Source organism: Ramlibacter henchirensis (assembly GCF_004682015.1).
Classification (GTDB): Bacteria; Pseudomonadota; Gammaproteobacteria; order Burkholderiales; family Burkholderiaceae_C; genus Ramlibacter; species Ramlibacter henchirensis.
This window is the reverse complement of record NZ_SMLM01000001.1, coordinates 888,262-1,000,867: the sequence shown is the minus strand read 5'-3', so window position 1 is coordinate 1,000,867 and position 112,606 is coordinate 888,262. Positions and strand designations below refer to the sequence as shown.

General features: G+C 69.9%; 103 protein-coding genes, 3 tRNA genes and 1 pseudogene (2 of these 107 running past the window's edge). 39 read left to right on the top strand and 68 right to left on the bottom strand.

Going from position 1 to position 112,606, the window contains the following annotated elements; all coding sequences use genetic code 11:
* From EZ313_RS04910 to EZ313_RS04895, 4 genes are all read right to left on the bottom strand, one after another.
* On the bottom strand, positions 1-194 hold the 5' portion of the coding sequence (locus EZ313_RS04910) for a hypothetical protein (RefSeq protein WP_167772508.1). The gene continues 139 nt to the left of window position 1, outside the view; the window shows 194 of its 333 coding nt (coding positions 1-194); it begins with the start codon at positions 192-194; its stop codon lies beyond the left edge, outside the window.
* A 245-nt stretch (positions 195-439) separates the two neighbouring features.
* Entirely contained in the window at positions 440-1,738 is a 1,299-nt protein-coding gene (locus EZ313_RS04905) for a 3-deoxy-D-manno-octulosonic acid transferase (protein ID WP_135262079.1), read from the bottom strand.
* Positions 1,735-2,703, bottom strand: a complete 969-nt coding sequence (gene waaC / locus EZ313_RS04900; protein WP_135262078.1) for a lipopolysaccharide heptosyltransferase I — start codon at positions 2,701-2,703, stop codon at positions 1,735-1,737. Before waaC ends, EZ313_RS04905 begins: the two co-directional genes overlap by 4 nt.
* Before the next feature lie 22 nt (positions 2,704-2,725).
* Positions 2,726-4,111 (bottom strand): phosphomannomutase/phosphoglucomutase, encoded by a 1,386-nt coding sequence (locus EZ313_RS04895; protein WP_135262077.1) that lies wholly within the window; start codon positions 4,109-4,111, stop codon positions 2,726-2,728.
* 108 nt (positions 4,112-4,219) lie between these two features.
* On the opposite strand from EZ313_RS04895, the gene EZ313_RS04890 reads away from it, so the two are divergent.
* Positions 4,220-5,749, top strand: coding sequence for a DNA-3-methyladenine glycosylase 2 family protein (locus tag EZ313_RS04890; RefSeq protein WP_135262076.1), 1,530 nt, complete (start codon positions 4,220-4,222; stop codon positions 5,747-5,749).
* Positions 5,733-6,230 carry a methylated-DNA--[protein]-cysteine S-methyltransferase gene (locus tag EZ313_RS04885; protein WP_135262075.1) on the top strand — a complete coding sequence of 166 codons (498 nt, stop codon included), beginning with the start codon at positions 5,733-5,735 and terminating at the stop codon, positions 6,228-6,230. Before EZ313_RS04890 ends, EZ313_RS04885 begins: the two co-directional genes overlap by 17 nt.
* A gap of 32 nt (positions 6,231-6,262) precedes the next feature.
* On the opposite strand, the gene EZ313_RS23545 is transcribed toward EZ313_RS04885, so the two are convergent.
* Positions 6,263-6,436, bottom strand: coding sequence for a hypothetical protein (locus EZ313_RS23545; RefSeq protein WP_240788638.1), 174 nt, complete (start codon positions 6,434-6,436; stop codon positions 6,263-6,265).
* On the opposite strand from EZ313_RS23545, the pseudogene EZ313_RS04880 reads away from it, so the two are divergent.
* The 11 genes and pseudogenes from EZ313_RS04880 to EZ313_RS04830 all read left to right on the top strand — a co-directional run bounded on the left by EZ313_RS04880 (position 6,354) and on the right by EZ313_RS04830 (position 19,865).
* A pseudogene (locus EZ313_RS04880) lies at positions 6,354-7,216 on the top strand (DMT family transporter). The gene EZ313_RS23545 and the pseudogene EZ313_RS04880 sit on opposite strands and share 83 nt — an antisense overlap.
* 155 nt (positions 7,217-7,371) lie before the next feature.
* Positions 7,372-7,689: a hypothetical protein gene (locus tag EZ313_RS04875; RefSeq protein ID WP_135262074.1), complete on the top strand. Its 318-nt coding sequence runs from the start codon at positions 7,372-7,374 to the stop codon at positions 7,687-7,689.
* The gene (locus tag EZ313_RS04870) at positions 7,686-9,176 is read left to right on the top strand and encodes a lipopolysaccharide biosynthesis protein (protein ID WP_135262073.1); all 1,491 of its coding nucleotides are present in this window, start codon (positions 7,686-7,688) and stop codon (positions 9,174-9,176) included. The genes EZ313_RS04875 and EZ313_RS04870 overlap by 4 nt, the downstream gene beginning before the upstream one ends.
* 22 nt (positions 9,177-9,198) lie before the next feature.
* Positions 9,199-10,620 carry an O-antigen ligase family protein gene (locus tag EZ313_RS04865; protein WP_135262072.1) on the top strand — a complete coding sequence of 474 codons (1,422 nt, stop codon included), beginning with the start codon at positions 9,199-9,201 and terminating at the stop codon, positions 10,618-10,620.
* Entirely contained in the window at positions 10,617-11,582 is a 966-nt protein-coding gene (locus EZ313_RS04860; protein WP_135262071.1) for a glycosyltransferase family 2 protein, read from the top strand. The genes EZ313_RS04865 and EZ313_RS04860 overlap by 4 nt, the downstream gene beginning before the upstream one ends.
* The gene (locus EZ313_RS04855; protein ID WP_135262070.1) at positions 11,579-12,634 is read left to right on the top strand and encodes a glycosyltransferase family 2 protein; all 1,056 of its coding nucleotides are present in this window, start codon (positions 11,579-11,581) and stop codon (positions 12,632-12,634) included. The genes EZ313_RS04860 and EZ313_RS04855 overlap by 4 nt, the downstream gene beginning before the upstream one ends.
* 8 nt (positions 12,635-12,642) lie before the next feature.
* Complete coding sequence (locus tag EZ313_RS04850; protein WP_240788531.1) at positions 12,643-13,821, top strand: glycosyltransferase family 4 protein; 1,179 nt, start codon at positions 12,643-12,645, stop codon at positions 13,819-13,821.
* A complete protein-coding gene (locus tag EZ313_RS04845) occupies positions 13,818-15,503 on the top strand; it encodes an FAD-dependent oxidoreductase (RefSeq protein ID WP_135262069.1) in 1,686 nt (561 codons plus the stop codon). Before EZ313_RS04850 ends, EZ313_RS04845 begins: the two co-directional genes overlap by 4 nt.
* On the top strand, positions 15,500-16,504 hold the full coding sequence (locus EZ313_RS04840; RefSeq protein WP_135262068.1) for an NAD-dependent epimerase/dehydratase family protein: 1,005 nt from the start codon (positions 15,500-15,502) through the stop codon (positions 16,502-16,504). The genes EZ313_RS04845 and EZ313_RS04840 overlap by 4 nt, the downstream gene beginning before the upstream one ends.
* Before the next feature lie 46 nt (positions 16,505-16,550).
* A complete protein-coding gene (locus EZ313_RS04835; RefSeq protein WP_205960331.1) occupies positions 16,551-17,585 on the top strand; it encodes a GNAT family N-acetyltransferase in 1,035 nt (344 codons plus the stop codon).
* Between the two features lie 930 nt (positions 17,586-18,515).
* Entirely contained in the window at positions 18,516-19,865 is a 1,350-nt protein-coding gene (locus tag EZ313_RS04830; protein WP_135262066.1) for a glycosyl hydrolase family 8, read from the top strand.
* A 77-nt stretch (positions 19,866-19,942) separates the two neighbouring features.
* Here the strand turns inward: EZ313_RS04830 and EZ313_RS04825 are convergent, their stop codons facing one another.
* The 11 genes from EZ313_RS04825 to EZ313_RS04775 all read right to left on the bottom strand — a co-directional run bounded on the left by EZ313_RS04825 (position 19,943) and on the right by EZ313_RS04775 (position 30,461).
* Entirely contained in the window at positions 19,943-21,364 is a 1,422-nt protein-coding gene (locus EZ313_RS04825; RefSeq protein ID WP_135262065.1) for a hydroxysqualene dehydroxylase, read from the bottom strand.
* A 145-nt stretch (positions 21,365-21,509) separates the two neighbouring features.
* Complete coding sequence (locus tag EZ313_RS04820) at positions 21,510-21,836, bottom strand: hypothetical protein (RefSeq protein ID WP_135262064.1); 327 nt, start codon at positions 21,834-21,836, stop codon at positions 21,510-21,512.
* Positions 21,837-21,872: 36 nt separating this feature from the next.
* Positions 21,873-22,619, bottom strand: coding sequence for a WecB/TagA/CpsF family glycosyltransferase (locus EZ313_RS04815; protein ID WP_240788530.1), 747 nt, complete (start codon positions 22,617-22,619; stop codon positions 21,873-21,875).
* Positions 22,620-22,657: 38 nt separating this feature from the next.
* Positions 22,658-23,563, bottom strand: coding sequence for a chain length determinant protein tyrosine kinase EpsG (gene epsG / locus EZ313_RS04810; protein ID WP_135262062.1), 906 nt, complete (start codon positions 23,561-23,563; stop codon positions 22,658-22,660).
* Complete coding sequence (gene epsF, locus EZ313_RS04805; protein ID WP_135262061.1) at positions 23,560-24,963, bottom strand: chain length determinant protein EpsF; 1,404 nt, start codon at positions 24,961-24,963, stop codon at positions 23,560-23,562. The genes epsG and epsF overlap by 4 nt, the downstream gene beginning before the upstream one ends.
* Positions 24,964-24,991: 28 nt before the next feature.
* Positions 24,992-25,861, bottom strand: coding sequence for a polysaccharide export protein EpsE (gene epsE, locus EZ313_RS04800; RefSeq protein WP_240788529.1), 870 nt, complete (start codon positions 25,859-25,861; stop codon positions 24,992-24,994).
* Positions 25,862-25,907: 46 nt separating this feature from the next.
* Positions 25,908-27,227 (bottom strand): outer membrane beta-barrel protein, encoded by a 1,320-nt coding sequence (locus EZ313_RS04795; protein ID WP_167772507.1) that lies wholly within the window; start codon positions 27,225-27,227, stop codon positions 25,908-25,910.
* A gap of 105 nt (positions 27,228-27,332) precedes the next feature.
* Positions 27,333-28,805: an undecaprenyl-phosphate glucose phosphotransferase gene (locus EZ313_RS04790; RefSeq protein ID WP_135262059.1), complete on the bottom strand. Its 1,473-nt coding sequence runs from the start codon at positions 28,803-28,805 to the stop codon at positions 27,333-27,335.
* The gene (gene epsA / locus EZ313_RS04785) at positions 28,798-29,586 is read right to left on the bottom strand and encodes an XrtB/PEP-CTERM-associated transcriptional regulator EpsA (protein WP_135262058.1); all 789 of its coding nucleotides are present in this window, start codon (positions 29,584-29,586) and stop codon (positions 28,798-28,800) included. The genes EZ313_RS04790 and epsA overlap by 8 nt, the downstream gene beginning before the upstream one ends.
* Positions 29,587-29,604: 18 nt before the next feature.
* Positions 29,605-29,823: a hypothetical protein gene (locus EZ313_RS04780; protein WP_135262057.1), complete on the bottom strand. Its 219-nt coding sequence runs from the start codon at positions 29,821-29,823 to the stop codon at positions 29,605-29,607.
* Positions 29,824-30,152: 329 nt separating this feature from the next.
* Positions 30,153-30,461, bottom strand: a complete 309-nt coding sequence (locus EZ313_RS04775; RefSeq protein ID WP_135262056.1) for a hypothetical protein — start codon at positions 30,459-30,461, stop codon at positions 30,153-30,155.
* A 140-nt stretch (positions 30,462-30,601) separates the two neighbouring features.
* Here EZ313_RS04775 and EZ313_RS04770 point away from each other — a divergent pair, with 140 nt between their 5' ends.
* On the top strand, positions 30,602-31,351 hold the full coding sequence (locus EZ313_RS04770) for a hypothetical protein (RefSeq protein ID WP_135262055.1): 750 nt from the start codon (positions 30,602-30,604) through the stop codon (positions 31,349-31,351).
* A gap of 29 nt (positions 31,352-31,380) precedes the next feature.
* On the opposite strand, the gene EZ313_RS23200 is transcribed toward EZ313_RS04770, so the two are convergent.
* The 7 genes from EZ313_RS23200 to EZ313_RS04755 all read right to left on the bottom strand — a co-directional run bounded on the left by EZ313_RS23200 (position 31,381) and on the right by EZ313_RS04755 (position 36,106).
* Positions 31,381-31,545, bottom strand: coding sequence for a hypothetical protein (locus tag EZ313_RS23200; RefSeq protein ID WP_167772506.1), 165 nt, complete (start codon positions 31,543-31,545; stop codon positions 31,381-31,383).
* Positions 31,542-31,685 carry a hypothetical protein gene (locus EZ313_RS23195; RefSeq protein WP_205960330.1) on the bottom strand — a complete coding sequence of 48 codons (144 nt, stop codon included), beginning with the start codon at positions 31,683-31,685 and terminating at the stop codon, positions 31,542-31,544. The genes EZ313_RS23200 and EZ313_RS23195 overlap by 4 nt, the downstream gene beginning before the upstream one ends.
* Positions 31,686-31,701: 16 nt before the next feature.
* Positions 31,702-31,857: a hypothetical protein gene (locus EZ313_RS23190; protein WP_167772504.1), complete on the bottom strand. Its 156-nt coding sequence runs from the start codon at positions 31,855-31,857 to the stop codon at positions 31,702-31,704.
* A gap of 9 nt (positions 31,858-31,866) precedes the next feature.
* A complete protein-coding gene (locus EZ313_RS23185) occupies positions 31,867-32,037 on the bottom strand; it encodes a hypothetical protein (protein WP_167772503.1) in 171 nt (56 codons plus the stop codon).
* A gap of 114 nt (positions 32,038-32,151) precedes the next feature.
* On the bottom strand, positions 32,152-32,433 hold the full coding sequence (locus tag EZ313_RS04765; RefSeq protein WP_135262054.1) for a hypothetical protein: 282 nt from the start codon (positions 32,431-32,433) through the stop codon (positions 32,152-32,154).
* Positions 32,434-32,520: 87 nt separating this feature from the next.
* Positions 32,521-33,024: a septal ring lytic transglycosylase RlpA family protein gene (locus EZ313_RS04760; protein ID WP_135262053.1), complete on the bottom strand. Its 504-nt coding sequence runs from the start codon at positions 33,022-33,024 to the stop codon at positions 32,521-32,523.
* Between the two features lie 160 nt (positions 33,025-33,184).
* A complete protein-coding gene (locus EZ313_RS04755; protein ID WP_135262052.1) occupies positions 33,185-36,106 on the bottom strand; it encodes an ATP-binding protein in 2,922 nt (973 codons plus the stop codon).
* Positions 36,107-36,219: 113 nt separating this feature from the next.
* On the opposite strand from EZ313_RS04755, the gene EZ313_RS04750 reads away from it, so the two are divergent.
* The 7 genes from EZ313_RS04750 (at position 36,220) to EZ313_RS04720 (ending at position 44,665) form a co-directional block, all read left to right on the top strand.
* Positions 36,220-36,435, top strand: coding sequence for a hypothetical protein (locus EZ313_RS04750; RefSeq protein WP_135262051.1), 216 nt, complete (start codon positions 36,220-36,222; stop codon positions 36,433-36,435).
* Positions 36,432-37,856, top strand: a complete 1,425-nt coding sequence (locus EZ313_RS04745; RefSeq protein WP_135262050.1) for an efflux transporter outer membrane subunit — start codon at positions 36,432-36,434, stop codon at positions 37,854-37,856. The genes EZ313_RS04750 and EZ313_RS04745 overlap by 4 nt, the downstream gene beginning before the upstream one ends.
* A complete protein-coding gene (locus EZ313_RS04740) occupies positions 37,853-38,950 on the top strand; it encodes an efflux RND transporter periplasmic adaptor subunit (protein WP_135262049.1) in 1,098 nt (365 codons plus the stop codon). The genes EZ313_RS04745 and EZ313_RS04740 overlap by 4 nt, the downstream gene beginning before the upstream one ends.
* Entirely contained in the window at positions 38,947-42,069 is a 3,123-nt protein-coding gene (locus EZ313_RS04735) for an efflux RND transporter permease subunit (protein WP_135262048.1), read from the top strand. The genes EZ313_RS04740 and EZ313_RS04735 overlap by 4 nt, the downstream gene beginning before the upstream one ends.
* Entirely contained in the window at positions 42,066-42,506 is a 441-nt protein-coding gene (locus tag EZ313_RS04730; RefSeq protein ID WP_135262047.1) for an acyl-CoA thioesterase, read from the top strand. The genes EZ313_RS04735 and EZ313_RS04730 overlap by 4 nt, the downstream gene beginning before the upstream one ends.
* Positions 42,507-42,558: 52 nt before the next feature.
* On the top strand, positions 42,559-43,935 hold the full coding sequence (locus EZ313_RS04725) for an amidohydrolase family protein (protein ID WP_135262046.1): 1,377 nt from the start codon (positions 42,559-42,561) through the stop codon (positions 43,933-43,935).
* 112 nt (positions 43,936-44,047) lie between these two features.
* The gene (locus EZ313_RS04720; RefSeq protein WP_135262045.1) at positions 44,048-44,665 is read left to right on the top strand and encodes a LysE family translocator; all 618 of its coding nucleotides are present in this window, start codon (positions 44,048-44,050) and stop codon (positions 44,663-44,665) included.
* Between the two features lie 66 nt (positions 44,666-44,731).
* Here EZ313_RS04720 and EZ313_RS04715 read toward each other — a convergent pair whose 3' ends face one another.
* Positions 44,732-45,400 carry a YceH family protein gene (locus EZ313_RS04715; protein ID WP_135262044.1) on the bottom strand — a complete coding sequence of 223 codons (669 nt, stop codon included), beginning with the start codon at positions 45,398-45,400 and terminating at the stop codon, positions 44,732-44,734.
* A gap of 195 nt (positions 45,401-45,595) precedes the next feature.
* Positions 45,596-46,030, bottom strand: coding sequence for a helix-turn-helix domain-containing protein (locus EZ313_RS04710; protein ID WP_135262043.1), 435 nt, complete (start codon positions 46,028-46,030; stop codon positions 45,596-45,598).
* Between the two features lie 65 nt (positions 46,031-46,095).
* On the opposite strand from EZ313_RS04710, the gene EZ313_RS04705 reads away from it, so the two are divergent.
* The 4 genes from EZ313_RS04705 (at position 46,096) to EZ313_RS04695 (ending at position 49,047) form a co-directional block, all read left to right on the top strand.
* Positions 46,096-46,602 (top strand): hypothetical protein, encoded by a 507-nt coding sequence (locus EZ313_RS04705; protein ID WP_135262042.1) that lies wholly within the window; start codon positions 46,096-46,098, stop codon positions 46,600-46,602.
* Between the two features lie 155 nt (positions 46,603-46,757).
* The gene (locus EZ313_RS23755) at positions 46,758-47,705 is read left to right on the top strand and encodes a PAS domain-containing protein (RefSeq protein ID WP_338106288.1); all 948 of its coding nucleotides are present in this window, start codon (positions 46,758-46,760) and stop codon (positions 47,703-47,705) included.
* Positions 47,706-47,856: 151 nt separating this feature from the next.
* Positions 47,857-48,648, top strand: coding sequence for an ATP-binding protein (locus tag EZ313_RS23750; RefSeq protein WP_338106287.1), 792 nt, complete (start codon positions 47,857-47,859; stop codon positions 48,646-48,648).
* Positions 48,649-48,663: 15 nt separating this feature from the next.
* Positions 48,664-49,047, top strand: a complete 384-nt coding sequence (locus tag EZ313_RS04695; protein ID WP_135262041.1) for a response regulator — start codon at positions 48,664-48,666, stop codon at positions 49,045-49,047.
* A gap of 169 nt (positions 49,048-49,216) precedes the next feature.
* On the opposite strand, the gene EZ313_RS04690 is transcribed toward EZ313_RS04695, so the two are convergent.
* From EZ313_RS04690 to EZ313_RS04680, 3 genes are all read right to left on the bottom strand, one after another.
* Positions 49,217-49,477: a hypothetical protein gene (locus EZ313_RS04690; protein WP_135262040.1), complete on the bottom strand. Its 261-nt coding sequence runs from the start codon at positions 49,475-49,477 to the stop codon at positions 49,217-49,219.
* An 86-nt stretch (positions 49,478-49,563) separates the two neighbouring features.
* Positions 49,564-50,010, bottom strand: a complete 447-nt coding sequence (locus EZ313_RS04685; protein WP_240788528.1) for a c-type cytochrome — start codon at positions 50,008-50,010, stop codon at positions 49,564-49,566.
* A gap of 29 nt (positions 50,011-50,039) precedes the next feature.
* The gene (locus tag EZ313_RS04680; RefSeq protein ID WP_135262038.1) at positions 50,040-50,468 is read right to left on the bottom strand and encodes a nuclear transport factor 2 family protein; all 429 of its coding nucleotides are present in this window, start codon (positions 50,466-50,468) and stop codon (positions 50,040-50,042) included.
* A gap of 80 nt (positions 50,469-50,548) precedes the next feature.
* Between EZ313_RS04680 and EZ313_RS04675 the strand changes: the two genes are divergently transcribed.
* Positions 50,549-51,193, top strand: a complete 645-nt coding sequence (locus EZ313_RS04675) for a TetR/AcrR family transcriptional regulator (RefSeq protein WP_167772502.1) — start codon at positions 50,549-50,551, stop codon at positions 51,191-51,193.
* Between the two features lie 67 nt (positions 51,194-51,260).
* Here EZ313_RS04675 and EZ313_RS04670 read toward each other — a convergent pair whose 3' ends face one another.
* Positions 51,261-52,685 carry an FAD-binding oxidoreductase gene (locus EZ313_RS04670; RefSeq protein ID WP_135262036.1) on the bottom strand — a complete coding sequence of 475 codons (1,425 nt, stop codon included), beginning with the start codon at positions 52,683-52,685 and terminating at the stop codon, positions 51,261-51,263.
* A 90-nt stretch (positions 52,686-52,775) separates the two neighbouring features.
* Here EZ313_RS04670 and EZ313_RS04665 point away from each other — a divergent pair, with 90 nt between their 5' ends.
* On the top strand, positions 52,776-53,894 hold the full coding sequence (locus EZ313_RS04665; RefSeq protein WP_167772501.1) for a helix-turn-helix transcriptional regulator: 1,119 nt from the start codon (positions 52,776-52,778) through the stop codon (positions 53,892-53,894).
* 273 nt (positions 53,895-54,167) lie between these two features.
* On the opposite strand, the gene argC is transcribed toward EZ313_RS04665, so the two are convergent.
* From argC to EZ313_RS04650, 3 genes are all read right to left on the bottom strand, one after another.
* On the bottom strand, positions 54,168-55,148 hold the full coding sequence (argC, locus tag EZ313_RS04660) for an N-acetyl-gamma-glutamyl-phosphate reductase (RefSeq protein ID WP_135262034.1): 981 nt from the start codon (positions 55,146-55,148) through the stop codon (positions 54,168-54,170).
* 67 nt (positions 55,149-55,215) lie between these two features.
* On the bottom strand, positions 55,216-55,674 hold the full coding sequence (locus tag EZ313_RS04655) for an Lrp/AsnC family transcriptional regulator (protein WP_135262033.1): 459 nt from the start codon (positions 55,672-55,674) through the stop codon (positions 55,216-55,218).
* Entirely contained in the window at positions 55,671-56,966 is a 1,296-nt protein-coding gene (locus tag EZ313_RS04650) for an NAD(P)/FAD-dependent oxidoreductase (RefSeq protein ID WP_135262032.1), read from the bottom strand. Before EZ313_RS04650 ends, EZ313_RS04655 begins: the two co-directional genes overlap by 4 nt.
* Before the next feature lie 166 nt (positions 56,967-57,132).
* Between EZ313_RS04650 and EZ313_RS04645 the strand changes: the two genes are divergently transcribed.
* Positions 57,133-58,209: an MBL fold metallo-hydrolase gene (locus tag EZ313_RS04645; protein ID WP_167772500.1), complete on the top strand. Its 1,077-nt coding sequence runs from the start codon at positions 57,133-57,135 to the stop codon at positions 58,207-58,209.
* A complete protein-coding gene (locus tag EZ313_RS04640; protein ID WP_135262031.1) occupies positions 58,206-58,589 on the top strand; it encodes a hypothetical protein in 384 nt (127 codons plus the stop codon). The genes EZ313_RS04645 and EZ313_RS04640 overlap by 4 nt, the downstream gene beginning before the upstream one ends.
* Here the strand turns inward: EZ313_RS04640 and EZ313_RS04635 are convergent.
* The gene (locus tag EZ313_RS04635) at positions 58,570-60,693 is read right to left on the bottom strand and encodes an ATP-binding protein (protein WP_167772499.1); all 2,124 of its coding nucleotides are present in this window, start codon (positions 60,691-60,693) and stop codon (positions 58,570-58,572) included. The genes EZ313_RS04640 and EZ313_RS04635 overlap by 20 nt on opposite strands.
* Positions 60,694-60,882: 189 nt before the next feature.
* Between EZ313_RS04635 and EZ313_RS04630 the strand changes: the two genes are divergently transcribed.
* Complete coding sequence (locus tag EZ313_RS04630; protein WP_135262029.1) at positions 60,883-61,650, top strand: response regulator; 768 nt, start codon at positions 60,883-60,885, stop codon at positions 61,648-61,650.
* 109 nt (positions 61,651-61,759) lie between these two features.
* A complete protein-coding gene (locus EZ313_RS04625) occupies positions 61,760-61,978 on the top strand; it encodes a hypothetical protein (protein WP_135262028.1) in 219 nt (72 codons plus the stop codon).
* Between the two features lie 24 nt (positions 61,979-62,002).
* On the opposite strand, the gene EZ313_RS04620 is transcribed toward EZ313_RS04625, so the two are convergent.
* The 20 genes from EZ313_RS04620 to EZ313_RS04525 all read right to left on the bottom strand — a co-directional run bounded on the left by EZ313_RS04620 (position 62,003) and on the right by EZ313_RS04525 (position 88,382).
* Complete coding sequence (locus tag EZ313_RS04620; RefSeq protein WP_135262027.1) at positions 62,003-62,635, bottom strand: TetR/AcrR family transcriptional regulator; 633 nt, start codon at positions 62,633-62,635, stop codon at positions 62,003-62,005.
* 4 nt (positions 62,636-62,639) lie between these two features.
* On the bottom strand, positions 62,640-63,512 hold the full coding sequence (locus EZ313_RS04615; protein WP_135262026.1) for a type 1 glutamine amidotransferase domain-containing protein: 873 nt from the start codon (positions 63,510-63,512) through the stop codon (positions 62,640-62,642).
* 90 nt (positions 63,513-63,602) lie between these two features.
* Entirely contained in the window at positions 63,603-63,953 is a 351-nt protein-coding gene (locus tag EZ313_RS04610; protein WP_135262025.1) for a hypothetical protein, read from the bottom strand.
* A gap of 90 nt (positions 63,954-64,043) precedes the next feature.
* Entirely contained in the window at positions 64,044-67,244 is a 3,201-nt protein-coding gene (locus EZ313_RS04605) for an AfsR/SARP family transcriptional regulator (RefSeq protein WP_135262024.1), read from the bottom strand.
* Between the two features lie 75 nt (positions 67,245-67,319).
* A complete protein-coding gene (locus EZ313_RS04600; protein WP_135262023.1) occupies positions 67,320-68,279 on the bottom strand; it encodes a hypothetical protein in 960 nt (319 codons plus the stop codon).
* A 45-nt stretch (positions 68,280-68,324) separates the two neighbouring features.
* The gene (locus tag EZ313_RS23695) at positions 68,325-71,912 is read right to left on the bottom strand and encodes a right-handed parallel beta-helix repeat-containing protein (protein ID WP_135262022.1); all 3,588 of its coding nucleotides are present in this window, start codon (positions 71,910-71,912) and stop codon (positions 68,325-68,327) included.
* Positions 71,913-71,989: 77 nt separating this feature from the next.
* Positions 71,990-73,048 (bottom strand): hypothetical protein, encoded by a 1,059-nt coding sequence (locus tag EZ313_RS04590; RefSeq protein WP_135262021.1) that lies wholly within the window; start codon positions 73,046-73,048, stop codon positions 71,990-71,992.
* Entirely contained in the window at positions 73,049-74,398 is a 1,350-nt protein-coding gene (locus tag EZ313_RS04585) for a TolC family outer membrane protein (RefSeq protein WP_135262020.1), read from the bottom strand.
* 11 nt (positions 74,399-74,409) lie between these two features.
* Positions 74,410-77,466 (bottom strand): efflux RND transporter permease subunit, encoded by a 3,057-nt coding sequence (locus tag EZ313_RS04580; RefSeq protein ID WP_135262019.1) that lies wholly within the window; start codon positions 77,464-77,466, stop codon positions 74,410-74,412.
* Entirely contained in the window at positions 77,463-78,560 is a 1,098-nt protein-coding gene (locus EZ313_RS04575) for an efflux RND transporter periplasmic adaptor subunit (RefSeq protein ID WP_135262018.1), read from the bottom strand. Before EZ313_RS04575 ends, EZ313_RS04580 begins: the two co-directional genes overlap by 4 nt.
* A gap of 35 nt (positions 78,561-78,595) precedes the next feature.
* Entirely contained in the window at positions 78,596-79,099 is a 504-nt protein-coding gene (locus EZ313_RS04570; RefSeq protein ID WP_135262017.1) for a hypothetical protein, read from the bottom strand.
* 11 nt (positions 79,100-79,110) lie between these two features.
* Positions 79,111-79,563 carry a hypothetical protein gene (locus tag EZ313_RS04565; protein ID WP_135262016.1) on the bottom strand — a complete coding sequence of 151 codons (453 nt, stop codon included), beginning with the start codon at positions 79,561-79,563 and terminating at the stop codon, positions 79,111-79,113.
* A 43-nt stretch (positions 79,564-79,606) separates the two neighbouring features.
* Positions 79,607-79,804 carry a hypothetical protein gene (locus tag EZ313_RS04560; RefSeq protein WP_135262015.1) on the bottom strand — a complete coding sequence of 66 codons (198 nt, stop codon included), beginning with the start codon at positions 79,802-79,804 and terminating at the stop codon, positions 79,607-79,609.
* A 168-nt stretch (positions 79,805-79,972) separates the two neighbouring features.
* Positions 79,973-80,326: a DUF4148 domain-containing protein gene (locus EZ313_RS04555; protein WP_135262014.1), complete on the bottom strand. Its 354-nt coding sequence runs from the start codon at positions 80,324-80,326 to the stop codon at positions 79,973-79,975.
* Between the two features lie 149 nt (positions 80,327-80,475).
* Entirely contained in the window at positions 80,476-81,129 is a 654-nt protein-coding gene (locus tag EZ313_RS04550) for a TetR/AcrR family transcriptional regulator (protein WP_135262013.1), read from the bottom strand.
* A gap of 29 nt (positions 81,130-81,158) precedes the next feature.
* Positions 81,159-82,733: a glutathione S-transferase family protein gene (locus EZ313_RS04545; RefSeq protein WP_135262012.1), complete on the bottom strand. Its 1,575-nt coding sequence runs from the start codon at positions 82,731-82,733 to the stop codon at positions 81,159-81,161.
* A 19-nt stretch (positions 82,734-82,752) separates the two neighbouring features.
* A complete protein-coding gene (locus tag EZ313_RS04540) occupies positions 82,753-84,318 on the bottom strand; it encodes a bifunctional 3-(3-hydroxy-phenyl)propionate/3-hydroxycinnamic acid hydroxylase (protein ID WP_167772498.1) in 1,566 nt (521 codons plus the stop codon).
* Complete coding sequence (locus EZ313_RS04535; RefSeq protein WP_135262010.1) at positions 84,315-86,225, bottom strand: acyl-CoA synthetase; 1,911 nt, start codon at positions 86,223-86,225, stop codon at positions 84,315-84,317. The genes EZ313_RS04540 and EZ313_RS04535 overlap by 4 nt, the downstream gene beginning before the upstream one ends.
* Before the next feature lie 16 nt (positions 86,226-86,241).
* A complete protein-coding gene (locus EZ313_RS04530) occupies positions 86,242-87,201 on the bottom strand; it encodes a fumarylacetoacetate hydrolase family protein (RefSeq protein WP_135262009.1) in 960 nt (319 codons plus the stop codon).
* Between the two features lie 17 nt (positions 87,202-87,218).
* A complete protein-coding gene (locus EZ313_RS04525; protein ID WP_135262008.1) occupies positions 87,219-88,382 on the bottom strand; it encodes a VOC family protein in 1,164 nt (387 codons plus the stop codon).
* Between the two features lie 70 nt (positions 88,383-88,452).
* On the opposite strand from EZ313_RS04525, the gene EZ313_RS04520 reads away from it, so the two are divergent.
* Complete coding sequence (locus EZ313_RS04520) at positions 88,453-89,535, top strand: MBL fold metallo-hydrolase (RefSeq protein ID WP_135262007.1); 1,083 nt, start codon at positions 88,453-88,455, stop codon at positions 89,533-89,535.
* 31 nt (positions 89,536-89,566) lie between these two features.
* Here EZ313_RS04520 and EZ313_RS04515 read toward each other — a convergent pair whose 3' ends face one another.
* Genes EZ313_RS04515 through EZ313_RS04505 form a run of 3 tightly spaced genes read right to left on the bottom strand, consistent with a single transcriptional unit; the run spans position 89,567 to position 92,707 of the window.
* Positions 89,567-90,556 (bottom strand): phytanoyl-CoA dioxygenase family protein, encoded by a 990-nt coding sequence (locus EZ313_RS04515; RefSeq protein ID WP_135262006.1) that lies wholly within the window; start codon positions 90,554-90,556, stop codon positions 89,567-89,569.
* Positions 90,557-90,584: 28 nt separating this feature from the next.
* Positions 90,585-91,217 carry a chalcone isomerase family protein gene (locus tag EZ313_RS04510; protein WP_167772497.1) on the bottom strand — a complete coding sequence of 211 codons (633 nt, stop codon included), beginning with the start codon at positions 91,215-91,217 and terminating at the stop codon, positions 90,585-90,587.
* Complete coding sequence (locus tag EZ313_RS04505) at positions 91,214-92,707, bottom strand: amidase family protein (RefSeq protein ID WP_135262004.1); 1,494 nt, start codon at positions 92,705-92,707, stop codon at positions 91,214-91,216. Before EZ313_RS04505 ends, EZ313_RS04510 begins: the two co-directional genes overlap by 4 nt.
* 121 nt (positions 92,708-92,828) lie before the next feature.
* On the opposite strand from EZ313_RS04505, the gene EZ313_RS04500 reads away from it, so the two are divergent.
* Positions 92,829-93,956: a transporter gene (locus tag EZ313_RS04500; protein WP_167772496.1), complete on the top strand. Its 1,128-nt coding sequence runs from the start codon at positions 92,829-92,831 to the stop codon at positions 93,954-93,956.
* Between the two features lie 162 nt (positions 93,957-94,118).
* Here the strand turns inward: EZ313_RS04500 and EZ313_RS04495 are convergent.
* From EZ313_RS04495 to folC, 9 genes are all read right to left on the bottom strand, one after another.
* Positions 94,119-94,195: transfer RNA gene (locus EZ313_RS04495), tRNA-Asp, on the bottom strand.
* Between the two features lie 102 nt (positions 94,196-94,297).
* A tRNA-Glu gene (locus EZ313_RS04490) sits at positions 94,298-94,373 on the bottom strand.
* Positions 94,374-94,403: 30 nt separating this feature from the next.
* Positions 94,404-94,479: transfer RNA gene (locus tag EZ313_RS04485), tRNA-Ala, on the bottom strand.
* Positions 94,480-94,514: 35 nt separating this feature from the next.
* The gene (gene gltX / locus EZ313_RS04480) at positions 94,515-95,897 is read right to left on the bottom strand and encodes a glutamate--tRNA ligase (protein ID WP_135262002.1); all 1,383 of its coding nucleotides are present in this window, start codon (positions 95,895-95,897) and stop codon (positions 94,515-94,517) included.
* The gene (locus EZ313_RS04475; RefSeq protein ID WP_135262001.1) at positions 95,894-97,105 is read right to left on the bottom strand and encodes an O-succinylhomoserine sulfhydrylase; all 1,212 of its coding nucleotides are present in this window, start codon (positions 97,103-97,105) and stop codon (positions 95,894-95,896) included. The genes gltX and EZ313_RS04475 overlap by 4 nt, the downstream gene beginning before the upstream one ends.
* A gap of 1 nt (position 97,106) precedes the next feature.
* On the bottom strand, positions 97,107-98,627 hold the full coding sequence (purF, locus tag EZ313_RS04470) for an amidophosphoribosyltransferase (protein WP_135262000.1): 1,521 nt from the start codon (positions 98,625-98,627) through the stop codon (positions 97,107-97,109).
* 5 nt (positions 98,628-98,632) lie between these two features.
* A complete protein-coding gene (locus EZ313_RS04465; RefSeq protein ID WP_135261999.1) occupies positions 98,633-99,121 on the bottom strand; it encodes a CvpA family protein in 489 nt (162 codons plus the stop codon).
* A gap of 13 nt (positions 99,122-99,134) precedes the next feature.
* Entirely contained in the window at positions 99,135-99,851 is a 717-nt protein-coding gene (locus EZ313_RS04460; RefSeq protein WP_135261998.1) for an SPOR domain-containing protein, read from the bottom strand.
* Positions 99,852-99,883: 32 nt separating this feature from the next.
* Positions 99,884-101,173, bottom strand: a complete 1,290-nt coding sequence (gene folC / locus EZ313_RS04455) for a bifunctional tetrahydrofolate synthase/dihydrofolate synthase (RefSeq protein ID WP_135261997.1) — start codon at positions 101,171-101,173, stop codon at positions 99,884-99,886.
* Between the two features lie 32 nt (positions 101,174-101,205).
* Between folC and EZ313_RS04450 the strand changes: the two genes are divergently transcribed.
* The 4 genes from EZ313_RS04450 (at position 101,206) to argG (ending at position 104,124) form a co-directional block, all read left to right on the top strand.
* Positions 101,206-101,565, top strand: a complete 360-nt coding sequence (locus EZ313_RS04450) for an ArsC family reductase (protein WP_135261996.1) — start codon at positions 101,206-101,208, stop codon at positions 101,563-101,565.
* Between the two features lie 100 nt (positions 101,566-101,665).
* On the top strand, positions 101,666-102,370 hold the full coding sequence (locus EZ313_RS04445) for a glycine zipper 2TM domain-containing protein (protein WP_135261995.1): 705 nt from the start codon (positions 101,666-101,668) through the stop codon (positions 102,368-102,370).
* Between the two features lie 87 nt (positions 102,371-102,457).
* The gene (ppnP, locus tag EZ313_RS04440) at positions 102,458-102,775 is read left to right on the top strand and encodes a pyrimidine/purine nucleoside phosphorylase (protein ID WP_135261994.1); all 318 of its coding nucleotides are present in this window, start codon (positions 102,458-102,460) and stop codon (positions 102,773-102,775) included.
* 17 nt (positions 102,776-102,792) lie between these two features.
* Entirely contained in the window at positions 102,793-104,124 is a 1,332-nt protein-coding gene (argG, locus tag EZ313_RS04435) for an argininosuccinate synthase (protein WP_135261993.1), read from the top strand.
* Positions 104,125-104,931: 807 nt separating this feature from the next.
* On the opposite strand, the gene EZ313_RS04430 is transcribed toward argG, so the two are convergent.
* From EZ313_RS04430 to murB, 3 genes are all read right to left on the bottom strand, one after another.
* Positions 104,932-108,657 carry a translocation/assembly module TamB domain-containing protein gene (locus EZ313_RS04430; RefSeq protein WP_135261992.1) on the bottom strand — a complete coding sequence of 1,242 codons (3,726 nt, stop codon included), beginning with the start codon at positions 108,655-108,657 and terminating at the stop codon, positions 104,932-104,934.
* Positions 108,658-108,666: 9 nt separating this feature from the next.
* Positions 108,667-110,484 (bottom strand): autotransporter assembly complex protein TamA, encoded by a 1,818-nt coding sequence (locus EZ313_RS04425; protein ID WP_135261991.1) that lies wholly within the window; start codon positions 110,482-110,484, stop codon positions 108,667-108,669.
* 159 nt (positions 110,485-110,643) lie between these two features.
* Complete coding sequence (gene murB, locus EZ313_RS04420) at positions 110,644-111,693, bottom strand: UDP-N-acetylmuramate dehydrogenase (protein WP_135261990.1); 1,050 nt, start codon at positions 111,691-111,693, stop codon at positions 110,644-110,646.
* A 43-nt stretch (positions 111,694-111,736) separates the two neighbouring features.
* Between murB and EZ313_RS04415 the strand changes: the two genes are divergently transcribed.
* Together EZ313_RS04415 and EZ313_RS04410 are read left to right on the top strand one after the other, a co-directional pair.
* A complete protein-coding gene (locus tag EZ313_RS04415) occupies positions 111,737-112,222 on the top strand; it encodes a YajQ family cyclic di-GMP-binding protein (RefSeq protein ID WP_135261989.1) in 486 nt (161 codons plus the stop codon).
* A gap of 20 nt (positions 112,223-112,242) precedes the next feature.
* A protein-coding gene (locus EZ313_RS04410; RefSeq protein ID WP_135261988.1) for a retropepsin-like aspartic protease family protein crosses the window boundary here: on the top strand, positions 112,243-112,606 show its 5' portion. The gene runs 275 nt beyond the window's last position; only the first 364 of its 639 coding nucleotides appear in the window; it begins with the start codon at positions 112,243-112,245; the stop codon falls past the right edge of the window.

The following is a 112,606-nucleotide window of genomic DNA, read 5'->3' as shown; positions in this document are numbered from 1 at the left end:
GCGTCATAGTCGTCGAAGGCGCTGATCCCCTGCGAGCTCGCAACGAAAAGTCTCCCATCGGACGTCACGCCGGTATTCCCGATCGGGAACCGCAACCGGTCGATCGGGACAGGCGTTGCAGGCGCATCGCCTCGGTCGAAATCCGGCTGCCCGATCACGACCGAAGCAGACGGGAAGTCGCCCCAGGTGAGCACGGCGGGGATTGGCGGCGGGTCCGGAGGTCCTGGAGGTACCGGGGCGCCGGGCCCTGCTCCGCCCCCTCCCCCACCGCCGCAGCCGACGGCCGCCGACACCGCCATTGCCGCTGCGGCCAGTCGCATTCGCACGCTCGCGTGAAACTTCATGTCGCTCCTCCTAAGTCGATGAAGGAGCGCATGCTGCAGACGTGGTCACAGTGGACCAAGGCTCCAAGTCACGCTTCGTCGGCCGACTTAGCGCTTCAAGCGATCAGGGAGAGGAGTGCAGTGGCCGTGCGTTCGGCCGCCCCGCGGTGCGCCTGCGCAAATGTCTGCGCAGCCCCGACGTGCCGCTCGCGCTGCGCCGCGTCCGCCGCGATGCCCGCCGCCCGCCGCACGCCCTCCTCGAGCGTCTCGACCCGCACCGCAGCCCCGGCGGCGAGCGCATCTTCCGCCGCCTCCGCGAAGTTGAACGTATGCGGCCCCATCACCACCGGGCACCCGCACGCCGCCGCCTCGATCAGGTTCTGGCCGCCTAGCGGCAGGAAGCTGCCGCCGAGCAATGCCACGTCCGCCAAGCCGTAGTACAGCGCCATCTCGCCGAGCGAGTCGCCGATCCACACGTCGGTGTCGTGCGGTCCTTGCTCCACATCCCACTCGCTGCGTCGCGACACCGACAGGCCCGCCTGCTGCGCGAGCGCTGCCACCTCGTCGAAGCGCTGCGGGTGCCGTGGCACGACGAGCCAGCGGATGCCCGAGACGGCGCGGTCGCTGTCGCGGCGCGCGAACCCCGCGTGCGCGAGTTTGCGCTGCGCGGCCAGCACGCGGAACAGCTCCGCCTCCTCGCCCTCGCGCGAGCTGGCGAACATCAGCACGGGTTGGGCGATGCGCGAACGCCAGCCGCGACCCCGTTCGAGCAGAGCCGCGTCGGGCTGCGCATCGAACTTGAGGTTGCCGAACACACCGCCGACACGGGCGCCCAGCCGGGCCAGCCGCTGCGCGTCGGCGTCGGTCTGCGCCCAGACGGCTCGCAAGGACGCGTAGGCGGGCTGCGAGAGGCGCCTGAGCCGCAGCGCCTTTCGCAGCGACTTCTCGGACAGGCGCGCGTTCGCCAGCGCAAGCGGCACCCCCGCGCGCTTGCAGGCTTCCGCGAGATTGGGCCAGACCTCGGTTTCCATCAGCACGCCGGCGCAGGGCTGGAAGTGCGCGAGGAAGCGCCGCACCGCCTCAGGCGTGTCCCAGGGCAGCCATGCCTGCACGTCGCCTTCTCGCAGCAGCTTGGCGCCTTCCGCCCGCCCCGTGGCGGTGCCGTGCGTGAGCAGCAGTCGCAGCTGCGGGTCGCGCTCGCGCAGCGCCTGCACCAGCAGCGCCGCGGCGCGCGTCTCGCCGAGCGACACCGCGTGGATCCACAGGGCGCCCGGCGCTGCGGAGGTTCCGTAGTAGCCGAATCGCTCGTCGATCGCTTCCAGGTAGCCGGGCTCGGCCGCACCGCGCCGGCGCAGCTTGCGCCGAAGCAGCGGCTGCGCGCCGTGCATCAGGAGCGAGTAGAGCTTGCGGATCATCGGGGGCGCACTGCCCGCCAGGCTTCCCACACGGCCTCGGGCGAGGGGCACGGCGAGCCATACACGCTGCGATGCGGACCCGGCCCGATCGGGCCGGTGCGCCAGGCCGTGTCGAAGTTGTAGACCTGCACGTGCGGCAGCTCGAGGGCCACGGCGATGTGCGACAGCCCGCTGTCCACGCCGATCACGCCGGCGCAGCCGGCCAGGCGATCGGTGAGCGCGGCCAGGTCCATTCGAGGCCACACGACCGCATGCGCCCCGATGCCGGCGGCGATCGCCGCACTGCGCTGCTGCTCCAGGTCGCTTCCGTGCGGCAGGCCGATCGCGAAGCCCTCTTCCACCAGCTGCCGGCCGAGGCGAAGCCAGTGCTCCTGCGGCCAGCACTTGTCTTCGCGCGAGGTGCCGTGGACGAACGCGATGCAGGGCCGCTCGGCCGCGCGCACCGGTCGCGCAAGCAGCCCCCAACGCAACGTGGTGGGCATCGCATAGCCGAGCGACATCGCGCACAGCTCGCGCGAGCGCTGGACCGCATGGCTGCGCGAAGGCACCGGCACGGCCACGTCGGCCAGCCAGCGCGTCGGCGCCTCGTAGCTCGAGCCCTCGGTCTGGTTGGCCAGCGCGTAACGCTTGCCGGCAGCCGACAGCCGCGCGGCGCGTGCCACCAGCGCCGACTTGGTGAGGCCTTGCAGGTCCAGCACCGCGTCGTAGGCCACCTCGCGCAGCGAATGGCGGAACGCGCGCCAGCCGTGGCGGGTGGCGGGCGACAGCGGCGACCTGCTCCAGCGCCGCAGCTCCAGCGGGACGGCGCGCCGCACGCCTTCGCAGCGCTGCACCAGCGGCGCGAAGGCGCGCTCCACCACCCAGTCGATCCTCGCGTGCGGCATCGACACGTGGATGTCCTGCACGGCGGGCATGGCGTGGACCACGTCCCCGAGGGACGAGAGCTTGACGATGAGGATGTTCAAGGTCCGGCGGTGCCGACCGGATTCAGTGCGCGGCCTCGGCGATCAGCGCGTCCGGCTTCACGCTGCGCAGCAGCGCCAGCATCTCGCCCTCGATGCGGTGCAGCGCCTCCTGCGACTGGCCTTCGAAACGCAGCACCAGCACCGGCGTGGTGTTGGACGCGCGAATGAGCCCGAAGCCGTCGGGCCAGTCGACCCGCACGCCGTCGATGGTGGACACCTCGGCGGGCGGCGCGAACTTCGCCTTGGCCATCAGGTCGGCGACGATGCGGTGCGGCTCGCCCTCGGCGCACTTCACGTTCAGCTCGGGCGTCGAGAAGCTGGTGGGCAGCGCGTCCAGCACGGCGCTCGCGTCCTTCTCGCGCGAGAGGATCTCCAGCAGCCGCGCGCCGGCGTAGGTGCCGTCGTCGAAGCCGTACCAGCGCTCCTTGAAGAAGATGTGGCCGCTCATCTCGCCGCCCAGCGGCGAGCCCACTTCCTTCATCTTCGCCTTGATGAGCGAGTGGCCGGTCTTGTACATCAGCGGCTTGCCGCCGGCCTCGCGGATCGCGGGCGCGAGCCGCTGCGAGCATTTCACGTCGAACAGGATGGTGCCGCCGGGGACGCGCTGCAGCACGTCGCGCGCGAACAGCATCATCTGGCGGTCCGGGTAGATGTTGTTGCCGCCTCGCGTGACGATGCCCAGGCGGTCGCCGTCGCCGTCGAAGGCCATGCCAAGGTCGGCGCCGGTCTCCTTCAGCGCCTTGATCAGGTCGCGCAGGTTCTCCGGCTTGCTCGGGTCCGGATGGTGGTTGGGGAAGTTGCCGTCGACCTCGCTGTACAGCTCGATCACTTCGCAGCCGAGCGCGCGGTAGATCGCCGGGGCCGACGCGCCGGCCACGCCGTTGCCGGAATCGACCACGATCTTCATCGGGCGCGCCAGCTTGATGTCGCCGGCGATGCGGTCGCGGTAGGGAGCGAAGAGGTTGACGTTGCGCACCTTGCCCGGGCCGCCGCCGGTGTTCCAGTGCTCGTTCTCCATCATGCGGCGCAGCGACTGGATCTCCTCGCCGTGGATCGCGCGGCCCGCCAGCACCATCTTGAAGCCGTTGTAGTCCTTGGGGTTGTGGCTGCCGGTGACCTGGATGCCGCTGCTGCAGAGCGTGCTGGCGGCGAAGTAGAGCATCGGCGTGGTGACCACGCCCACGTCGATCACGTCGACGCCGCTGGACACCAGCCCGCGCACCAGCGCGGCCGAGAGCAGCGGCCCCGAAAGGCGCCCGTCGCGGCCGACCGCGACCGTGTTCTCGCCTTCGGCCCTGGCCGTCGTGCCGAACGCACGGCCGAGCGCCTCGGCCACCTCTTCCGTGAGCGTGGTGGGCACGATGCCGCGGATGTCGTAGGCCTTGAAGATGGATGCGTTGACTTGCATTGGGAAGAGCTGGAGGTGTTCGGGAAACGGCGGATTGTAGGGAAGGGGCCGCGAGGGACATGTCCGGAAACGGCCAGTCCTCTGCGGGCCCGCTCCTATGATGAGCCCATGCCCCTGGATGCCGACACCCTGCAGCCCGACGCCTGCTACCTCGCGCTGAAGGCGCGCGATGCGCGCTTCGACGGCTGCTTCTTCACCGGCGTGACCTCGACCGGCATCTACTGCCGGCCGGTCTGCCGCGTGCGCACGCCCAAGCGCGAGAACTGCCGGTTCTTCCCGCACGCCGCCCAGGCCGAGCGCGCGGGTTTCCGCCCCTGCCTGCGCTGCCGGCCGGAGCTGGCGCCCGATGCGCAGTCCTGGTCGATGCAGGACGCCGCGAGCATCCTGGCCCGCCAGGCCGCCCGGCTGCTCGACGAGCCCGAGGCGTGGACCCAGGACGCACCTTCGGTCGAGTCGCTCGCCGCCCGGCTCGGCGTGAGCGAGCGCCACCTGCGCCGCATCTTCGAGGCGCAGTTCGGCGTGTCGCCGCTCCAATACTTGCAGACGCGGCGGCTGCTCACGGCCAAGCAACTGCTGGCCGACACCGCGCTGCCAATCACGCAGGTGGCGCTGGCCAGCGGCTTCGGCAGCCTGCGACGGTTCAACGCCGCCTTTGTGCAGCACTACGGCCTCTCGCCCACCCGGTTGCGGCGCGAAGGCACGGCACGCGACGGCGAAGCGATGCAGGTGCGGCTCGGTTACCGGCCGCCATACGACACGGCGGCGATGCTGGCGTTCTTCCGGCAGCGCGCGATCGCGGGGCTCGAATGCGTGGACGCCGGCACGTTCGCCCGCACGCTGGAACTGCACGCAGGCGGCCAACGCCACGCCGGCTGGGTCGAAGCCGCCTTCGATACCGAAAGGCACCAGCTCGTGCTGCGCGTGAGCGACTCGCTGCATGAAGCGCTGCCCGTGGTGATCCGCCGGGTGCGCGCAGCGTTCGACCTCGATTGCGATCCGCTCGCGGTGAACGGCGTGCTGCACGAAGCCTTCCCCGGTTGCGAGGGGCTGCGCGTGCCGGGCGCTTTCGGCGGCTGGGAACTGGCCGTGCGCGCCGTGCTCGGTCAGCAGATCACGGTGGCGGCTGCCCGCACGCTCGCCCAGCGGCTCGTGGAGCGTTTCGGTGCGCCCATCCAGACGCGCCACCCTGCCCTGCACCGGCTTTTCCCCGCGCCAGAAGCCTTGGCGCAGGCCGAGGGCGATGCGCTCGGTTCACTGGGCATCGTGCGGCAGCGGCAGGCCGCGATCGTGGCGCTGGCGCGCGCGGTGCAGGCGGGTGGATTGCAGCTGCACGCCGGCGCCAACGTGCAGGCCACGGTCGATGCACTCAAGCAACTGCCCGGGATCGGCGACTGGACGGCGCAGTACATCGCGATGCGAGCGCTGCGCTGGCCCGACGCCTTCCCGGCCGGCGACGTCGCGCTGCAGAAGGCGCTCGGCGTGCAGAAGGCGCGCCAGCCGGCGCGCGAAGCCGAAGCCGCCTCGCAGGCGTGGAAGCCTTGGCGCAGTTATGCGGTGATCCGCGCGTGGGCCGGCCTGGGCGCGACGAACGAAGCCCTCCCTCCCGTTGAAAGGACAGCCAATGAAGTTCCCGCCTGATCTCGTGGCCGCGCGCCACGCCAGCCCCCTCGGCGGCATGCTGCTCGCCGCAACCGATCGCGGCCTGGCCGGCCTGTGGTTCGAAGGCCAGCGCCATCACCCCGATGCGTCGGCGTGGCCGGTCGCGGACCAGCATCCGGTGATCACGCTCGCGCGGCGCCAGCTGGACGAGTACTTCGCCGGCCGCCGCACGACGTTCGACCTGCCGCTGGACCTGCAGGGCGGCACGCCTTTCCAGCAATCGGTGTGGAAGGCCCTGCTGGGCATCCCCGCCGGGCATCGCACCACCTACGGCGCCCTGTGCCAGCGCATCGGAAAGCCCGCGGCCGCACGCGCCGTCGGCGCCGCGGTCGGCCGCAATCCCGTGAGCATCGTGGTGCCCTGCCATCGTGTCGTCGGCACCGACGGTTCGCTCACCGGCTATGCGGGCGGCCTCGACCGCAAGACCGCGCTGTTGCGGCTGGAAGGCGCGCTGCGCTGAAGGTCACTCATCAATCGGGCCGGCAACTTTCATCAATGCGGGCCGCGCCCGCCGCCGCGTTCGCGGCCACACTCGCCCGCCATGTCCTTCGCCTCCATCCTCGACTTCGTGCTGCTCGCCGCCATCTGGGGCAGCTCCTTCCTCTTCATGCGGCTGGCCGTGGTGGACTTGGGCGCGGTGCCCACGGCCGCGTTGCGCGTGGCCATCGCGTCGGCGTTCTGCTGCCGCTGGTGCTCTGGCGCGGGCTGGGACCTCAGCTGCGCGAGCACCGGCGCAAGATCTTCCTCATCGGCGTGTTCAACTCGGGCATCCCGTTCGCGCTGTTCGCATTCGCGGTGTCCACCATCACCACCGGCCTTTCGTCCATCCTGAACGCGACGGTGCCGCTGTTCGGTGCGCTCGTGGTGTGGCTCTGGCTGAACGACCGGCCCGGCGCCGCGCGCACGCTGGGACTGGTGATCGGTTTCGCGGGCGTGGCGCTGCTGGCCTGGGACGGCGCGAGCTTCAAGGCCGGCACGAACGGCCCGGCGCCCGGCTGGGCGGTGCTCGCCTGCCTGGGCGCGACGCTCTGCTACGCCATCGCAGCGAGCGCCACGAAGAAGTACCTGGCTGGGCTGCCGCCGCTGGTGACCGCGACCGGAAGCCAGCTGGGCGCCACGCTCGTGCTCGCGCTGCCCGCCGCCTGGGCCTGGCCGGCGGCCATGCCCGGCAGCACCGCCTGGCTCGCGCTCATCGCCGTCGGCGTGATGTGCACCGGCATCGCATACGTCCTCTACTTTCGGCTCATCGAACAGGCGGGCCCGGCACGTGCCCTCGCGGTCACGTTCGTGGTGCCGGTGTTCGCGGTGCTCTACGGCGTGCTGTTCCTCGATGAGCAGGTGACCGCGTGGATGCTGTTCTGCGCGGCCGTCATCATCCTCGGCACGGCCCTGTCCACCGGACTGCTGCGGCTGCCGGCGAAGAAGAGCTTGAGCATGCAGCGCTGAGCCTCGCGCGCTCCCGCGCCGGCGTGGCGAACTCAGCCGTAGGGGCCGATCTGGGCAATAGCCTGAAAGAGCCATGACCCCTGCGGTTCGTCTGACCCCGGGGAAGTGGGGGCTGTTTGAGAATCGTCTGCATACATGGACCGCAAGGCCCCCAGATGCACAAGATTCTCCCCGCGATAGCTGTCACCCTCACCCTCGTACTGCAACCCGCCCTGGCCGACCACCTGCCGGCCGCAACGGCTGCCGAGAGCCTGCCTGCCGGCGGCATCATGCAGGCGACGCTGGTCGTGCCCGCGGCGGCCGCAGCGCAGCGCCAGACCGACCAGGCGCCCCGCGCCACCAGCACGCAAACCGAGGACGAAAACGCGACCGGCAAGCACGCGGGACGTGAACGCACGACCGGCATGCTCCTGGCCGCACTGGCGCTGATGGCCGCCATCGTCCTGCGACGCTGGAGCACCGACCAGCGATGAGGGCCGCCAAACTCAGGACCCTGGCGGAGCGCGCCTTCAAGTGGAGCGCGATGACCACGGTCGGCCGGTTCGCGCTGCAGCTGGTGGCCCAGGTCGTCCTGGCGCGCCTTCTCGGGCCGGGCAACTACGGCGTCTACGGCATCGGCATGGTGGCGCTGACGTTCGCCGGCTTCCTCTCGGGCAATGCCTTCAGCTACAACCTGGTGCTCAAGAAGGAAGTCGACGACGGCGACGTGCGCTTCGCCTTCACGTGGCAATTGATGGCCGGCCTGTTCTGTTCGGCCGCGATGTTCGCCATGGCGGGCTGGCTCGCCGGCTACTTCGGCGACCCGCGCGTCGAGCCGATGGTGCAGTGGATGTCCGTCACCTGCCTCCTGCAGTGCCTGGGCGCGACGGCCAGCTGCCTGCTGACGCGCGACATGAACTTCCGCGCGCTGGGCCTCATCCAGCTGGGCAGTTACGCCGCCGGTTACCTGATCGTCGGCGTGCCCATGGCGCTGTATGGCTTCGAAGCGCAGGCGCTGGCCGCCGCCAGCGTGGTGCAGGCCGGCGTGGCGACGGCGGCGATGTTCGCCGTGCGGCCGCACCCGATCAAGCCGCTGCTGCGCCATCACCTGAGCGCCGAGACGTTCGACACGGGCCGCACCGTGTTCTTCACGAACATGGTCAACTGGCTGCTCACCAACGTCGACCGCATCGTCATCGGCCGCCTGCTCAGCACGCATTCGGTCGGCCTCTACAACGTGGCCTACAACTTCGCCTCGATCCCCTACGTGCTGCTCGTCAGCTCTCTGCAGCCCACCTTCCTGGCGGCCGGCGCCAAGCTGCAGGACGACCTGCGCCAGCTGGGCGAAGCCTGGCTCACGATGCTGGCCTGCGTGCTGGTCTTCCTGATCCCGGCGGGCGTGCTGCTGTCCATGCTGGCGGGCGACCTGGTGATGGTGCTCTACGGATCGGCCTGGAGCGAAGCCGGCTGGGTGATGGCGGTGATGTTCCTGTGCCTGCCCGCCTGGAGCTGCCTGGGCCTGTCCACGCCGGTGCTGTGGAACACGCGCCGCAAGCACCTCGAGGCGATGCTGCAGCTGCCGGTGCTGGCGATCGCGCTCCCCGTGTGGTGGCTGCTGGCGCCGCTGGGGATCCGCGCCGTGGTGATCGCCGCCGCGGCGGCCATCGTGGTCCGCTCCATCATCATCGTCGGCGCCTGTGTCCGCGCGCTGGACCTCTCCTGGCGCATGCTGGTGCCTTTCGCGCTGCGTGGCCTGGCGCTCGGTGCGGTCTGCGCGCTGGCCGTGCTGGTCGGCCGCCAGCTGCTGACGCTCTTGCACCCGCTGGCCACCCTGATCGTCGAAACCTGCACCGGCGTGGGCGTGCTGCTGGTGCTGACCATTGCCCGGCCCCAGGTGCTGGGACCCGAAGCCCGCAGCGTGCTGTCCCGCCTGATCCCGAGGTTCAGCCCGGGCTGGGCGGCCCCGGAGGCTCGCCCGTGAGCGCGGACGCGAAGGCATGACCATGAATCGAGTCCACGAGGCCACCACCGTCCGGGCGCGCAAGGCGCGCGAACGCTCGGCCGAGCGTTACCAGCTTCGGCGCGACGGACTGCTGTTCCTGCTCTTCCCGGCCATGCTGGTGCTGTCCGGGCTGGAAGTGCTGCTGTCCGGCCGGGACCTCACCCAGCATTTCGCCGCGCTCGAAGCCGAGACGCAGGCCCTGGGAGCGGCCGTGCGGCACCCGGTGATGGCATGGGCGCAGCGCGGCGTGTCGCTGCTGCTGATCGCCGTGACGCTCGAGCGGATCGTCAGCCACTTCGCGCAGCGCAAGCCGGTGCCTTCGCCGATCCTCACCTGGTCCTTCCTGCTGTTCTGGACGACCACGGTGGCGATCACCGCGGTGCTGGCCACCAACCCGCGGATCTCGCACGAGTACCTCTACCCGCTGCTGCTCGGACTGGCCTGCACGCTCTCGGGGCCGTCCGACCGCGACCGCATCGTCGCGGCCATGCGCAACGGCGTGTTCATCTTCATGCTGGCCAGCGTGATGCTGATCGCGGTCAATCCGGCGATGGTGCTGGACTCGAGCTACACGCAGGGCCTGATCGCCGGCCTGCCGCGCTTCGGCGGCCTCACCGCGCACCCGGTCATGATGGGCATGCTGGCGCAGACGGCCCTGGTGATCCTCTGGGTGCGCCCGTTCCGCCGCAAGTGGCTCACCTTCTTCGCGTGGCTCCTGGGCCTGGGCGTGCTGTTCGTGGCGCAGTCCAAGACAGCCTGGCTGGGTTTCCTGCTCAACGCGTTCTTCCTGCTGCTGGTGCGGCGCGGCATCGACGCGATGCAGAACGTCGGCGACCCGCGAAGCAGCTCCTTCGGTGTCGGGATGCTGCTGGCGGTGATCGGGGCCGTGGTGGCCGTGATGTTCGCCGTCCTGGTGTTCGACCTGCCGACGGTGATCGCGGACTTCTTCAACACCAGCACCGGCGCGCAGCTCGCTTCGCTGACCGGCCGCGACCGCATCTGGGTGGTGGCCATGCAGGAATGGTCCCACAACCCGGTGTTCGGTTATGGCCTGACGATCTGGGACCCGGACTACCGCCAGGCCATCGCGATGCCGAACGCGACGCACGCGCACAACCAGTTCATCGACACGCTGTCGCGCTCGGGCGTCGTGGGCCTGATCGGGCTGGTGGTCTACGCCCTCGTGCTCGGCGTGATGGCGCTGCGCTACGCCCGGGCCACCGGCGGCCTGAGCCTCGCGCTCTGGGTCTCCGTCGCCATGGTCTCGATGACCGAGGTGCCCCTGCTGATGGTCGACTACGGCACCTCCGTCGTGAACCACTTCCTGCTCATCGTCGCAGTCGCCTCCGGAGCGGCCGCCCGCGTCCGGGCGCCGCGGGCCGCGCCCAGCCCGATCGAGCCGACCCTCAGGACCGCCGCATGAAGTTCTCCGTCGTCATCCCGCTTTACAACAAGGCCCGCTACGTGCACGGCGCCGTGCGCTCGGTGCTGGCCCAGAGCCTGCCGCCGCACGAGGTCATCGTCGTGGACGATGGCTCCAGCGATTACTCGGCCGAGGTGGTGCAGACCATCACCGATCCCCGCGTCCGCCTGATCCGCCAGCCCAATTCGGGCGTGTCGGCGGCGCGCAACCGCGGCATCGCCGCGGCCACCGGCGACTGGATCGCCTTCCTCGACGCGGACGACTGGTACCACCCGGACATGCTCGCGGCGCTGAAGCAGGCGCACGAAGCCTGCCCGGAAGCGGGGATGCTGGGCACGCAGACGCGCACCATGACCAACACGCTGGGCGATCCCGATCCCTGGCCGGTCACCGACGGTTTCGTCGAGGTGGAAGTGGTGGAGGACCTGCGCCAGCGCTGGATGCGCACCGCGCCCTTCAACAGCAGCAGCGTGGCCATCCGCACCTCGCTGCTGCGCGAGATGGGCACCTGCTTCATCGAGGGCGAATCGCACGGCGAGGACCTCGACCTGTGGTTCCGCGCCGCCGACCGCACGCTGGTGGCCGTGGTCAACGCCCCGTTCGCGGCCATCCGCGTGCTGCCCGACAGCCTGTCGCGCCGCACGCCGCCGGCCACGCCGCCGGAATACCTCAAGCGCATGCGCGACGCCGCGCGCTCGGGCGAGATCCCGCCCGAGCGCCGCCGCTCGGCGCTGTGGTTCGTCGGCCAGCAGGAGGTGACGATGGCGCGCGAGACGCTCGGCGGCGGCAACCGGCTGGCGGCGCTGCGCTTCCTGTGGGATGCGCGCTACGTGGCGTTCACGCGCCGCTGGCAGCTCACGCTGCTGATGGCGCTGTTCATGCCCTCGCATGCGGCCGAGACGTTCCAGCGGTGGCGGCTGCGCAGCGCGGAGGCGTTCTCCCCGGAGGGCCCCGTGCAATGAACACCGCTCCCTGCCGCGTCTCGATCATCATCAAGGCGCTCAACGAAGAGGCGAACATCGCCGAGGCGATCGAGAGCTGCCTGGCGGCGCTGGCCGACGTCGGCGGCGAAGTGATCCTGGCCGACTCCGTCTCCAGCGACGGCACCGTCCAGGTCGCCAGCAAGTACCCGGTGCGCATCGTGCAGCTCGCTCGCGCCAGCGACCGCAGCTGCGGCGCGGGGCCCCAGCTCGGCTACCAGCACTCGATCGGCGAGTACGTCTACATCATGGACGGCGACATGAAGCTGGTGCCCGGCTTCCTGGAGCATGCGCTGGCGTTCCTCGCCCAGCATCCGGAGATCGCGGGCGTCGCCGGCCGCGTGGTGGAACTGAACACCGAAAGCCTGGAGTACCGCGAACGAGGCGAACGCAGCCTGCGGGCCGAGCCCCATCGCAACCCGGGACAGGTCGACCGCCTCGACGGCGGGGGCCTGTACCGCCGGCGCGCGATCGAGGAAGCCGGCTACTTCTCCGACCCGAACCTGCACAGCTACGAGGAGTTCGACCTCGCCGTGCGCCTGCGCTCGCTCGGCTGGAAGCTGTGGCGCCTGCCGTTCGATGCGGTCACGCACTACGGCCACGACGCGCCTCCCTACCGGCTGCTGCTGCGGCGCTGGAAGAGCCGTTACGCCTGCGGCGTCGGCGAGCTGGTGCGCGGCGCGCTCGGCGAGCCGCGCATGAAGCTGGTGCTGCGCGGGCTGCGGGAGCTGCGCCTGTACCTCGCGGTGCTGGTGTGGTGGGCGGTGATGCTGACGGTGCCGCTGTGGCCGCTGACGGCTGCCGGCCGCGCCGGTGCTTTCGCGGCCCTGTTCGCGGCGCCCTTCGCCGCGATGTCGTGGCGCAAGCGCTCGGTCGCGCGCGGCGTGTACTCCGTCGTCTCCTGGTGCGTGCACGGCGCCGGCGTGGTGCGCGGATTCCTCGCCGCGCGCAAGTCGCCGCGCGCGCTCATTCCCAGCCTCGTCCTCCAGGAACCCCAGGCCGCGGCCCGCCAGGGCCGCGCAATGTATTCATGACCCGACCGATGGACAGCTCCTCCACCTTCGGCCTGGCCGTGCCCCCGATGGCCGGCGCCGCCGGCGACAGCCGATTCATCTACATCGCCGTCCCTTGGGCGCCGCTCGGCGGCGGCATGTACAAGGTGGCCGATTACCTGATCCAGTCCCAGCCGGCGGAGCCCACCGGCCCCGTGCTGCGTCCGCTGGACACGCGCGGCAGCGGCAACGCGGCCGCGTCGCTGCTGCAGGTGGCGCGGGCGGTGGGGCGGCTGGTGAAGGATCGCTTCGGCGGCCGCCTGGCCGGCGTGCACGTGAACATGGCCGAGCGGATGGACATCGTGCGCGAATCCATCGTGCTCGCGGCCTGCAAGGCGCTGGGCATCCCGACGGTGCTGCACCTGCATGCCGCGCAGCTGCACCACAGCTACCAGCGCTTCCCCGCGCCGCTCAAGGCGCTGGTGCGCTGGGTGTTCTCGCTCCCGCAGTACTGCGTGGTGCTCGGCAAGGAATCGGCCCAGTTCGTGACGCGCGACCTGCGCGTGCCGGCCGACAAGGTGGAGATCGTCATCAACGGCGTGCCCGAGCCCGCCGTGCCGCGGCGTCCCTACACGCTGCAGGACGTGTCGCGCGTGCTGTTCGTCGGCAACCTGCTGGAACGCAAGGGCGTGTCCGACCTGCTGCAGGCGCTGGCGCAGCCGGTGCTGTCGAACGTGCCGCTGCACCTCACGCTGGTGGGCGGCGGCGACATCGCGGGCTACGCGGCGCAGGCCGAACGCCTGCGGGTCGCGCACAAGGTGCACTTCCACGGCTGGGCGGACCAGGACGAGCTTGCGCGCCTGCTGGCCGAGTCGGACGCGCTGGTCCTGCCCTCCTACGACGAAGGCCTGCCGCTGGCCATCCTGGAAGCGCTGGCGCACGGCGTGGCCGTGGTCTGCACGCCCGTCGGCGAGATCCCGCATGTGCTCGCGCACCGCCGCGACGCCTGCTTCGTCGAACCGGGCGATCCGGCCAGCATCGCCCGCGGCCTGTCCATGGTGCTCACCGACCACGAGCTGCGCGAGCACCTGGAGCGCAACGGCAAGGCGCTGTACGAGGCGCAGTTCTCGCTGGAGCGTTTCGCCGCCAGCATCGCGCGGATCCACCAGCGGCAGTTCGGCGTGAGCGCGCAGCCGGTCACCGCCCCGGTGCTGGAGGCGCAGCCGTGATCGAAAGCGCGCACGAGGTTCCGCGCGGCACGACGCTGCAGGCGGACGTCTGCGTCGTGGGCGCCGGCGCCGCGGGCATTCCACTGGCCCTGTCGCTCTCGGGGCGCGGCCTGTCGGTCCTGCTGCTGGAAGCCGGCGAGCGTACGAAGGACACGAAGGCCCAGGCCCACTACCAGGGCGAGGTGGCCGACGAGCGCATGCACAGCCCCTTGCACCGGTACCGCCTGCGCGGCCTGGGCGGGTCCACCAGCCTCTGGGGCGGGCGCTGCATGCCCTACGACCCGATCGATTTCGAGGAGCGGGCCTGGGTGCCGCACAGCGGCTGGCCGATCTCCTACGAAGGCCTGCTGCCCTGGTACGCGCAGGCCAACACCTGGGTCGAGGCGGGCCGCTTCGAGTACGACGCGCGCACTGCCCTGCCTTCGGCGCCGCCGATGTTCGCCGGCTTCGAGAGTGCGATCGTCCGCACGCACGGGCTGGAGCGCTTCTCCTGCCCCACGGATTTCGGCAAGCGCTATCGCAAGCGGCTGGAAGTGGCGCCCGACGTGCGCGTGCTCACCGGCGCGCATTGCACCGCGATCCGCCTCGACGAGTCCGGCGCCAACGTGCGCACGCTCGAAGTCGCCACGCTGGTCGGCAATCGCTTCCAGGTCTCGGCACGCGCGGTCGTGCTGGCCAGCGGCGGCCTGGAGACGGCGCGGCTGATGCTGCATTCCAGCGACGTGGCGCCGCAGGGCGTGGGCAACCAGCACGACGTGGTCGGCCGCTACTACCAGTGCCACATCGCGGGCAATGTCGGCACGTTGACGGTCCACGGCCACGTCAACAACGTGCGGCACGGCTACGAGACGGCGCCCGACGGCGTGTACTGCCGGCGCCGCCTGCAGATCGACCCGGTGCAGCAGCGCCGCCATGGATTGATGAACGCGGTGGCGCGCCTGCACTTCCCCAAGATCACCGACCCGGCCCACCGCAGCGGCGTGCTCTCCGGCCTGGTGCTGGCGAAGCACCTGATCAGCTACGAGTACGGCAAGCGCCTGCGCGATGCGCATCCGATGGGAAGCGAGGTGTGGGCCAGGCATGTCCTGAACGTGCTGCGCGACCCGCTGGACACGGCCGCCTTCCTCACGCACTGGGTCCGCCGCCGCACGCTGTCGCAGCGCAAGTTCCCTTCGGTCATCCTGCGCAACCGGACCAACCGCTTCAGCCTGGAGATCCAGGCCGAGCAGCAGCCGCTGGCCTCCAGCCGCGTGCAGCTCACCGAGCAGCCCGACGCCCTCGGCATGCGCAAGCTGCGGGTCGACTGGCGCTACTGCCTGGCCGACATCGAGTCCGTCGCCCGCACGCTGGACCTGATCGCAGCCGAACTGGGCCGCACCGGCGTCGGCCGCTACGAGTACGAGGTGGACCGGCTGGAAGAAGACCTGATGCGCTACGGCGCGTATGGCGGCCACCACATCGGCACCGTGCGCATGGGAAGCCACCCGAAGAACAGCGTCGTCGACGCGGACTGCAAGGTGCACTCCGTCTCCAACCTGTACGTGGCCGGCAGCGCGGTGTTCCCCACCTCCAGCCAGGCCAACCCGACGCTCACCATCGTGGCGCTGTCCCTGCGCCTGGCCGACCGGCTGGCGCAACGCCTGCAGCCGCGCCGCGCGGCCGCGGAGGAGTTGTTCGCATGAAAGCCTTGGTGCTCGGCGGCAGCGGCTACATCGGCTCGCGGCTCGTCGCGTTGCTGCGCGAGGCGGACCACGTGGCGATCAGCGCTTCTTCCCGCGCGCAGCCGGGCGAGGACCGCATCCGGGTCGACACGCGCGACGGGGCTGCGCTGGCGCAGGCGCTCAAAGGCATGGACGCGGTGATCAACTGCGTCGCGGGCGATGCCGCCTGCATCGCCGACGGCGCCCGTACGCTGGCCACGGCGGCGGCATCGGCCGGCTGCCCGCGCATCGTGCACCTGAGCACCATGTCCATCTACGGCGCGCTCGAAGGCCGTGTCGATGAACAGGCCACGCCCGGTCCCTCGCTGGGCTGGTACGGCCAGGCCAAGCGCGAGGCCGAGACGCACATCTCAGGCTTCACCACGGGTGGCGGCTGCGCCGTCGTGCTGCGCCCCGGCTGCGTGTGGGGGCCGGGCAGCGAGCAGTGGGTGGCACGCATCGGCCGCTGGCTGCGCGCGAAGCGCCTGGGCGACCTGGGACCGGCCGGCGACGGCTGGTCCAACCTGGTCCATGTCGACGACGTCTGCGTCGCGGCGATCCGCTCGATGGAACTGCCGCTGCCGCCCGGCACGCAGCGCAGCTTCAACCTGGCCGCCCCGGACAGCCCGCGCTGGAACGAGTACTTCACCGACCTGTCGCTGGCCATCGAGGCCACGCCGGTCAGGCGGTTGTCGCGGCGCCGCTTGCAGCTCGAGGCCAAGGTCGGCGGGCCCGCGCTGCACGTGCTTCGCAAGATCGGCCAGCGCGCCGGCCGCGATGTGCAGCACTGGCCGGAGCCCATCACGCCCGGCCTGGCGGCGCTGTGGGAGCGGCACCTGCGGCTCGACGCTCGCGCCGCCACCCGCGAACTTCGCCTGGACTGGACGCCCTACCCCGCCGCGCTGCAGGAAGCGGCGGCCTGGTTCGTCGAACAGGAAAGCCTCGCGCGCGTGAGCGCCCGCGCCGTGGCCGCGCCCGGGTGATCCAGGCGCGGTTCACCAGCACGGCAGGTGATCCATGAAATGCTTCGTGATCGGCCCCGTTGAGCTGGGGTCCAGCGAGCGCGCGCGCTGGCGGCAGCTGCAGCTCTCGAATCCGACCCTCGCCAGTCCCTGCTTTTCCTGGCAGTTCACGCTCGCCGCCGCGGCGGTGCGTCGCGACGTGCGCATCGCGGTGCTGGAGGACGAAGGCGCCGTGATCGGGTTCTTTCCGCACCAGCAACGCATGGGCGCGGGAGAACCGATCGCCGGGCGCATGTCCGACCACCACGGCGTGATCGCCGCACCGGGGACGCGATGGGACTGGCGTGAGCTCCTCAAGCGCGCGCGGCTGTCGTACTGGCAGTTCAGCCACCTGCCCGCGTGGCAGCAGCCGCCCGTCCCCCTCGTGCATGCCGTCTCCCCCGGCCTGGACCTCTCGCAAGGCTTCGAGGTGTGGATGAAGCGCAAGCGCGAAAACGGCAACACCATGGCCAAGATGCCGGGCCGCATGCGCAAGCTCGAACGGGAGATCGGTCCCCTGCGCCTGGAAGTGCACAGCCGCGAACGCAAGGACTTCGAGACCGTGGTGCGGCTCAAGCGCCAACAGTGCCGGCGGACCGGGCAGCTCGATTTCTTCGGCATGGGCTGGACGCTGGCGCTGGTGGAGAACATCCGCGACATCGACGACGAGGACTTCGGCGGCCGTCTGTCCACCCTGCACGCGGGCGACAGGCTCGTGGCGGCTCATTTCGGCATGCGCACGCCGCAGGCGTGGCAGTGGTGGTTCCCGGTCTACGACGCGGAGTACGCGAAGTACTCGCCGGGTTCGCTGCTGCTGCTCGAAGTGGCGCGGGTCGCGGCCGACCAGGGGCACGGCCTGCTGGACCTCGGCCGCGGGGAGGAGGCCTACAAGGACAGGTTCTCGGATTGCAGCATGCCGGTCGTGGAAGGCTTCGTCAGCAGGCCCACCGCCGTCACCATCGCGCGGCAGTGCAGGAAGCAACTGGGGGTCTGGCTGCGGACGTCGCCGCTGGCCGCGCCGGCGTTGCCGTTGTTGCGGCAGTTGAAGCGGCTGGGGGCTTGATTTTTCGGTGCGCCGCGGAACGGTCGTTGCGATTCGAGCAGCAGTACTTGATCGAGCGGCTGGCGTGCCCCCACCCCAACCCTCCCCCGGAGGGGGAGGGAGCAAGAAGCGCCGCGTCCCTGTCTTTTTCCTCCCCCTCGGGGGAAGGCAGGGTGGGAGCGCCCCGGTGCACGGGAATCTGCGCTTGCTTGCTCGCACCCGCACGCTGCTTCCACGCGGCAGGCGGTGCCTGGCCCGGGCGATTTCTGGGACGAGCGGGGCCGCAGCGGCCTGGCCGACGCGAGCGCCCCGCGAATGCGGGGTGCGGAGTCCGTTTCAACTTCTGACTCGCGGGAGCTGTCCGAACAGAGAGAGCGGCCTTTGGCCGATCTCTCTGTGAGTTCTACCGCGGGAGGACGGGCCGCGTTGAAGGCCCCGCGCGTCCGTGTGCGAGCAAGGCGAGCACCGGACCGGCACAGCATGAGCCCGGGCCAGGCGCCGCCTGACGCGAGGGCGCGAGGTTCAAAGCCCGTCCAGCACGACAGTTCCCGCATGCAAACGTAACTTCCACGGCTGGGCTTGTCGTAACGGCGTTCATCGCCCGCCCCTCGTCGCACCCATTCAAACCGTCAGCTCAGCGAAGCGGATTGCCTCTGCCCGGCAATACAGCCAGCCCCTTCGCGACCCTTTCTGAACAGCCTGTTACTGCCGAGCTCGGGAGAGCCAGTCGGCAAACGTTTTCGTTACTCTTGTAGGCGGCCAACTCGGCGGTTTGTGGGACCCGTCCTACTACATTCGCGGCTCCCGCTGAGGTTGGCATCCAGCCCTGCCGCACGCGGCGGCCGCGAATCAGCGGCGCCGGTCCGGCTAGCGCCAGCCCAGCTCATCTTCAACCAGGCCCAAGGGCGCAAGGCAGACCTGCCGGCCCAGGCCGCTCTCGACGAGTTGAACATGCGCAGACGCCTCTTCCTTCGTTCCGGTTCCGCCTCGGCCGTTGTGGCCGCCCTTGCCGCTTGCGGCGGTGGAGGTGGAGGTGGAGGCGGCGGTACCACCGCGGCCGAATCCGACCTGGTCTCCGGCGTCATCAGCGGCCCTCGTCCGGGCGGCCCTGCCGCAACCCCGACGCGCCCAGCGGTCGAAGGTCCCAACGCCTATCCGTTCGGCTCCCGCCTGGACGCGTACGTCGCCGGCCTGCAGCCGACCTCCGCGAGCCCGGAGCAGATGGATGCGGTGGTTCGCAACGCGTACGACGCCTGGAAGGCCCGCAACATCGGCGACATGCCGGGCGTGCCCGGCGGCAAGGTGGTCCTGTGCTACGGCCGCAACCCGAGCACCTACCTCGTCGTCTCCGAGGGCATGGGCTACGCCATGCTGATCACGGTGATCATGGCCGGCCACGACCCGCAGGCGCGCGACATCTTCGACGGCCTGCTGAAGACCGTCCGCGCGCGCCACGCCTACGGCATCCCGGGCGAGACCGGCCGCAACCTGATGGAGTGGCGCCTGTCGGCCAGCGGCGGTTCGGCCGGCGAAGGCTGGAACGCCATGGACGCCGACCTCGACATCGCGATGGCGCTGCTGATGGCCGACCGCCAGTGGGGATCCACCGGCGAGTGGAACTACAGGCAGGAAGCGCTCGACACGATCGCCGCCATGACGTCGTGGAACATGAAGCAGGACGGCACCACCAAGGGCCTGGGCACCCCGCACGTGAGCCGCACGTCCGACTACATGATCACGCACTTCCGCGCGTTCAAGCGCGCGACCGGCGACGCGCTGTGGGACCGCGCGATCGACCGCGCCTACTCGCTGGTCGACCGCATGCAGACGGTGTTCTCGCCCGGTTGCGGCCTGATGCCCGACTTCATCATCCGCACCGACACCGCGGCGCCGATCCCCTCCCCGGGCGGCTACGGCGATGGCGTCGACACGGAGGGCTACTACTTCGCCAATGCGCAGCGCAACCCGTGGCGCTGGGGCACCGATTTCGTGACGTCGGGCGACGCGCGCTGGCAGTCGGTCTGCACCAAGCTCGTGAGCTTCATCGAGCGCACCACCGGCGGCAACCCCGCCGCGATGGCGATCGGCTACCACCTGGACGGTTCTTCGATGGGCACTCCATGGATCCCCAAGAGCCTGATCGGCCCGATGACCTGCGGCGCGATGGTCGATGCGCGCTTCCAGGGTTTCCTCGACGCCCTGTGGAACTGGAACTCGGCCAACTTCACGACCGACTACTACGACTCCGAGCTGCAGCTGATCCCGCTGATCGTCGCCTCGGGCAACTGGTGGAATCCGTGATGCAGGAGGTCGCTGCGGACAGGCCGCTGCCGCCCGGCGGCATCGGCAGCGGCGGCACAGGCTGAACGGCCGCGCGCTCAGCGCGCGCGGAACAGACGCACGAAGCCGCGCGTGTCGGGCGCGGCGATCGACAGCGTCTGGGGATGGCCGGTCGTCTCCAGCACCGCTTCGGCGGCCAGCGCGCCGGAGCGCGCCGCGCTCTCCATCGAAAACGGCAGCGACGTATCGGTCCAGTCGCCGGCCAGCCAGAGGCCTTCGACCGGCGTGGCGTTCCGGGGCCGCAGCGCTTCGGTCCCGGGCCGCGGCTGCGGGATCGCCATCGCGGTGCGGTGCACGCGCGCATGGACCACGCGGGCCTGCCGCGCGAGCGGCGCGAACTCCTTCACCTCGCCGATCGTGTGCTCGACGATGCGGTCGTCCGGCCAGTCGCCACGCGCCATCGGCCCGATGGCGTTGGCCGCGATCACCGAAGGCTCGCCGGACAGCGACGTGCGGATCCGCGCGAGGTCGTAGAAGTCGGTGTTCAGCCCCTGCGGTGTCCAGGTGCGCGCCCAGAAGCGCTCCCGCGTCACGGCGCGGTCGAACCAGAGATACGTGCTGATGTAGGGGCTGGGCCTGAAGTAGCGTGCCGCGGTGGCCAGCGGCTTCAGCGCCGTCTCGCCGCTCTCGGCCGCGAGCACCGCGACGTCGTTCGGCGGCAGCGCGAGGACGCAGCGGCCCGCATCGACCAGGTGGCCGCCTTCCAGCTCCACGCCCTGCAGCCGGCCTTCGTGGATGCGCAAACGCTGCACGCGCGCGCCGAACAGCACCTGCCCGCCCGAACGCACCACCGCGCGGCAGCAGCCGGGCACGTAGAGCTGCGAGAGCGCCATGCGCGGGAAACCGAAGTGGTAGCCGCTGCGCCCGAGCATCAGGCGGAACACGCGCATCATCGACGCGGCCGAGCACTGCTCGAGCGGCACGTTCAGCAGCGCCAGCATGGCCGACCGCCAGAACCACTCCACGGCGGCGGGCCGCACGCCCATGTCGCGCAGGTAGGCGTGGGCCTCCTCCACGTCCAGGTCGCGCAGCGTGCGCTCGTTCAGGCGCGCCGCGCGCCAGGCGATGCGCAGGTGCGACCATGCGTCGTGCAGCGACAGGCGCGTGAGCGCGCGCGGCAGCAGCGGCAGGCCGTGCAGCGGCGGCGGCAGGCGGGGGCTGGGCATGCGCAGCACGCCCTTGGCGTCGTGCAGCGTGATCAGCGGACGCCGCTGCCACAGCACCTGCTCCGCGGTGCCCACGCGCTTGAGCATGGCCATGAAGTTGCGGTGCTCGGAGCTGACCACGTGCGGGCCGGTGTCGACCTGCAGCCCGGTGGTCTCGTCGGTCCAGCTGCTCGCGCGGCCGCCGGCATGCGGCGCGGCCTCCAGCACCAGCACCTTCATCCCCGCGTCCGCCAGCGCCATCGCGCAGCGCAGGCCGGCGACGCCGGCGCCCACCACCACGGCGTCGGGCGTCACGCGCGGGTTCCGGTCGTCGCCCGGCCTGGATCTGTGCAAATGGGGTGAAAGGGCATCCGCTCGAGCGTAACAAGCCGTTGTGCAGGCGTACAGCCGAGCCACCGACGGCGTGCGTCAGCCGCGATTGATGAGCCCTCCGTATTCCTCACCCCTGCCAGACGCCGTAGCCCGCGCGGCGCAGCTGGATGCCGAGCTCCACTTCCATCTCGCGGGCCGCCTGGTAGGGCATCGGGTTGAAACGTTCGTACAAATGCGGAAGCAGCCGCAGCCCCCACTCCTGCACGTAGCGATTGGCCTGGATGCCGGCCTTGTGCTTGTCGAACCGCACGTCGGGATCGAGGCCGGTCATGCCGACGTAGACCAGTGGCTTTCCCGGTTCGTAATCCGGATTGGCCTTGCGAAAGCGCGCCGCGTTCCACACCTGGTCGGCGAGTTCGACGACGTAGACGTGGTAGTGCGGTCGGCGGGGCATGCCGGATTCTGGCCCGCCCGCGCCCCGGTGCGAAAGCTACGCGATCTGCGGACCGTGGCGCAAGGAGCGCGCCGCGATCGACAGCGCCCGCTTCACGAAGAGCGGATTGCCGTGCACGTAGCGGTCCCAGAACCGGCGCGGCTCACGCGCGAGGCGGAACAGCCACTCGAGGCCGCTGCGGCGCATCCAGCGCGGCGCCCACGGCACCTTGCCGCCCAGGAAGTCGATGATCGCGCCGCCGCACACGATCAGGCAGGGCGATCCGAGCGCCGCGCCCAGCGCCACGGCCACCTGCTCCTGCCGCGGCATGTCCATGCCCAGCACGATCACTCGCGGCCGGTGCTGCGCCGCGATGCGGATGTAGTCCTGCAGCTGCAGGTGCCCATGCGCGACCACGCACTCGCTGTCTGGCGCGAACTTCTCGCGCACCGCATTGCGGGCCCGCGAGAGCCAGGGCTCGCGCGTGCCGAACAGGGCCAGCGGCAGGCCATTGGACCGCGTCAGCACCTTGGGGATCAGCTCCCGCGCGTTCAGGTTCTGCCCGGGCGCCTGGTTGCACAGCTGCATCAGGAGCGAGACGCCGATGCCGTCGCGCACCACCACGTCGGCCGACATGAGCGCCTGGTAGAACGGCTCGGACTCGGCCACCAGGTTCATGGCGGGCGCGTTGACGAAGGCCAGCACGCGCGCCTCGCCGGGACGCAGCAGCCAGTCGACCAGCTGCTCCTCGCCGCGCGCGGTGCTGACCCGCGCCATCGATCGCACCAGCTGGTACCAGCGCACCTGCCAGTCCCGGGAGGGAGATGGCAGCGCAGAGGATGTCACACGGCTCCCGCCCCGTTGAGGACGGCCCCCACGACGGTGACTCCGAATTCCTTGAGGTCTTCGGACAGCTTGATCACGCGCGGCATCGAGCTGCGGTCGCGGCAGGTCACCATCAGCGCCGCGCCGGAGCGCGCCGCCACGGTGCTGGCATCGGCCCACGCGCCGGCGGGCGGCGTGTCGACCAGGATCACCTCGTACATGCCGCGCAGCGACTGGATCAGCCGCTGGAACTGCGGCCGCGACAGCAGCTCCTGCGGGTTGGGCGGCAGCACGCCGGCCGGCAGCACGGTGAGGCCGGGCAGCTGCTTGATCTCGCACATCACCTCGGCGCCGGCGCGTCCCGCCAGCAGCGCGGACAGCCCGATCTTGCCGGGCAGGCCGAAGATGCGGTGCTGCCTGGGCTTGCGCAGGTCGGCGTCGATCACCAGCGTGCGCTTGCCCATCTGCGAGAACAGCACGGCAAGGTTGGCGGTGATGTAGCTGCGGCCTTCCCCCGGACCGGGGCTGACGATCGCCAGCGCCGACTGGTGGCCGGCGTCGTTCTCGAACCAGCGCAGCATCAGCTGGGCGCGCAGGCTGCGCAGGTGCTCCACCGCGGGGCTGTCCGGCTCATACGCGGCCACCAGGTCCTTGCCCAGGCCGGCATCGGGCGAGATGCTGGCATGGCCGAACTGCAGGGCGAGCGCGTGGCGCACGTCCTCGTCGGTGAGCAGGCCCATCGAGATGCCGGCTTCGCCGAACGGCAGGCCGACCTTCTTCTGGTAGTCGTGGATGCGCTCGGCCTCGTCCTGGGTGAGGCGGCCGGCGTCGACCAGGATCGCGCCGATCGGCAGTGCGGTTTCGCGCGAGACCGGACCGACCAGTTCGAGGTCGCGGTGCAGGGGCAGGATCTGGCTGTTCATGCGAGGCTCCCGCGGTAGGACAGCGCCGGGCGGGTGGGCGCATGGGTCAACAGATGCAGCGATTCACGGCCGTTGTGGGCCGGCACCGTGGCCAGCACAGGCAGGTTGGTGGCGAGCGACAGGTCGTCGACGGAACGGACGCGGCGATTGAGCAGTTCCATCAGCAGCGCACCGGCCAGGGCCAGCAGCAGCCCCCCGAAGGCCGCGAGGGCAAGCGCGAGCTCGGTGGTCGGTCCCTTCGGTTGCAGCGGCTCCACCGCGGTCGCCAGACGCTGGATGTTGGTCTGGTTGGTCAGGGCCTGCAGCTTGGACTGCGACGCGCGCTCGCTGACGGCCTCGTACGCCTTCTGCGCGGCCTCGAGGTCGCGCCGCAGCACGTTGAGTTCGTCGCGGAAGCGGTTGAACTGCATGACGCGGGCACGCTGGGCGTTCACCGCGGACTGCAGCTCGCGCTCGCGGGCGCGGCCGACCTGGTAGGCGGTATCGATGGCGCTGCCGATGCTGGCCGTCTCAGAGGACAGGCGCGACTTCATCGCGTTCAGCTCGTCCTGCATCCGGATCATCTGCGGGTGGCGCGAGCCCAGGTTGGCGCTGGCCTCCTGGATGCGCGCTTCCTGCGCGGCGATGTTGGACTTGAGCGTGTTGATCAGCGGGCTGTTCATCGCCTCGGAGATGCTGCCGGCCGAGGCGGCGCGCTTGTTCGCGACGTCGGTCAGCTGCCCCTGCACCAGCGTGAGCTGGGAAGACAGCTCGTTGAGCCGCTGCGTCTCCATGTCCACGCCGTCGGCGCTGATGACGCCGGTTCGCTGCTGGTAGGCGGTGAGCGCGGTCTGCGCCTTCTCCAGCCGGTCGCGCGCGAACTTCAGCTGGTCGTCGAACCAGGTGGAGTACTTCTTGGCCGGGTCGGTCTTGATGTCCAGTGCGACGTCGAGGTAGGCCTCGGAGAACGCGTTGGCCACTTTGGCCGCCTGGGTCGCGCTGCGCGACGTGTAGGAGATGTTGATGATGTTGCTCTCGCGCGCCGGCTTGACTTCCAGGCCGGTCAGCAGGTCGCTGGCCAGGAAGGCCTTGAGCGTGCCCTTGCCGCCCTCCTTCTGCCAGGCCTCCTTCGACTCCGGATCCTTCTCGAGGCCGAGCATGTCGACCACGCGTTCGGCCACCCGGTTGCTGCGCACGATGTCCATCTGCGTGGCCATGTACGCCTGCGGCACGATGCTCTGGTAGTTGGGCTGCGCCAGCGGGTCGTTGGCGCGCAGGTCCACCAGGATGGGCGCGTGCGCGGTGTAGTACTTCGGCCGCAGCATCACCCAGGCCAGGGCCAGCGCGATGGTGGACAGGAAGATCACGAAAACCATCGTGCGGCGGGCACGAAGGACGGAGAGGAATTGGTACAGGTTCATGGCTCGAGTTGCTCCGTTGTTGTTGTTCTTAGAAGAGGCTCTCGCGCACGAAGATGACGTCGTTCGGCAGGACCGGGTCGCCCAGCCTCGCGTCGGTTTCCACCTGGCGGCCGTCGGGGCCGACCCGCGTCAGGCGCAGGCGGTTCAGGCTGCCGCGGGGGGTGGGGCCGCCGCCCTGGGCCACGGCCTGCTGCACGGTCATGCCGCGCTCGATGCGGTACGGACCGGGGCGCTGGGCCTCGCCGTAGATGTAGTAGACGGGCGCCTTGTTGACGAAGAGCGTGTCGCCGCCCTGCACCGTGATGTCGTCCTGGCTGCGCTGGTTCAGGAACAGCGCCGGGATGTCGATCACCTTGCGGAACGGCTGGCCGTTGCGGGTGCCGGTGACGATCAGCGTGTCGTCGCCCATGGGCGTGACGCCGCCGGCCGCCGCGAGCAGGTCGCTCACGCGGGTGTTGGTGGTCTCCAGCGGGAAGCGGCCGGGCTTCTGCACCTGGCCGAGCACGGCGACCTGGTTGCCGCGCACCTGCAGCAGGACGATGTTGACCTGCGGCTGCTTGAGGAAGTTGCCGTTCTTGAGGGCCGAGGCGATCTTGTTCTCGGCCTGGCCGATGGTGTTGCCGCCCAGGTTGATCGCACCCACCAGCGGGTAGTTGATCGTGCCCTGTTCGGAAACGCGTGCTTCGATCGACAGGTCCGGGTTCTGGTAGACCTGAACCCGGATCTGGTCGCCGGGGCCGAGGCGGTAGTCGGCGCTGGGCGTGTTCGCGCCCTGCTCCGCCGCCGGCGCCGAGGTGGGCCGGGGCGCCACCGTCGCCCGCTGGGCGGGCCCGGCCGCCTGGGCGGCCATGGCCAGCCCCAGGAGCAGGGCTCCCATCGATCGAATCACGCGTTTCATCTTTTATCTCCCTTCAAAAATGCCTGCGGTTGCCCGCGCGGCAACGTCAGATCGTCAACTTCGCAGTCAGGCCGATCACGTTGGCGCGGTAGTCGAAGGCGGGCAGGTTCGACGAGCGGCGCTCGATGCGGTACTGCGCGCCCAGACTGATGGTGCGGCGGATGGCCCACTCGACGCCGAGCGTGCCCACGTTGAACTTGTCCTCGCGGCCGACGTCGGCGCTGCCGGTGACGTCCTCGAAGCGGCGGTTCTCATGGTCGTAGCGCAGGCTGACGGTGATCAGCTCGGTGGCGCGCCACACGGGACCGATGAAGAAGCGGTCGCTTTCCTGGTGGCCGCCGGTGCCGCCCAGGTAGCTGCCCAGCTCGCGCGCGTAGCCGGCCGTCAGGCTGGTCTTGGCGGTGATCGCCCAGCTCACGGCGGCGGAGCCGACCAGGCCGTCGAAGTCGCGCGTCGGGGCGGCGTCGTGCTCGCGCTCCAGCCAGCCCAGGCGGCCCTCGACCGTGGTGCGGGGCGACAGCACCCAGCGCGCGGTGACGTCGATCTCGTTGTCGTCGAAGTCGGTGACGACCGGCGCGTTGTCGTACTCGCCGTTGCCGCGGCGGTAACGCACGGCCGCGGTGGAACCGGTGGCCGGCTCGAAGGCCAGGCCCACGCGGCCGCTGGTCTGCGTCAGGTTGGACTCGAACGCCGTCGGGTCGGTGCTGCGCGTCTTGTTGTGCTGCAGGCCGGCCAGCACGCGCCAGGAGGCGCCCAGGCGGTAGCCGCCCTCGACCAGCTCGTTGCGCTCGGTGCGGCGGTTGATGGCCGCGGCCAGGCCGTTGGACGTGACGTCGCGGAACTGGCGGCGGTCGGCGCTCGCCGTGCCGTCGATGCGATCGCCGAAGCGGAAGCGCCAGGCGGCCGCGTAGTTGAAGGTGTTGTAGTCGGTGCCGAGCTCGTCGAAGTCGTAGCGGTCGTACTCGGCGTCCAGCACGATCTCCTGCTGGCTCAGGCGCTTCTGGTAGCGCAGGCCGACGCCCAGGCCGGTGATCGTGTCCGAGATCTCGCCGCCGTTGGTGCGCAGCACGTTGTCGTCACGCTCCACGCCGGCGCGCGCGCGGAACTGCAGTCCCTCGCGCTGGTCGGCCGCGGAAGACACGGGCGAGTACGGTTGCGAGATCGCCTGCGCGGGCGACATGTCGACCGTCATCGGCGTGCCCATGGACTGGGTCATGGGCGTGCCGGCGGCCTGGCCCGCCGGCTGCGCGGCGGACTGGCCCAGGCCGCCCGGGGGCGACTGGAGGGTGGTTTGTGCATGCACGGCGGGCAGCAGGCACGCCGCCGCCACGACGCTCAACACGGGCCGGATGGAAGGTTTCTTCATTTGGTGTTCTCTCACGAGGAACGCCAGGCGCGACCAGACTCCACTCATCCTCGGGATGGTCACGCACAGGCCGACGGGCGGACAATGGCTCATTGGTGCTAGTGCTCAATAAGCCGCGCCATCCTTGAACACCAGGCGGATGGTCCTCCAGATGATGTAGAGGTCCAGCCGCAGTGACCAGTTTCGCAGATAGTCAAGGTCACAGCGAATTCGCGCTTCCATCTTTTCCAGGCAATCGGTCTCGCCGCGATAACCGTTCACCTGCGCCCAACCCGTGATTCCGGGTTTGACCTTATGGCGGATCATGTAGCTCTTGATCAGCGGCCTATACATCTCGTTGTGCGCTACGGCGTGCGGCCGCGGCCCGACGATGCTCATGCGGCCCTGCAAAACGTTGATGAACTGCGGCAGCTCATCCATGGAAGTGCGACGCAGGAAGCGCCCGAGCGGCGTGACCCGGGGATCGTCCTTGCGCGCCTGCGTGATCGCCTCGCCGTCCTCCGTCACCGTCATCGAGCGGAACTTGTAGACGAAGATCTGCTGGCCCCACAGGCCGTAGCGCCGCTGCCGGAAGATCACCGGTCCCGGCGACGTCAGCTTGATGGCCGCGGCGATGCCCAGCATCAGCGGCGAAAGCAGTAGCAGGATCGCAACAGACAGCGCTATGTCGCTGGCCCGCTTGACCACCGCATTGGGTCCGCGGAACGGTGTTTCGCACACGGAGATCACCGGCATGCCGCAGATCGAATCGGTGCGGCCCTGGATCAGGTCCGTCACGAACATGTCGGGCACGAAGTACACCGACGCGGTCGTGTCCTTGAGCGCGTCGAGCAGCTGCTTGATGCGCGGCTGCGACGCCATCGGCAGCGACAGGTAGACCAGCTGAACGTTGTTTTTCTTCACATAGCCGGCGATCTCCTCGATGCGCCCGAGCATGCGGTGGCGGCCGCGGCCATGGATGCGGTCCGGCGTGCGGTCGTCGAAGAAGCCGAGCAGCTCGACCCCGGTGTAGTGCGCCATCGTCAGGCGGTCGGCCAGCGAGCCGCCCTGCTCGTTCATGCCCACGACCACGGCGCGCAGCGGGGGACCGGCCAGCCGGATCAGTTGCGGCGCGGACTGGCGCAGCGCCCAGTGCGCCGCCAGCTGCGACACGGGCGCGAGCCACAGCCAGTTCATCACCACGTCGCGCGAGAAGTCGTCCAGCGCGTCGATCGCATAGCCGGTGGCGAGCAGCAGCCCGCAGGTCCAGGCCCAGGCCAGCACCGTGTCCGCGATCACGCGGGCCGCGGAAGCGCGCAGCTGCGGCCGCCCGGGGTAAGCCAGGGCGAAGGCCACGATCGACAGGCCGACCCAGCGCGGGCTCAGCTCGCCCTCGATCAGCCCCACGAGGATCCACAGCGACAGCACGGTCGCGAGCGGCTCGACGAAGGCCTCGAACGCGCGCAGCAGCCGGCTGTGGCTGAACACGGCCGGCCCGGGCAGCGCGGGCGCGGGCGGTGGAGCAGCCACGGCCGCAGCCGTGGCCGACGCCGCCGTGGCGCCCGGCGCCGCGCCGAGCACGCGATCCGCTTCAGGCATACGCGGCCATCCGGGTGAGTTTGGCCACGGCCTGAGCGCGGTTGGTCACGTCCAGCTTGCTGAAGATGCTCTTCATGTGGTTCTTCACCGTGAACTCGCTGATGTGCAGGATGCAGCCGATCTCCGGGTTGGTCTTGCCCATGGCGACCCACACCATGATCTGGCGCTCGCGCTCGGACAGCGCGCCCAGGCGCACCACCATCTGCTCGACCTGGCTGCGCTCGGCGCCGGGCTGGCGCATCGGCGCCGGCGGCATGCGGCGCAGGGCCGAATCGATGAAGGGCACCAGCAGCTTCAGCGCACCGGCGCCGCCGGCCGGGGCGAGGTCGCAGCTGAGCGCCGCGAAGACGCGCTCGCCGCCCATGCGGGTGTCGCCCACGCCGTGCACCAGCGCGGTCTGCATGCCGGGCGTGCCCGGGGCGGGCGCCCAGCCCTGCCCGGCTTCGCCGAGCAGCTGGCCGCAACCGCTGATGTCCAGCTGGCACGGCTGGGACTGCGCGGCAACCCAGCAGTCGCGGAAGTAGTTGACCAGCGGCGCGATGCGCGAGGCGGGGCACAGGTGCGTGCGCAGGCCCGGCAGGCTGGAGACGATGTCGTACTGGATGTCGCCCGAGCGGAAGTCGCCCCAGCCCACCAGCAGGATGTCGTGCGGCAGCCAGCGCTGGACGTCCCCCTGGAGCCAGCGCCAGAGGTCCGCGTGCGTACGAAGCTGCGCGCCCTGGCCGGCGATCTGGAGGAACTGCACCGGATCGACTTCCGGCATGGCTGACAAGGTGTTCATGCTCTTCTCCCTACTAATTCAGTGGCCGCTGGCGGCCGTCATGAACCGAAACAGTTTTTTCGTGTGCCGCAGATGAAAGCGCGTCACCGCGCGTTGATCCACGAAACTGCGTGTGACCGGCGTTGCCGACCCGCCACGGATCGCTTGACAGTTGAAATCCGACAGGTTTCTCGTGGCGTACATCTCTCCTGCTCCCTCCGAGGTCATGCGATACGTGATGGTGTGAAAAATGGACATGAGCGGGAGGTAGGTTGCACGCTGTCTTCGCTGTCGGTTCCGACGCAATGCCTTGTCCGAGGATTCCGACACGGCAGTCGCGTAACACGGCTTGGCAGTGCGCTACGAGGTGCTTAACGGATCAAGCAAGTGTTCCCTGCCTGATCCGCAGTCGGACACGGACGACAAGCTGTGCAGGACCGCACGACGTGCAGAGCTGCACCGGTCCGCGAACGTGCATCCGCGCGGCACGCCGGTTCGCGTCGGGCGCGCGAACGACCGCGCATCAGCCGACGCTGAGCGCGCATGCATGGGATGGGGTCGGAGAAGCGGGGCCGCCGGCCCGCTGCCTAGAAGCGCGGCAGGTCGCCCAGGCTGCGGCCGGGCTGCTCCTCGTCGAGGGCCAGCGTTTCGGTGCCCTCTGGCAGCACGTCCACCTTGATCTCGGGACCGGGCTTGAGGCCGCCCTCGTCGTCGGGGAACATGCTGATGACCGTGTCGCCCTCGACCAGGCGGTCCACCACCTCGGTGACCCGCGTGGGCGAAGGCCGCAGGTCCCATCGTGCGCTGCGAGCGTCGATCAGGCCCATCATGGCCTCGACGATCTGCGAGCCCACGTAGCGGACCGCGGTGATGCCGTAAGTGGCTTTCTCGACCATGGCGCTCATTCTGGAAAGCCGGGCCACGTCTCCGATCAGCCAATCGCGACAACGGGCGTGGGATGGTGCCTACGGACGTGGCCTGTGCAGGCGCTGCGCGCGCGTGGGAGCAGGACCACCTGACCTAAACTGCGCCTCCCATGTCCACCCTCCAAGCCACTCCCGCGCCCGTGCTCGGCCGCGCCCACGCGCGCCGCCTGCGGGAGGTCTACCGCTCGGCCGGCTGGCCCTGCCAGGACGTGCTGGAGATCGAGTTGCTCGCCGCCGGCCTGCTCGACCGGGTGCTCTCGCCTTCGGGGCACGAGACGCTGCGCGTCACCGGGGCCGGGCTGCACCTGCTGGCGCAGACGCTGGCCGGCAATCGTGCGCGGCTGTCGGCGCACGAAGGACTCGTCGAACACGTAGCGCGCGAGATGGGCCGCGCGGGCCGCATCGCATGGCGCGGGCTCACGCTGCGCGCGCTGGTGCCCGGTGTCGACGGCTCGTTGCCGGCGCAGTGGTGCATGGCGCGCCCGGACGTCTTCTCGATCCGCAACACCTCGGTCGCCGAATACGTCGAACCCGTGGTGCACGAAGTGAAGGTGCGCCGCTCCGACCTGCTGGCGGACCTGCGGCAGGAGGCCAAGCGCGCGGCTTACCTCGATCTGGGCGAATGCTGGTACGTGCTGGGATGCGACGCGCGCGGGCGCTGCATCGGTTCGCCCGATGAAATCCCGGCGACGTGCGGCGTGATGGTGGTGGAGCAAGGACGCCTGGTGGTCGCACGCGCTGCTCCTCGCGCGCGGCGCAGCGCGCTGCCGTTCGGTGTGTGGATGGCGCTCGCGAAGGCCACCCCGGTGGCGGGCCTCGATGAAGACTGCCAGGGGCTGCTGGCGGCCAACGACGGCTAGGCGCAAGGCGCCTGCGGGCGCACAAGCGACTACTGCTTCGGATGCTCCGAATGCCCGTCCTGCCCCGGCTCGGGCTGGTGGCCCTTCTCCGGGTCCTTGGGCTTCTGCTGGTGCGACGGTTCGGGGTTCACCGGCTTTGGAGGATCGACCGGGAGCTCGCCCGGGTTCGTCGCGCCCGGTGCGGGCGCGTTCATGACTCGCGCGGCGAGACCTCGGTGTTGCGCTCGATCTCTTCCGGGTCCTCGTTGGACGGCGTCGGGATGTCTTCCTCCGTCGCCAGTTCCGGCTCTTCGCGCTCCAGGCGCGGGATGCCCGTCGGGTTCTCGGTGGTCATGTGCGTTGTCCTCATGTCAATGCGAAGGCCGGTGTCCGGCCGGATCCTCCGGCTCGGCGGGCGGCTCCATCGGGCCGAACTCCGGCTCCACCGGCAGCCGCGTGGGATTGGGCGTGCCGGGGTTGGTGCCGGGTTCCATCGGCTCTTCGGGTTCGACCGGATGGGTCGCCATGGGGCTCCTTCAGAAATCGCTCTTGGCCCACAGCGCCGGGTCCACCGGCTCGGCCACGGGTGCGCCGGGCACAGGCGGTTTCGCCTCCGCGTCGGCGGGCGGCGGCGAGAAGCCGTCGTCGAGCTGCGGCGGGGTGGGCTGGGCCGGATGCAGGCTGGGGTCGACTTCGTAAGGGATCATGGACTCGTCCTCGCTTGCAGCCATGGTCCTGCCGGCACGAAGACGCGTCGCTCAGCGCAGACGCCTAATCGGTGTCGGCGTGTGCCGACGGTCTGAAAGCCCGGGGCAGCGCGCTCAGGCGCTTTCCTTCTCTTCCTGCTCGCTTTCCGCGTCGCGGCGCACGGACCGGCTCGGGTCGTGCGTGAAGGGCATGCGCGGCAGGCCGATGAGCGCCTGCAGGTGCGCGTGGGCGCGGTCCATGTCGGCGCCGATCATGGCCAGCGCGACTTCATGGCCGGGCTCGTTCTTCGCCACCTCGACGTACGCGGCGCGCAGGCGCTCGTAGTCCTCTTCGGCGCGCGCCACTTCCTGCTGGGCGGCCAGCATCTTGGCGTAATCGGCACGGCTGTATCGCATGCGTGGAATGCTAGGTGGCGGCCAGCACGGCCGTTGTAGGACAAGGCAGCATGCGGCCGCAGGCCAAGGCTGGGGTGCCGCCCGCTACTAGTACGAGTTCGCCGCCACGCCGGGCTTGATGCTTCCGTCGGGCTGCGGCACCGTGATGGGCGCGACTTCCACCGGCGCGAGCCCTTCCTCGCGGCTGAGGCCGATCTTCTCGGCGGTGGCCGGAGAGAGATCGACGATGCGGCCATCGACATAGGGGCCGCGGTCCTGAATGGTGACCACCGCGCTGCGGCCGGTCTCCAGGTTGGTGACCTTGGCCTTGGTGCCCAGCGGCAAGGTCTTGCTTGCAGCGTTGTCGTCCTTCGGGTCCATCGGCGTGCCGTCGGCCATCTTCCGGCCGGCGAACCTGTTCGCGTAGAACGAGGCCTTGCCGACCTGGCGCTGCCCCGAGTGGTCCAGCTTGTGGCCCTTGGCCGCGGGGTGGTTAGGCCTGGGCGGCGGGTCCCTGGACGGAGCGGTTTGGGCGCCGGCGAAACACATGCTGCCGGCCGCGATCGCCGCGATGACGGTGCGGCGCAATCGGGGGTGGGAATTGGAGCTCATGGCAATCGGCCTCCTGGAAGGTCCGGCTTGCACACGGCGCCGGTACCGTTGGGCACAGTCTTTGCGCATGGCCGCGCTGCCCGGCGTCGGGCGGGCGCGGCAATCGGCGTAGGAAGAGGTGGCTCGGCTGCTGCCTGCTTGCGGGTGGTTCGGGCTGGCTTCAGTCGAGCGAACCGAGTGCACGCCGCAACTCCGCCGCCGCCGGCGTCGGCTCCGGTCCGCAACGCGCCAGCGCCGATTCGTACGCCTGGCGCAGTTGCCGCGGCGTGAGCGAAGGCTGGCGTCCCCAGGCGATCAACGCATCCATTTCGTGGTTGAGTGCGCCGCGTTCCCGCGCCGCGTCGACCGCCTGATCCAGCCAGCGCGCCGCCTGCGGATCCGCCCGCTCGAGCAGCAGTTGCCCCTTCATGCGCGACAGCGGCGACAGCACGCAGCGTTCGCCGCGGTCCTCCATGAGCGCTAGGCCCCGGTCGACCGCGGCCAGCGCCTCCTCCGGGCGGCCCAGCGAGATGCAGGCATCCGCGTACGTCTGGTGGAAGCCGACCAAACCCACCCGCAGGCCGCTCTCCTCGCAACGGCGCGCCGCCTGGCGCATGTGCTCCAGGCCTTCCTCGGCCCGGCCGAGGCCGACCAGCGCCCGGCCGAAGATCCAGCCCTGCGCGCTCGGCCCTCCGGCCAGCCAGTGCGTGTCCACCAGTCGGGAGATGCTCTCGCTGTCCTCGAGCACCAGTGGGTACTCGCGGGCCATCGAGTGCAGCACCGAGCCGATGTGCAGCGAGATCGCAATGGTGGCCGGATGGCGCGAGGCCTGCGCCGCCTCGAGCGCGCGCGCGATGTGGCGGCGCGCCTGGCCCTGCTCGCCCATCCACCAGCACAGGACTGCCAGATAGCACATCCCCTCGACACCGGGATCGTGGACGAACAGGTCGGGCGCGAGCCGCGTCGCGGCGTCCTCATAGAGGCGAAGCGCCTCCTCCAGCAGCTTGCGCGCCTGCACGACCTCGCCCGCATGCGCCAGCGTCATGCCCAGCCCGGTCCGACCCGCCACGCGCAAGCTGGTGTCGCCACTGGACTCGGCGATGTCCATCAGTCGCGTCGCCAGCGTGCGCGCGCCACCGAGATCGCCTCGCGCGAACGTCACCCACCAGAGTCCGCGCAGCGCCCGGGCATGCGAGGGGCCGAGCGGAAGCCGATCGCTCAGTTCGCGCGCGCGCTCGAAGGCCGCCGCGGTTTCCGGCCCGGCGATCACGGTCAGCTGCGCGAGCGACACACCCTCCAAAACGCGCAGGTCCAGCTCAAGGCTCAGCGTCTGCTCACCGGGCGGCAGCTGCGGCAGCAGGCTGAGCGCATGGCGTGCCGACTGCAGCGCCTCCGACGGCGCAAAGCGGCCGAGCGAGCGGCCGGCCGCCACCAGCAGCCACCGGATCGCCGCGGCCGGCGCCCGCCCCTGCTCGCAGTGCATCGCCAGTTCGCCGGCGACGGCGGGAGCGCCGGCGCCCAGCAGCTGCTCCAGCACGTCCGCATGGCGGCGGTGCAACTCGGCGCGGCGCGCTTCGCCCAGCGACTGGTAGAACACGTGCCGGTACAGCGCGTGCCGGAACGCGAAGTGGGCCGCAGTGCGGCCGTCCGCCAGCGGCACCACGCCGGTGGCGCGCAGCCAGTGGCGTTGGCGCGTAAGCTCCTCCAGGCCTTCCCGGACCCGCGCCGGATCGGTGCCGAGCACGCCGGCCAGCGCCACGTCCTGGAACTCGACGCCGCCGACGCTCGCTGCCGCAAGCCAGTGCCGCAGATCGGCGGGCAGGCGGTCCATCTGCTTTTCGATGACGCCCGCGATGTTCTGCGGCACCTGCAGCTGCGGGAGCGCGGTGACCTCCCAGCGGCCATCACAATCGCGGCGCAGCACGCCGTCGGCCATCAGCGCGGTCACCAGGTTGGCCACGAACAGCGGCAGGCCGTCCGTGTGGTGCTGCACCTGGCGCACGAACGCCTCGTCGAAGGCATGGCCCCCGGTGCAGCCGGCCAGGTAGTGCGCCACGTCGGCTTCGGAGAACGCCTCCAGGTCGAGCTCGGTGCAGTGGTCGTGCAACCGCAGCTCCTGGCGCAGGCCCTTGAGCGGATGGTCGCTGGCCACCAGTTCCGCCGGTCGGAAGCTGCCCAGCAGGAACAGCCGCGCAGGTGCACGGCGGCGCGCGACGTACGCGATCAGCTGCACCGTGGCATCGTCCGCCCAGTGCAGGTCCTCCAGCACGAGGACAAGCGGAGTCCGGGCGGCGTAGCGGTCGAGCAGTTCCCCGAGTTCGCGCAGCATGCGCTGCTGGGTCGCGCCCGCGACCTCGCGCTGCAGCTGCTGCCGGTCGGCGTCCGTGAGGTACCAGGGCAGCTGCACCAGCCAGGTGGGCGCCACCTGCCGCAGCAGCGCCTGCAGTTCGCCGCCGCGGGCGCCACGGCACAGCGCGTTCAGCGCCTCCAGCACGGGCAGGTAGGGTTCGCCGGGCCCGTAGTGCTCGATGCACTGCCCCACCGCGTGATCGACCGGCTGGGCGGCCAGGAACGCGGCCAGGAGCGAGCTCTTGCCGATGCCGGGCTCGCCGGCGACGAAGGCCACGCGGCAGCGTCCCTGGGCCGCGGACGCCAGCAGACGCGCCAGTTCGGCGAGTTCCTGGTCGCGGGCGATCAGCAGCATTTCGGGGTCGGGCGGTGCCTGTGCCGCGAGCGGCGCCGGGGCCGGCTCGGCCGGAGCGCGAACTTCCACGGCGGTGGGCGACAGCGGAGCAATGAACCGATAGCCGCGCCGCGGCGCCGTCTCGATGTAGCGAGGCGACTTCGGGTCGTCCGCAAGCGCGGCGCGCAGCTGGCTGATGGTGGTCTTGAGCACCGACTCGCTGACGTGCTGGTGCCCCCACACCTCGTCGAGCAGCGCGTCCTTCGGGACCAGCCGCCCCTCGCGGCGAGCCAGGGCGCAGAGCACGTCGAAGGCGCGCGGCGTCAGCTCGAGCGGAACGCCCGCACGCGACAGCCGCGCATTGGCCTCGTCCAGCACGAAGGCTTCGAACTTCGCCAGCAGTGGCCGGGCGGCTTCCATGGTGTGCGCGCAGGGTGGTGCAGCCACTCTACGGCAATCGCTGCACCGAAACCAGACCGATGCCAGACCGACGCCTTACGACGCAGCCGCGGCCCGTTCCTACGCTTGCGGCCATGGTTCTCCAATCCCACACCCCCTACCCGCAAGCGCGCTCCTACGTCCTGCGCCTGCACCGCGACTGCGACCCGGCCGAGGGGCGGCTGCATGGCCGCATCGAGCACCTCGTCAGCGGCAGCGGCGTCGAGTTCAGCTCGGCGCAAGACCTGGTCGACTGGCTGCGGTCGCACGCCGCCGCCGGCACGTCCTCTTGCCCCAGGAGCAGCTCATGAAGACGTTGATCGCCCTCGGCGCCGCCGCCTGCGCCCTGTGCGCCGTGCAAGGCGCGCAGGCCGAACTGCCGCGCGCTGCCACCGCAACGGCGGCGCCATCCGGCTGGTTCGAAGCGCTGCCGCATGGCGGCGACCTCGGCGAGCTGGCCGGCTGGTGGTCGCGTTTCGACGACCCGCTGCTGGTGCAGCTGGTCGAACGCGCGCAAGCCGCGAGTCCCGATCTCGCGTCGGCGCTGTCTCGCATCGCGCAGGCGCGCGCCACCGCGGTCGGGGCCGGCGCGGCGCTGCTGCCCAACGTGGAGGCCGGCGTCTCCGGCGCGCGGGGCCGCTCCGAACCGGGATTCCCGGTGGGCAACACCCTGTCGGCCAGCATGCAGATGGCGTGGGAGCTGGACCTGTTCGGCGGCAACCGCGCCGGGGCGCGCGCGGCGGCCGCGAGGCTGTCGTCGGCGACGGCCGGCTGGCACGAAGCTCGCGTCGCGGTCGCGGCGGAGGTCGCCACCCAGTACGTTTCGCTGCGCGCCTGCGAGGCGCGGCGCATTCAGGCCGAGGTGGACGCCGGCTCGCGCGCGGAGACCGACCGCCTCACGCAGCTGAGCCTGCAGCACGGCATGCAGTCGCCCGGCACGGCCGCCCTGGCCCGCGCGAGCGCCGCGCAGGGCCGCGCCCAGCTGGCGCAGGCCGCGGCCGAGTGCGACACGCTGGTCAAGCGGCTGGTGGCGTTGACGGCCGCAGAGGAGCCCGCCTTGCGCGCCGAACTCGCGGCGTCGGGCGCGTCGGTGCCGCAGGCGCCGCGCTTCGGAATCGACGCCGTGCCGGCCCGCGCGCTCGCGCAGCGCCCCGACCTGCACGCCGCCGCGCTGAACGTGCAGGCCGCCGCCGGCGACGCCGACCAGGCCCGCGCGAGCCGGTGGCCGCGCGTGATGCTCAAGGGCAGCGTCGGCCGGGGCCGTGCAGAGACGCCCTTCGGCACGCAGGACGGGTCGGTGTGGAGCTTCGGGCCGCTGTCGGTCGTGCTGCCGGTGTTCGACGCCGGCGTCCGCCGCGCGAACCTGGACGCCGCGCGTTCGCGCTACGACGAGGCCGTCGCGCAGTACGGCGGACGGTTGCGCACCGCCGTCCGCGAGGTGGAGGAAGCCCTGGTGACGCTGCAGGCCGCGACGCGCCGCTCCGACGACCTGCGCGTCGCGGCCGAAGGTTTCCGCACCTCGTTCGCCAGCGCGCAGGCGCGCTACCGGGGCGGCCTGGCCAGCCTGTTCGAACTCGAGGAAGCCCGCCGCTCCGATGTCCAGGCGCAGGTCGCGATGGTCGATCTCGAGCAGCAACGCACCCAGGCGTGGATCCAGCTTTACCGGGCCCTCGGCGGCGGCTGGGGATCGCCGGCCCCCACCACCACGATTTCCAAGGAGAGCACACCATGAGACATCCCCTGACCAAGACCGCGATCTGGGCCGGCACCTGCGTGGCCGGGCTGGGCGCCGCGGCGCTGATCGCGTTCGGCGCGCAGGCCCGCACCGACGAAGCGCCAGCCCCTGCCCCGGCACTGACCGTGCGCCTGACGGTCCCGCAGGAGCAGGAGGTCGCGAAGCGCTTCGCGGCGAATGGCACCGTCGCCGCCTGGCAGGAAGCCAGCGTGGGCTCGGAGGGCAACGGCCTGCGGCTCACCAACGTGCTGGTGAACGTCGGTGACTCGGTGCGACGCGGGCAGGTACTGGCGACCTTCGAGCGCGAGACGGTGCAGGCCGAACTCGCCCAGCTCCAGGCCGGCGTCGCCGAGGCGCGTGCGCAGCTGGCCGAAGCGTCGGCCAACGCCGAACGGGCGCGTGCGCTGGCCTCGTCGGGCGCACTCAGCTCGCAGCAGGTGCAGCAGTACCTCACCGCCGAGGAGACGGCGCAGGCGCGGCTGGAAGCCAAGCGCGCGTCCGCCCACGCGCAGCAGCTGCGCCTGTCCAGGACCCAGGTGCTGGCGCCCGACGACGGCCTGATCTCGGCGCGCGGCGCCACCGCCGGCGCGGTGGTGCCCGCCGGCCAGGAGCTGTTCCGGCTGATCCGCGGCGGGCGCCTGGAGTGGCGTGCCGAGGTCACGCCCGAAGAAGCGGCGCGGCTCGCGCCCGGTTCGGAGGTGACGATCCACGCGGCCGACGGCCAGCCGGTGCGTGCACGCGTGCGCCAGCTCGCCCCCACGGTGGACCCGCGCACCCGCACCGCGCTCGTCTACGTTGACCTGCCGAAGGTGGCCGGGCTGCGGGCGGGCATGTTCGCGCGCGGCGAGTTCGACCAGGGCCGCGGCAGCGCGATCACGGTGCCGCAGCAGGCCGTCGTCGTGCGCGACGGCTTCAGCTACGTGTTCCGCCTGCAGGACGACGGCCGCGTGTCGCAGGTCCGCGTGCGGACCGGCCTGCAGCTCGAAGACCGCGTGGAAGTGATCGAAGGCTTGACCGCCCAGGCGCAGATCGTCGCCGCGGGTGCCGGTTTCCTCAGCGACGGTGACTTCGTGAAGGTGGTGGGAAGATGAACCTCTCTGCTTACTCCATCCGCAACCCGGTGGTGGTGGTCCTCCTTTTCGGCCTGCTCACGCTGGCCGGCCTGTGGGCCTTCCGCGCCAACCAGGTGCAGGAGTTCCCCGACGTGGAACTCCCCATCGTGACCGTCAGTGCCAGCCTCGACGGCGCCGCCCCTGCCCAGCTCGAGACCGAGGTGGCCCGCAAGATCGAGGACTCGGTTGCCGGCGTGCAGGGCGTCAAGCACATCCAGACCCGGGTGCTCGACGGGGAGGTCTCCCTCACCGTCGAATTCATCCTGGAGAAAAACGCCTCTGACGCCGCCACCGAGGTGCGCGACGCGGTGAGCCGCATCCGCTCCGACCTGCCGGGCGACCTCAAGGAACCGGTGGTCAGCAAGGCCAGCACCGCCGGCCGCGTGGTGCAGGTGCTGGCCGCGTCGTCGGAGTCGATGGACGAGCAGCAGGTGTCCTGGTTCGTGGACAACCAGCTGTCCAAGGCGCTGCTGTCCGTGCCCGGCGTCGGCGCCGTCAAGCGCGTCGGTGGGGTCACGCGCGAGGTGCGGGTGGAACTGGACCCACTGAAGATGGCTGCGCTGCAGGTGTCCGCCCTTGATGTCTCGCGGCGGCTCAAGCTGGTGCAGCAAGAGGCCCCCGGCGGGCGCGGCGACGTCGGCGGCGCCGAGCAGAGCGTGCGCACCATCGCGACGGTGCAGACCGCAGACCAGCTCGCGGCCCTGGACATCGGGCTGGCCGACGGCCGCAGCATCCGGCTGGACCAAATCGCCCGCCTGACGGACACCGTGGCCGAGCAGCGCAGCGTTGCGCTGCGCGAGGGGCGCCGCGTCGTCGGCGTGGAGGTGTTCCGCTCCAAGGGCGCAAGCGAGATCGCGGTGGCGCAGGGCGTACGCGCCACGCTCGCCCGGTTGCAGGCCGCCCATCCGCAGGTGGAGCTGCAGGAGGTGGTGGACAACTCGCAGTCCGTGCAGGAGAACTTCGACGGCTCCATGCACCTGCTGTACGAAGGCGCCGTGCTTGCGGTACTGGTGGTGTGGTGGTTCCTGCGCGACTGGCGCGCGACGCTGGTGGCCGCGGCGGCGCTGCCGCTGTCCGCCATCCCCGCGTTCCTCGGCATGGCCGCCTTCGGCTTCACGCTCAACACCATCACGCTGCTGGCGCTTGCGCTGGTGGTGGGCATCCTGGTGGACGACGCGATCGTCGAAGTGGAGAACATCTCCCGTCACCTGAAGATGGGCAAGACGCCGATGCAGGCCGCGCTGGAAGCCGCCGACGAGATCGGGCTGGCGGTGATCGCCACTACTTTCGCGCTGGTCGCGGTGTTCCTGCCGACGGCCTTCATGGGCGGCATCCCGGGCAAGTTCTTCAAGCAGTTCGGCTGGACCGCCGTCGTCGCCATCCTGGCCTCGTTGCTGGTGGCCCGGTTCGTGACGCCCATGATGGCGGCCTACCTGCTCAAGGGCGCGCATGCCGAGCAGCAGGACGGCCGCCTCATGGCCTGGTACTTGCGCGCGGTGCGCTGGTGCATGCACCACCGCGCAGTCACGGCCGGGGGCGCCGCGCTGTTCTTCGTCGCCTCGGTAAGCCTGGTCGGCCTGCTGCCCACGGGCTTCGTGCCGGCCGGCGACCGCGCCCAGACCATGGTGAACATCGAGCTGCCCCCGGGCAGCACGTTGCAGCAGACCCTGGCGGTGGCCGAGCAGGCGCGCCGCGTCACGGCCGGCTTGCACGAGGTCACCGGCGTGTTCAGCTCGGTCGGCGGCGGATCCACGGGCGACCCGTTCGCGCCGGGCACCGCGGCCGAGGCGCGCCGCGCCGTGCTGACCGTGCAGATGCTCCATCGCACCGAACGCGAAGCCTCGGTGCGGGAGGTGGAGACCGAGATCCGCCGGCGCCTGTCGGAGCTGCCGGGCGCCCGGTTCGGCGTAGGAGCTCAGGACAACGGGGTGAAGATGCAGATCGTGCTGCAGGGCGACGACGCCGGCCTGCTGGCCGCCGCGGCGCAGCGCGCCGAACGCGAACTTCGCGGGCTGCGCGGCATCGGCACGGTGTCGTCCAGCGCCAGCCTGGCACGGCCCGAGATCATCGTGCGGCCCGACTTCGCGCGCGCTGCGAACCTGGGGGTAACGACATCGAGCATCGCGGAAACGGTGCGCGTGGCGACCGCCGGCGACTACGACACCGCGCTGGCGAAACTGAACCTGACGGAACGCCAGGTCCCGGTGCGGGTGAAGCTGCCGGACGCCACGCGCGCCGACCTGGCCGCGCTCGGGAGGCTGACGGTTCCCGGCAAGGACGGCCCGGTGCTGCTGGCCAGCGTCGCGAGCCTGAGCATGGAAAGCGGACCGGCGGAGATCCGCCGCCTGGACCGCCGCCGCAACGTGACGCTGGACGTCGAGCTCGGCCGGCGCGACCTGGGCGACCTCTACAAGGAAGCGATGGCGCTGCCGGCGTTCCAGAACCTCCCGCCGCAGGTGAAGGTGGTGGAGCTCGGGGATGCGCAGGAGATGAAGGCGCTGTTCGCCAGCTTCGGCATCGCGATGTGCATCGGCGTGCTGTGCATATGGGGCGTGCTGGTGCTGCTGTTCAAGGACTTCATGCAGCCGGTGACCATCCTGGCGGCCCTGCCGCTGTCGGTCGGCGGCGCCTTCGTCGGCCTGCTGGCGACACACAGCGCGCTGTCGATGCCGGCGATGATCGGACTCATCATGCTCATGGGCGTGGTGACCAAGAACTCGATCCTGCTCGTGGAGTACGCGATCGTCGCGCGGCGCGACGGGATGAGCCGTTTCGATGCGCTGGTGGACGCCTGCCACAAGCGCAGCCGCCCGATCGTGATGACGACCATCGCCATGGGCGCGGGCATGTTCCCGCTGGCCATGGGATGGGGCGCCGACCCAAGCTTCCGCGCTCCGATGGCGGTGGCCGTGATCGGCGGGCTGATCACCTCCACGCTCCTGAGCCTGCTGGTGGTGCCGGTGGTGTTCACCTACGTGGACGACTTCCAGCGCTGGACCGCGGCGCAGGTGGCACGGCTTCGCAGCGTGCAACCCTCGGAAGCGCGCGCAGCGCAGCGGATGCTGCCCGGATTCGACATCGAAGGAGAACGAGCATGAACGAAGACATCACCTACCGTGGCGTCGTCTACCCTTGGCAGTGCGATCACATGGGCCACATGAACGTGATGTGGTACGTGGGCAAGTTCGACGAGGCGACGTGGAATCTCTTCCAGCAGGTGGGCATCACGCCCGCCTACCTCCGGGCCAACGGTCGCGGAATGGCGGCGGTCGACCAGCACATCGAATACAGGCGCGAACTGAAGGCCGGCGATGTCGTCGCCGTGCATTCAAGGCTGCTCGACTTCGCGGGAAAGAAGATCCGGCTGCGCCACGCGATGCACAACGTGGACACGGACGAGCTTGCGGCGGTGACCACGTTGCTCGGCGTTCACATGGACACTGTGGCCCGCAAGGCCTGTCCCTTCCCGCCCGACCTGCTTGCGAGAGGACTGGGAATGGTGCAGCCCGACTCTGCTCGAGCGACGGGAGGCTGACCACGATGCATGGTGCGGCTTACGATACCGATCCCTGGCACGAGGAGGTCCCATGCGACACGATTCCAATGGCCGCCGCCTTCCCATCAAGCTGGATTCGACCTCCAACGGGGAGGTCGCGCCGATGCCGCTGGAGCGCGTGCACCTGCGCGCCAACGCGCTCGCGCACCAGGCGGCCGACGCCAACGCGAAGCGCCTCGGCCTCTCGCGCCGGCGCCTGCTGGTTTCCGCCGCGGGCGCGGCCGGCACGCTGCTCGCCTTCAACGAGGCCTACGCCGCGGCCGGGCGCACCGGCGGCTTCTACGAGATCGAGCAGACGGCGGCGCTCGACGTCGAGCAGGCGGCGCAGCGGCTCGGTTCGCGCGAATTCATCTTCGACGTGCAGGGCCATTTCGTCGGCAGGAACTGGCAGGGGCGCCACGGCCTCGGCGGCGTCGACCAGTTCGTGAAAGACGTGTTCCTCGACTCGGACACGGACATGATGGTGCTTTCCTTCATCCCGTCGCGGCGCGAGAACGAGTACCTGCCGATCGCGGAAGCCGCCGCGGTGCAGGAGATCGTGTCGCGCCTGCCGCGCGGCCAGCGCCTGCTGATCCACGGCCGCGTCAATCCGAACCAGCCAGGCGACATGGAGGACATCGACGCGCTGGCCAGCCGATGGAAAGTGTCGGCCCTGAAGTGCTACACGCAATGGGGACCCGACGGCCGCGGCTTCTACCTCACCGACGACATCGGCGTTCGGATGATCGAGAAGGCGCGCAGCGTCGGCATCCGGAACATCTGCGTGCACAAGGGGCTGCCCTTCGGCCGCCAGTCGTACGAGCATTCGACCTGCGCCGACATCGGGCGCGTCGCGAAGATGTTCCCCGACGTGAACTTCCTGGTCTACCACGCGGGCTACGTGCAGACCGCGAAGGAAGGGCCGTACGACCCGACGCGCAGCGATGGCGTCGATCGCTTGATCCGCTCGGTCGAGGAAGCCGGCCTCGGCAAGGGCAGCAATGTCTACGGCGAGCTCGGCAGCACCTGGCGCATGCTGATGCGCGACCCCGACCAGGCGGCGCACGTCGTCGGCAAGCTGGTGAAGCACCTCGGCGAAGGCAACGTGCTGTGGGGGTCGGACTCCATCTGGTACGGCTCCCCGCAGGACCAGATCCAGGCGTTCCGCACCTTCCAGATCTCGAGCCAATACCAGGAGAAGTTCGGCTACGCAGCGATGACCCCGCGGCTGCGGGCGCGCATCTTCGGGCTCAACGGCGCGCAGGTGTACGGCCTCGATGTCCAGGAAGTCACCCGTCGCGCGGCCGCCGACGAGATCGGCCGGGCCCGCGCCGCGTACGAGCCCGATCCGCACTTCCTCACGTTCGGGCCGAAAACCCGGGCGCAGTTCCTGCGGTTGCGCGCCGCGCACGGCAACCAGCCGGGGTAAAGGCGAACGCGGCCCCAGCCGATGTACTCCGCGACCTTCATCTTCGCCAAAGAAGCTTGAGGGCTTTGCTTCCCCTCACCACCGCCAATAGAGCCCTCCCCTGGAGCACGCCATGTCCCTTGTCGCTTTCGCGCTCGCTGCGGTCGTCCTCGCCATCACCCCGGGTCCAGGCCTGGCATATGTAGTGGCCCGCACGGTCGCCGGCGGCCGGTCTGAAGGCCTTGCGTCCTGCTTCGGCACTGGCTTGGGCGGCATGCTTCACGTGCTCGCTGCCGCTCTCGGGCTTTCATTGCTCGTCGCCCAGTCAGCCTTCGCCTTCAGCCTGGTGAAGTACGTCGGCGCTGCCTACTTGATCTACTTGGGCATCCGCATGCTCTGCAGCAAGCAGAAGGCCGTACCGCTCGAGTCCGTCGCTTTGCGCGGTCCTCGGCGAGCCTTCCGCGAGGGCATCGCCGTCGAAGTCCTGAACGTCAAGACCGCGCTGTTCTTTCTTGCCTTCTTGCCCCAGTTCGTGACTCCTGCCCAGCCGCTCGTGCCCCAGCTGGTTTTGCTTGGGACCATCTGCGTCGCGCTGAACACGCTTGTGGACGTAGTAGCGGTTTTCGCTGCGGATCGGTTGCTTCGATCGAGTGCGGTCCGAGCAGGGCGCGCACGCATCATGACCCGGGTCTCCGGGATCACGATGCTGGGACTCGGTGCCTATCTGGCGCTGGCAAGGCGGCAAGCCTGACGCGGACGGCCCCGCGCCCGTTTCAGCTACGGCAGCTAACGCCGAAGCGGACTTCGCCTGGCGAAGCTAGGGGAATCCATCGATCCCTAGTTCGGAGCAAACACGGCCCAGGAGCGCCTTCACGCCCGCGAGCTCGGCCTCGAGTCGCGCCACGTGGGCCTTCAAGGCCGCGACCTCGCCCAGGCTGGGGTCTTCGGTGCCCGCGTCCGTGAGGCCCGCAGTTTCGCCGCCTGCGGGCTCACCGCCCAGCAGGTGTGTCCATCGGCTTTCCCGTGCGCCGGCAAGCCGCGGAAGCTTGCGCACGAGAGCGCCGGCGGCGCGATCGGCCAACTCCTCCAGGAAGGCTTCGACGGAAGAGATGTCGGCGAAATTGTGCATGCGCTCCGACGCGATCCGAAGCTCGCCCGGAGTTTGTGGCCCTCGAAGCATCAACACGGTGAGCAGGACGATCGACTGCGAGGGGATCTTCAGCACGCCGTCAAGGTTGTGCCCGTAACGGTAGACGCGTCCGCCGCTCGATTCGGTCACGAGGCTCAGGGCCTTGAGGCTGTCCAGGGTGGCCTGGGCCTCGGCATCGGAGATCTCGATGATCGGGTTTCGGCTCGTCTTCTGGTTGCATCCCGAGACAAGTGAGTTGAGCGTCAACGGATAGCTGTCGGGCACCGTGCGTTGCTTCTCGGACAGCACACCGAGAACGCGGATCTCGAACAGGGAGAGCGCGCGAAGGTTGGACATCGGAATTCGTGTGATGCAACACACGCAATGTACCCCGCGTACGAGTGCTTCGAGCCGGCCTCGTCGTCGGTTCACCCTCGTCGTTCCGTGCCTTGCTCTCCAGCAGCGGGCCACGCCGGCCCGACTTCCCCTCCTGGCCGGGCAGCGGACATCACGTCGAAAGTTCAAGACCGCACCATGCGGCTGAGAGCCGGGTCAGGCGGGCTGTCCGACCCGCCGCTTCCTGCCACGGCCGGTCGCCTCTCGCGTTCGCGCCGCCGCGGCGCGCAGCAGTCGCTGGAAGGTCGGGCACTCCGAATGGCTCGCCGCGGGGCAGACCGCCGCATGCCGCAGGCTCTTGCTCACGGCCTGCAGACGCCTGATGGTCCGCTCGATCTCGTCCGCCTTCGCGGCAAGCATCTGCCGATCGAGACTCGGCCGTCCCTCCGGCGAGAACATCGAACGGATTTCGTCGAGTGAGAAGCCGGCCGAGCGCGCCAGGGCAACGAGCGCCAACTGGTCGAGCACGCCCGGCGCGAAACGTCGCCGCAGGCCATCTCGGCCGACAGAGGCGATCAGTCCCTTCTCCTCATAGAAACGCAGCGTGGAAGCTGGCACGCCGGAACGCTTCGCGACCTCCGCAATATCCATGGGCAACCCCTTGACTTCAAGTGGACTTGAACTTCTATCCTGCCAGAACCAGTAAGGAGAAACCCATGACCATGACACTCGATGCGCTGGCGCGCGAATGCCGGACTCTGCTCCTGGCGGACGCGTCGCCCGCCGGCCGCGCTCAAGTCGCGGCCCTGCTCGGCCGAGCGCTGCGCGACGCGGAGTTCGTGCGCACGCAGTTCGCCGGCGGCATGCCGGAACGCAAGATCCTCTACGAGGACCGCGATCTCGGCTTCTGCATCCTCGGCCACGAATACCACGACGCCAAGGAAGGCGGGCCGCACGACCACGGCCCCTCCTGGGCGATCTACGGACAGGCCGAAGGCGAAACGATGATGACTGACTTTGTCGTCGTGCAGCCACCCGTCGCCGGCATGGCAGGCAAGGTGCGCCGGGCCCACAGCTATGCGCTGCGCCCCGGGGACGCCCACCTCTACAACGAGGGCGCAGTACACGCACCGACCCGCAGCGGACCCACGCGGCTGATTCGAATCGAGGGAAGAAACCTGGAGAAGGTGGCGCGCGGGAAGTACGAAGTGGTGGCCGGTTGAACTGCGCGGCGTTCAGCCGTGCGGTAGCCATGCGCGTCAGGATTCCAGCGCGCGCCCTGTCGGGCGCCGCTTGCGGCCATCGGCCTAGCTCTTCAGCGCGCTGTCCTACATTCGCTTGATCTGGCTTCCTGCAGACTAGCTTTGTGCAAGTCAACTTGACCGATTCAGGTAACCGCTTTTCAGACGAAGCCGAACGACTGCGGCACTTCATTTCCTCGGTCGCCGACTACGCGATCTACATGCTGTCCCCCACGGGCGAGGTCGTGAGCTGGAACCTTGGCGCCCAACGCTTCAAGGGGTACGAGCCGCACGAGATCATCGGCAAGCATTTCTCGAACTTCTACACGCTGGAGGACCGGGTCCGAGGCGTGCCGGAACGGGCGCTCGAACTTGCCAGGACTACAGGCAAGTTCGAAGCGGAAGGCTGGCGGGTGCGAAAGGATGGATCGCGGTTCTGGGCGAGCGTCGTCATCGACCCGATCCGGGACGAGAAGGGCGAGCTCATCGGGTTCACCAAGATCACGCGCGACATCACCGACAAGCGCGAGGCGCAGAAGGCGCTGCGCATGAGCGAGGAGCGGTTCCGCATGCTCGTGCAGGGGGTGACAGACTACGCGATCTACTTGCTATCCCCGTCGGGGGAGATCACCAACTGGAACGCAGGCGCGCGGCGCATCAAGGGCTACGACGAGCCCGAGGTGCTCGGCTCGCATTTCTCGCGCTTCTACACCGACGAGGACCGAGAGAAGGGCGTACCGGCCAACGCCCTGCGCATCGCGAGCGAGACCGGAAGGTACGAAGCGGAAGGCTGGCGGTGCCGCAAGGACGGCACGCGCTTCTGGGCCCACGTCGTGATCGACGCGATCCGCGACGAAGAAGGCGTGCTGGTGGGCTTTGCCAAGATCACGCGGGACATTACCGAGAGAAAGCAGGCGGCCGAGCAGCTCGAGAAGACCCGCGAGGCGCTCTTCCAGTCACAGAAGCTGGAAGCCATCGGCAAGTTGACCGGTGGCGTGGCGCATGACTTCAACAACCTGCTGAACGTGCTGACGAACGGTTTGTCCATGCTGCGGCAGCGACGCGGACTCCCTTCGGCTGATTGACAGCATGGAGAAGGCGACAAGCCGGGCCTCCGCCCTCACCCAACAGCTTCTCAGCTTCGCGCGCCAGCAGCCTCTGAGGCCCGAACCGCGCGACGTCGGTCGGCTGGTGAACGCTTTCGAGACGGTCCTGCGCAGGGCCAATCGCAGCGCCGTGCACTTCGAAGTACACGTTGCGCCCCGCCTGCCGGCCATCCTGGTCGACGCGACCCAGTTCGAGACCGCGTTGCTCAATCTCGTCGTCAATGCGCGTGACTCCACCCCCGATGGCGGCCGGATCACCATCTCGGCGCAGGCCCGCGATCTCGGCGTCGGCGAAGTCGGCGCGCTGCCCGCGGGACGCTACATCGAGGTGAGCGTCGCCGATAGCGGCGCCGGCATGTCGCCTGAAGTTCTCGCGCGCGCCGTGGAGCCCTTCTTCACGACCAAGCCGCGGGGCAAGGGCACTGGCCTGGGACTCAGCCAAGTGTATGGCCTGACACAGCAGTCCGGCGGGGACCTCCGGATCGCCTCCAAGCTGGGGGAAGGTACGACCGTTTCCATGTTCTTCCCCGCCTTGGCCGCGGAGCAGCAGCCCGTGCATGTGCAATCGGACATCTCCGAGAAAGTCCTGGTCGTCGACGACCAGCCCGAGGTGCTCGAAATGGTGGCGGAGATCTTCCGCAACCTGGGGTTCGATGTGCTGACGGCGGGCGACGGCCGTTCCGCGCTGAACGTCCTCTTGCGGGAGGCCAACGTGGACCTGCTCTTCAGCGACATCGTGATGCCCGGCATGAACGGCATCGAACTGGCGAACCAGGTCAAGGACCGGTTCCCGGCGATGAAGATCCTGCTGGCCTCCGGCTATCCGCCGCCCGAGGCCGGTGACGTGAAGGACTTCGATTTCCTGTCGAAGCCTTTCAGCATGGCCGACGTGGCCAAGAAGTTGCGCGCCCTGGCGCGATAACCCGGGAGTTCTCCAATGGCCCTCTTGCAGCTGGACATCCTGGTGGTCGACGACAACTTCGGATCTGCGTTCATGATGGCCGAGGTCCTCAAGCGGGCCAGCCACCAGGTGCGCGTCGCGGTCGGGGGCAACGAAGCCATACGCGCGGCAGCCACCCAGGCGCCGGACGTCATCCTGATGGACATCAACCTCCCCGACCTGGGAGGATTCGAGGCCGCCAAGCGCATCAAGACGTTGATGCCGCAGGTCAGGGTGATTGGCATTTCCGGGATGCATATTCCTCCCGAGATGGAAGGTGACATGCTGATCTTCGAGGAACGGCTCCACAAGCCGATCCGGCCGGAGCAACTGCTTTCGACGCTGGACCACTTGTTCGAGCCTGGATGCAAGTCCGGATGAGTTCGCCTAGACGGAGCCGGAGACTTCTCAGGCGAGCGCACAGGCGACGGTCAGGTCCGGTCTACCGTGCAGGCCGCGTTCAGTTCGTCCAACACCCGCGCCAGACCAGAGCTGGGCCGCGACTGCGCTAGCGGCTCACTAGCCGCGTACCGCCACTCGCTCACCTAGATCAGGTGGCAACAGTCGTCGCTGTCAATGAGCGCACCGGTACCAGCGAGAAGGCCGCCCACAAGCATGGCCTGAAACTGCGGACATTCACGGATTTGCTGGAGGCGAACGCATTGCCAAAGCACGCCGGCCGCTTCGCGGCTGTTAGCCATGTAGCCGACTCTCCTGACCGCAGCTCCGCCAGCAACATGACGGCCGTGGCGCCGAGCCCCAGGATCGACATGGCGATCCAGGCATAGAGGGCTATCGTGAGTTCGTCCATCGCTTTCCTTTTTTCGCCTCCTTGCTCGTTCGGTGAGGACGGCCGGGTGAGGCCCCCAGGGCCGCGTCTCTCTAACGTTTCATCCTTTAAGGGAAGCGCACGACCGGCCCTTTTGCAGTCTTTCCGGGAGGGACAAAGGGGGGCGCAGGGTTTCCCGCCGGTCCGAGCGAGCGGGTGTAGGCGTAGATCGCCTCGAGGTCGGCGTCAGTCATGGCCCGAACGTTGAACCAGGGCATGGGCGGGCGCGGCTTCATCGCGCGAGCGTGCGCGACCCACTGCTCTCGTGTCATTCCCTGCAGCATCAGCCGCAAGTTCGTAGCGTACGTGGTGCCCCATGGACCGGCCCATCCGAGCGAGTCGCCGGTGAGCCACAGCTTCTCGTCCACCCGCCCTTCCGCCGGACCGTAGCCCGGCGTGTGGCAGTCGTTGCAACCGGCGGTCTGAACCAGGTAGCGTCCCCGCGCGATCTCGTCTTTGCGGTCGGCCGCGCACGCGATCGCGCTTGCCGCAAGCAGCGCGAGCGATGCAACCACGTTTCGTCTCCTGACGTTGAGAGCTGGCTTCACGACACCCTCGCTCCGAGTTGTTCCTGGATGGCAGCCAGGTCGCACCACACGTTTTCGCGCGCGATCTTCCTTCCATCGAACTCGAACACGTGCAGCAGCCGGAAGCTGACGCGCCCCTTCTTTCCCGGGCATCCGAACAGCCGGCCATCTTCCATCCACCCGTTCCAGATGGACTCGTCCACGACGAATCCATCCCCGTACAACCTGCGCACGGGAGTGACCCCTTCTCCCTTGAGGTCCCGGAACATGGTCGAGTAAAGCTCCCGGATCTTCTCCGGGTCGTTCGTGACGCCGTAGGGTGAAGGCACGACGTGGTGCTCGGCACCCGGCGCCAGGCTGGACACGACACCTTCCACGTCGTCGGTGGCCTCGAACCGGAAGTGAGTGTCGATGAGGTCATCGACGGCTTGTTGCTGCAAAGACATGGCTTGTTCCTTCCACAAAATACGGACGTCCCTTCGTGAGACAGATGTATCATAACGGAATGAATGTAGAATGCAACCTCATGACGAGACAACCGTATCAGGAAGGCCAGCGACGGCCCGATCCGCGCGCCAACCAGAAGCAGCGCACCCGCCAAGCGCTCGTCGAGGCCGCCAGCGAACTGGTCAAGACCGGACAGGAGCCGACGCTGGCCGAGGTGGCCGACCGCGCCAAGGTCTCTCGCGCGACCGTCTACCGCTATTTCCCGACCCCGGAATCGCTGCTGATCGAGGTCGCGCAGGTGAACCCCGCGGCCGAGCCAGTCGAGCGCTGGCTGCAGACACTCGACGTGGAGGATCCGGGCGAACGACTCAAGGGGCTCCTCAGTACGTTCAACAAGGTCGTGCTCGCAGAGCAGGTCACCCTGCGCACGGCCCTTCGCGCGTACCTGGATACGACGCTGGAGAACCATCGCCGCGGCGAGGTGACCGCGACGGTCCGCGAAGGCCGTCGCATTCGCTGGCTGGACGAGGCTCTTCGACCCGTGAAGGCCCAGCTCACGCCGGCGAAGTGGCGCCGCCTGAGAGCCGCGCTGGCCCTCACGCTTGGCATAGAGGCCATCGTCGTCCAGAAGGACGTCTGCCAGGCGTCCAACTCCGAAGCTTTGGCAACACTCGATTGGGCAGCCCAGGTATTGCTGCGCGCCGCTCTCGATGAAGCTCGCTGAGACGAGTCGGGACCGAACCGCGGGCGCCTGACTCAAGCGCGCGACGTCGCTCCGACCGGCGCGAGACTCAGGGATTCGCCTGGCCTGCACCACTTTCCTCCATCCCCGGATCGATGTTCTGGTTCATCCTGAACAAGTTTGCCGGGTCGTACTTGCGTTTGGCCGCCACCAGCCGATCCCACGTCGCCTTGCCGTAGGCCTCGCGCGTGCGGCTCGCTCCTTCCTCGGTCAGGTGGTTCACGTAGCCGCCGCCGGCCGAGGCCGGCTTCAGCGCAGACCAGGTTTCGCGGCACCACTGCCGGTGCTCCCCGGCGTGCTCGTCGCCGGGCTGCCACGCGGCGGCCACGGTCAAGATATGCCGCACGTCGCGGAAGCGGAAGGCCGTGGCTTCGGGATCGACACGACTGACCGCGCCACCCATGTGGCGCACCAGCACCTGCGACATCGGCGACGTGCGCCGCGCGGCTGCGTCGGCCAGTGCCTGCAGGTCACCGCCCTCCAGCGGCTTGAGCCACTCGGACCGGCAGTAGTAGTGCAGGCCGTGCGGCACGCCGCCGTCGAACCACTGCTGGATGGCGGTGTACGGCTGCTCCCCGAACGTGTCGACGGCCGGATTGCCGAAGCGGCGCACCGCCTGCAAGGCGCGCTCGCCCTCGTCGGCCGGACCGACCCAGATGCCGGCCAGGGCCGCCACCGGCTGCAGTTGCAGTTCCGGCGGCACGAATGGCGCGGGAGGCGCATTGACGAGGGCGGCGACGAGCGAGAGTTCGTCGGGCGCCCCGCGCGTGAGCCGCTCGTAGTGCGCGAGCACGGCGGGCGCCTGCGCGGCCGGGTACATCGCGAAGCCGGCGTACATCGGAGCCACCTCGTGCACGCGGAAGGTGAACCTGGTGACCACGCCGAAGTTGCCACCGCCGCCGCGCAGTGCCCAGAACAGGTCGGCGTTCTGGCGCTCGTTGGCGACGGTGATGCTGCCGTCGGCCAGCACGACCTCGGCCTCGATGAGGTTGTCGCAGGCCAGGCCGTGCTTGCGTGACAGCCAACCGATGCCGCCGCCCAGCGTCAGGCCGGCCAGGCCGGTGTGCGAGATCTCGCCGCCGGGCGAGGCCAGGCCGTGTGCCTGGGTTGCGGCGTCGTACTCGCGCAGGAGCAGGCCCGGCTCGGCCATGGCGATGCGCCGGGCCACGTCGACGTAGATGGACTTCATCAGCGACAGGTCGATCATCAGGCCGCCTTCGCAGACGGACCAGCCGGGGATGCTGTGGCCGCCGCCCTTGATGGCAAGCAATAGCCCGTTGGCGCCCGCGAAGCGCACGGCCGAGGCGACTTCGGCTGAGCTTCGGCAGCGCACGATGAAGCCGGGCCGGCGGTCGATGGCGCCGTTCCAGACCGCACGGGCCTGGTCGTAGCCGTCGTCGCCGGGGCGCAGCACCTGGCCGAGCAGGCCGGGGATGGAAGGAATGCGGGGAGTGGAGTCTGTGGTCGTGTTCATGGGGCAGGATGGTCGACGCGCCGTGCCGGCCGCACCATCCCTGACATCAGGGATTTTTCGGGCGACCTCCCATTCGGCAGAATGCCCCGCATGCCTACCAGGCCCCTTGCCTTCGACCGCGCGATGCACGCCGTGCTCGATGCATGCCGGTACGCCACCACGCCCGCCGGATTGTTCGTCGCCGTGCATCAGGCGCTCAAGCCGCACGTGCCGGTGGACCGCTGGTGCGCGATGACGCTGGACCCGGCCACCTCGCTGCCGACCGGCGGCGTGCACGAGAACGGCTTCAGCGTCGCCGGTGGCGAACGCGTGCTGCGCCTGGAGTACGGCGGCCCGGCCGACGTGAACACGCTGGCCGACCTGGCGCGCAGCAAGGCGCACGTGAACACGCTGTCGGCTGCCACGCACGGGCACGTGGAGACCAGCGCGCGCTTTCGCGAGGTGCTCGCGCCGGAAGGCCTGCGCCACGAACTGCGCGCGGTCTACCGCGACCAGCACGGCGCGTGGGCGGCGATGGTGCTGTTGCGCGCGCCCGACCGCGAAGACTTCGATCCGCGCGAGGTCGAGCTGGTGGCGGCCATCAACGAGCCGCTCACGCGCGCGCTGCGCCGGCTGCTGCTGCTGGCCGAGATGCACACGCGCGCGGAGCCGGGCGCGCCGGGCCTGGTGCTGCTGGAACCCGCCACCGCCGCCGAAGCGCGTAGCGAATTGCAGGTGCGCCACGCCAGCCCCATCGCGCTGCAGTGGCTGGACCAGATCGACGACAGCTCCGCTGGGCCGCTGCCCTATGCCCTCTATTCACTGGCCCTTCGCGCCGCGCGCGAAGGTCATGCGGTCACGCGCATCCGCGCGCGCTCAGGCCGCTGGCTCACGGCGCATGCGGAAGCGGCGCTTGCGGCGGGCCCCGGCATCTCGCTGATCCTGCAGCCCAGCCGCCCACACGAGATCGCGCAGATCCTGGCCGGCGCCTACGGCCTCACCACGCGAGAGGCCGAGGTGGCGCGCCTGGTGGCGGCCGGCTGTACCAACGAGGAGATCGCCAAGCTGCTGTTCGTGAGCCGCTACACGGTGGAAGACCACCTGAAGAAGTCGTACGAGAAGCTGGACGTGCGCAGCCGCAGCGAGTTGGTATCGCGCCTGTTCTTCGACCAGTACGTGCCGCGGACGAAGCAGGAGATCGCGTTGGATGGGACGGGGTGGTTCATGTAGGTGCGGCAGGAGTCCGAGCTCGACCGCTCCCAGAGTCTCGGCCGCACCCCATGGGAACCGAGACTGGGCGCTGCGGTGTCTGATATCCGCTCCTGGCCGAAAGCTGCCTTATCGACGGCCCGGCTGGAAGGCGCCGGCGTGATTGCGCAGACGCGTGCAGTGACGGATCCCACCAGCGGGATGCGACGGTGTGCCGGCGCTCGCCTCTCGCCCTAACCCTTCCTCGGCGCACGGGGAGCGGGTACCTGAGATCACACGGACTCGCAACGGAACTCAGGGCCACACAGGCGCGCCGTCCAGCCCCGCCGTCTCTGGCAGGCCACAGATCAAGTTCGCGTTCTGCACCGCTTGGCCGGCGGCCCCTTTGCCGAGGTTGTCGACCACGCCCATCGCGATCACGAGGTTCCGGTCCGGATCGGCGGCATAGCTGACGAAAGCGAAGTTCGAGCCAGTGGCCCACTTCGTGTGCGGCGGTTTGTCTGACACGCGGACGAACGCGCGACCGCCGTAGAACCGCTTGGCCGCGTCGAAGCACTGCTCTGTCGTCGCCCGGCCGCGGCAGTAGATCGTCGCGAGGATGCCGCGGGTCATCGGCACGAGGTGGGGTGTGAACACCAGCCCGCCCGCGCTGCCCTCGCCGCTCAGGCGTTCAATCGTCTTCGCAATCTCGGGCATGTGCGCGTGCTTGAGCAGGCCGTAGGGCGCCAGGTCCTCGTTCACCTCGGCGTAGCCGAACTTGCTGTTGCCGCCGCCCCGGCCAGCGCCGGAGACGCCGGTCTTGACATCGACCACGATGTTGCCCGGCTCGATCAGCTTGTCCGCCAACAGCGGCGCCAGCGCGGTCAGCGTGGCTGCGGGGAAGCAGCCGGGGTTGGCGACGCGGGTCTTGCCCTTTATCTGCGCCGGCCAGACGTCGGCCAAGCCGTACGTCCACCCCTCGACCCAGCGGTGGTCGCCGCCGATGTCGACGATCTTCACGTCCTTCGGTACGCGGGCCAGCGCGTCGGCCGAGGCGCCGGTCGGCAGCGACGCGAACAGCACGTCGAGCCTCGGCAGAGCGGTTGGGTCCCACTTCTCGATCACAAGGTCTGCCAGCTTCGCCGGCGCGCCGGGGAACCGGTCGACGAGCCGGCTGCCCGCGCTGCCCTCGCCGGCGGCGTAGACCAGCTCGAACGACGGGTGGCCCGCAACGAGGCGCATCGCTTCGCCGCCGCCGTAACCGCTGATCCCGATGATGCCCACGCGAATGCTCATGATGGTTTCTGCCGCTGGTGCGAGCGGAAAAGTGTAGCGGCGCCGCTCGCGCCATGCAGGACTTCGATCAGCTCGCGTCCCGCGTGAGTCTCGGAGGTCGCGAGATGGCGTGGGCCAGGACCACGCTCGTCGTGACCAAGCCGTACAGCGCGAACTTCGTGACCACCTGGTCCAACTCACCCGGCCCGGCGAAGGCGCATCGCAGCACGAAGCTGTCCTCGCCCGTCACCTTGTAGACATCGAGGACCTGCGGCAGGCGCGCGCACAGATCGAGGCAGGCCGGGGCATGGCCGAACTGAGTCCGCACCCGGATGATCACCTGCACGTCCAGGCCCAGCGCAGCGTTGTTGACCCGCGCGCCGTACCCCGTGATGACGCCGAGCCTTTCCAGGCGGCGCACCCGTTCGCTCACGGCCGGTTGCGACAGCCCGATGCAGCGGCCGATCTGGGAGAAGCTGACGCGTGCGTTCTCCAGAAGGGCCTGGATGATCCTGCGGTCCTTCAGGTCGAGAGCCGGCGCGCTCACGGCGTGACGCGGATCCTCGGTCGCGCGGCCCGGGCGAGGACATCGGAAGCCCAGACGAGTGCCGCGCGCGCCAGGCCATGCAGTTCCACTTGGTGCAGCCGGTAGAGCAATGCGTGGCCCGCCCGGGCCACTGCGCCTTCCAGCAGGCGCCCCTTGAGCAGCCCGCGCCGCCCCAAGGTGCCGTAGGCGTTGTACTTTGCCAGCGACACGAGCGCGCCGAGATCGCGGTAGCGGAAAACCGGCACCGAGGCTCCGGCGAGGAGACGGGGAATCGCGCGGCTGGCATGGAGCGCCTGCTGCCGCGCCACCTGTGCCGTAGGCGGCAGGGCGGCGCCGGCGCCCCGGGGCGTGAGGCTGGCGCAGTCGCCAAGCGCAAAGATGCGGGCGTCGACGCTCGACTGCAGGGTCGGACCCACCACGATCTGGCCAACCCGGTTGATCTCGAGCCGGGCCGCGACGGCCACGCCGCCTTCGCCGCGCACCCCTGCCGCCCAGAGGCGCAGCTGCGCATCGATCCGCCCACCGCCGGCGAGCTCGAACCCGTGCTGGTCCGCGCTCACCACGCGCGTCCCCAGGCGCACCTGCACGCCCAGTGCCCGCAGCTGGCCCAGGGCTGCGGCGGATACGGGCTCGGCGAACCCGGCCAGCAGACGCGGTCCGCTCTCGAGCAGCGTGATGCGCACGCGCGCCGGCATCGGGGTGTTGTTGTAGGCCTGCATCTGCTCGGCCCACTGCGTCAGCTCGGCAGCCAACTCCACGCCCGTTGCACCGCCGCCGACGACCGCCAAGTCGAGCGGTCGGCCCTGGGCCGCCGCCTGCAGGATGCGTTCGTAGAAGCTGCGGTTGAACGCCTCCGCCTGCGACAGGTCGTCGATGAAGGCGCAGTGCTCGGAGACTCCGGGCGTGCAGAAATCGTTGGCCTTGCTGCCGGTCGCGAGGACCAGCGCGTCATAGGGCACCTCGCGCGCGGGCAGCAGCTGATCTTCACCGCTGCCGGTCAGCGGAGCGAGCCGCACGACGCGCCTTTCGCGGTCGATCGCATCCAGCGCGCCGGGCATGTAGCGGAATCCGCATCTCGCCGCGTGGGCGAGGAACGGCACGTGCTGGAGAGTCGCCTCGCGCGTTCCCGCGGCGAAGGTGTGAAGCATCGGCTTCCAGACGTGGGCGAAGCTGCGGTCGACCAGCACGACCTCCGGCCTGGGCTCGCGCGTGCGGCGCCTGCACAGCTGGGTGGCGAGCACCAGGCCGGCGACGCCCCCGCCGACGATCACGATCTTCGATCCTGCTTGCATCGTGTACTCCTTGGACAGGCGTGAGCATCGCGGTCTGCCTTTGCACGCCGATGTTGGCGCGCGGGCCCGCGGATTTCATTTGCAACCGGAGCGCCGCAAGCTGACATCGCCGGAACACGCCTGCGGGCAAGCATGTCCCCTTCACATCAACTCTGGTGAGCTCTCCATGAACAGAAAGAGGATCGCCGGCTGGGGCTTGCTCGTGCTGCTCCTGCTGCTGGTGGCGGCCTACGTGGGCCGCGGCACGGTCATGCGCCACGTGATGGCCAACCGCATCACCGCGATGGTCACGCCGGGCGGCGGCCTGGAGGGCCTGGCCGACGGGCTGCACGTCGGCCTGTGCGGCGCCGGTTCGCCGCTCCCCGACCCGTGGCGCGACGGGCCATGCACCGTCGTCGTGGCCGGCCAGCGCATCTTCGTCTTCGACGCGGGTTCCGGCGCCGCGCGCAACATCGTGCGCATGGGATTCAGCGCGGGACAGGTGGAAGCGCTGTTTCTCACCCACTTCCATTCGGACCACATCGATGGCGTCGGCGAACTGCTGCTGCAGCGCTGGGCGCAGTCGGCCGCGACCAGGCCGCTGCCGGTCCATGGGCCGACCGGGCTGACCGATGTACTGCAGGGCTTCGAGCGCGCCTACCAGCTGGACCGCGGCTACCGCATCGCGCATCACGGCGAGACGGTGGTGCCCGCCTCCGGGTTCGGCGCACAGGCTCGCATGTTCCCCACGCCGGAGTCGGGCAGGGCCGTGATCCTGTCCGACGGGCATCTTGAAATCTCGACATTCAAGGTCTGCCACGACCCCGTGGATGCGGCGGTCGGCTATCGCATCCGATACAAGGACCGAGTGGCCGTCATCAGCGGCGACACGGCGAGCTGCCCCTCCGTCGAGGAGGCCGCACGCGGCGCCGACATGCTGGTGCATGAAGCGCTCAGTCCTGCGCTGCTGGCCACCTTCCGCGAACGATTCGTGCAGATCGACCGAAAGCCGCTGGCCCAGGTGATGGAAGACGTGCTCACCTACCACACCACGCCGGAGCAGGCGGCTGCCATCGCGAAGTCGGCCGGCGTGCGGGCCCTGGTGCTGTCGCATCTCATTCCGATGGTGCCGCCCGGTCTCGAGACCGCGTTCCTCGGCAACGCACCGTCGATCTACAGCGGGCCGATCCACGTCGGCACCGACGGAGACTTCTTCACTCTGCCCGCCGGCACGGCGTGGGTCGAAACCGGGAGGCGCTGGTGAACCTCATTCTCCGCATCCTTCTGCTGCTGGTCGCGGCGGCCCTGATCGCCACCGGCCTGGGCTTCGCCTTCGCGCCCACGCGCGCCGCACTCGACTTCTCCGTCACCGCCACCGCGCTGGCCGGGCTGGGCACCTTGCGCGCCGACCTCGGCGGCCTGTTCCTCACCGCGGGGGCCTTCACGTTCGCCGGATTGCGGGCCGGGCAGTCGCGCGTGCTGGCGGTACCGGCCGTCCTCATCGGGAGCATCCTCGCGCTGCGACTGCTGCATCTCGTCCTGGACGGCAGCAGCGCCGGCGCGCTCCGCGCCACTGGCGCGGAGGTCGTGTTCATCCTGCTGCTCGTAGCGGGCTACCGCCGGCTCAGGCCGTCCGGAGCGTGACTGCGGCGAGCGCCTGCTGCAGGGCCTGAGCCAGATCGCGCGCGAGGAGCGGCTTGTTCAGCACCTCGCACGCACCGGCGGCGCGCGCTGCCGCCGTCTGCTGCGGATCCAGGTCGCCGCTCACCACGAGGACGGGCAGATCGGGGCGCAACGTTCGGACCTCGCGCGCGAGCTCGCAGCCCGTCAGCCCGGGCATCGATTCGTCGGTGAGCAGCGCGTCGAACCGGTCCGGTTCTGCGCGGAAGGCTTCCAGCGCGCGAAGCGCGGAGGTGTAGCCGACCGGCTCGTACCCGAGCCGGGCCAGCATCTCCTCTCCCAGCCGGACCAGCGGCTCTTCGTCATCCACCAGCATCACGGCTTGGCCGCTGCCTTGCGGAAGCGGCGCGGACTCTTCGGCCGGGACTGCGATGTCGCTTGGCAGCCGCGGCAGGAACACCGTGAATGCCGTTCCGGCCCCGACCATGCTCTCCACCGCGACGCCACCGCCCAGGTCCGTGACGATGCCGTGCACCAGCGACAGGCCGAGCCCGGTTCCAACGCCCACCTCCTTGGTGGTGAAGAACGGGTCGAAGATGCGCTCGAGCACCTCGGGCGCCATGCCGCTGCCCGTGTCCTCCACCCGGATGCGGACGTAGGGTCCCGCCCGCAACGTGCTGGTGGCCACGACCAGGCCGGACGGCAGCTCCAGCGTATCGGCTTCGACCTTGACGACGCCGGCGGACATCGACTGCACGGCGTTGGAGCACAGGTTCATCACGACCTGGTGGATCTGGGTCGAGTCACCGAGAACGGCGGCGTCGCAGGTGTCCAGGCGGTCTTCCAGCCGGACCCCATGCGGCAGCGAGCCGCGCACGAGCTCGATCGCCTCCGCCAGGACCGAACCGACGTGCACTGGCGCGCGCTCGGTCAGTCCACTGCGGCTGAACGCGAGGATGCGCACCACCAGCGACTTGGCACGAAACCCCGCGTTCATCACCGCATCGATGTGCCGGCGAATGGCGGTGCCCGGACGCGCCTCGCCCTGCGCCATTTCGCCGAAACCGATGATGGCCGACAGGATGTTGTTGAAGTCGTGCGCGATGCCGCCGGCCATCGTGCCGATGGCTTCGAGCTTCTGGGCCTGCCGCAGCTGCGCCTCCAGCCGGCTGCGCTCCGCCATGTCGGCTTCCAGGCGGCGCAGTTGCCGCAGCAGCAGCACCAGCAGCAGCAGCGCCACTCCGGCCAAGGCGGCAGTCCGCCAACCGGTGGCAATGGCCTGGTCGCGCCAGCCCGCCAGCGCGAGGCCGGCGTCGCGCGTCAGCATGACGGAGACGGGATAGTCCGGAACGGGATGCACGGCCACGAACCGATCGGCGTCCGCTTGCTCGTCCCGCACGCGGCCCGGCGCGCCCGACTGCCAGTGCGGTTGTCCCAGGCGCAGGTACAGCTCGCTGGGCCGCCCGACCGCTGCCGCATCGGGGTGCTGCGCCAGGACGCGTCCGTTGCGGTGAACCAGGCTCACTTGCGTGCCGGGCTCCAGCCGGATGTCGCGATAGAAGCTCTGGAAGTAGTCGACGCGCCCGCGGGCGGCGGCCACGCCGTCGAACGCTCCTTCCCCGTTCTCGAGGCGGCGGGCGATCAGGAACACCCACACGCCGTCGACCGGGCTCGGCCCCGCATTCCCGACCAGCAGGCGCCCCGGCGACTCGGTCCGGATCTGCCTGAACAGCCCGTACTCGGCGAGATTGGGCGCGTCTGGCGCCAGCGGATATCCCATCGAGACGGCCCGCATCGCGCCGTCGGCGCGCGCCACCAGCAGGCCGTCGATCTGCACCAGGCCGAGCGCCTGCTCGCGAAGCCGGCGGTGGAGCGACTCGTCATCGAGCCGCTGCAGTCGGCCCTCGCGATGCTGCTGCATGAGGTTGCGCAGCACGATGTCCACGGCCTGGAAGGTGCGCGCGGACTGCTCCGCCACGATGCGCGCGTGGGTGTCGAGCGACCGCGAGGCGTGCTCGGCCGAGAGTTCGTACGCGCTGCGGATCTGATGGGCTGCCGCCAGCAGCGACGAGCCGATGAGCAGGCCGCCGCCCCACAGCACGGCACGGCGACCCGCGGCCAGGTTCACCGTTCGCCTCCGCGGGCGCGGGCCATGGCGGTCGGCAGCGCGGGGGAGCCCTTGCATGGCATCGGTGGTCTCCGGCTTCGGAAGGTTGCACCCATTGGCGCTCCGGCGCGTTGCACGCGCATTCCGGCAACGGCCGTCCACATTACATCTGCAATGCAGTGCTGTGCAAGAAGGAGGCTGCGGGCTACGATGACCTCCCCGCCTGAAGCCGTGTCGACCGTGGATGCAGCCCCCACCCTGTTGCCGCACGTCGTCGTGCTGGACGACGACGCCGGCGTCCGAGAGCTGATCACCACTTACCTGTCGGACCACGACTTTCGGGTGAGCGCCGTGGCTTGCGGCAGTGCGCTCAACGAGTTGCTGCGCGCGGACACACCGGACTGCCTGATCCTGGACCTGAAGCTGCCGGGTGAGGACGGCCTGAAGATCGCCCAGCGCCTGCGCGAGTCGTCCATGATCCCCATCCTGATGCTCACCGGCCGCACGGAAGAGGCCGACCGCGTCATGGGCCTGGAGCTCGGCGCGGACGACTACCTCACCAAGCCGTTCAGTTCGCGCGAACTGCTGGCGCGCATCCGCGCGCTGCTTCGGCGGGCTTCGGCGCAGACCAGCGTCGCCCGCGAGGTCGCGCGGGTGCGCTCCTACCGGTTCGGCGGTTGGGAGCTCAGCGTCGGGTTGCGGCGGCTGAAGTCGGCCGCGGGCGACAGGGTCGAGCTCACCAACGGCGAATTCAGCCTGCTGACGGCCTTCCTGAGTTCGCCGCAGCGGGTCCTCACGCGCGACCAGCTGCTGGACCTTTCGAGGCTGCACAACGCCGAGGTGTACGACCGGTCGATCGACGTGCAGATCCTGCGGCTGCGCCGCAAGATCGAACCCGATCCCTCCAGCCCGCGCTATATCCGAACGGAGCGCGGCATCGGCTACGTCTTCGACGCGCCGGTCGAGGTGCAGCGTTAGGTTTCAGCTGCAAGACGCGGCCGACAAGTGACATGGCGCTCCCGGGCGAGTGACACGCGCCGGCAAGGCGGGCCTTCCAAGATGGCCGTGCGTTCCCAAGGAGTTCCACATGCAGTCCGCCAACGGCCCGGCGCCCGCATTGCGCCGCTTCCTCTGTTTCGAACGGCTCCGTCATGACGGCGAGCGGTTCGCCTTCCTGTGCGACGACCACGGCCGCGTCGACCTGGACGCGATGACGGAGCCGGCGCGCAACGACTACTTCTTCGCCCGCGCACTGGTCGGGCACAGCTTCTGCGTCCCTCGCGTCCAGCTGGTGCCGGCGGGATGAGTGCGAGCGCGGCGCCCGCGCGCCTCACCTCCTGCGCAAGCCCCGCCCGTCGCCCGCGAACGCCGCGGCGAGGCCCGCCGTGGCACGTTCGATGGCCTGCAGGGCCGCGTCGAATGTCAAGCCTTGCTCGCGGCGCAGGTGCACCCACGCATCCATGCTCAGCAGCAAGCTGAGCGCATCCACACACGCCTGGTCCGCCAGCACGACTGGCGGCAGTTGCCGGCGCAGCGCCTCGCCCTGCAGCTGCGAATAGCGGCGCAGCTGCGCGTCCAGGTAAGCGGAATGGTGGCGGTGGACCTGGCTGACCAGGTAGCTGGCGGCAAGCCGCTCGTAGTGGTGCGCAAGCGTTCCGCAGGTGCTGCGCAGCTCCTCTTTCCAGTCGGCGCTCGCGCGGCGGCCTTCGACCACCGGCAGCACCACCGTGTCCACGCCGCGGATCACCTCGCGGTAGAGCGTCTCCATGTCCTCGAAGTGCCGGAACACGGTGCGCAGCCCCACCTGCGCCCGGGTCGCCACCTGTTCCGCGGTCGGGCGCACGATGCCTTCGCTGACGAGGGACAGCAGGGCGTCGGCGATCTTCCTGCGGGTGGTGATGCTGCGGCGCCGACGGCGGTCCTCCGGGACCGGCGGCGGCTTCGCCTGCGATTTGGCGGGCATCCCGTTACTGTACGGGCGCGACCACCGCCTCCGTCACCCGCTGGCCGCCCGCGATCTCCAGCATTCGTTGCGCGGTCACGTCCCCCGCGTTCTGGTTCTGTCCTGTCACGAGCCGCCCGTCGGCGACCACGTGCTGCGCGAAGACCTCCCGCCGCGCGGTCGCACTCTCGAAGATCGCGCCGGCCGCCCGCAGCTCGCGCTCGGGATGTTGGGGCGTGAACCGGATGCCCAGCTGTTCCACCTGGCGGTTGGTGACGGCGGTGAGCCGCTTGCCGCGCACGAGCGGCGCGCCATTCGTGTCCAGCGCCTTGAGCAGCCCGAGCGGACCGTGGCACACGCCGCCGACCACCTTGCCGGCGCGCCAGGCCGCGGTGATGCCGCGCGCGAGCGGTTCGCAGCCTGCGAGGTCGTACGCGGCGCCCCATCCTCCCGCCAGGAACACGATGTCGTAGCGGGTGAAATCCAGGCCGGAGACGGGAAGGGAGTGGCGTGTCAAAGCCTGCAGCCGCACATCCCGCAGGAACCGGCGGTCGGCCCGCGAGGCGAGCAGCCAGCTGAGCGAGAAAGGCTCGACGGGGATCTCGCCTCCCTTGATGCTGGCCACGTCCACGTCCATGCCCGCATCGACGAATGCGTAGTAAGGGGCGGTGAACTCCGATGCGAACACGCCGGTCTTGCGCCCCGCCCCCGGGGCGCCGGGGCGGTCGAGGGTGGCATGGCTGGTCGTCACGATCAGCGCCCGCCCGCCAGGCAACCGGTAACGAGGGCCCCGGTAGTCGGGGTGAAGACCCAGCGCCTTCAGCAAGGCGGGCACGCCGAAACGGACCAGCACCACGGCTGCGACCGCAGCCCCGACTCCAAACCACAACGTATCCATGACCGCCGCTCCTTTAAATTGGCATCCATCGTGCCATTTCACGGAATTATGACACTGTGGATGCCAATACATGCTGCCGAGCGTCGACCGTCACGCCGCCCGACGCTCGCAGCCCTCCTTCGCGTACTGCTCGTTCAGCACCTCCATGCGCTGCTGCGCCTGACCGGCGGCCGCCTTGCCGCTGACATACCGCCCCACGACGGCAAACGGGATCACCGCTCTCCACGCGTGCTGCTCCTTGTTGCGCGCGGCGGCCAGCTCGCCCTGGGTGTTGGCGATCTCGGCGGCGATCTCGGGACACGATCGCGGCGCCGCCGTCGCCGTCGTCGTCGGCTGTGCGGCGCATCCGGCCAGCAGCGCGGCCAGCGGAAGCGCCAGCCCCAGTGATGCACGCCATCGGCGCACGCCAGGGAATTTCGGGTAACGAGGGTTCGAACTCACGGTGGGCTCCTTGAAAACGGAGCCCGCAGGGTAGGTTGCGCCCTGCTACGGTTTCACTACCGATTCGCGAGCGGCCGCGGCGCCTGCGCCTCACCCGGCGCGTTCCGCCAGGTCCAGTCGCAGCGAGAGGTAAAGCTTCTCGGTGGCCGTGGAGGGCTGCAGGCTCAGGGTCACGGAGAGGATCTGCTTGAGCTTGCGATACGCGCTCACCGCTTCGGGCATGCGGTCCAGGCGGTGGTAGCAGCGCATCAGCCCCTGGTAGAACGGTTCGACCACGTTATCGGCTTCGAGGCCGCGCCAGTAGCAGTCGATGGCCTCAAGCGTGCGTCCTTGGGTTTCCAGGTGCGCCCCGGCCCAGTCCACCGCCTGGATGAACTTGCTGCGCAGCCGCTCACGCATCGCGAGCGGCCAGCTCTCGCCCTCCTCCTCCGCGAGGAAGGCGCCCCGGTACAACGCGAGCGCCGCGGCCGTCGCCTCCAGGTCGCGCCGCTCGCGTGCCCGCTCGAGCGAGCGCTCGAAGGTCCAGGCGTCCACCCACACGCGCGAGCGGTCCAGCGAGACATGGCCGCCCTGCTGCACGACCACTTCGGAGTCGCCCAGCAGGGGGCGAAGCCGGTGCACCGCGACCCCCAGCGATTTGGCGGCCTGATCGCCGGCCTCGTCTCGCCAGAACGCATCGATCAGCACCGACTCAGGGCAGCTGCCGCCGCGCGCGACGACTGCCTTGAGCACGGCGAGCGGACGCTTCGGAACCTTGCGCCCGAACTCGACCGGCGCATCGTTGACGAGCACCTCGAAGCTCCCAAGCGTGCGGACCCGGATCGGCCAGGGCCAGCCGGGGATCTCCTCCGTCGGCGGGGACAGCCGCCACATGCGGATCTCGCGGCGCACGTAGTCGGTCTCGATACCGGCAGCGAGCGCGAGTTCCAGCAGCGAACGGTTGCGCGAGAGCACGCGCTGCGCATACGCGTTCAGCCCGCTGCCGGTCTGGGCCAGCGCCAATGCCCTGGCGACCAGCGCCAGCGCCGCACGCGTGTCGCCGCAGGCGTTCTCGATGTGGGCCTCTTCCAGCAGCAGCTGCGTCTCCATCACCTCGAGATAGGTGCCACGCACCATGTTGCGCGAGGAGGCGAGCAGCTCCCGCGCCGCGACGAAGTCCCCCCCGTCGGCGAACGCGCTCGCCAGCAGCGGGCGGAAGGTGGCGCGGAAATAGGCGGCTCCGACCCGCTCGATGGCCTGCAGCGTTCGCTGCGCGTGGCCGTAGGCGGTGGTGACGTCGCGCCTGGCCTGCGCCAGAAGCGTCTGCGCCAGCCAGTAGTTCATCTCCGCGTCCGGGCTGCTGCGGGCCGGGTGCAGCTCCATCCGCGCCAGGCGGGCCTGCGCGTCGGCGAAGCGCCGGAAGACGATGTCCAGGTACGTGCGGAACTGGAGCGCGGCGTACTCCGCCTGCAGCAGTCCCTCCTCCCGCGCCAGGTCCTCGGCGCGCTGGAAGCGTTCGGACGACTCCTCGTAGCGCGCGTTGCGCATGTCGTGGATCGCCCGGAACGTGTACCAGAACGACCGGCTCAATGCGCTGGCCGGCCGGCTCTCGACGACGGGATCGACCTTGCCCATCAGCTGCCGGACCAGGTCGTCCTCGCCCGAGTTGTGCAGGAAGGTGATCAGGTGCGTCGCCGTGGTGAGGCGCTGGGTCCAGTCCAGGGTGTCGTCGCCGACGAGCGCGAGCAGCCGGCGGGCGAGTCCGGGGATGGCGGGGTGGTCCAGCCGGCAGAAGGACAGCGCGGCGTGCAGGGCTGCGTAGCTCGTCAGCTCGATCGCGGCAGATGGAAACGCGACGTGCCGATGCAGAAGCGGTTCGAGCCGCTCGACCCAGGGCGCCACTTCCGACCAGCCAAGGCGCGTGAACCAGAGCGCGTTCACCACCGCTGCCCCGCAAGCCAGCTGGCCGGCGACGTCGCCCGCCTGCTGGAAACGCTCGCACGCCTCCTCGAGCACCTCCACTGAACGTGCCGGCGCCGATTGCAGGAGCGAACGCCCCTGCCAGTACCCGAGCCAGGGGCTGCGTTCCAGCTCACCGGCCGGCATCGCCTCCAGCCATTCCTTGACAGTCTGGCGGCGCCCCTGCCCGATCGCCGGCTCCGCGCGGGCACACACCACGCGCGCATAGCAGCCCCAATCGCCGCCGCGCGCGAGCAGGGGGAGCGCGTCCTCGCCCCACCCTGCCTCCTCCAGCAGCCGCCCGGCGCGGCCCGAGAGCGACCGGCGCTCGTCATCGGCCCACGCCTGTTCCGCGCGATGCTGCAGGAAGGTCCTGAACAGCTCGTTGAACTGGTACACGGCCTCCGCGCGTTCGCCCTTGCGGCGGCGCTGGTCGGTGAACATGTGGCGCCGGTACAGCTGCTCCAGCAACCGGACCGCGTCTTCGCTCCCGGTCAGGCCATGGGCCAGGGCCGCTGTCATCTGCGGCAGGAAGGACAACCGCATCAGGTTCTGCTGCTGCAGCGCGGGCAGTTCGTCGAACACCCGCTGCGCGAAATAGCCGAACACGTGCTGCAGCGACTCCGTGTCGCCGCGGTCCGGAACCGCCCCGTTCCGCGCGCTGCGGGCCAGCAGCAGCGTCAGCCCCGCGGCCCAGCCGTTCGAGCGGGCATGCAGCTCCTGCACCAGACGCGGATCGGAGATCCCCCGCCGCTGCGCGAGCGCGGCGGTCTCCTCGAGCGTGAAGTGCAGCTCGCCCGGGTCGACCACCGAGATGGCCTGCGACGCAATCAGAGTCGCGTAACCGGCGGGCGGCTCGCTGCGGCTGATCACCAGCACGTTCACGCCCGGCGGAACCTGCTCGACCATGCAGACGATCAGCTTGTGCAGCAAGGAGCCATCGGGCACCTCCTGGAAGTTGTCCAGCACGAGGGTGCCCTGCGGTCCCAGGCGGCTGAACAGCTCCCGGAAGAAACGGCGCGCAAAGCCGGGCAGGTCAGCGAGGTATTCCGGCCTCAGCAGCGGCAGTGGCTCCGCATCCTTGCGCGCGGCGAGCGCGGCCGTGTGCAAGTGGTAGATGAAGGACGCGGGGTCGTCATCGCCGGGGTCGACCTGGTACCAGATGCCGCCGCGCTTGCGGCTCGCCAGCCATCCCGCCGCCAGCGCCGTCTTGCCGGCGCCCGGCTGGGCGGCGATCCAGACGGCCGGCCGCGCCGCGGCCTCGTCGAGTACGGCATGCAGCCGCGTGCGAGCCAGCTCGTCGTGCAGTCGCGGCCGTGAGAGCTTGGCGAGGACCACGGGATTCGCGGGCATCCGGCACCCCCTGGCTGCCAATGATGCAGCGGGGACCTCGAAATGACCAGCATGCAACGGCCGCGTTGCCCGGCGTCAGGCCAAGCATTGCGCCAGCCCGGGCGTGGCCTCGTCGCCGCAGGCGTCCGCGATGTCGTCCAGCGTCTGGATCGGAGGGCCGTCCGGCGCGCCCTGACGGACCACGATACCGGGCACGGCACGCAGGACATGCGTGACGTGCAGCATCATGTCCGCGTCCGCGGGCAACAGATGCACTTTCGCCGGTGGCCGCGCAGACTCGAGCAGCGGAACGAGACCTTCGGCCAGACGGCAGCTCGCGGCGGGCGAGCCGCCCAGCGACAGCACCCAGGCGCGAGGCTGTCGCAAGGCCAGTCGCGCGAGGTCCTGGCGCAGCGACCGCTGCGAATGCGCGTGCAGCCGCACACGAGCCGCTCGCAACCACAGGTCGGCATAGGCGGCACCGCAATCCGCACCGCGTTCGTCGGCGCCGGCGAAGCGCTGGTATTCCACCGCGCACTCGTGGTGGTGCGCGTACTCTCGCAGCAGGTCGACGGCCTCGTTCTTCCCGGAGCCGGCGAGCACGACGTCGAGGGGGCCGTGCGCGATGTCGACGCCGGCCCGCACAGGAGCACACAGCTCCACCCACACCCGGGCCGGATCACAGTGACGCTGCACCGCCAGCAGCTGCCGCGCGGCGTCACCGGGCGGCTCCGGCGTGCTCAGCGCCGCCACCTGCACCGGGTGGCGCAGCGTGCCCGGCCCTTCGCTGCGATGGAGCAGGTGCTGTCCGCGGAACCCCTTCACTGCGACGAAGCGGCCCCAGGACTCCTCCACCGCCCGGGCTTCCCCTTCCAGCCAGGCCACGATCCACCCGCTTCGCACGAGCAGGGCGATGCGGATCCCCGAGGCCGCGCACTGCGCCGCCAGGCGCGGGCGCAGCACCAGCAGATGGTCGAGCGCGGAGCCCTCGCAGCTGCCCAGGGCGGCGCCGACCAGCCGCGAACAGGGCGGCAATGCAGCGGACAACAACTGCACGGCGTCAGCGGGGAGCGGGACGGCAGCGGCGTGCCCGGCGGCCGCTCACTGGAATGCTCCGGCGCGCACGAGGGCGGGTCGGCCGGCACCATCCGCGTCGAGCGGCGGGGACTGCGTGAGAGCGCCGCTCCAGCTGAAAGCCGGCACGAGGGTGCTCGCCAGATCCGAGGGTATTCCTGCGCCCGCCGCGGGCCGGAGGTCGGCCACGCCGAGGCTGACGGAGCCCGCCGGCGCGAAGCTGGTGGCGGCGAACGGGCTCTCGACCAACTCGAGCGTGGTGACGCCGCTCACGCTCACGTGCGGGGATGCCGGCCAGGCCGGGCGCATCACGTTGCGGTCCGCCAGCACGATCGACGGCTGCAAGCCACCTTCCATGAACAGGAAGTCGCTGCCGCTCCCATTGCGCCAGAACACGTTGTTGAAGGCGTGCACCTGGCTGTCCTGCACACCCAGCGCGGCGCCGGTGTTCAGGAGCACGGTGTTGTGGGCGATGGTCCCGTAGCCCCTGTCGCCCGGGGCGTCGCCGGCGGCGCGCCCGTCGATGAAGATGGCGCCCGCGCCTTCGTTGCGGAGCACCACGTTGTCGACGACCGTTCCCACCGTCGCTTCGTCCAGGAAGATACCGGCCCCGGCCTTGAGGGCGCGGTTGCCCTCGAACCAGTTGTTGCGCACGTCGACGGTGGCGTGCGGCAGCTGCGCGATCATGCCGCCCCCGACGCCGTCACCCCCCTGCGGGCCCGACCAGCGCAGGGCCTGGTTGCCCCACACGATGTTGCGTTCGACGACAGCGTTGCTGCTGATGGTGAGCCCGGCGCCATGCGGCGTGTCATACCGCAGCGTGTTGCCGTGGATTCGGTTGTAGCGCACGTACGCCATGGACGGACCGGGCGTCAGCGTGCCGCCCGAGAGAACGTTCTGCTCCGATCCCGAGGGAGCCCGCACGTGGATGCCCGCCCCATTGCGCGCGCCGTCGTTGGCGTACACGTCGTTGTACTCGACCACCACGGTGCTGCCGCCGACCACCAGCCCGCCGATCGTGTCCGGCGTGGCGCCGGCCGGCACGTCGGCGGGTGCGTGGACCACGATCCCGTTGTGGTGCACGGTGTTGTTGCGCACCGCCAGCGTCCGGCCGGCAGCGTACCCGGCCACGTACAGGCCGCGCAGCCCACCGGTGAGTTCGAAACCGTCCACGGTGATGTGCCCGTGGTTGCCCAGGTGGAGCGCCGATTGCCCCGCCGGCGGCTGGATGACCGTGGCCCGGCCCGGGCTGACCGAGCGCTGGCTGAAGTCGGTTCCGGCGAGAAAGCCGCCGACGAAACGGTAGTGGCGGCCGATCGAATCCGCCGCTGCGTTGCCCACGCTCTCGGTGAACGTGCCCTCCTCGACGCAGATCGTCGCCTTCTGCGACCCCGTGATGGCGCTGTAGGCCGCCTGCAGGCTGCCCAGCGGCGCGGCGCGCGAGCCGGTTCCGCCGGTGGCCCCGGCGCGCACGTAGAGGAACACGTTGAAGCCGTCACCGGAGTCCTGGCCGGCGGAGCAGCCGTAGAGCGCGAGGCCGCCGCCGCCCGGCACCGCGCTGGTGAACGGAGCGAGCGCGCCCGGGCTGGTCGCGCTGCCGGCAACTCCTTCGATGGCGCCCAGCGTGGCCGCGGTCGGGCGCGGACCGATCCACATGCGCCCGGGCGCGTTCGCGACGTCCACCCGGATCTGCTGCAGGGGCGCGTGCGCGGCCGGCACTTCCGGCGGCAGCGCAGCGGCCGCACCCAGCAAGGGGGAGCCGGCCAGCGGAACGAACGTCGCCGGATCGAACGCGATGCCGCCCGACGTCACGAGGCTGGCCGCGCCGCTGACGTGGTGCGCCAGGTTGCCGCCGGGATAAGCGTAGGTCCCATCCGCCGCGCCGTAACCGGGGAAAGTGGTGTTCCCCGCGGCCGGCACCACTGCGTCCCAGCCGGACGAGATCCAGTTGGCTCCCAGCTGCACCTGGTCCGCCTTGTAGCGGGTCCATCCGAAAGCGAACCGCGTCGCGCCCGGCGTGGCGCTGGTGAGCTGGATGGCGTTGTTGACCGCCCGGATGGCCGCGTACTGGGCCTGCGTGTGTTGCAGCATTGGACCGTAGTCGGTCCCGCCCACCACGTAGTGCAGCGCGCTTCCGACGTTGGTCGCGCCGACCGGGATGTTGTAGTAACCCGCGTCGCCCCACCACGGCCCCTGGTCGAACAGGTTCTTGCGCAGGTTCCCCCCGACGGCGTCGGCGCTGATGCGCACCGTGTTGCTGTGGAAGAAGAGCGTGCCGGGCCGCCGGTCGTGCTGGCTGTTGTCGAACGAGTAGTGCACGACATTCCCCGGCGAAGGCGAGCCCCAGACGTTGACGATGTTGCCGTACACATAGCTGCGCTGGTACGCCGCCCATGCGGCAGCGACGTAGGCGTCGGTCTCGGCATTGACGAAGTCGGCATTCGCCGATTGCGAGCGCCAGCGGGCGTACCGCCACGGCGCGACCAGCTCGATGAAGTCCTCGACCTCCACCAGGTCGATCGGCCGCGCGCCGTTCTCGAAATAGTTGTAGCGGACGACCTCGCCCGCCGTCCGCATCTTGAGGTTGTTGCCGCCGCTGCCCGCGACAGGCTGCCGGGGGGGCCCGAAGTAGTTGTACTGGACCGTGAAGTTGATCCCCTGCAGGTAGGCCTGGTGCTTCTGGTCCGAGTCGGACAGCGCGTTGCCGTGGATGTAGTTGCCCTCCAGCAGGAGGTCGCGCACGACCGTGCCGAGTCCCTCGTCGGCGCGGCTGAGCGTGAAGACGCCGTTGCCGCAGCCGGTGATGATGTTGCCGCGGATCTGCACGTCCCTGGCCTTCTGCACCCAGATGCAGGCCGCCGCGCTGTCGTAGGTGTAGGGCTGGCCGTCGGTGGCCACGAACGCGGCCACCTCGCTCTCGCGGCCCAGGCCCACCAGCGTCTGGCCGATCTTCAGGCCCTCGATCCGCACGTGGGCCGCATGCTGCCCCCAGTGACGACGGTAGACCACGACGATGCCGCGCTGCTGCAGGCTGTAGGGCACCGCGGGCGTGTTGCCGAAGTCGAGGTCGCCACGTGTCGTGGCACCGGCGCCGCTGATGAAAGGCAGTTCGCCGGCGGCCGACGGAACGCCGCACACGCGGATCGGCTGGTCCTGCGTGCCCGAGGAGCTGATCAGGATCTTCTCGCGGTAGGGCGTCGCCTTCCAGTGGATGCGGACGGTGTCTCCCGGACCCAGCGCATTCCAGTTCACCTCGGACAGCGAGTGGTGGTTCTGCACCGAACCGGACGACACCACGGGTGCGGCGGGGTTGACGTTGATCTCCCTCCCGCTGCCCACGTGCGCGCATGTCACCGCGATTGGCGCATACGCCGCGCTGCTCGCCGGTCCGGCCGGCCCGGAGGGCGGCGCCGTCGTGCCGCTGCCGGGAAGGTCGCCCGGGAGCGGCGAAGGCGCGGCGTGGACGGTGCCCGTGCCGGGTGAGCCGGGCGGGGCTGCGCCGTCGGTGCCGGCCCCGCCTCCGCCGCAAGCGGCCAGGGCCGCCGCGGTGAACAGTGCGGCCAGGGTTCGGGGGACGCGCCTCGTCGGCACGTCGATGCTCGTGTTCGTTTTCATGCAGGTCCAGCAACATCCCCGGGCCTGTCCCGGGTCGCCGCATGATCGGCCGCCGCTCTTCCGGCATGAAGGGCAAGTCATCGAAATTCGGCGCCCGCCACCTTGAGATCATCGGAAGTTGAACTCGCCGACGCCGTGGCCGCTTGCGTGGCCGGCACCGGCTGGCTGGTCGCAGCCCCCGTCCAGTGGATGCGAGGCGGCAGCAGCCCGCACCGTGCTCGCGCCTCCTGCAATGGGAGCGCCATCAGAGGCCAGTAATCCCACTGGTCCGTCATGTCCACGGGGCACCGCGCTCCGCGGTAGATGGCCCAGAGCACCTTGACGGCGTCGAACTGGCCGACGGTGGGCGGCGCCGCCGGGGTGATCTGGATGCCGTGGTGGAAGTGCAGGATCGCGAACTGGATGAAGGCGAAGCCGTCGCGCCGGCGGTTTCCGCCCTGGAAGCAGCCTTGCTGGATCTCGCCCAGGGGCGTCGTGTCGTGGCCGGTAAGCACGTGCGCAACGTCGTGGTACGCCATCGACTCGGCGATGCCGCGGCGTTCACCCGGGAAGCCGAAGCCGACCGTCGTCATGTGCTTCCAATACTCCCGCCCGAGCGTGCCTTCCGGCAGGAGGCCCAGGCACTTGTAGTGCGGCAGGCGGTCGCGGTTGACCGCCACGCCGAGCCAGAGGCCCGCGATGAAGCGCAGCACGCCGACGACGCCCTCGCGCGCATGCGCATCGACGAGCAGGCTGCCGGCGCCGCGCCGCATGACGCGCAGCCGCATCCGCCAGAGCCGGCCGCGAAGCAGGTCATGGATGACGTCGATGACGCCGTCGTGGACCTCCAGGTGCGCCGCCAGTGAACGCAGGAACGAGAAAGAGGCCGGCCGCACCGGCCGGTTGAACAGGACGGCGATCGCGGCCAGTTGCACGAGCCGGCGGCGCCGGCGTTCGCCTTCGATCACAACGCCTTGCACCTCCTCTGCCGACAGCGGCAGAAGCTCGTCGGGCCCGATGGGAGCGCAGGTGATCATCGCGTAGGCAGCCAGGAACTCGCATTCCCTCCGCTCCAGCCGCCCGGAAATGCGAAGCGCGGTCCGCAGCACGCGCATGACGGTGTGCTGCTCCGGCTTCGAGAAGACGTCGAACTCCATTCAGGGCTCCAGGTAGGCATTCAATTCGGCAAGGTCGTTTTCGCGCAGCTCGCCGGCGGCGGCCGCGAGCCGCACGCGGCCCAGCAGGTAGTCCGTGCGCCCCTGCGCAAGCTCCAGCTGCGACGCGAACAGCCGCTGCTGCGCCTCCAGCACGTCCAGCTCGGTGCGCGTGCCCACATCGCGGCCCAACGCAGTGGCCTCGAGGGCCGTGCGTGCCGAAACCACCGACTGCTCCAGCGACAGCACCCGGGCCGCACCGGACTTGGTGGCGAGGAAGGCGTCCTGCACCTGCAGCCGCATGTCGCGCTGCGCTGCCGCGAGGTCGAACTCGCTCTGCTCGCGCTTGGCCAGCGATTCGCGCAGGCGCGAGTTGATGGCCCCGCCCGTGTAGAGCGGCACGGTCAACTGGACGCCGATCGCGGTGCTGCGGCTCTTGTCGGGCGCGGCCGTCGGCGTGAGGCTGCCTCCGCGGTTCCAGCTGTGGCTTCCCACGAGGTCGACGGAGGGCCGGGCACTCAGGCGGTACTTGTCGGCCTCGGCGGAGGAAATCGCAATCTCGTGACGCCGCGTGGCGACGCGCGTGTTCTGGTCGGCGCCGCGCTGCTGCCAGGCTTCGAGGCTGTCGGGTTGCGGCGGCACGGGCACGAAGCCCGCCTTCAGCCCCGACAGCTGCTGGGGAGGCAATCCGGTCAGCTCCTTGAACTGCGCTTCGCGCTGCGCCAGGGTGCTGGCCGCGGAGATCTCGCGCGCGAGCACGGCGTCGTAGCGGGCCTGCGACTCCTGCACCTCCGTGATGCGGCCGCGGCCCACCTCGAAACGCGCCTTGGCGCGGTCGCGCTGCGTGCCGACGGCGGCCTTCTCGGCCTGCACCACGCGCAGGCTGTCCCTGGCGAGCAGCAGGTGGAAATAGCTCTCCGCGACACGCTGCACCAGGTCCTGGCTGGCCGCCTTGTGGTGGACTTCGGCCACGGCGGACTGCTCCGTCAGCTGGCGCTTCTCGGCCGAGGCCTTGGGGTCGTACAGCGGCTGGACCACCTGCAGCGACGTGGTGCGCACGCTGCCGCGGTCCTGGGGCGAGATCAGCTGGCTGACCGGTGACGTCGAATCGCTGGAGCTGTTGTCCACGCGATTCACGCTGGCGCTCAGCCCGACCTGCGGCAGCAGCAGCGCGCGACCCTGGACGGCCTTCTCGCGGCCGGCCTGCAAGGCCCGCTCCGCGGACATCAGGGTCGGGTCGTGCGTCACGGCGCCGCGGTACGCGCCTACCAGGTCGACGGCGTGCACCGACCCGCACAGGATGGCCGCGGCAACGCTGACGGCCACGCGCAGGGATTTGCTGGAACTTCTCATCGTCGTACTCCTCAGGAGGCAGCGGCCGGCTTGCGCGCGCCATACCAGCTGGCGTAGAGCGCGGGCAGGAAGATCAGGGTGAGGACGGTGGCGACGAGCAGTCCGCCCATGATGGCCCAGGCCATCGGTCCCCAGAAGACGGACCGGGTGAGCGGAACCATCGCCAGGATCGCCGCGAGGGCCGTGAGCAGGATCGGCCGCAGCCGCCGCACCGCCGATTCGACGATGGCGTCCCACAGCGGCCTGCCCGCGGCGAGGTCGTGGTCGATCTGCACCACCAGGATCACCGAGTTGCGGATGATCATCCCCGCCAACGCGATCACGCCGAGCATCGCCACGAAGCCGTACGGGATGCGGAAGATCGCCATGATCAGCGCCACGCCGATCAGCCCGAGCGGCGCGGTGAGCAGCACGATGGCCATCTTCTTCATGTCCTGCAGCTGCAGCATCAGCAGCAGCAGGACGGCCACGATGGTCAACGGCATCACAGCGAAGATCGACGCCTGCGAATCCGTGCTCGACTCCAGGGTCCCGCCGACGTCGATGCCGTAGCCGAGCGGAAGCTCCCTGGCGATCTTCTCGATCTGCGGCTTGAGCGCCAGCGTAACGTCCGGCGCCTCCGCGCCGCTGACGTCGCCGCGCACCGTGAGGGTCGGGACGCGGCTGCGCCGCCACAGGATGCTGTCCTCGGTGTCCAGCGACAGGCGCGCCACCTGGGACACGGGCACGAACTTGCCGTTGCGCAGGTACACCTTGGTGTCCTTGAGCGTGTTCAGGTCCGCGCGCTCGGCGCCGACCAGCCGCGCCACCACGTCGAGCGTGTCGTCGCCTTCGAGGTACTGCGTGACCGTGGTGCCCGAGATGGCGGCCTGCAGCGCGGACTGGATCTCGCGCGAGGTGATGCCCAGCTGGCGCGCCTTGTCCTGGTCGACGTCGACGCGCAGGCGCTTCAGGCGCTCGCCCCAGTCCTGGTTGACGCGGCGCACGTTCGGGTGGGCCCGCATCGTGGCGGCCACCCGGTCGGCGACGGCCTGCACTTCCCGGTTGTCCGTGCCGTACACCCGGAACTGCACGGGGTAGCCCACGGGCGGCCCGTTCTCCAGCCGGTTGACGCGGCCGCGCACCAGCGGGAAGTCGTGGTCGAACAGCCCCTGGATCTTTTCGACCACCCGCTCGCGAGCTTCGCCGCCCTTGGTCATCACCATGAGCTCGCCCAGGTTCAGGTGCGGCGTCTGCACGTCCAGCGGCAGGTAGAAGCGCGGGCTCCCGCTGCCGATGTAGCTGGTGACCGCGACCACGTCGGGGTCGTCGCGCAGCTTCTTCTCGAGGGCCTGCACCTCCTGGTGGCTGGCCTCGAAGGTGGCGGCCTGCGGCATCCACAGGTCGACCATCAGCTCCGGGCGGTCCGACGCCGGGAAGAACTGCTTGGGCACCAGGCCGAACAGCGCGATCGATCCCGCGAACGCCGCGCCGGTGATCGCGATGACCAGCCGGCGGCGCACGAGGCAAGCCTCGACGAAGCGGCGGAAGCGCGCGTAGAAGCCGCGGCGGTAGACCGCATCCTCGTCCACGTGGCCGTGCGCGCCCTCCTTGAGCAGGCGGAAACCGAGGTAGGGCGTGAACACCACCGCCACCAGCCAGGACAGCATCAGCGAGATGCCCACCACCTGGAACAGCGAGAACACGTACTCGCCGGCGCTGGACTTGGCGAAGCCCACCGGCAGGAAGCCGGCGGCCGTGATCAGCGTGCCCGTCAGCATCGGGAACGCGGTCGCCGTGTACGCGTAGGTCGCGGCGCGGAACTTGTCCCAGCCCTGCTCCAGCTTCAGGGCCATCATCTCGACGGCGATGATGGCGTCGTCGACCAGCAGCCCCAGCGAGACGATGAGCGCGCCGAGCGAGATGCGCTGCAGCTCGATTCCCAGGTAGTACATGACGAGGAACGTCATGGCCAGCACGAGCGGGATGGACAGCGCGACCACCAGACCGGTGCGCAGGCCCAGCGAGAAGAAGCTGACGACCAGCACGATCGCGACGGCCTCGAACAGGCTCTTCTTGAACTCGTGCACCGCCTCCTCGACCACGCGAGGCTGGTCGGAGACGGCATGGATCTGCACGCCCAGCGGCAGGTTCGACTGCACGTGGCGCACGGTGTGCGTCAGCTCCTCGCCCAGCCGGATGACGTCGCCGCCCTTGCGCATGCTGACGGCCAGGCCGATGGCGGGCTCGCCGTTGAAGCGCATCTTGAAGGACGCGGGCTCGACGATGCCGCGCCGGACTTCGGCGATGTCGCCGAGGCGGAAGGTGCGCTCGCCGGCGCGGATGCCGATCTCGCGGATCTTCTCCACCGTGTCGAATTCGCCGCTGACCGCCAGGCGCACCTGCTCCGTCGTGGTCTGCACGGTGCCGGCGGCGTCCACGCTGTTGGTGCGCGCCAGGGTGGAGGCGATCGCGGAGGGATCGATGCCCAGCGAGGCCAGCTTCGCGTTGGAGGTCTCGACGTAGACCTTCTCGTCCTGCGCGGCCACGAGTTCGACCTTGTTGACGTCCGCCACGCGCAGGAACTCGTTGCGGGCCTTCTCGGCGTATTCGCGCAGCTCGGCGTAGCCGAACCCCTCGCCCGTGATGGCGTACATGTTGCCGAAGGTGTCGCCGAACTCGTCGTTGAAGAACGGTCCGCGCACGCCTTTGGGCAGCGTGTGCTCGATGTCGCCCAGCTTCTTGCGCACTTGGTACCACACGTCGGGCACCGCGGAGGCGGGCGTGTCGTCGCGCAGGATCACGACGATCTGCGTCATGCCGGGCTTGGCGTAGCTGCTGGTGTAGTCGATCTCGGCGACTTCCTGCAGCTTCTTCTCGAGCCGGTCGGTGACCTGGTCGGCCATCTGCTCGGCGGAGCTGCCGGGCCAGTAGGCCTGCACCAGCATGGCCTTGACGGTGAACTCGGGGTCTTCCTTCTGGCCCAGGGCGCCGTACGCGAGCACGCCGCCGAGCGTGAGCAGGACCAGGAGGAACAGCACCATCTGCTGGTGCCGCAGCGCCCATTCGGAGAGGTTGAAGCGGCTCATGGCTGCCTCTGCGCGACGGCGGGAGCGGACAGGGGCCGGACCTTCTGGCCCGCATGGAGCAGGTGCGCGCCGGCGGTGACGATCGTCTCGCCGCCGGCCAGCCCAGAGTTGATCAGGACGCTGTCGTCCTGGGCGCGCCCGAGCTTGACTTCGCGCAGCGAAACCGTGGAGGTCTTCGGGTCGACCAGCCACACGCGGGGCGTACCGTCGCGGTCATAGATCGCCGACAGCGGCAGGCGGATGGCGCTCGCGCCCCCCACGTCGGGGTTCACCACGGAGGCCGTCATGCCGAGCAGGAGCGAGGGATCCGGCTTCTCGATGCGGATGCGTGCGGAGTAGGTGCGCGTCACGCTGTCGGCGTCGGGCGAGAGCTCCCGCACGCGCCCCGTGTACTGCTTGCCGGGGAGCGCCCACAGGTTGACCTGCAGCGACTTGGACGAGCGCAGTTCCTCGACGCGCGACTCGGGGATGCTCACCAGCACCTCGCGCTCGCCGTCCCCCGCGATCGTGACGACCTGCTGGCCGGCCGATACGACCTGCCCCGCCTCGGCACTGATGGCGCTGACCACGCCGTCGCGGTCCGCGCGCAGCTCGGTGTAGGCGCGCTGGTTGGCCTTGATCTGGTGCTGCGCCGTCGCGGATTTCAGGCGCGCCTGGGATTCGGCCAGCTTCAGCTTCTGCTGGTCCAGCTCGGCCTGCGACGCGAACGAGCGCGCCAGCAGCTGCTCGGTGCGCTGCAGGTCGATCTGGTCCTGCGCCACGCGGCTTCGCGCGGACTCCACTTCGGCCATGGCGCTGGCCATATGAAGCGTCTCCTGCGCCGGGTCCAGCCGCATCAGCGGCTGGCCGCGCCGCACGTGCGCGCCGACCTCGACCAGGCGGGCGGCGATCCGGCCCGACGCCTCGAAGCCGAGGCGGCTCTCGTACCGGGCGTGGATGGACCCGGAGTAGGTGGCACCGACGGAGCCGTCGGCCGTCCCCGCGACGGACGTGCGCACGGGGCGCACTTCCTCCACGGGCGGCGGTTGGTCCGCGCCGCATCCGGCGATCAGCAAGGTGATGCCGAGAAGGGCCGTCGCAGGGATCGTTTTCATGCTGTGTCTCCTCGTGGCGCCCGGCCGGGCGCGGGTTATCTGACGACGTAGCCGCGGCCTTCCATGCAGGCGCCGAACGCACGGTCGTACGTGGCCTTCTGCTGGGACCGGCTTGCGTTCTGCTGCTGGGCGGCCTGCTGGGCGCCCTGCTGCTGCCTTGCAGTGCGGATGCGGCCAACGGCTGCGGCGCCCGCGACACCGGCTGCCGCACCCTTGCTCGCATCGCGGTCCGCCAGCTCGGCGACCGACGCGCCGGCGAGCGCGCCGCGCACCATCCCGCCGGTGGGGTTCGCGGGGGACGCGGGCTGGGCTGCCGCCGGCGCCGCGGCCGAGGCCTGTGTCGGGTCGAAGCCGGATTGCGAGCGCGACCAGTCATGGCACTCGTAGCGGTCCTTGTCGAGCTGCTGGCTGCTCTGCCCGCGGGCGGGATAGACAACCGGCGACGGCTCGGCGGCGATCGCGGCCGCGGCGAGGCACGCCATGCCGGAAACCAGGGCGAAGCCTGTGAACGGCGACTTGCGCGAGAGGAGTGATTCCATGGTGTCCTCCCTCAGCGGCTGCCGCACGAGACGGTGTTGCCTGAAGCGTCGTGGCACGTGGCCGAACGCGACACGCCGCTGCCGGACGTGTACGCGCGCGACGCGTCCATCGTCACGCCCGTCTGCGCATTGGTCATCTGCGTGCTGCGTTGCGCCGTGCCGTTGCCCTGTGCGTCACGCGAGTAGGTGCCCTGGCGCTCGTAGGTCCCGCCCTGCGACGTCGTCGCGGAAGCGTTCATGCTGGCGCTGGCGGAACCGTCGGCCTGGCGCTGCACCTTGCCGACGCGCAGGCCCTGGCCGCCGGATGCGGTCGAGAAGCCCCGGGCGGAAGCGCCCGCGAGTTCGCCCTGCGACCCCGCGGCAAATCCGCCGTGGCGGTGCATGGCCAGCCCGCCGGGCTCTGCGTACGAGAGGGAAGCGGCCGATCCGGCGGCCAGGAGGATGAAGAAATTGCGTCTGTTCATGATGAATCTCCAGTCGTGCGGTGATGGGTCCTGGTGGTGGGTCTCACTTGGGTGGCCTGCTTTCGCGGCCCGGCTCGGCAGGGCTGCGGCGCGGAAAGGGCGTGCGTCCGTCCAGCAGCGCGCACAGTTCCGCTTGCGAATGGAACGCCGCCGAGCGGCGCAGCTGCACGTCCTCGACCACTCCGGCCACCGCGGAGTCGCGGCGGTAGAAGCGGATGACGTAGGTCTTGATCTCTTTCAAAACGGCTCCTCTGAATGAGACGCAAGGTTAGGAAGCGGCCTTCACGTTTCGCCTACGGATTCGGATTGCGCGTTCGGCGCCGGTGCGACGTCCCCGCGACCCGCCGCTCGCGATGAAAAAAGCCGCCCGGGAGGGCGGCTGTTTGGAGGGCCGGCGAGCCGCGCGAAGTCAGCGGGACGCGACGTCCATGCTCCCGCCGGCGGGCTGGACGCGACGCTGGGCCATGTGGCTCGAGCCGCTGTCTTCGGCGGTGCTGGCAGCGACCTGGTCGCGGTTGCCCATGAACTCGGCCGTGACCTGTTCGCGCGACTTGGTGCTGCTGAAGTACTTGATCGGGTCGTACGAGCTAGCCCAGGGATTGACGCCGGACTTCTTGAACTCGGCCAGTTCGTTCTTCACATCGGCACGGGACTTGGTGGACACGAACGGGGTCGGGTCGATGGTGGGCGTCTCGGCCATGGCCTGTCCGGCCGAGACGGCGGCGATGCAGGCCAGGAGGGTTGCGGCGGTGTAGCGGTTCATGGTGGTGTCTCCGAAAGGGTTGGGGGTGGTGTGCTTTCCAGGCGATTCCCGAAAGGCACGCAAAGGTTAGAAAGCCGGCCCCACGTTTCCCCTACGGATTTGGAACGCGCGTGCAGATGGGCTTGCACGACTGCCGCGCAGCGCGCGACCTAAGGGCGGCCGGCGCGCTCGGGCTGCGACAGCCGAAGCTTCAGCGCGAGGAGCTCCTCGATCAACTTCGCCTTGCTGATCGCGCGCGGGTTCTGCAGCCACCAGCGCAGCACTTCAGCGATCAGGCCGGTCTCGGCGTAGGCGGTGATCACGGGATTCACGTCGGCGCGGAACCGCCCCGTGAGGCGCCCGCGCCGGAAGTCGGCGGCGCGCTGGCTGGCGAACATGTCGATCAGCGAAGCCTCCTCGGAGGGCGCGAGCGCACGCTCGTTGAAGGCGACCAGCAGCGTGTCGCGGTTGGACTCGGCGAAGTTGACGATGATCTCGACGTCGCGCCGTTCCAGCTCCTCCGCCCCCAGTCCGGCGTTCTCCACCTGGGCCTTCACCAAGGCCTCGGCCAGCCGGGCGAAGGTGCCCCCTATCAGCTCGCCGTACAGCTGCGCCTTGTCGGGAAAATGGATGTAGAAGGTTCCGTTGGCGATCTGCGCCCGCTTGCAGATGTTGGCGACGGACGCGCCGCCGTAGCCTTGCTCGCGGAACTCCTGCGTCGCCGCGCGCAGGATCAGCTGTCGCGTGTCGGCATCCGGCTGTTCCTTCTTCGGCCGGCCGCGGCCGCGCGGGACCGCGGTCTCTTCCTTCACCTTTTTTTGCATGCGACGTGCACGGTGCGCCGTGCCGCGGGTCAACGAACCCGGATTGTCTCATCAGCCTCGGCGTGAACGGGCTCCAGCCGGCGCAGCCACTCCCGCACCGCTGGGTGGCTGCCGCTCCCGATGGCGATACCCAGGCCGGGAAACGTGCTGAAGCGCGCGTGCAGCGCGAGGTCGGCGAAGCAGGGCCGCGGTCCCAGCAGGTACGGGCGGCTCGAGAGCTCCGCTTCGACGGTGTCCAGCCGCGCGCGCAGCAGCGCACGCGCATGCTCGGGGGTGCGGTCGAAGCGCGGGCGGTTCGCGCCCGGGCGCTTCTCCCAGGCGAGCGGCAGGTATTCCTTGTGCATGGCCTCGTCGAACGCGAGCCACATGCGCGCTCTCGCGAGCAGGTGGATGTCGCGCGGGAACCAGCGGTCGTCGCCGGTCACGGCGGCGGCGTATTCGGCGATCGCGCCGACGTCACGCACCTCGCGCAGCCCATGCCGCAGCACGGTCGAGCCGTCGCGCGGCCCCGGCTCGAATGCACAGGTCAGCCCCAGCTCGTTCAACAGGCGGCGCAGGGCGGCGGTCTCCGGCGCCGCTTCGTCGGCGCGAAGCACATAGGGCTGGGCCGCCATGCGCAGGTCCACCGGCCACAGCGGTCGCGTGCGCGATGCGGGCGGCACGCGCGCGGGTTGCGGCTTGCGGATCGGCTGCCGCCGTCCGGCGCGCGGCGCGTTGGCGCGATCGGCCTTCAGCAACATGCCCCGGAGCACGCGCAAGCCCGCCTTCTGCCAGAGCGTGCGCTGACGGGGCGCCAGCGCCACCACCCGACCCAGCCAGGCCAGCACGCCGCTGCGGGCCAGCTTCTGCAGCGCCTTGTCCTGTTTCGTCAGCGTCTGCACGAAGCTGGGACGATTCTCCAGGCGGTGCATCCACGCGCGCGTGCGCGGATAGCGAACCTCGTCGATCGAGATCCCGAGATGGGGGAGCATGGCCACCGGCGGATAGACCGAGATCTCGGCCTGGCTGAAGCGCTCGCCCACCAGCCACACACGGCCGTGAAGGGCGTCCTCCAACTCGTCGAGCCAGGCATACAGACGCTCTTCGGTGTCCTCCTGTTCCGAGGGGGTCAGGACCGCGAGGTTCCAGACACGCGCCTCCCAGTGGAGATCGGCGGGCTCCTGCGTCGACAGCCGCGCGATCGCGAGCGTCTCCTCCAGCGAGTGCTTCGCGCGGACGATGGGGCCGATCAGGCGCTGGTAGAGCAGCGGCCGGTAGTCCTTGCCCATTGCCTGCGCCGCGCCCTGCCAGGCGCGGACCTGCGCCAGTTCCCAGGGGTCGTCCGGGTAGAGCCGCGGCTGCGGGAATGCGTCGTCGAGGTACTGCGTGATGACGCTCGATTCCCACAGCACGCGCTCGCCGTGGGCGAGCACCGGGACCAGCCCGTTCGGGTTGATCGCCAGGTAATCGGGATGCCTCTGTTCGAGCCTGGACAGGTCGATCTGCTGCGTGTCCCAGGCGAGGCCCTTCTCGACCAGCGTGATGCGCACCCGGCGCGCGCAGGGCGACGCCGGGTAGTCGTACAGCAGCAGGCCATGGGGGTTGCCGGTGATTCGTGTCTCCATCGATGTCCTCGGTTGCGTGTCAGTCGAGTCCGAACAGCGCTTCCAGCGCGGGCGCCTGCGCCCCGGCTTCGGCGACGGGAAAGATCGCGGCGACGAAGCGATCCGGCCGCACCAGCGCCGCCATGCCCGGTGCGAGCAGGCGCTTGCCCGAATCGAGTTCGAGGGCGCCGGGGCCGACCTCCACCACGCGCGGCGCGAGTCGGCGGCCCACGTGCGAGCGCTGCAGCACATGCACGCCGGTATCGGTTCCGCCGCCCGGCGGTACCAGCAGGGCGAATCCCGTGCCCAAGTGTTCGTCGAGCAGCCCGCCGCCGTGTCGCGCACCCACGCGCGGCTGCGGCAGCATCTCGCCGACGCGCGCGAGGCCGCAGGCGCGGCCCAGCTCCTGGTACAGCCCCGCACGGTGGCGGGAGGGCACGTTGAAGTTGCGATCCGTGATCCACCGCTTCACGGGCGGCAGGCTCTCGATCGTGAAATAGATCGTGTTGCGCAACAGGGCGAGCGCGGGTTGGCGGGTCATCACGAAGCGTCCGAGGCGCACGCTCAGACGCATGAGGCGTTCGAAGTGCGGGCGGCGCTCCGCTTCGTAGCTGTCCAGGATGCGATCGCCGGCCCCGTGCAGGAGGACCAGCTCGAGCTTCCACGCCAGGTTGGCGGCATCGCGGATGCCGGAGTTCATGCCCTGCCCCGCGAAGGGCGGCATCATGTGCGCCGCATCGCCCGCGATCAGCACGCGACCGCGCCGCAGCGCGGCGGCCTTGCGCGCGTGGAAGGTGTAGACCGTCTTGCGCCACAGGTCCTGCCGCTGCAGCGGCTTGTCGTAGGCGACGAGGCGCTCGATGGTGTCGTCGCGCAGCAGCTGCTCCTCGGTTTCACCGGGCAGCAGCATGAACTCGTAGCGCCTCATGCCCTTCGGTCCCTGCCCTTCCATGGACGGGCGCGAAGGGTGGCAGTAGAACGTGTAGCACGCGTCGTTCTTCGTGTCGTTGACGGTGTCGATCACCAGCCATTTCTCGACGAACGAGGAGCCCTCCATCGCGATGCCGGCGCATTCCCGCACCGGGCTGCGCCCGCCGTCGCAGGCGACCAGGTAGCTGCCGCGCAGTTCCTGCACCTGCCCGGCGGCGTTCTTCACGGTCACGGTGACGCCCTCGGCGTCCTGCCGGAACGACTCGAATGCCCAGCCGAAGCGAAGCTGCACATGGGCGAAGCGCGCGAGCTCGTCGCGCCAGATGCGCTCCAGGTCCGGCTGCGCGAAGCTGTTGATCTTCTCGAAACCGTACAGCCCCGGCCGCGGATCGAAGCGGATCAGCGGCCGCGTGCGGCCGTTCACCCTCGCCGCCGGCTGGCGGAAGTAGCGCGCGCGGCAGCCTTCCACCAGCCGCGCGCGCAGGGCGTGCGCCAGGCCCAGGCCCTGCATGCTTCGCAGGCTTTCGTCGTCGAACGCGATCGCGCGCGGGATGTCCCAGACGTCGCTGCGTTTCTCGATCACCACGGCAGGCACGCCCCGCTGGCCGAGCAGGTTGGCCAGCACCAGGCCGGTGGGCCCCGCGCCCACGATGAGGACGGGCAGCGGCGGGCTCACGCGACGAACTCGACGGGGACCGGGAACGTGGCGAACCGTTCCTGCAGGAGCGCCCTCGCTTCCGGCGCGCAGCTCACGGCGGCGACGATGCCGCGCCGGGCGTCGTGGCGCGACGCCACGCTGCCCGGCACGCCCGCACTGGCGAGCACGCCGGCGTACACGTGGTCCACCGCGCGCAGCCGCAGCGCGAGCTTGGACAGCTTGCCCACGGCCGTCGTCGGCAGGAATTCCAGCACCTCGATGCGCACCGGCACCGCCGCGCGCTCGGGCACGGTGGCGCGCGCGTGGTCCATCAGCTCCTCGGCGGTCGCGGTGCAGCCCGGGCGCAGCGAAACGAAGGCGACCGGCAACTCACCCACGCGCGCATCGGGCTGGCCCACCGCAGCTGCGAGCGCCACGGCCGGATGACTCGCGAGCCCTGCTTCGATGAGCGCGGGGTCGAGGTTGTGCCCGCCGCGGATGATCAGGTCCTTGGCGCGGCCGGTGATGAACAGGTAGCCGTCCTCGTCGAGATGGCCGAGGTCGCCGCTGTTGATCCATCCCGGCTCCACCCAGAGGCCCTCGTTGTGGGTCGAGCCCAGGTAGCCGGGGAAGATGTTGGGGCCGCGCAGGGCGACGACGCCTGTCTCGCCGGCCGCGCAGTCGCCCGTCCATCGTCCCTCGCCGTCGACGCGCACGATGCGGATCTGCTGGAACGGGATGCGCACGCCCACGGAGCCCGGCTTGCGCAATCCATCCAGCGGATTGCTGGAGGACACGCAGCCGCCTTCGGTGAGCCCGTAGCCTTCGGTGATGACCACGCCGGTGAGCCGCTCGAACCGCTCGACCAGTTCGCGCGGCATCGGCGCGGCGCCGCAGAGCCCATGCCGCAGCGAATCGATGCGCACCCCCGCGATCGGCACCTCCAGCAGCGACGCGTACAAGGTGGGAACGCCGCTGAAGGACCGCGCCTTGAAACGCTCGACGAACTTCCAGAAGTTCAGGATCACGCCGGGGCCGCGGTAGCCCTGGGGCGTGAGCATCACCACTTCCATGCCGCGGTGGAAGGCGGCGAGGCCGGTGACGATGGCTCCGTTGACATGGAACAGCGGAAGTCCGCAGAGGGTCACGTCGCCCGGCTGCACGCTCCTGTTGGCGACCGTGCAGGCCCAAGCGGTGAAGGTTTCGTTCAGGTGCGTATGCACGGCGACCTTGGGCGCGCCGGTCGTGCCACCGGTATGGAAGTACGCACATGCGTCCGTCTCACGGATGGCGCGCGCGGAGACGAGCCTGCTTGCGGGCTGGCCCGCGATCGCGTCGTGGAAGTCCAGCGACTGCACGCCGGCGCGGCGGATTGCCGGCGCGGCGGCGCGGAAGGCGGCCACCGCCGGCTGCATGGCCGGGGGCAGGTAGCGGCGCGGGTCCACGACATAGACGGTCTTGATCGACCCGGTGCGCTCGACGAGCGCCACGGCCTTGTCCCAGAGCTCCGAGCCGGGCAGCGGGCCGAGCGTGACGAGCGTCTGGCTGCCCGTGGCGCGGACGAGCGCTTCGATGTGCTCGATGTCCAGCAGCGGGTTGATGGGGCTCGCGACCGAGGCTGCCTGCGCACCCCACAGCGCGAAGTGCGTCTCCGGCAGGTTGGGCAGCAGGATCGAGACCGGCGAGGCTGGATTGGCCCCCGACGCGTGGAATGCGTTCGCCGTGCAGGTCACCTGCTGCAGCAGTTGCCGGTACGTCCAGGAGAAGTCGGGCGCGTCCGGTTCACCGCCCATGATGAAGCGCAGGGCCGTGCGTTCCCCGTACGCGCGTTCGGCCGCGGCCAGCATGCCGTAGGTGTCGGTGGCGGGGATTTCGTGCCGCCAGGGGTGGCTCTCCACGGCTTCGATGGTGTCGAGCCCGCCGGCCAGGTTGATGTCGATCTTCATGGTTCCGGTCGTTGCGTCAGGCCGTTGCTTCGACGACGCGGCAGCGCTGCTGGCCGAGGTCGATCGCGCCGTCGTCGGTGCGGATCGAGAGCGACATGGTGTCGCCCGCTTTCAGGTAGCGGCCGTTGCGGCGGCCCTTGCGAACGAAGGCGGCCCACTTGCCGCGCTCGGACATCAGCACGCGGGCGAGCAGAGCAACCATCTTCGACGGGGCACGCGCCGCGCAGCCGCCGGGCGTGCCCGTGGCAATGAGGTCGCCCGGGCCGAGGTCCTGCAGCCGGGACAGCTCGGACAGCGTCTCGTCGGGCCGGTAGATCATTTCGCGGCAATAGGCGTGCTGCCGGGTCGATCCGTTCACGTCGAGCTGCATGCGCAGGTCGAGCAGCCGCCGCCACTCGTGCGGCTCCAGCGCGACGAGGTACGGCCCGACCGGGCCGAAGCCGCGGAAGCTCTTGCCCTTGTAGAACTGCCCCTGCGGCAGCTGCACGTCCCGCGCGGTCACGTCGTTCACGATGGTGATGCCGGCGAACCATTCGTGCAGGTTCTCCATCGTCACGTCCACCGGGCGGTCCACCTTGCGGGCCATGACGAGGCCGAGCTCGATCTCATAGTCCAGCAGCGTGTGGCGCGCGGGCCGCACGATGTCGGCATCGGCCGGGCAGATCGCCGATGAGGCCTTGGTGAAGATCGTGTTGAACGTGATCTGGGCCGGGTCCATGCCCGACTCGCGCACGTGGCTGGCGTAGTTGATGCCCTGGCAGATGAACTGCTGGTTGGGCGTGACCGGCGACAGCAGCGTGACCTGGCCCAGCGGCACGCTGGGCTGGCGGCTGGTGAGCGTGCGAGCCCTTTGCAGCCCCGAGGTCACGACGTCGGCCGTGGTTTCGTAATCGCCGTCGAGCGGCACAATGGCATCGCCGAAGACGACGCCCCACTGTCGGCGACCGCCGTGACGGTAGTGGATGAGACGGATCATGGTTGCGGTGCGAAGGGTCAGAGCCAGGGGCGGGCCGGCGCGTGGAACGCGCGGCCGAGGAGCTTCAGGCGTGCGAGCGAAAGGCGTCCGCTGCGCACGAGGCGCGCGATCCGCAGCAGCGTGCCCAGGCTGCGCTTGGGTTTCATGGCCTCGGGCAGGTCGGCGCCCCAGGAGTAGAGGCCGCTCAGGTTGAGGGGCGAGTAATGCGTTTCGTAGTCCCGCGTGAACACGTCGCCGTCGGCGTAGTGCTCCATCGCCTCGCCGTCGGGGTCGAACCAGTAGTCGAACAGCTGGCTGCCGATGACGTGGCGGCCGATGCCCCACAGGTGCCGGTGCCCCCGCGCGCGCAGCGCCTGCTGGCCGAGCCCAAGCGTGTCGAGGTCGCGCACCTCGTAGGCGCTGTGCTCGTACTCGTCGTCGATTCCGCCGGCGATCACCACCGCGTGGTGGTCGGCCGGCGTGTCGCGCAGGTCGAACCGCATGAAGGCCAGGTTGGGCGAGCCGTCGCCCAGGTACTGCACGTCGGTCGGGATCAGGCCGAGATGGCGCATGTACCACCCGGTCATGTCGGCGAACTTGGTCGTGCGCAGCACAACGTGACCCGCCTTCACGACCTGGGCCGGAAGCGCCGCGTACCGGATGGTCTCGTTGATGCGCGGCCTGGCCTCGGGCCGGTTGAACGGCTGCGGCGCCGGCTCCTGCGGCGGCAGCGGAGCGAAGGTCTTCTGCCCTGTCACCAGCCACACGGCATGGCCGGCCGGATCGGCCAGCGCAACGCCGCGTCCCCCGCCGGGGATCTGCGCCGGGTCGAGACGGACGGCGCCCGATTCACGGACCACGCGATCGAAGTCGTAATCGGCGCCAACCTCGAACGCCGCTCCCAGGTAGCGCGACCTCGGCCCCTTGCGTGCCAGATAGATGCAAGGTGCCGGTCCGGCGCCGCGCATAACGACGGCGTCCTGCGTCCGCTGCGCGGTCGCCATGCCGAAATCGAGCAGGAAGGCCTCGATGGCTTCGAGGTCCGGCTTCTCGAACATCACGAAGGCGAGCGCCTTCGCGAAGCCCAGGGGGACCGGCCGCGAGAGCGGCTTCACGTGCCCGGGCCTGCGGCTCTCCGCATGGAAGACGGGCGCCTGGAAGGCTTCAGGCCGCGCGTCAGGTTGCTGCGTGCTGTCTCTCATGTCGGTGCTGGTTGAATATTTATGAGTATCTCCTCATAATTAATTCATGTCAAACGCAGGAGACACGTCGATGACACGATTTGCGAAGCTCGCGCTGTGGTTTGCGGTACTGGTGGGAGCCTTGCTGGCCGCCGCCTGGTGGCAGCGGGCTGCCATCGGTACGCACCTGATGGCGCGCGAGATCGAGACCCTCACCGCGAATGCGGACCCCTTCGCCGCCCTGCCCGACGGACTGCACGTCGGCCTTTGCGGCACCGGCTCCCCGATGCAGGACGAGCGCCACGGCGGGCCGTGCACCGTGGTCGTCGCCGGCAAGAGGATGTTCATGTTCGATGCGGGCTCCGGCTCGGTGCGCAGCATCGGCCGGATGCGGCTCAACCTCGGCCAGGCCGAAGCCCTCTTCTTCACGCACTACCACTCGGACCACATCGACGGCACCGGCGAGCTGCTGCTGCAAAGCTGGGCCCAGCGCGGGGACGCGAAGCCGCTGCCCGTGTACGGACCGCCGGGGCTCGAGCCCATGCTGCAGGGCTTTTCGCAGGCCTACGCCCTGGACAAGGGCTGGCGCATCGCGCACCACGGCGAGAAGAACTTCCCGCCCGCCGGCTTCGGCGCGCAGGCCCGGCCCTTCGAGCTTCCCGCGGCCACTCGGCGCGTCGCGCTCATTTCCGAACCGGACCTCGAGATCGTCGCGTTCGCCGTGGAGCACGAGCCGGTGACGGACGCCGTCGGCTACCGCATCCGCTACAAGAACCGCGTGGTGGTCCTGAGCGGCGACACCAGGCCTTCCGCGGCAATGGTGCGCGAGGCGCAGGGCGCCGACATCCTCGTGCACGAAGCGCTGTCGCTGAAGATGTTCGGCATGCTGCAGAACGGCCTGTCGAAAGCCGGCCGCTCCCGGCTCGCGCAGATCATGCACGACGTGCCGTCGTACCACACCACCCCCGAGCAGGCCGCGGAGATCGCAGCGCAGGCAGGCGTGAAGTTGCTGGTGCTGAGCCACGTGATCCCGCCGGTGCCGCGCGGCATGGAGCCGGCGTTCATCGGCGACGCGGGCAGGATCTACAAGGGTCCCATCCACGTCGCGGCCGATGGGGACTGGATCACGTTGCGGGCGGCGGGGACCGCGCTGCAGGTGGGCCAGCGGCCCTGAACGAGGAAAAGGGGCCCGCGGGCCCCTTCTTTCATTTCGGCGCGTCCGCCTTCGAGGGCGGCGTCCATGTCTGCTTGAGACGCGAGACCTTGTCGCCGCTGGCGGACAGCTTCAGGGCCGACACAGCATTGTTGACCGCGGACTGGAACATCTTGCAGGGCTGCGGCTGTTCCACACGGACGCGCGCCAGCCGCTCGGCTTCGATGTGCGTGGGCAGGATCCGCGGGAACGCCGCGCCGCGCAGCGGCCCGCCTGGCACGGAGTCGTGGCGGTAGTTGATCGGCATGCGCTTGGACGTCGGTGCGTACACCACATCGTCGCCGGTCCAGCGCAGGGCGAGCGCGCGCCGGCGCCGTGTGCGCGACGAGTTGCCGAAGGAGCCGTGCAACGTCAGAGGATGGAACATGAGGATGTCGCCCGGCTGCATGTCCCAGTCCCCGAGGTCGTACTTCGAAGGGTCGGCGTTGATGTCCGGGATGTCGTCCATCTCGTCGTCGATGAGCGCGGCCACGTAGTCGGGCGAGACGGCCTTGAAGCGCTGGGGCCATTTGTGCGAGCCCTTCACGTACAAGAGGCCGCTGTTCTCGCGCGTCACCGGGTCCATCGGCATCCAGAACGAACAGACCTGCTCGCCGCGGATCGGCCAGAAGCTCAGGTCCTGGTGCCACGGCGTCGGCGCATCGGTGCCGGGTTCCTTCACGAACATCTGGTCGTAGAAGAACCGCACCTCCTGCGAACCCATGAGCTGCCCGGCCCAGTGCGCGAACGGGCCGTAGTAGATGAGGTCCCGCAGCACGTCGATGCGCTTCCACAGGAAGATGTCCATCTTGTAGCCCTCGACCTTGCGCGACATGAAGCGCCCGAGCAGCGACATGCGGATGCGCGCTTCCTCCAGCCCGGCTTCGGCCATGGCGAGCCAGTTGGGGTCGACGGCGCGGGGCACCATGATCACGCCGTCCTCCCGGTAGCGGCGGATCTCCTCGTCGGTCAATGCCCGGGCGGGCGCGTGCGGGTAGCTCAAGGGACTTCTCCTGGTGTGGTGGTTGGATTCAACGGAAGTGGTACGGGTTCACGTCCACCGCGCCTGCGGCGGCGGACGGTCTGCCCAGCAAGGCTTCCTTCAGCGGCTTGTCCATCGGGTTCTGGCCGAGCCAGATCTTGGCGAAGCCGGTGAAGGCGGCGTAGTCGCCGTATGGCCCCGCGACGCGGTTGCCGTTGACGAAGAAGCTCGCTCCGCCGCCCTCGGGCGACCATTCGATCGCGATTGAATCGCCGTGCGACATCGTCTTCAGCTGCGACGCCACCTCGCCGATCCTGGCCAGCCCGGGCAACACCGCGATGAATTCCTGGCGCGTCACGTTTCCTTCGATGCCGTTGGAAAGCACCCGGCCGACATCGTTGGGACTCACGGAGCGCAGCATCACCATCTGGATGCGCTTGGGCCCGGGCTGGGCCAGGGCCGCCTCCGCGGTCTCGGCCTTCTTCGCTAGGTACAGCGCGATGGCCGCGACCTTGAAGATGCCGCGGAACCGGACACCCACGCCGTTGAGCACGAGGGGCTTGCCGCCCACCTGCACCGACTGATCGAAGCGCACGCCGGCCGCTTCCACGGGCTGGGCGACCGCGCACGTGGCCGTGGCGGCAAGGGTTGCGGCTGCAAGGGCCGCGCGGATCATCCTCATGGTGGCGCACCTTTTCCGGTGGTTGTGGAATCTCGCATGCACGTCGGCGGTGCTTCGAAGCCGCCCAGGCATTCCTCGATGGCGCGCGCCACGGCCAGCGTGCGGTGGTCGGCGCCGCGCGGGCCGATCACCTGAACGCCGACCGGCATGCCGGAGGCATCGCGCCCGGCCGGGACGGTGGTCACCGGCAGGTGGCAGGCGGAGGCCAGCGCGATCCAGTGGGACATCGCGTCGTAGGAAAGGAGGCTGCCGTCGGAGCAGCGCAGTTGACGCCGGTTGAGCGGCCTCTTGTCATGCTCGAAGGCCACCACCGGCGCGACGGGCGCGATCACGACGTCGACCTTCTCGAACATCCGCTCGACCTGATGGCGCATGCCCGCGCGGGCCTCGTCGGCGGCCAGCCACTCGGCATGCGTCGCCGTGTAGGCGCGGATCATGCGCGCGGCTGCGCCGCCCATTCCCAGCTTCAGTGCCAGGCCCGCAGGCGACCGCATGCGGCGCACTCTGCGCTGCATCCTCGGCGGCAGGTCCATGGCCATGATCGCGCCGAGCAGCACGCGGAAGGTGTCGAGTACCCTCTGCGGTTGCACGGGCAGCCGCACCGGCCGGAGCTGGGCGCCGGCCTGCACCAGCGTGCCCCCGAAGTGCCTGATTACCGTCTGCACCGCGGGATCGACGGCCAGGTCCGGCTCGTCGATCCAGAGGCCCACGCGCAAGCCCTCGAGGCTTGCGATCGTTCGCGCCGACGCGTCAGCGCCGTCGAGGATGGACATCAGAAGCTGCAGGTCCCGCGCGGACCGTGCCATCGGACCGACGACGTTGAGGTCGCGTTCGGCCAGCGCTCCGGGCCCGGGCGGCACATGTCCGTGCTGCGGGATGCGTCCCCAGGTGGGCTTGTGAGAGAAGACGCCGCAAAAGCTCGCAGGCACGCGGAGGGACCCTGCGATGTCGGAGCCGATCTCCAGCGCGGTCAGGCCGGCGGCGAGCGCCGCTGCAGCCCCGCCGGAGGAGCCGCCTGGCGTGCGCGAGGGGTCCCACGGGTTGCGCGTCGTACCGTGCAGAGCGTTTCGGCTCTGCCAGTCCGCGGCCATTGCTGGCACGTTGGTCTTGCCCCAGATAACGGCACCGGCGCGCCGGGCCCGCGCCACGCACGCGGCATCCGCCGCTTCGCGATCCTGCAATGCCGCGAGGCCGGAGGAAGCCGCCATCCCGCTCACGTCGAACGTGTCCTTGATCGTCATCGGCAGGCCGGCGAGCGGGCCCAGCGGTTCGCCCCTGGCACGCCGACGGTCCGTTGCGCGCGCCGCATCCAGCGCGCGTTCCGGATCGGTGCGGATCACCGCATTGATCACCCCGTGCGTGTCGCGATGCCGCGCCAGGGCCAGTTCGAGCAGTTCCACGGCGGACACCTTGCGCGCAGCCAGTGCAGCGAGCTGGCTGGTGGCATCGGCCAGGAGGAGGTCTGGATGCGGTCCTGCGGCGTCGTTCATGAAGCGGTGGGTGAATGCAGGTTCGAACTCTTGCGCATTTTATGAGAGTACGCTCATAATTATTCGCGGTCAAGACGTACCGACACGCGAGCGGCTCAAACCACCCCCTGGAGACATTCCCTTGAGTTCTTTCATTCCCGGCAGCGCACTCGGCGTCGCCCTGGCTTCCACCCTGCTGTGCGCCCCGGCCCACGCCGCCGACGGCTTCAAGCTGCGCTACCCGCTGTCCGGCACCCTGGGCGGCGAGGTCCTCGCCCCGATCGACAAGCCGGGCTGGTTCGGCAGCGCGATGGTCACGCAGATCCGGGTTGACAAGGTCACCGACGATACCGGCAACAGTAGGCAGCAGCCCGTCGCCGGCACGTTTGCGACCCCGGCGCCGGTGGCCGGTGCGGTCCGCACCGCGAACTTCAGCGGCAGCGTCGCCATCGAGACCGAGCAGGACCAGACCCAGGCCAACCTGATCCTGGGGTACCTCACGCAGCAGACCTGGGCGGGCGGCCGCCTGTCCTTCGCCGTCAACGTGCCGTACACCACGAAACTGGAGCGAAAGCTGGCGCTCAGCGGGGCCACGCCGGCGCTCGGCACCTTGCAGCCCGCGCTGACCAGCCCGCCCTTGCCGCCCGGCGCGGCTGCCACCGCACAAGCCGCCGCCCAGGCCGGCTTCGCCTCGGGCTACCAGGCGAACCTGGCGGCGCAATCCGCGGCGGGCACCGTCGAGATGAGCGGCATCGGCGACGTCGAGGTCGGCGCCGCCTGGGCCTGGCAGCAGCACCAGTTGAAGGTGGTGGCGGGCGCGGTCCTCGCATTGCCGACCGGCGAGTACGACGCGGCCTCGACGGCCAACATCGGCTTCGGCAACTACTACACGCTACGGCCGGGCGTCATGGTCGCCTGGAGCCCGAACCAGACGATCACGCTCGCCGGAAAAGCCAGCTTCGGGATCAGTTCGCGCAACAAGGACAACGACGTGCGCAGCGGCAACTTCGCCGGCATCGATGCCGTGGCGATGACGCGCACGCCGATCGGCGTTGTCGGCGGCCAGTTCATCCGCGTCCAGCAGGTCCAGGACGATTCCGGCGGCACCTTCGGACCGAATCGGTTCCGGGCGAACGGTGCCGGGCTGTTCTACACGACGCTCGTCCCCGTCCTGGGCGCAGCGCTGAACCTGCAGTACATGAAGATGATCGACACGCGCAACGCGATGTCAGGCTCGTTCTACCAGGTGAGGCTGTCCAAGCAGTTCTGAAGTGGTGCGGCTCGGGGCGATCCCGCGGCCTATCGAGGACTGACGAGCTGCGCGCGCCGATGGATGAGACGCTCGCCATCGTCCAGAAAGCCGCGGATACCCAGAAACGGAAAAACGGGTTGCAACCTTTCGATCGCAACCCGTTTTCTTCTCTCTTGTTTTTGGCGGAGTGGACGGGACTCGAACCCGCGACCCCCGGCGTGACAGGCCGGTATTCTAACCGACTGAACTACCACTCCGCGTCGGTGCGGCGTTCGCTCTTGCGAGCCAAGTGCCTGCCACTTGTTGCCATCCGGTCGGCTTGCCGACCGGATCTGCCAGTTCGCACCGAAGTGCAATTCTGGCGACCCTACGGGGATTCGAACCCCGGTACTCACCGTGAAAGGGTGATGTCCTAGGCCTCTAGACGATAGGGTCGAAACCTTGAACTTCCGTCGACACCTTGCGTGGTGGAGGTAAGCGGGATCGAACCGCTGACCTCTTGCATGCCATGCAAGCGCTCTCCCAGCTGAGCTATACCCCCGTCCGGTGTCGAGCCTCGCATTCTACACTGAAAATTCAGGCCGCCGCGAGACGCTGCAGCACGACTTCGCGAGGAACGAGCTCCAGCACCGCATCGAGCGACGGCGTCTGCGGCGTGCCCAGCACGAGCACTCGCACAGGCATCGCCAGCTGGGGCATCTTGAGCCCCGTGGCGCGCAGCACTTCCTTCAGGCTCTCGGCGATGGCGCCCCTGTCCCACTGCACGCCCTCGAGCATCTTGGCCAGCATGCTGACGGCCGGGCGCACACCTTCGGTGATGTGCTTCGCAAGGTCCTCGGCCGACGGCTGCACCGGCAGGTAGAAGCGCGAAGCCCAGTCGGCCAGCGCCACGGTGGTGTCGCAACGATCCTTGAACAGCCCGCAGATGCGCGGCAATCGCTCGTCGGGCGTGATGCCGCGCTTGCGCAACTGCTCGCCCACCAGCGGCGCGAGCTGCGCGTCCGGCATCGCCTTCATGTGCTGCGCGTTGACCCAGCGCAGCTTCGTTTCATCGAACTGCGCCGCGCTCTTGCCCAGGTGGTCGAGGTCGAACCACTGCAGGAACTGCTCGCGGCTGAAGATCTCGTCGTCGCCGTGCGACCAGCCCAGGCGCGCGAGGTAGTTGACCACCGCATCGGCCAGGAAACCTTCGTCGCGGAACTGGGTGACGGGCTTGGCGCCGTTGCGCTTGCTCATCTTCTCGCCGCGCTCGTTGAGCACGGTGGGCAGGTGGGCATACACCGGCGGCTCCTTGCCGAGCGCGCGGAAGATGTTGATCTGCCGCGGCGTGTTGTTCACGTGGTCGTCGCCGCGGATGACGTGGGTGATCGCCATGTCGATGTCGTCGACCACCACGCAGAAGTTGTACGTCGGCGTGCCGTCGGGCCGAGCGATCACCAGGTCGTCCAGCTCCTCGTTGCTGATCTCGATGCGGCCCTTGACCTTGTCGTCCCAGGCCACGACGCCGCCGGTCGGGTTGCGAAAGCGCAGCACCGGCTGCACGCCCTCGGGCACCGGCGGCAGCTGCTTGCCCGGCTCGGGGCGCCAGGTGCCGTCGTAGCGGGGCTTTTCCTTGTGGGCCATCTGCCGCTCGCGCAGCGCGTCCAGCTCCGCCACGCTCATGTAGCAGGGATACACCAGCCCCTGCTCGCGCATGCGCGCGAGCACTTCCTTGTAGCGGTCCATCCGCTGCATCTGGAAGTGCGGGCCTTCGTCGTGGTCCAGGCCCAGCCACGACATGCCTTGCAGGATGACATCAACCGCTTCCTGCGACGAGCGCTCCAGGTCGGTGTCCTCGATGCGCAGGATGAAGTCGCCACCCTGCGAGCGCGCGAAGGCCCACGGGTACAGGGCCGAGCGGATGTTGCCGAGGTGGATGAAGCCGGTCGGCGACGGCGCGAAACGGGTTCTGACTTTCACAGCTTGGAGAGGCCGCGCAGCAGGTCGGCCTGGATGTCTTGCACGTGTTCCAGCCCCACGGCCACGCGGACGAGGCCCTGCCCGATGCCGGCGGCCTGGCGCTGTTCCTCCGTCAGGCGGCCGTGCGAGGTCGTGGCCGAATGGCTGATGATGGACTTGGTGTCGCCCAGGTTGGTCGCGATGCTCATCACCTGCGCGCTGTCGATCACCCGGAACGCATTGCGGCGCAGCGTGGCGGGATCGCCTCCCTTGACATCGAAGGACACCACCGGGCCGCCAAGGCCGGATTGCTGCCGCATCGCCAGAGCATGCTGCGGATGCGTCTCCAGGCCGGGGTAGTAGACGCGCGTCACGGCCGGATGCGATTGCAGGAAGCGGGCGATCTCCAGCGCATTGGCGCAGTGGGCCTTCATGCGCAGGGACAGCGTCTCCAGGCCCTTGAGCACCACCCATGCGTTGAACGGCGACAGCGTCATGCCGGCGGTACGGACGATCGGTGCGAAGACCTCGTTCACCAGCTTCGCGGGCCCGCAGATCGCACCGGCCATCACGCGGCCCTGTCCGTCGAGGTACTTGGTGCCGGAGTGGATGACCAGGTCGGCGCCGAGCTCGGTGGGGCGCTGCAGCGACGGCGAGCAGAAGCAGTTGTCGACGGTCAACAATGCGCCCGCTCCGTGGGCCAGATCGGCCAAGGCGCGGATGTCGCACACGTCGGTGAGCGGATTCGTGGGCGTCTCGGCGAACAGCAGCTTCGTGTTCGGTCGGACGGCGGCCTCCCACTCCTTCACGTCGGTCTGGGAGACGAAGGTGGATTCCACACCGAACTTGCCGAACTCCTTGGCGAACAGGTTGAGCGTGGAGCCGAAGACGGAGCGCGAGCAGACCACGTGGTTCCCCGCCTTGAGCACGCCCATGCCGAGCAGCAGGATCGCGGCCATGCCGGTCGAAGTGCCGATCGCCGCCTCCGTGCCCTCCATGGCGGCAAGGCGCTGCTCGAAGCAGGTGACCGTCGGGTTCGAAGTCCGCCCGTAGGTGTAGCCCTCCTGCGGGTTCGCGAACAGGCGCGCCGAAGTCTCGGCGTCCGGCTGCAGGAAGCCGCTGGTGAGATAGAGCGCCTCGGAGTTCTCGCCGTACTGGCTGGGCTCGATGCCGGCTCGGATGGCCAGCGTGTCCCGGTGCAGGCCGGCGGGGAGTTGCTTGGCCTTCACGTCATGCTTCCTGCGCGTTGGGCAGGGCCAGCCGAGAGGTGGTCTCCTCCAGCGGGTCTTCCTGGCCGATGCGGGCTTCGTTGATCCTGGCGATGTCTTCGGGGTTGATGTCGCCCGTGACGTACACGCCGTCGAAGCAGGACGCATCGAAGCCGTCCAGCTTCTGCGCCGCGGGGGCGCAAGCCGCGGCCACCGCGCGCTTCATGCCTTCCACGTCCTGGTAGATCAGGGCATCGCAGCCGATGATCTCCCGCACCTCCTCCACCGTGCGGCCATGGGCCACCAGCTCCTTGGGCGTGGGCATGTCGATGCCGTACACGTTGGGAAAGCGCACCGGCGGCGCGGCGCTGGCGAGGTACACCTTCCTGGCACCCGCGTCGCGCGCCATCTGCACGATCTCGCGGCTGGTGGTGCCGCGCACGATGGAGTCGTCCACCAGCAGCACGTTGCGGCCCTTGAACTCGCTGCCGATCACGCTGAGCTTCTGGCGCACCGACTTCTTGCGGACGCCCTGCCCCGGCATGATGAAGGTGCGGCCCACGTAGCGGTTCTTCACGAATCCTTCGCGGTAAGGAATGCCGAGCAGGTGCGCGAGCTGCGTGGCGCTGGGCCGGCTCGATTCCGGGATCGGGATGATCACGTCGATCTCATTGGGCGGCACGGTGGACACCACGCGCTTGGCCAGCGTCTCGCCCAGGTTCAATCGCGCCTGGTAGACCGAGATGCCGTCCAGCACCGAGTCGGGCCGCGCCAGGTAAACGTACTCGAAGATGCAGGGCGTGAGCTGCGGCTTGTCGGCGCACTGCTGTGCGTGCACCTTGCCCTGCAGGTCGATGAACACCGCCTCGCCGGGCGCCACGTGTCGCTCCAGCGCGTGGCCCGTGCCTTCGAGCGCGACCGATTCGCTGGCCACCATCACCGTCCCATCCTTGCCTCGGCCGATCGACAGCGGCCGGATGCCGTACGGGTCGCGGAAGGCCAGCACGCCGTGGCCGGCGATCAGCGCGACGACCGAGTACGAGCCGCGCACGCGCCGGTGCACGCAGCCCACTGCGCGGAAGACGTCGTCGGGCTGCAGCGGCACGCCGCGCGTGGCCTTCTCCAGTTCATGGGCGAAGACGTTGAGCAGCACCTCCGAGTCGCTCTCGGTGTTGATGTGGCGGTGGTCGGTGGAGAACAGCTCGGCCTTGAGCGCCTGCGCGTTGGTGAGGTTGCCGTTGTGCACGAGCACGATGCCGAAGGGCGCGTTGACGTAGAACGGCTGCGCCTCTTCCTCGCTGTACGCGTTGCCCGCCGTGGGGTAGCGCACCTGGCCCAGGCCCGCGTTGCCCGGCAGAGCGCGCATGTTGCGGGTGCGGAACACGTCGCGCACCATGCCCTTGGCCTTGTGCATGAAGAACTTGCGTCCCTGCTGCGTCACGATGCCGGCCGCGTCCTGGCCGCGGTGCTGCAGCAGCAGCAGCGCGTCGTAGATCAGCTGGTTGACGGGTGCGCCGCTGACGACGCCGACGATTCCACACATGCGAATTACCCCGGTAGGTACTGCGCGAATTCCTCGGGCAGCACCGGCTTCAATCCCCTGAGCGCGGCCGTCGAGACGCCGCCGCCCACCGATTCGGTCCACCACTGCGCGTTGCGCAGCGGCGTCATGTTCACCACCACCGACGCGGCCAGCACCAGCACGATGCCGCGCACCAGCCCGAACGCCGCGCCCAGCGCGCGGTCCACCGGCCGCAGGCCCACGGCCTCCACCAGCTTGCGCGTGGTCCAGGCCAGCAGGCCGCCTGCGAACGCCGCCGCCACGAACACCAGTGCGAAGCCGGCCGCGTAGCGCAAGGAGTCCGCCGCACGGTCCATCGGCAGCCACGCCCCGACCTCGGGTGCCAGCCACTGGGCCAGCACGAAAGCCGCGATCAAGCTCAGCACCGACAGCACCTCGTAGACCAGCCCCCGCAGCGCGCCCAGCAGCAGCGAAAAAACCAGCACGCCTGCGAAGACCCAGTCGAGCACCGCCATCCGGCTCGCCTGCTCACAAGGTGAGGATGGCCGCGGGCAAATCCAGTTCCTTGATCCTGCCGGCCGCCTTGTCGGCCTCGGCGCGGGTGGCGAATGGGCCGACGCGCACGCGGATGCGGCGGCCTTCCTTGGTGTCGGCGACGTGGGTGTAGGTCTTCAGGCCGGCCTTCTCGACCTTCTGCCGAGCCTCGCGCGCCTTGCCGACCTCGGTGAAGGCGCCTACCTGGACCACGAAGCGGCCTTGTGCGGCCTCGGCCGACCGCGACGCAGGCTCGGCCTTGGCCGGGGTCGGCGACGGTGCGGCGGCAGCCGCGGGACGGGAATCCGCCTTCGGCTCGGGTTTGGCTTCGACGCTCGCTTGCGTAGCGGCCGGAACCGCCGGTGTGACAGCCCCGCCTGCGCTCGGCGCAGCAGCGGCAGCCGTCTGCGCGGGCTTGACGGCGGCTAGTTGCGGCGCGGCACTCGCCGGCGCCTGGGCCTTCGGCGCGGCGGACGGCGCCGGCAGCGGCTTGGCGCGGTTGCGGTCGGGGATGTCGATCGGGATATCCACCGGCACTGGCCGCGGCTGCGTGTCGAACAGCAGCGGGAAGCCGATCACGCCCAGGAGGACCAGCACGGCGGCGCCGATCAGGCGATGCCGCGCGCGGCGGCGCAGGGCTTCGACGCTCTCGGCCTGCGGCGCGGCGGCCGGGGACTCGTCGCCACCCTTGCGGAACTTGAAGAAGGCCATGAAGCGAGCTGGGAACGAGTTCTGCCGAGGGTTCAGGAGCCCAGGTGTCTGGCCTGGAGACGGGGCAGGCCGTCCTTGAGGACGCCGCCCACGGTGTAGAACGATCCGAAGACCAGGATTCTATCAGTGGGGTCCGCCGCGGCCATCGCGCTGCGCAGCGCTTCCAGCGGTCCGGCGTGCGTGTGGGCAACAGCGTCCTTGCGTGTCGTTTGCGCGCGCCACAAGGCCTGCAGCGACGCCGCGCTTGCGGCGCGTGGCGTGTCCAGGTCGGTGAAGTACCAGACGTCGACCAGCGGGTCCATCTTGCGCAGCATCGCGTTCAGGTCCTTGTCGCCCATCGCGCCGAACACGGCGCGCGTGGTGGGATAGAACCCCATCGCATCGAGGTTGGCGGCCAGGGCGGCCACCGAATGCGGGTTGTGGGCCACGTCCAGCACCAGCGTGGGCTGGCCGGGCACGATCTGGAACCGGCCCGGCAAGTCGACCAGCGCCAGGCCGGTGCGCACCGCCTGCGCGGTGACCGGCAAGCGGTCGCGCAACGCCGTCAGCGCGGCCAGCACGCCCGAGGCGTTGACCAGCTGGTTGGCGCCGCGCAGCGCCGGATAGCCCAGGCCCGAATACCGCCGGCCGCGCCCGGCCCAGGCCCACTGCTGCTTGTCGCCGGAGAAGTTGTAGTCACGGCCCAGCAGCCACAGGTCCGCGCCGACCGACTCGGCCGTTTGCACCACGCTCCTGGGCGGCACCGGGTCGCTGACCACCGCCGGCCGGCCGGCGCGCAGGATGCCGGCCTTCTCGCGGCCGATGGATTCGCGGTCCGGCCCGAGGAACTCCTGGTGGTCCAGGTCGATGCTGGTGATCACCGCGCAGTCGGTGTCGACGACGTTCACCGCGTCCAGCCGGCCGCCCAAGCCGACTTCGAGGATGGCGACGTCCAGTTCGCTGGCGGCCATCAGGCTGAGGATGGCGAGCGTGGTGAATTCGAAATAGGTCAGCTGCGTGTCCTGCCGCGCCTGCTCCACGCACTCGAAGTGCGGCACCAGCGCGTCGGCCGCGACAGGCTGGCCTCTCAGCCGGCAACGCTCCTCGAAATGCACCAGGTGCGGCGACGTGTAGACGCCGGTGCGCCAGCCGGCCTGGTGGGCGATCGACTCCAGCATCGCGCAGGTGGAGCCCTTGCCGTTGGTGCCCGCCACCGTGATCACCGGGCAGGCGAAGGCCACGCCCATGCGCTGCCAGACGCCGCGCACCCGGTCCAGGCCCAGTTCGATGGCCTTCGGGTGCAGGCGCTCGCAATGCGCCAGCCAGTCTTGCAAGGTCTGCATGCCGCGATTGTCCTTGGGATTAGCATCGCCTCATGAGCATCACCCTCTACGGCATCGCCAATTGCGACACGGTCAGGAAGGCGCGCGCCTGGCTCGACGGCCAGGGCGTCGGCTACGCATTCCATGACTTCAAGAAGGCCGGCGTCCCCCAGGACCGGCTGGCCGGCTGGAGCCGGGCCGTCGGCTGGGACAAGCTGGTCAACCGCCAGGGCACGACCTGGCGCAAGCTCGACGCGGCGCAGCAGCAAGGCGTGCGCGACGAGGCCTCCGCCCGCGAGCTGATGCTGGCGCAGCCGAGCGTCATCAAGCGCCCCGTGGTGGAGTGGCCGGACGGCACGACCACGGTCGGCTTCGACGCTCAGGCCTGGCAGGCGCTGGCGCAACGGCGCTGAAGCTCAACTTTTACCGTCCATTTACCGCCGCGAAGCGCCACGGCAAAGGGCGCGTGCCTAGAATTTGGGCATTGATTCCCGCTTGCCGAACGAGGCTGCCATGAACAAGTACGTCGTCCTCTCGATCGCCGCTGTTGCCGCGGGCGCCGTGCACGCCCAGGAAGTCGGCCGCGTGCTTTCCAGCACGCCGGTCATCCAGCAGGTGCAGGTGCCGCGCCAGGTCTGCTCGCAGCAGCAGGTGGCGGTGCAGCAGCCCTCCACCGGCGCGGGCGGCTTGATGGGCGCCATCGCGGGCGGCGCAGTGGGCAACCAGATCGGCTCCGGAAGCGGCCGCGCGGCGGCCACGGTGCTTGGCGTGCTGGGCGGCGTGGTGCTGGGCGACCGCATCGAAGGCGGCGGCAACACGCACCTGCAGACCGTCCAGAACTGCACGACGCAGCTGTTCTACGAGAACCGCGCCGTCGGCTACAACGTGATCTACGAATACAACGGCCGCCAGTACCAGGTGAACCTGCCGCACGATCCGGGCCCGACGGTGCAGCTGCAGGTCACGCCCGTGTCCACGCCCCCGGCCACCACCGCGCCGGTGGCGCCCGCGGCGCCGCTCACCGCTCCGGCCCCGCTGGTGGAAGCGCCGGCGCCGGCTGTGATAGCCGCCGCGCCCACGGTGATCGTGCCGACCACGACGGTTTATCCTGCGTACTACGCCCGTCCCTACCCGTACTACTGGCGCCCGCCGGTGAGCCTGCACTTCGGCTTCGTCCACCACTCCGGGCATCGCCACCACCATCGTCACCGTCACTGACGGCAAAGCCGCGCGCGCATGGCGGCGCGGCAGGGCGCACGGGGGCTTGCGCCTAGAATTCCGGGTTTCCCCCGCACCCCTGATCCCATGAGCACCGAGACCCTGAACGGCGTCAGCGTGACCACGCGCGCCAACGTGTACTTCGACGGCAGATGCGTGAGCCACACGGTGGCTTTCGCGGACGGCACGAAGAAGTCGGTGGGCGTGATCCTGCCCGCCACCCTGACCTTCAACACCGGCGCGCCCGAGGTGATGGAATGCGTCGCCGGCTCGTGCGAGTACAAGCTGGCCGGGAGCGGCGAGTGGTTGAAGTCCTCCGCCGGCCAGAAGTTCAGCGTGCCGGGCAATTCCAGCTTCGAGATCCGCGTGGCCGAGGCGTATCACTACATCTGCCATTTCGGCTGAACTGCGCGGCTGACCCCATGAGCACCATCCTCGAGCACCTGCCCGCCGGCCAGAAGGTCGGCATCGCTTTTTCCGGCGGACTGGACACCAGCGCCGCCCTGCACTGGATGCGCCAGAAGGGCGCGATCCCCTACGCCTACACCGCCAACCTCGGGCAGCCCGACGAACCCGATTACGACGAAATTCCGCGCAAAGCCATGCTGTACGGAGCCGAGAAGGCTCGCCTGATCGACTGCCGCAAGCAGCTGGCGCAGGAAGGCATCGCGGCCTTGCAGGCCGGCGCCTTCCACATCTCCACCGCGGGATTGACCTACTTCAACACCACGCCCCTGGGCCGCGCCGTCACCGGCACCATGCTGGTTTCGGCGATGAAGGAAGACGACGTCAACATCTGGGGCGACGGCAGCACCTTCAAGGGCAACGACATCGAGCGCTTCTACCGCTACGGGCTGCTCACCAATCCCGCGCTCAAGGTCTACAAGCCCTGGCTGGACCAGGCCTTCATCGACGAACTCGGCGGCCGCGCGGAGATGAGCGCGTTCATGCAGAAGTCCGGCTTCGCCTACAAGATGTCCGCCGAGAAGGCGTACAGCACCGACAGCAACATGCTGGGCGCGACCCACGAGGCCAAGGACCTGGAGCAGCTGAACTCCGGCATCAAGATCGTCAATCCGATCATGGGCGTCGCCTTCTGGAAGGAAGACGTCGCGGTCAAGCCCGAGGAAGTTCGCGTGCGGTTCGAGGAAGGCCAGCCGGTCGCCCTGAACGGCAAGAGCTTCTCCGATCCGGTGGAACTGATCCTGGAAGCCAACCGCATCGGCGGCCGCCACGGCGTGGGCATGAGCGACCAGATCGAGAACCGCATCATCGAAGCCAAGAGCCGCGGCATCTACGAGGCGCCCGGGCTCGCGCTGCTGTTCATCGCGTACGAGCGCCTGGTCACCGGCATCCACAACGAGGACACCATCGAGCAGTACCGCGACAACGGCCGCCGCCTCGGCCGCCTGCTGTACCAGGGGCGCTGGTTCGATCCGCAGGCGATCATGCTGCGCGAGACTGCGCAGCGCTGGGTGGCGCGCGCGATCACGGGTGAAGTGACGCTGGAGCTGCGTCGCGGCAACGACTACTCGCTGCTGAACACCGAGTCGCCGAACCTCACCTACCAGCCGGAGCGCCTGACGATGGAGAAAGGCGAGTCCATGTTCTCTCCGCGCGATCGCATCGGGCAGTTGACGATGCGCAATCTGGACATCGTGGATACGCGGGACAAGCTGGGTGTGTACAGCAAGGCGGGGTTGCTGTCGGTGGGTGGTGCTGCTGCGTTGCCGCAGCTGCGGGACAAGAAGTAGTCAAGCGCCGCGCCCTCGCGGCAGGCGGCGCCTGGCCCGGGCTCATGCTGGGCCGGTCCGCGTGCTCGCGTTTCGCTCGCACACGGACGCGCGTGGCCTTGAACGCGGCCCGACCTCCCGCGGTAGAACTCACAGAGAGACCGGCCGAAGGCCGCTCTCTCTGTTCGGACACCTCCCGCGAGTCAGAAGTTAAAACGGACTTCGCACCTCGATTCGCGAGGCGCTCGCGTCGGCCGGGCCGCTGCGGCCCCGCTCGTCCCACAAATCGCCCGGGCCAGGCACCGCCTGCCGCGTGGGAACAGTGTGCGAATGCGAGCACCGAAGCATCGCTTCTCGTCTTGGCACCGGAGCGCCCCCACCCTGCCCTCCCTCAGAGGGGGAGGGAAAGACGGGGGCACGCGCCGCCTCTTGCACCCTCCCCCTCCGGGGGAGGGTTGGGGTGGGGGACGCCGGAGGCTCCGTCAAGAAGCTGTTGCTCGGATTTGCCCTTTCAATGCGCCACCGCCGCCGAAAGCGGCAGGCGGGCCCCGGCGGCGGGCGATTTGTGGGCCGAGCGAGGGCGAACGGGTGCGCGCTCTTGCGAGCCGCAGGCGAAGCTCGACATGAACCTCTGACTCGCGGGCGGTGTCTGAACAGAGAGAGCGGCCGCAGGCCGGTCTCTCTGTGAGTTCGACCGCGCGAGCGCGCACCCGCGGAAAGCCCTCGCGCGTCTTCGCGCGCCAGCGCGAAGACCGGCACACCATGAGCCCGCCGCCGGGGCCCGCCTGCCGCCACCCCGGACGCCAAGAGCCGCAACTCCAAAAAAGCTCAGTCGTACGCAAACGTGAAGATCAGATCAACCGCCGACCTCTCCCCCGCCTGCGCCCGCACCGTCAACCGCTGCGACAGGTCGTAGAACACGTACAAGGTTCCCAGCGCCCCGGTCAGGCTGCGCTCGTACGACGCGTACAGGTTCCTCCCCAGCCGCTTGCCGAGCGTCACCGCCGGACCCTCCTCTCCGTCCCTGCGGAACCCGAGCTCATCCAGCCCCAGCAGCGCGGCAGGTCCCTTGCCGGTACCACCGCCGGTGCGGCTTTGCAGCAGCGCCAGGGCGGCTGATTGCAGCAAGGCCGTCTCGGCGCCACCCGACGCCGCCGGCCGGCCGAGTACGAGCCACGCGAGCTTCTCGCCTTCGGGCAAATCAGGTTCCGCATACAGCCGCACAAACGGCGCCTGCGCGGTGCCGGTCACCTGAACGCCCACGCGCTGCGCCAGCCGCGGCCGGATCGCCAGGATGTCGAGCGCCGGGTTGTCGACCGGCCCGGTGAAGCGCAGCACGCCGCGATCGATGTCCAGCCGCTGGCCATAAGCCCGGTACTCGCCGCCGACCGTGCGGATCACGCCGGTCAGGCGCGGTTCGTCCAGCGCTTCGCCGGCGACCACCAGCGAGCCGGCCAGCCGCGTGTCGATACCGCGACCCTGCACGCGGAAGTCGTTGCCGAGGTCCAGGTTGATGGCCGCCGTCAGCGGCCGGCCTTCGCGGCGGCCGTTCTCCTTCTCCGGATCGCGCCCGAGCGACACGCCCGGCGGCAGGTTGCGCACGACGACGTCATCGCCCAGGCGCGGTGCGGCTTCCTCGGGCAGCGCGATGCGCGCGCGATCCACGCGCAGCCCGCCGCGCACGTCCGCTCCCGACGCATCCATGCGAGCGGTGAGCTGCCCCGAGACGGTGAGCTGGCGATCGGTGCGCGTGCTGGCGCGCAACCGGTCGATGGTGGTGGACACGCGCACCTGCGGGCCTTCGCGCAGCCAGCTGCCTTCGCCCGAACCCGCCACCCGGCCGCCGTCCGCCCCGGGGCCTTGCAGCAGCAGTTCCTCGACGACGACGCGTCGCCCGTCCAGCCGCGCGCGCAGCCGCCCGTCCTGCAGCGCGAAGCCGTCGACGACGGAGCGCAGCGCCAGGTCGTCCGCGCTCAGGTTGCCGGTGAGCAGCGGCTCCGCGCGCGTGCCCGCAACGGCGATGTCCGCTGCCAGCGATCCCCGCAATCGCCAACCCGGAGGCGCCAGCAGCGACCACACGCCGAGCCGCGGCAGCTGCGCCTTGACCGAGCCCGTCAGCGGCGCCGTCTCGGGCCACGACCAGCCATTGGCGCCTTGGGCCAATCGCGTGGCGAGGCGCGCGTCGGCCGTGCCGGCCCGCTCGGAATCCCAGCGCAACGTGAGCGTCACCGCTTCGCCCTGCCCGTCGATGAGGAGCCGCGCCTCCCGCACGCCGGCCTGCACGCGGGCCGGGCCCCCGTCGGCGGTTTCGGCCAGCACCGAGAGATCACCGCGGCTGCGCTCCAGGCTCGCCTGCACGCGCAGCGTGTCGCCCAGCACCGCGTCCCAGCGGCCATCGAACACCAGGTCGCCGCTGAGCGCCGATCCGGCCAGCTGCGGTCCGCCGAACAGCTCGATCCATCCCATAGGCACGCCGGTGATCCGCCCGGCCGTGCGCAACTGGCCGCCGCCCCAGCGGATCGGCTCCCAGGCCAGCACGGCCTGCGTCATGGCGCGGCCCGGCGCGGGCGGAGGCGCGAACAGCGTCGCCTCCGACGCGCCCGCCTCCAGGCGGCCGGACGCCCACTTCACGTCCAGCGGGCGCCGGAGCGTGATTCGCCAGGGTCCGGGCCCGACCGCCGGATCGCGCGCCACGGCCTGGAGCTGGCCGACCTGTCCTTCCCACGCGCCGGCGGCACGTTGCCCGCCGCGGCCATCCAGTTCCAGCGCCAGCGTTCGCGCGCCCTGCTGCAGCTGCGCCTTCAGGTCCAGCCTGGCATCGGCGAGCCGGCCGTCCACCCGTGCACTGACGTCGCGCACGGCCCAGGGCGCGGCCTCATTCGGCCCGGCGGCCGGTTGCAGCAGCGGCAGCGTCAGCGTGCCCTGCACGGTCGGATCGTCCCAGCCGCCTTGCCACGCGAGCTGCACGTCGCCGCGTCCCGCAAGAAGCTGCTCGCCGATCTCTGGTGGCAGTCCCGGCAGCTTCATCAGCCATTGCTGGGCCTGGGCGATGTCGGCCGCGATGACCCGCGCGTTGCCGCCGCCGGTCGTCGGCCCGATCGACCCGACGGCGCGCACGCGAAGTCCCGGCGCCTCGAGGTCCGCGCGGCCGCGGCCGGACCGTGCGTCGGGCCGAAGGTCGAGGGCGGCATCCAGCCGGGCATCGGCCGTGTTCACCACCAGCAGCGGCAGCGACAGCTCTTCGCCCGCCCAGCGGCCGCGTGCCTGCAGCGAGCGCAGCTCCAGCGCGGCGACGGTGGCCGCGAGTTCGTTCGGGCTCGCGCGCGCCACGGCCGGCTTGCCGGAGGATTCCAGCTGCGTGTCGAACAGGTACGCCTTGCCCTGCTGGCGGATCGTCGCGCGGCCGCTCAGGGGCAGCGGCGCCATCGCGGTGTGGACGGCCGCGGGATTCACACCCGACAGCGTGCCTTCGACGCGCCACGCGTCCTCGGCTTCCCACTGCCCGCGCGCCACCACCCGTCCGCCGCCGACCTGCGCTTCCAGTTCGCGCACCAGCGCCAGGCCGGGCAGGCGCCAGTCGCCCTGCAGCCGCACGCGCTCGGCCGGCACCCGCTGGCGGTCCCACGGGCCGGGCAGCGCATTGCGCAGGTCGGCGCTCACGGTCCAGGTGGTCGTCCCGACCGGCTGGACGGCGACGCGGCCCGACAGCGACGTGTGCGGCGCGCGCGGCCACAAGGCCCCGGCGTCGAAGGCCTGCACGTCGGCGGTGGCGCTCGCCACTGGCATTGGCTCGAACGGCGTCACCTGCGCGGCCAGGCGCGCCTGCGTTGCGCCGATGGCGGCGCTGCCCGGCTCGCCCTGCACCTGCGCGCGCAGGTCGAAGGCTTCTATCCGGCCCTGCGCGTTGGCCTCGAACACGAGCGGCAGCGCCGCCTTCGCGCCGGGCACGGGAGCGCTGATGCGCCCCTGCAGCGCCGCTTCGAGCGGCAGCCCGGCCCCCGCGCCCAGTCGCAGGTTGCCGCGGTAGTGGCCGTCCCAGGCGCGCAGGTTGCGCACGTCCAGCCGGTGGTCCGAGCCATCGAAGCGGTACGACGCGGCGAAGTCGCGCAACTCGACGGTCCTGCCATCCACGTACTCGAAGCGTCCGACAGTCAGGTCGTCGATGCCGACCCGCACCGGGAGCATGAGCGACTCGGGCGGCTTGGGTCGCTCACCCGTGTCGGGCCGCCGGTCGACGACGCGCACCTGCGTGGCCCGAAGCCGATCGAGCTGCAGCGATCGCTGCAGCAGCGCCAGCGGCTTCCACGCCAGCTCGACCTCACGCGCTTCGACCTCGACGCCCTCCCGGCTCCACACCAGCCGGCCGACCTGCAGGCCATGCCTCAGCGACCCGGTGACCTTCTCCGCCACGATGGGCTGCCGCCGTGCCACCTGCGCGAGCACCCACTGCGCCGACCCTTCGGTGCCGGCCCACCACCACACCCCGCCGATGGCGAGCACGACCAGCAGCACCACCGAGAGGAACGCGACGAACAGGGCCTGGAGGATCTTCATCGGCGTGCCTCAGAAGGTCGTGCCCAGGTTGACGTGCAGCCGCAGCCGCCTCGCCTCCAGGCCGTAGGCCAGGTCCACCTGCAGCGGGCCGATCGGGCTGCGGAAGCGCACGCCGGTGCCGATGCCGAACGAGACGTCCTGCAGGTCCGGCACGCGGTCGGCCACGGCGCCGCCGTCGACGAACACCACCCCCTCGAAATCGGTGTCCACGCCGCCGCGCCGGATCGGCTGCTGCCACTCGATGCTGCCCACCGCGAGGTAGCGCCCGGGCCCCACGACGCCGGAAGGCTGCAGCACGCCGATGTCGCGAAACCCATAGCCGCGCACCGACGTGTCGCCGCCGGTGCGAAACAACTGCGTGGACGGCACGCGCGCGCTGCGCCGCGCCACCACCGCGCCGGCTTCCGCTCGCCACTGGATGCGACCGCTCGCCAGCGGCACGATCTGGAGCCCGCGCAACACCGTGCGCTGGAACGGGCTGCGGCTGCCCACCAGCGTCAGGCCCGCGCCGAACTCCGCGCCGATCGCGAAGCCACGCTCCGGATAGGGCGTGCGGTCGAAGTAGCGGCCGTTCCACACGTAGTTGGCGCTGATGGCCGTGCCGTCGCCGGTGTCCGCGGGCGGCGGCGCGCCCTCCTCCGCTCGCACGTTGGAGCGGTCGTACTGCACGTACACGTTGCGGTCGATGCGCTCCTCGCTGCGGGTGCGGCCCACGCGCAGCATCTGGCTGTGCGTGACGAGCTCGTCGTCGTCCACGCGCTCGATGCGGCCCGCCACGCCCCAGCGCCAGCCGTCCGCATCGGGGATCGCGAACAGCTCGGTGGCGATGAAGGGCGCCTTGCGGTCGACCTGCAGCTTGGTCACGGCCCGCCAGTCCAGGCCGGGCAGGCGGTTGTGCGTGTACTCCACGCTCGCGCGCGGACCGGCATCGGTGGAGAAGCCGACGCCCAGCACCACCTTGTGCAGCGGCGACTCGCGCACGGTGACCTGCACCGGCGCCGCGTTGGGGTCGGCGGCGGGATCGACGTAGATGAAGGCCGAATCGAAGTAGCCGCTGCCCACCAGCCGCAGTTGCGCGCGCTGGATCTTGTCCTGGTCGTAGATCGTGCCCGGGGGCAGGCGGGCGATGCGCGGCACCACCACAGGGTCGTAGCGTTCGATGCCGCCGACCTGCATCTCGCCCAGCCGGAACAGCGGACCGGAGTCCAGCCGCAGGCCCAGGCGCGCGCGCTGCGTGGCCGCATCGATGTCGGCCTGGCTGAAGCCGATCCTGCCCGCGGGGTAGCGGCGCGCCACCAGTTCGCGCAGCGCGTCCGACTTCGCGTCGTTCCACGCCTCCTGCGTCCAGCGGCGGCCCGACGGCAGGAGCCACTGCTCGCGGATGCGCGCGCGCTGCAGGATGGCCTCCGGTTCCTCCGATGCGGCGATGTCGCCCGCGAAGCCGATGTCCACCTCGGTCACCGTCGCGGGCGGGCCCGGCTCCACCGCGACCACGATGTCCGGCACGGCGCCGGCCGCCGCCGGCTCGCGGCGGATCTCCAGCTGCGGCGCGAAGTAGCCGAGCGTGCCCAGCAGCTGGCGCGCGTCGCGTTCGGCCAGCCGCAGCAGGCGCGTGAGTTCGGCCTCGTCGAGGTCGGGCACCGAGCGGTAGCGCTGCAGTTCGAGGTGGCGCTCGAGCAGTTCGCGCACCGGGTTCGGCGCCCGCACTTCGAGGTTGAAGGCGGGGCGCTGCGCGCCTTCCTGCGCCAGCGCGGCGCCCGCCGCCAGCGTGGCCCACAGCGCGGCGGTGCACCACCGTCGAGCGCGTGCGAGCAGGCCGGGCTTCATTGGGTCGTGAGGGGTCCGCGCCCGGCGGCGGGCGCAGCCTGAACTATGAACAGGCGCGGAGCGCGGCCGCGTAGGCTGAGGCCGCAACCGGCCCGGCGCAGGGAGCGCGGCCGCGAGCAGGCCGCTGATCAGCTGACGACCAGCGAACCGGTCAGCGGATCAGACCACCACCGGCTCCGGCTCCAGCCGGATGCCGAAGCGCTCGTACACGCTGGTCTGGATCGCGCGCGCCAGGGTGACGACCTCGCCGCCCGTGGCGCCGCCGCGGTTGACCAGCACCAGCGCCTGCTTCTCGTACACGCCGGCATTGCCCACCGACTTGCCCTTCCAGCCGCAGGCGTCGATCAGCCAGCCGGCGGCCAGCTTCACGCGGCCATCGGGCATCGGGTAGTGCACGATGCCGGGCTCGCGGGCGATGATGTCCGTGCACTGCTCGGGCGTCACAGTCGGGTTCTTGAAGAAGCTGCCCGCGTTGCCGATCACGCGCGGGTCCGGCAGCTTGGTGCTGCGGATGGCGCACACCCAGTCGAAGATCTGCCGCGGCGTGGGCTCGCGCACGCCGGTCTCTGCCACCTTGCGTTCCAGGTCCGCATACCCCAGCACCGGCTTCCACGGCTTGGGTAGCCGCAGCCGCACGCGCAGGATCAGCGCCCGGCCCGCCAGGCCCATGCCGCGCGCGCTGCCGCCCTCGGGCGCCTGGTGCTTGAAGACGGAATCCCGGTAGCCGAAAGCGCACTGCGCCGCATCGAGCGTGAAGACCCGGCCGGTCTGCAGGTCGATGGCGTCGAGCGACTCGAAGCGGTCCTGCAATTCGACGCCGTAAGCGCCGACGTTCTGCACCGGCGATCCGCCCACGGTGCCGGGGATCAGCGCCAGGTTCTCCAGCCCGGGCAGGCCCTGCTCCATCGTCCAGCGCACCGTGTCGTGCCAGTTCTCGCCGGCGCCGACCTGGACGATGGTGGCGCGCGGCCCGTCCTCGATCACCTCGCGCCCGGCGATCTCCACCTTCAGCACCAGCGGCCTCACGTCGCCCGTGAGCACGATGTTGCTGCCGCCGCCCAGAATGAACTTCGGGCGCACGGCCAGCTGCGGGTCGGCCAGCAGCTGCACCACGTCGGCCTCGCTGCGCACGCGCACGAGTTCGCGCGCCTTGGCGACGATGCCGAAGCTGTTGTGCGGCGCGAGGGAGACGTTGTGCTCCACGATCATGGGAGAATTGTCGCCCAAGCGCGCCGGGCGCAAGGGAAGTGCAATGCCGTCATTCGATACAGTCTGCGAGCCCAACCTGGTCGAGGTGAAGAACGCCGTCGACAACACCGCCAAGGAGATCGGCACCCGGTTCGACTTCAAGGGCACGTCGGCCGCCATCGAGATCAAGGAAAAGGAAATCACCCTCTACGGAGACGCCGAGTTCCAGCTCGGCCAGGTCGAGGACATCCTCACGAACAAGCTGGCCAAGCGCAACGTGGACGTGCGTTTCCTCGATAAAGGCAAGGTCGAAAAGATCGGCGGCGACAAGGTCAAGCAGGTGGTCAAGGTGCGCAGCGGCATCGAGTCGGAGCAGGCCAAGAAGGTCCAGAAGCTCATCAAGGACAGCAAGCTGAAACTCCAGGCCTCCATCCAGGGCGACGCGGTGCGCGTCACCGGCGCCAAGAAGGACGAACTGCAGGCCGCCATGGCCCTGATCCGCAAGGAGATCAGCGACCTGCCCCTGTCCTTCAACAACTTCCGCGATTGATCAGAAAAGGCATCTCCCGCATGCATAAGGCGCTTCTCGCCGTGTCCCTGCTCGCCTGCGTTCCGGCCTGGGCGCAATCGGTCGCCCTGCAGGGGATGATGGGCAACCGCGCCCTGCTGATCGTCAACGGTTCCGCGCCCAAGCCGGTGGCGCCGGGCGACACGCACCAGGGCGTGAAGGTCGTCTCCACGTCGGGCGACCAGGCCGTCGTGGAGATCGATGGCCGGCGCAAGACCCTGCGCGTGGGCGAAGCGCCGGCCAGCGTCGGCGGCAGCGGCGCCGCGCCCAGCGGCTCGAAGATCGTGCTGACGGTGGGCACCGGCGGCCATTTCCACAGCGAAGGCAGCATCAACGGCCGCGCGACCTTCTTCATGGTGGACACCG

Coding starts and splice junctions, on each gene's coding strand:
- EZ313_RS04905 (WP_135262079.1), bottom strand. CDS start 1,738: ATGATCCGCAAGCTCTACTCGCTCCTGATGCACGGCGCGCAGCCGCTG.
- EZ313_RS04895 (WP_135262077.1), bottom strand. CDS start 4,111: ATGCAAGTCAACGCATCCATCTTCAAGGCCTACGACATCCGCGGCATC.
- EZ313_RS04890 (WP_135262076.1), top strand. CDS start 4,220: ATGCCCCTGGATGCCGACACCCTGCAGCCCGACGCCTGCTACCTCGCG.
- EZ313_RS04885 (WP_135262075.1), top strand. CDS start 5,733: ATGAAGTTCCCGCCTGATCTCGTGGCCGCGCGCCACGCCAGCCCCCTC.
- EZ313_RS23545 (WP_240788638.1), bottom strand. CDS start 6,436: ATGGCCACGCGCAACGCGGCCGTGGGCACCGCGCCCAAGTCCACCACG.
- EZ313_RS04875 (WP_135262074.1), top strand. CDS start 7,372: ATGCACAAGATTCTCCCCGCGATAGCTGTCACCCTCACCCTCGTACTG.
- EZ313_RS04870 (WP_135262073.1), top strand. CDS start 7,686: ATGAGGGCCGCCAAACTCAGGACCCTGGCGGAGCGCGCCTTCAAGTGG.
- EZ313_RS04865 (WP_135262072.1), top strand. CDS start 9,199: ATGAATCGAGTCCACGAGGCCACCACCGTCCGGGCGCGCAAGGCGCGC.
- EZ313_RS04860 (WP_135262071.1), top strand. CDS start 10,617: ATGAAGTTCTCCGTCGTCATCCCGCTTTACAACAAGGCCCGCTACGTG.
- EZ313_RS04855 (WP_135262070.1), top strand. CDS start 11,579: ATGAACACCGCTCCCTGCCGCGTCTCGATCATCATCAAGGCGCTCAAC.
- EZ313_RS04850 (WP_240788531.1), top strand. CDS start 12,643: ATGGACAGCTCCTCCACCTTCGGCCTGGCCGTGCCCCCGATGGCCGGC.
- EZ313_RS04840 (WP_135262068.1), top strand. CDS start 15,500: ATGAAAGCCTTGGTGCTCGGCGGCAGCGGCTACATCGGCTCGCGGCTC.
- EZ313_RS04830 (WP_135262066.1), top strand. CDS start 18,516: ATGCGCAGACGCCTCTTCCTTCGTTCCGGTTCCGCCTCGGCCGTTGTG.
- EZ313_RS04820 (WP_135262064.1), bottom strand. CDS start 21,836: ATGCCCCGCCGACCGCACTACCACGTCTACGTCGTCGAACTCGCCGAC.
- epsG (WP_135262062.1), bottom strand. CDS start 23,563: ATGAACAGCCAGATCCTGCCCCTGCACCGCGACCTCGAACTGGTCGGT.
- epsF (WP_135262061.1), bottom strand. CDS start 24,963: ATGAACCTGTACCAATTCCTCTCCGTCCTTCGTGCCCGCCGCACGATG.
- epsE (WP_240788529.1), bottom strand. CDS start 25,861: ATGAAACGCGTGATTCGATCGATGGGAGCCCTGCTCCTGGGGCTGGCC.
- EZ313_RS04795 (WP_167772507.1), bottom strand. CDS start 27,227: ATGAAGAAACCTTCCATCCGGCCCGTGTTGAGCGTCGTGGCGGCGGCG.
- EZ313_RS04790 (WP_135262059.1), bottom strand. CDS start 28,805: ATGCCTGAAGCGGATCGCGTGCTCGGCGCGGCGCCGGGCGCCACGGCG.
- epsA (WP_135262058.1), bottom strand. CDS start 29,586: ATGAACACCTTGTCAGCCATGCCGGAAGTCGATCCGGTGCAGTTCCTC.
- EZ313_RS04780 (WP_135262057.1), bottom strand. CDS start 29,823: ATGTCCATTTTTCACACCATCACGTATCGCATGACCTCGGAGGGAGCA.
- EZ313_RS04775 (WP_135262056.1), bottom strand. CDS start 30,461: ATGGTCGAGAAAGCCACTTACGGCATCACCGCGGTCCGCTACGTGGGC.
- EZ313_RS04770 (WP_135262055.1), top strand. CDS start 30,602: ATGTCCACCCTCCAAGCCACTCCCGCGCCCGTGCTCGGCCGCGCCCAC.
- EZ313_RS23200 (WP_167772506.1), bottom strand. CDS start 31,545: ATGAACGCGCCCGCACCGGGCGCGACGAACCCGGGCGAGCTCCCGGTC.
- EZ313_RS23195 (WP_205960330.1), bottom strand. CDS start 31,685: ATGACCACCGAGAACCCGACGGGCATCCCGCGCCTGGAGCGCGAAGAG.
- EZ313_RS23190 (WP_167772504.1), bottom strand. CDS start 31,857: ATGGCGACCCATCCGGTCGAACCCGAAGAGCCGATGGAACCCGGCACC.
- EZ313_RS23185 (WP_167772503.1), bottom strand. CDS start 32,037: ATGATCCCTTACGAAGTCGACCCCAGCCTGCATCCGGCCCAGCCCACC.
- EZ313_RS04765 (WP_135262054.1), bottom strand. CDS start 32,433: ATGCGATACAGCCGTGCCGATTACGCCAAGATGCTGGCCGCCCAGCAG.
- EZ313_RS04760 (WP_135262053.1), bottom strand. CDS start 33,024: ATGAGCTCCAATTCCCACCCCCGATTGCGCCGCACCGTCATCGCGGCG.
- EZ313_RS04755 (WP_135262052.1), bottom strand. CDS start 36,106: ATGGAAGCCGCCCGGCCACTGCTGGCGAAGTTCGAAGCCTTCGTGCTG.
- EZ313_RS04750 (WP_135262051.1), top strand. CDS start 36,220: ATGGTTCTCCAATCCCACACCCCCTACCCGCAAGCGCGCTCCTACGTC.
- EZ313_RS04745 (WP_135262050.1), top strand. CDS start 36,432: ATGAAGACGTTGATCGCCCTCGGCGCCGCCGCCTGCGCCCTGTGCGCC.
- EZ313_RS04740 (WP_135262049.1), top strand. CDS start 37,853: ATGAGACATCCCCTGACCAAGACCGCGATCTGGGCCGGCACCTGCGTG.
- EZ313_RS04735 (WP_135262048.1), top strand. CDS start 38,947: ATGAACCTCTCTGCTTACTCCATCCGCAACCCGGTGGTGGTGGTCCTC.
- EZ313_RS04730 (WP_135262047.1), top strand. CDS start 42,066: ATGAACGAAGACATCACCTACCGTGGCGTCGTCTACCCTTGGCAGTGC.
- EZ313_RS04725 (WP_135262046.1), top strand. CDS start 42,559: ATGCGACACGATTCCAATGGCCGCCGCCTTCCCATCAAGCTGGATTCG.
- EZ313_RS04720 (WP_135262045.1), top strand. CDS start 44,048: ATGTCCCTTGTCGCTTTCGCGCTCGCTGCGGTCGTCCTCGCCATCACC.
- EZ313_RS04715 (WP_135262044.1), bottom strand. CDS start 45,400: ATGTCCAACCTTCGCGCGCTCTCCCTGTTCGAGATCCGCGTTCTCGGT.
- EZ313_RS04710 (WP_135262043.1), bottom strand. CDS start 46,030: ATGGATATTGCGGAGGTCGCGAAGCGTTCCGGCGTGCCAGCTTCCACG.
- EZ313_RS04705 (WP_135262042.1), top strand. CDS start 46,096: ATGACCATGACACTCGATGCGCTGGCGCGCGAATGCCGGACTCTGCTC.
- EZ313_RS04695 (WP_135262041.1), top strand. CDS start 48,664: ATGGCCCTCTTGCAGCTGGACATCCTGGTGGTCGACGACAACTTCGGA.
- EZ313_RS04690 (WP_135262040.1), bottom strand. CDS start 49,477: ATGGACGAACTCACGATAGCCCTCTATGCCTGGATCGCCATGTCGATC.
- EZ313_RS04680 (WP_135262038.1), bottom strand. CDS start 50,468: ATGTCTTTGCAGCAACAAGCCGTCGATGACCTCATCGACACTCACTTC.
- EZ313_RS04675 (WP_167772502.1), top strand. CDS start 50,549: ATGACGAGACAACCGTATCAGGAAGGCCAGCGACGGCCCGATCCGCGC.
- EZ313_RS04670 (WP_135262036.1), bottom strand. CDS start 52,685: ATGAACACGACCACAGACTCCACTCCCCGCATTCCTTCCATCCCCGGC.
- EZ313_RS04665 (WP_167772501.1), top strand. CDS start 52,776: ATGCCTACCAGGCCCCTTGCCTTCGACCGCGCGATGCACGCCGTGCTC.
- argC (WP_135262034.1), bottom strand. CDS start 55,148: ATGAGCATTCGCGTGGGCATCATCGGGATCAGCGGTTACGGCGGCGGC.
- EZ313_RS04650 (WP_135262032.1), bottom strand. CDS start 56,966: ATGCAAGCAGGATCGAAGATCGTGATCGTCGGCGGGGGCGTCGCCGGC.
- EZ313_RS04645 (WP_167772500.1), top strand. CDS start 57,133: ATGAACAGAAAGAGGATCGCCGGCTGGGGCTTGCTCGTGCTGCTCCTG.
- EZ313_RS04630 (WP_135262029.1), top strand. CDS start 60,883: ATGACCTCCCCGCCTGAAGCCGTGTCGACCGTGGATGCAGCCCCCACC.
- EZ313_RS04625 (WP_135262028.1), top strand. CDS start 61,760: ATGCAGTCCGCCAACGGCCCGGCGCCCGCATTGCGCCGCTTCCTCTGT.
- EZ313_RS04620 (WP_135262027.1), bottom strand. CDS start 62,635: ATGCCCGCCAAATCGCAGGCGAAGCCGCCGCCGGTCCCGGAGGACCGC.
- EZ313_RS04615 (WP_135262026.1), bottom strand. CDS start 63,512: ATGGATACGTTGTGGTTTGGAGTCGGGGCTGCGGTCGCAGCCGTGGTG.
- EZ313_RS04605 (WP_135262024.1), bottom strand. CDS start 67,244: ATGCCCGCGAATCCCGTGGTCCTCGCCAAGCTCTCACGGCCGCGACTG.
- EZ313_RS23695 (WP_135262022.1), bottom strand. CDS start 71,912: ATGAAAACGAACACGAGCATCGACGTGCCGACGAGGCGCGTCCCCCGA.
- EZ313_RS04590 (WP_135262021.1), bottom strand. CDS start 73,048: ATGGAGTTCGACGTCTTCTCGAAGCCGGAGCAGCACACCGTCATGCGC.
- EZ313_RS04585 (WP_135262020.1), bottom strand. CDS start 74,398: ATGAGAAGTTCCAGCAAATCCCTGCGCGTGGCCGTCAGCGTTGCCGCG.
- EZ313_RS04580 (WP_135262019.1), bottom strand. CDS start 77,466: ATGAGCCGCTTCAACCTCTCCGAATGGGCGCTGCGGCACCAGCAGATG.
- EZ313_RS04575 (WP_135262018.1), bottom strand. CDS start 78,560: ATGAAAACGATCCCTGCGACGGCCCTTCTCGGCATCACCTTGCTGATC.
- EZ313_RS04570 (WP_135262017.1), bottom strand. CDS start 79,099: ATGGAATCACTCCTCTCGCGCAAGTCGCCGTTCACAGGCTTCGCCCTG.
- EZ313_RS04565 (WP_135262016.1), bottom strand. CDS start 79,563: ATGAACAGACGCAATTTCTTCATCCTCCTGGCCGCCGGATCGGCCGCT.
- EZ313_RS04555 (WP_135262014.1), bottom strand. CDS start 80,326: ATGAACCGCTACACCGCCGCAACCCTCCTGGCCTGCATCGCCGCCGTC.
- EZ313_RS04550 (WP_135262013.1), bottom strand. CDS start 81,129: ATGCAAAAAAAGGTGAAGGAAGAGACCGCGGTCCCGCGCGGCCGCGGC.
- EZ313_RS04545 (WP_135262012.1), bottom strand. CDS start 82,733: ATGGAGACACGAATCACCGGCAACCCCCATGGCCTGCTGCTGTACGAC.
- EZ313_RS04535 (WP_135262010.1), bottom strand. CDS start 86,225: ATGAAGATCGACATCAACCTGGCCGGCGGGCTCGACACCATCGAAGCC.
- EZ313_RS04530 (WP_135262009.1), bottom strand. CDS start 87,201: ATGATCCGTCTCATCCACTACCGTCACGGCGGTCGCCGACAGTGGGGC.
- EZ313_RS04525 (WP_135262008.1), bottom strand. CDS start 88,382: ATGAGAGACAGCACGCAGCAACCTGACGCGCGGCCTGAAGCCTTCCAG.
- EZ313_RS04520 (WP_135262007.1), top strand. CDS start 88,453: ATGACACGATTTGCGAAGCTCGCGCTGTGGTTTGCGGTACTGGTGGGA.
- EZ313_RS04510 (WP_167772497.1), bottom strand. CDS start 91,217: ATGAGGATGATCCGCGCGGCCCTTGCAGCCGCAACCCTTGCCGCCACG.
- EZ313_RS04505 (WP_135262004.1), bottom strand. CDS start 92,707: ATGAACGACGCCGCAGGACCGCATCCAGACCTCCTCCTGGCCGATGCC.
- purF (WP_135262000.1), bottom strand. CDS start 98,627: ATGTGTGGAATCGTCGGCGTCGTCAGCGGCGCACCCGTCAACCAGCTG.
- EZ313_RS04465 (WP_135261999.1), bottom strand. CDS start 99,121: ATGGCGGTGCTCGACTGGGTCTTCGCAGGCGTGCTGGTTTTTTCGCTG.
- EZ313_RS04460 (WP_135261998.1), bottom strand. CDS start 99,851: ATGGCCTTCTTCAAGTTCCGCAAGGGTGGCGACGAGTCCCCGGCCGCC.
- folC (WP_135261997.1), bottom strand. CDS start 101,173: ATGCAGACCTTGCAAGACTGGCTGGCGCATTGCGAGCGCCTGCACCCG.
- EZ313_RS04450 (WP_135261996.1), top strand. CDS start 101,206: ATGAGCATCACCCTCTACGGCATCGCCAATTGCGACACGGTCAGGAAG.
- EZ313_RS04445 (WP_135261995.1), top strand. CDS start 101,666: ATGAACAAGTACGTCGTCCTCTCGATCGCCGCTGTTGCCGCGGGCGCC.
- ppnP (WP_135261994.1), top strand. CDS start 102,458: ATGAGCACCGAGACCCTGAACGGCGTCAGCGTGACCACGCGCGCCAAC.
- argG (WP_135261993.1), top strand. CDS start 102,793: ATGAGCACCATCCTCGAGCACCTGCCCGCCGGCCAGAAGGTCGGCATC.
- EZ313_RS04430 (WP_135261992.1), bottom strand. CDS start 108,657: ATGAAGATCCTCCAGGCCCTGTTCGTCGCGTTCCTCTCGGTGGTGCTG.
- EZ313_RS04425 (WP_135261991.1), bottom strand. CDS start 110,484: ATGAAGCCCGGCCTGCTCGCACGCGCTCGACGGTGGTGCACCGCCGCG.
- murB (WP_135261990.1), bottom strand. CDS start 111,693: ATGATCGTGGAGCACAACGTCTCCCTCGCGCCGCACAACAGCTTCGGC.
- EZ313_RS04415 (WP_135261989.1), top strand. CDS start 111,737: ATGCCGTCATTCGATACAGTCTGCGAGCCCAACCTGGTCGAGGTGAAG.